The organism is Paenibacillus sp. D51F, from assembly GCF_053345695.1.
On sequence record NZ_JBKFAO010000003.1, the window covers coordinates 403,515 to 518,857 of the forward strand.

Here is a 115,343-nt window from a genome sequence, read left to right on the forward strand (position 1 = left end):
GACCGGTCCGGATACAGATCCAGGGTTACTTTGACCGGCTGTCCCGATGTTTTCTTCCTTTCCTTGACGACATACTGGCTGCAGCGAAGAGCGGCAGGGCCCGACAATCCGAAATGAGTGAAGATCATGTCGCCCTCCTGTTCGGTCAGCCGCTTGCCTTTGGCGCTCCACACCGTCATGACGATTCCGCGGAGCGAGAGGCCTTGCAGCTCCCGGCTGCGGATGAACGGCTCAGACGAGGTGAGAGGGACCTCGGTCGGGTAGAGCTCCGTGACGGTATGCCCCGCCTCCTCTGCCCAAGGATACGCATCCCCTGTCGATCCCGTATGAGGAACGGACTTGCCTCCTGCGGCGACAATGACGGCCCGCGAGGAGATCGTCCGTCCATCGGTCAGCCGGACGCCCTTGACCTTGCCGTCCTTGAACAGCACTCCCGCGACCTTCTCGTTCGTGCGGACAGCGACCCCTCCCTCGCCTACGTGGCGGACCAATGCGTCAACGACCGATTTGGCTTTGTCCGATACAGGGAACATCCGGCCTCTGTCCTCTTCCTTCAGACGGATGCCGAGTCCCTCGAACATGGCTGCGATTTCCCGGCTGCCGAAGCTGGAGAGAGCGCTGTGGAGGAATTTCCCGTTTCCTGGAATATAGCGGATCAGCTCTTCCGGCTCCTTGTTGTTCGTCACGTTGCATCGGCCCCCGCCCGATATGCCGAGCTTGCGTCCCAGCTTGCTTCCCTTGTCGAGGAGCAGCGTGGCGGCTCCTGCGTGCCCGGCCGCTGCCGCGGCCATCAGTCCGGAAGGACCGCCTCCGATGACGATGACTTCATAAAATTCCTGGCTAGACATGGCTTGATGAAAGCTCCTTCTTCTCTGCCGCATGCGGACAGGCGTATTCAATCTGTTCGCAGATTACCACTGATTCTAACAGATTCCCGGAACAGTTGGAAAACGGCTATGGACATAACGGGAGTTCATCCGAAAAAAGCTCCTTTCCGTCCCAAATAAATGAAGCGGATGAATCAAATCGACGGCATGAGCCAGAATCTTACAATCGTTGATTGTCAAATATCGCCACCTGTGCTTTAATCGGAGTTATCGAAGGTGCGGAAGGGGGAAACTCGTGCTCTGATGTGGGACAAACTAATTTTGCAAGCATTCGTTTCCTTGCTGCCGATATTTGTCTACCAGCTGTGGATGTACCGGATCAATCACGAACGGAAGTCTGCCGCTTTCTTTTGCGCAGCGTACGGCTTGTCCCTTGTTGGATGTTTTGCCCTGTCCATCCGCACCCAATACGGATTTGACCTCGATTTGCGCTTGCTCCCTCTGTTTCTGGGATCCCTGTATGGCGGCTATCCGGCCGTCGCGGTACTGGGCGTGATTTATGGCAGCTTGCAAATCTCCAGGCTGGACAGCCCGTACGAAACGACCAGCTTCATCCTGTTCATCAGCTTGTTCATCCCGATTATTCTCCTGACGGTCCGCCCGTTCCAGCGAGCGCGGATGAAGAATAAATTACGCATCACCTTTACCTTGATGGCGCTGGCGTTTATTTATTATGCCGGCACATACATATCGTATTTACGGACATATGAACCGGACGGGCTGAACAGCGGGCTCGCGGCTCTCGCCGGAATCGGCTGCATATACGGAATCGTGACGGCGCTGACGCTGTACACGATCAGCAAGGTCGTGGAGCATCATCAGCTGCAGATCCAGCTAAGGCGAATGTCCTCCAACTACATGAACGAAGTCCATAAGCTCCAGCAATTCGTCGACCAGATGTCTATGGGAACCGTCATCGTAGATCGTGACGGCAGGCTTTCGCATATCAATGATGCGGCAATACGTTTCAGCGGGCAAGCATTGAAGGGAAGGGACAAGCTGGAGTTTGCGGGAATCAGCTATGAATCCTTTTTCCGAGATCGCGACAGCTGCCGCATCCTCTTCGATTCGGCTCTGGACGGGACTCCGGTGCCTTCCCAGATTCATCAGGAGAGCGATCGCGTCTATCTGCTGACAGCCTTCCCAATCCTGGACCTGCAGGCAGGAGACGCTCCGGGCGCAGCGATGATGATCCAGGACATCTCCGAGCTCAACCAGCTGCGCAACGAGCTCAGCAAAATGGAGCGGCTCAGCCTCGTCGGACAGATGGCCGCAAGCATCACGCATGAAATCCGCAATCCGATGGCTGTCATACGCGGATTCGTCCAGCTGATGCGCGAGCGCAGCCCCGACAGCCAGCAGGAATATTTCCGGATCATTATCGAGGAGCTTGACCGGGCCAACTCCATCATCAACGACTTCCTCTCGCTTGCCCAGAACCGTGTCATCGCCAAGGAGGTCGGTTCCCTGCACCATGTCATCAATGAGCTTCTTCCTCTATTATGGGCGGACGCCAATCTGAGGGGCCAGTCCATCGAGCTGAATTTTGCCGAGGCGATTCCGCTTCTGGAGCTCAATGACAAGGAGATCAAGCAGCTGATCCTGAATCTGGCCCGCAACGGCATGGAAGCGATGGGCGAGAAAGGGATCCTGACGCTGAGCACCCGGCAGAGCGGCAGAAACATCGAGCTGCGGGTCGAGGATACTGGGGAAGGCATTCCGGAGGACAAGAGAGAGCGGCTGTTCGAGCCGTTCTATACGACCAAAGCCCGCGGCACCGGACTCGGCCTGCCGCTGTGCCTCAGCATCGCGGAGCGCCACAACGGCAGGATCGAAGTCCAATCCGTACCGGGGCAAGGCACTTCATTCATCATTACGTTCGAAGTTCCCGATTCGGTCCAAGGCGGCGGCGCTACGGCATAACGCGGCATCGTTTGATGCATCATAAGCTGAAGCGGCCTGCCTAAGGCGGGCTGCCCATCATGAGACGGGAGCTGAATTGCCATGAGCAAGAACGAGAACGAATCCAAGGAAAAGCTGCAGCAGGAGAGCGCTGCAGCCAAGAACCGCTCCAGCAAGTCCCCGGAAGCGGCCGGCTACGACAAAAAGCTGGACGGACCGAACCGTCCTTCAATTTAAGGCCATGCCGGGCAAGGACCAGCCGGAGCTCGATCCTTACGAGCTGGAGTTCCGTCCCGAATTCAAGACAGGCCGCGGGCCCCGCGAGCCGTTCGTCAACGAGCACGGAGTCGTGATCGGGGATCACGATTATGTGTCGGCGGCGTCTCCTCTCGAGCAGTGGTCGGAGGAGACGGACCCGTCTCTGATGGCGGGAGACGAATGGGTGCATCCGTTCAAGGACATCGGCTTCCTGACGGAGGAGAACCGGGATTATTTCGAGCAGGGCATCGAGCCGCGTCCGGGCAGCTTCGGCCACCCGGAGCACAACGCCCTGAGCGGCATCGACGAGGATGCAGGCAAGGAAGAATAACGTCAACGTCCGGAATTGCCGGCCGCTTCGGAGCTGCAAGCATGGAGGCAGCCGAAGCGGCCTTTTCCTATTGGCATCGTCAGACGCAAGCCATGCAGCGGGTTTTCCCAATCGGTGCAGGATGCGCTATAATAGTGGAGAAGGTTATTATTCTCCGAGAGGTGGTAAACAAAGATGTCTATGTCTTTTGAAAGATACATGTTCGATATGGTCCAGCCAATGCGCGACGAGCTGACCCGTCTGGGAATCCAGGAGCTGCGCACGCCCGAGGAAGTGGAGGAAAAGCTTCCGGATGCCAAGGGCACCACGCTTGTCGTCATCAACTCCGTCTGCGGCTGCGCAGCCGGACAATGCCGTCCAGGCGTTGCCGACGCGCTGAACCACGACATCACTCCGGATCACTTGTACACGGTGTTCGCCGGCCAGGACAAGGAAGCGACAGCCAAGGCTCGCGAATACTTCGCGCCGTACCCGCCGTCTTCCCCTTCCATCGCTCTGTTCAAGGATGGAGAGCTCGTGCATTTCATCGAACGGCATCAGATCGAGAACCGCTCCGCCGCTGAAATTTCCGCGGATCTGTCCAGCGCGTTCGACCGCTTCTGCCGCTAATCCATTTCCCTTAAGCCAGGAGGAATCCCCGTGAGTCTTCAGCAGGAAATCATTGCCAAGCTGGGCGTCAAGCCAAGCATCGATCCGGAACAGGAAATCCGCCGCAGGGTTGATTTTCTGAAGGATTACGTGAAAAAAGCGGGCGCTTCGGGACTGCTGATCGCCATCAGCGGCGGCATCGACAGCGCCGTCGCAGCGGGATTATGCAAAAAAGCGACCGACGAGCTGTCGCAGGAATCCGGCCGGGAGTACATCACTCTCGGCGTGTTCCAGCCTTACGGCGAGCAAGCGGACATTTCGCACAGCTATGAGGTCGCCGATGCCTTCCAGCTCACCCACCGCATGGAGACCAACATCCAGGAAGCTGTCGACGAGATTGCGCTTGAGGTTGAGCACGGGCTCAAATCCATCGGCATGTCCCGTCACGTGAACCGCGGCGTCAAAGGCAACATCAAGGCGCGCACGCGCATGGTGGCCCAGTACGCGCTGGCGGGAGAGCTGAACCTGCTCGTCGTGGGCACTGACCATGCTTCCGAAGCGATTACCGGCTTCTATACCAAGTGGGGCGACGGAGCGGTCGACATCACGCCGCTCAGCACGCTGAACAAGCATCAGGTCCGCCAGGTGGCGGCCGTGCTCGGCGTTCCGGCCAGCGTCCAGGAGAAGGCTCCTACAGCTGGACTGTGGGAAGGCCAGACGGACGAAGGCGAGCTCGGCATCAAATACGACGACAACAGCGCTTACCTCGAAGGACGGGAAGTGGCTCCCGAAGTCCGCGAGCTGCTGGAGAAGCAGTATTTGAAGACCGAGCATAAGCGCACGACGATTCCGGGAATCTAGGGACAACCTAGCCTTCATGATCATCGGAATCGGCCACGACCTATGCGATGTCGACCGGATCGAGGCTCTTTTGGGCGGATCGTCCGGAAGACGCTTCGAGGAGCGGATTCTCGCTCCGGCCGAAAGGGAGCAAGCGGCGGGCTTGGCGGGCCGCAGACGCGCCGAGTTCGTCGCCGGCCGCTTCGCCGCCAAGGAAGCCGTCTCCAAGGCGCTTGGCTGCGGCATCGGCAGCATCTGCGGCTTCCGCGACATCCACGTGCTGCGTTCCGCCACGGGCCGGCCGGTCTGCGAGCTGTCGCTGCACACATTGCAGTCGCTCGGCCTCGCTGGGCAGCCGCTGCTGCATGTGAGCATCACCCATGAGCGAGGGCTTGCCTCCGCTTTTGCGGTCATGGAGAGCGTCTAGCTTTTTCTTTTCCAAGCTTTAGCTCCAGAAAGCAAACGCCTGCCTCCCCGATCGGGACGGCAGGCGTTTTGTCGTCTGGAGTCATTTTTTTTCTTTCAGCCATTGGGTCAGGCTATCGATCTGCTCCGGGGTGAGCTTGTCCTTGAAGGGAGGCATCAGACTCCCGCCGCTGCCGATCTGCGCAGCAATCCTCTCCTGCGTCAGGCGGCTCCCCGCATCATGGATATCCGTGTCGGGACCCATCCTGCCCTTGAGGTCCGTTCCATGGCAGGAAAGGCAATGCGATTTGTACAGCGTGACGGTTTCTTTGGGTCCCTGCAGGGCGGATCCCGTGCTTTCGCTGCCGGAGGACCCGCATCCGGACAACAGCAGCAATGCGGCGGCAAAGGCCGCCAGGCCGAATAAGCGCATAGCGCATTCCTCCTTATCGGTTCCATTATAGCCTCTCGGAGGACGGCCAGCCATCGCTGTCAGACGTTTCCTTTCTTAGAATGATACCACTCTAAGGAAGATTTCCGTATAATTAGCAATGGAACAGCTTCATGGGTCTGTCGGCCCAACACGAGTTCCGGGAGTATTGGCAATGGATAAACCAATGAATCTAATCCTTCAAACCCGGCTTCGGCAAATGCAAGTCATCCATGTTATGGCTGCAAGAAGCGAATGGAAGCCTGGGAGCGTCATAGAAAATTCCAGTCTGGGACATCATTGTCTCGCGCTGCCGATTACAGGCTCTGCGAGCCTGAATGCTGCCGATCGGACCCTTCAAGCCGGACCCGGGCGCATGTACTGCATTCCTCCGGGAACCAAGCAGAACTATATTGTCGATAAAGGCGAAGCTTTTCGCTGCTACTGGGTTCGATTCGTGCTGGATGCCGGCAGCTCAGAGTTTTTCAAGTCCCTGCAGCTTCCCTTGTCTGCAGCTGTGGATGAGCCGGATCAGCTCCAAGGTCATTTCCGGCGCCTGATTTCCTTGTCCGGAAGCATGACAGACGAGCTTATGGCAAGAGCCATCATTATGGAACTCGTCGCTGCCTTTCTGCAAAGAGGGCTGGAAGGGCATTCAAGCGCCGCTGCCGCATCCGAGTTGAGCCGATTCTCGGAGATTCTCGATTATATCGAGCGGCATCCGGCTGACAATCTGTCGGTCGACGACCTCGCCAGTCAGATGTATCTGCATCCGAACTACTTCATTTCCTTATTCCGCAGCTTCACCGGCTGCACGCCGATTCAATACGTCAACCAGCGCAAGATGGAGCATGCCCGCAAGCTGCTTGACGAGAGCACGCTGCCGGTGCGGGACATCGCCAGCGAGGTCGGCTTGACGAGCCCTTATTTCTCGCGGATGTTCAAGCAGCTGATAGGGACTTCCCCGCGCCGCTACAGGCAGCTGATGGAGGAAACGCGATTGTTCAAGATGGAAAAGCCGGATGAGGCCCACCAGACGGGTTCTTTCATCAAGATGGAAAAGCCGGATGAGGCCCACCAGACGGGTTCTTTCATCAAGATGGAAAAGCCGGATGAGGCCCACCAGACGGGTTCTTCCATCAAGATGGAAAAGCCGGATGAGGCCCACCAGACGGGTTCTTCCATCAAGATGGAAAAGCCGGTTGCAAGCAATCGTCAGGGTTGCTTCCACTCCCTCAACGAAGAGTTCGGCTGGCTGGATGAAGCCGTCGGGTGCGGAAGGACGGCATCGATCTATTCCATTTTCGACCGGAAAAGCGGAAACAGCTTCAAATAAGGAGAGACGAAATACGAATGACAGAATACAAAGCTGCCCTACAGGACGGAAGCTCATCGGCTTATTTCAGCAGGGAACTGCTGATCTGGTACCGTCAGAATCGAAGGGTGCTGCCATGGCGGAGCAATCGGGATCCATACCGGATCTGGGTATCGGAAATCATGCTGCAACAGACGAGAGTGGATACGGTAATTCCATATTACGAGAGGTTCATGAGCCGGTTTCCGACGCTTGCGGATTTGGCGGAGGCACCGGAAGCGGATGTGCTCAAGCACTGGGAGGGCCTCGGCTACTATTCCCGAGCCCGCAATCTGCAAGCCGGGGCCAAGGAAGTCATGGCCGTTCACGGAGGCTCGATTCCCGATGACAAGACAGCAGTGTCTTCGCTTAAGGGTGTAGGGCCGTATACGTCCGGGGCGATCATGAGCATCGCCTTCAACCGTCCGGAGCCTGCGGTCGACGGCAATGTCATGCGCGTTCTGTCCCGCTACTTCAACCGCGACGAGGATATCGCCAAGCCTTCTACCCGTGTGGGAATGGAAAAGCTGGCCGCCTCGCTCATCCCCGATGGAGCAGCGGGGGATTTCAATCAGGGCTTGATGGAGCTGGGCGCGCTCGTATGCACCCCGCGGACGCCGGGCTGCCTGACCTGTCCCGTCATGGTCCACTGCGCGGGCCGCATCGCCGGGCGCGAGCTGGAGCTGCCGGTCAAGACGAAGGCCAAACCTCCCAAGCCTCAAGTACGGCTCGCCGCCGTCATTGAAGGCACCGGCGAGCATGCCGGCCGCGTCCTCATCCGCCAGCGCCCGGATACCGGTCTGCTTGCAAGCCTCTGGGAGCTGCCGCATGTGCTGCTGGACGAGCCCGGAGCCGGTCCCGCCAAGCGAGGCCGCAAGCCGGACTTGCTCGCCGAGCCTCCGGTGGAGCGCCAGGCGGCCGATGCCGGCGACCTGCGGCGCTTGCTGCGCGAGGACAGCGGATTGACGGCCGTTCCCCGCCGCTGGTGGGGAGCGGAGGAGCATACGTTCAGCCATCTTCATTGGACGATGCGCGTGTACCTGGCCGAGCTGGACTCGTCCGAAAGCGCTGGCGGAACCAGCAGAGGAGCATGGCCTCGCGGAGCAAGCGCCGCCGCCGAGGCGGGAGAAGCCTATGCGGCTTCCGAGGAGTCTGCAGCAGCGGCGCAGAGCGCGACGGAAGGCGTTAATGCGGCAGCTGCCGGAGATCCACCTGCGCTACCGCCGGAATACCGCTGGATCGGACCTGGCGACATGCGCCATTATGCCTTTCCGAACTTATTTGCCAAGATCCTGTACGACTACTGGGACAAAGCCGAGGACGGGGAAGGAGCATAAATCCGATGGGCAAGCTGCTTGATGTGCTTCTGGAGGAAAAAATCGTCGCGATATTCCGGGGTATCGGAGCAAAGGAAGCGGATGCTGCGGCAGGAGCGCTGATCCGCGGCGGCATCTCCCTGATGGAGGTCACGCTTAATACGCATGGAGCTCTGGCGATCCTTTCCCGCTGGAGAGAGCTTTACGACGGCCATGCCTACATAGGGGCCGGAACGGTGCTGGATCTCAAGCAGGCGAGGGAAGCGGCTTCCGCCGGCGCACAGTTCCTCATCTCTCCGAGCCTCGACGAGGAAGTGGTCGCTTTCGGCGCTGCCGAAGGCATATCCGTATGGCCGGGAGTCATGACGCCTACCGAGATCGTCCGAGCCTGGAAGGCAGGGGCGGAGGCGGTCAAAATATTCCCGATGGCCTCCCTCGGCCACCATTACCTGCAGGAGCTGAAAGCTCCGCTGAATCATATTCCCATGATGGCGACCGGCGGCGTCGATCTGGACAACATCGGGGATTATTTACGGGCGGGAGCGGATGCCGTAGGCTTGGGCAGCAAGATCGTCAATCTGCAATGGGCTCGCGAGGGCCGGTTCGATCTCATGGAAGAGCGGGCGCGGCAGTTCGCGGAAGCGGTGCAAGAAAGTAAATCTAAAAAAGTAAATGCAAAATAGGAAATGCAAAAAAGATTGTAAAAGGTAACGGAGTGGCTCTGCTCCGTTACCTTTTTTGATGTTGGAGGCCTATGCCGCAGCCGACAGGCCGGGGGGCGGTTATAGCGCCCTCACCTTCTGCAGCCGGATCCGGCTGTGGTCCAATCCATCTTCTTTGGAAACGGCTTGATGGATTCCATAGCTATACCTCCTTGGCTGAACCTGCGCAAGTGGATAAGAAGGCTGCCGTTGCCGGGAGCCAGCGACAGAAAATAAGCTGCGACAAACTAAAAAGAGGCCCGCGATTGCTCGCGGGCCCAGAGAGAATATATGAATAAGGGGGGTCTGATAGTAGTATAAAACCGCTTACTGAACCCTAGCTGAAGGAAATATTACAATTCTATTACAAACAGAGAATCTCGGCGTATGTCGAAGTCCAGCTGGCGAGAGAAAATAAAGTTCTTTAACTGAAAATAGAGTTCTTTAATTGAAAATAAAGTTGTTTAGTGGACGTATAAACATGATTTAACCGTAGATAACAACAAGCGTCAATGAAAAACGGACAAGCCGCGAGGGAACTGCAAGAATAAGGTGAGTAGTAGAAATCTCCCTCATGGTTGTACCAATTGTTGATATTGGTGCTATTAGAGGGATATTTTTTACCCAACAATATTTAGTTCTCGATAGCCATACTTTTAGCCTTTCACCTAAACCTCTGAGGTCCGATGTTGATCTGCATGCGCCTTGTCGGTCGACGGTTTAGGTGAGCCACTATCGCACATTATAAGTTGTACTTGGACCTGCAGCATGAATCGCAACGATAAGGGAAAGCTGTAAATTAATCCGGAAAAGGATATAATCAAAATATCCGATTAAATTGATCGGAATATATTTGACATTGTTGCGGGAGAGCTGTAGACTGCATGGAGTTGAGCCAAAAGTATATTTGGAGGGAAGTATGATCATGAAAAGAAAACCACTCGCATCCTTGCTTCTTATAGTTGCCGTCCTTATGCTCGCCGCTTGCGGCGCGAAAAACGAGGGCGGCCAAGCAGGCTCGCCGTCCGCCAGCCCGGCGTCGAACGAATCCGGAGCGACGGAGCCGGCAGCCGACTCCTGGGAAGCCATCAAGGCCAGCGGCAAGCTCCGCATCGGCACGGAAGGCACTTACGCGCCGTTCACCTTCCACGACGCTTCGGGCAAGCTGACCGGATTCGACGTCGAGATCGCCGAGGAAGTGGCCAAGCGTCTGGAGCTGAAGCCGGAGTTCTACGAAACGCCTTGGGATTCCCTGATCGCGGGTCTGGACGCCAAGCGCTTCGACATCATCTTCAATGAGGTCGGCATCAACGACGAGCGCAAGGCGAAGTACGATTTCTCCGAGGACTACATCGCTTCCAAGGCCGTGCTGATCGTGCGCGAGGACAACAGTGACATCAAGTCGTTCGCCGATCTGAAGGGCAAGAAGGCCGGACAGTCGCTATCAAGCAACCTGGCGGCCATCGCCGAAGAAAATGGAGCGACCATCGAATCCGTGGAAAGCTTCAACCAGGCGATCGACCTGCTCGCCTCCAAGCGCATCGACGCCACGGTCAACGACTCGCTCTCCTTCCTCGACCTGAAGAAGCAGAAGCCGGATCTTCCCATCAAGGTCGTCGCCGAGGAAGCGGAAGCCTCCAAGAGCGCCGCTCTGATCCGCAAAGGCAATGAAGGATTCGTCAAAGCCGTGAGCGACGCGATCTCCGGCATGAAGAGCGATGGCACCTACCTGAAGATTTCCGAGAAGTACTTCGGAGAAGACGTATCCAAATAATCGTTCAAGGGAAGTTGATCACATGAGCGAAAGACAAATCGACATCCTGCTTGACTCCTTGCTGCCCCTGCTGAAAGCAGGGGTGGCTTTTACCATTCCTCTGACACTGGTCTCATTCATTCTTGGCATGATCGTCGCGGTCCTCACCGCTTTGGCGCGGCTCTCCTCCGTCGCTCCACTGAGGCTGCTGGCCCGATTCTACGTCTGGGTCATCAGGGGCACGCCTTTGCTGGTTCAGCTCTTCATCATCTTTTACGGCCTGCCTTATGCGGGCATTAATTTGAATCCGTTCACCGCTGCCACGATCGGCTTCACGCTGAGCGTAGGAGCGTACAGCTCGGAGATCGTGCGGGCAGCCATCCAGTCCATCTCCAAGGGCCAATGGGAGGCGGCTGCCTCGCTCGGCATGACGAGGGGACAGTCGCTGCGGCGCATCATCATCCCGCAGGCCGCCCGCGTCTCCGTACCTCCTCTGAGCAATTCCTTCATCAGCCTGCTGAAGGATACGTCCTTGGCGGGTAGCATTACGTATTTGGAAATGTTCAAGCTCTCCCAGCAGATCGTTGCCAGAACCTATGAGCCGCTGCTGGTGTATTGCCTGGTGGGAGTCATCTATCTGCTATTCTGTACGGTCCTCTCGTGGCTGCAAGGTTGGCTGGAACGGCGGCTGTCGCGATATTCGGCGAGTTAGGAGGAGGTTGCCATGAACAACGCTATGATCGAAGTACGAAATCTGCGCAAGTCGTTCGGTTCCTTGGAAGTGCTCAAGGGGATCGATCTCACCTTGGACAAGGGCAAGACCATGGCCATCATCGGCCCGTCCGGATCGGGCAAGTCGACGCTGCTGCGCTGCCTCAACCTGCTGGAGAAGCCGGATGGAGGCGAGATGGCGGTCTCTGGAGCCAGCCTCTCCTTCGGAGAAGGCCGGATGGTCAAGGAAGCCGATGCTGTCGCCCTGCGCAAGCGGACCGCCATGGTGTTCCAGTCATTCAATCTGTTTCCCCACAAGACGGCGGCCCAGAACATCATGGAAGCCCAGGTGACCGTCTACAAGAGAGGGAAGGCCGAAGCCCGCCGCCGAGCCGAAGATCTGCTGGATAAGGTCGGGCTGGGAGACAAAGCGGATGCCTACCCGCATCAGCTGTCCGGCGGGCAGCAGCAGCGGGTGGCCATCGCCCGGGCCATGGCTGTCGATCCCCAGGTCATGCTGTTCGACGAGCCGACCTCAGCGCTTGACCCCGAGCTGGTCGGGGAAGTGCTCAAGGTCATCCGGCAGCTGGCCAAGGAAGGGATGACGCTCGTCATCGTCACCCACGAGATGAAATTCGCCGAGCATGTGGCGGACCACGTCCTGCTGATGGACGGAGGCGTCGTCGTGGAGCAGGGGCCGCCCGCCGAGGTCATCGGCAATCCCCGCAGCCCGCGTGCCATTCAATTTTTGCAGAGGGTTTCTGGTTATGAAGCTCTGTGAGGCTAAGGAGTTTTGCTTCATGATGGAACGTTCTGCCGTACTGGATGAATTCGAGTCGGCATCGCTATGGGCGAGGAGCCTTGAGCTGGAGGCGGACGCCTGGAACATGCCAAGATGCAGAAAGACGGCACCGTAGACGGTGCCGTCTTTCTGCATTCCATTGCGAGAAATGCTGATTTGTGCGCCAACCCTTTGGCAGCATGCGTGGTACTTGTATGACGTTTACTGGGTTCCCTGATCGCTGTGAACGATCAGTCTGGTCACGTCTTTCTCCTTTTCAAATGCCTTCGAAAATGTCAGTAGAACAAGCTCCGTATCCATTTTTAAACTAACGGGGAGCATTAGTTCAATCAAACAGCGGCAGTCTAGGACATTATTTTCATTCCAGGGCTGCCGCTGTGTCTGTATACAAGCCAAGTCTAACACTTATCTATTTGAAGCTGACGGTCTCCAACAACGACGATCGGCGCTAGATCAACACATCCAGTCTAATTTCTATTACATGTTATTGACTCACATACTGGGGCGGTGACTGACTGGATGGATGATAGATCACACACCATCTAAAACATAGTTGAAGAGTCGTTTAATAGACTAGAGAGTAAAATAAGGTACAAGATTAATGGGAGACAATCTATTTCCTTAGGTTCTGAATAAAGTTTATTGTGCCAACTAGCAGCTCGGCAGCGATAAATATTAATATCATGTAAAACGAACGAGGTATCTCTTTTAGAGATTACCTCGTTTTTTCGTGTGTTTAATTGTTCCGGGAAGCAAAAGATTTATGCAGCGATTAAAGAACTCTATTTTCATTTATGCATAACCATTGTGTGGGGATGAATAATCCATTAAAGAACTTTAAATTAAAATGGAGCTTGATGAGCCAGTAAAAAATCGGGTCAAATCAACGACACGATTAAACAGCTTTATTTTCTCTTACCACCAGTGAAAAAAATGCGGTGAGCGATCGACGCAGGACAAAAGGGGAAATGTGGTAAAAATTAATTTTATCCTGCAACTAGACCGAGCAGTCCGTTGTTAACTTATAGATCGACAAATTAGGTGGTTACGCGCGGCCATCCCTTTGAAGATTGTAATCCGTTAGTGGAGGAGCGAAGCAATGTGAAAAAGAAGGCATTTCTTTTCTCAGGCATCGTGTTGGTACTCGCTGCAGGAGCCGGAGCTGCATATGGGGCTTCCCCGGATAAAGTTCAAGGATCTCTCAAATTCTTCGATGGCGTGATTTTCTCTGAAAACGACCAGGCTGCCCAAAAAGCCATCGTTGATTATATCGATCCCGTGTCCGGCAAGGCTGCCAAACAACATGAGCCCCATGCTGCAAGACTTACGGATGCCGGAATCGAGGTGGATAAAAATAAAACGGAGAAGACCATTGCTTTTGATCTAGACGGTAAAAAGATTCAATTGAAGTTTTCTTCCGTACAAAACGGGAAAAAAGAAGTCGTGCTGCCTGACAGCGGAGAAGGGTATGTGCTCACTCCCATCGCAAATGAAAGCGGATATATACTGGGCTACGATGGCTCCCTGTATGGACTAGACCTGGCTTCCGGCACTATTTCGAAGATACTGTCGGATACCGTTGGCGGATATGACAGGGAAACTTTGAAAAAGAAGAAAATAGAGGATCTCCCTCTCGTTTGGGGCGATCGCGCTCGTGTCAGCCAGAAAGGGGATTTCATGGTTTACTTCTCCAACCGTGAAGCCGTTCAAAACGGTCAGGGCGATGGACAGCTATGGGTGAAGAACCTTAAGACCCGGGAAGAGTTTCCAGCCTACTCCGGCGGCTTTGAATTCTTGGGATGGGGAAAAGAAAATCAAGCCTTTATCCGTTCACAGAACACGATCATCGGCGTTGATCTCGAAAATCGGAAGCAATGCGTTGTCCAAAACAACGTGAGCCTGGAGAGCGTGATTGCCTATCCGTACCTAGTCAATCCTGAGCTCAAGAGCGTCAAAGTAGTCAATCTTGACTCTAAGAAAGAGTTGTCGTTGGTTGAAGGAGTAGGAAGGATCGATATGATCCTGGCTGACCATACATCCTCGAAATTTGCCATGCTGAATTATCCCGATCCCACCTCTTTTAATACGAACCTTATTGTTGTCAGCGATCCTGAGAATGCCGCATCCAAGGTTGTTTCCCCTGACGCAGGATATGTTATCGATACCTTCTCATGGATCGATTCAGAGAATCTTTTGGTTGTTGCCCTGAAAAAGGGGACGACTGATCAAATGTCCTACGTTGTAAACATTAATAATTTGTAAGGGGGAGAATTTGAGGATGAAATTCAGACCCTTATGGACAGCCGCAATCGGGATTTTTTGTTCCAGGCTTCTGCTTTTGCGGCTTATGATTTCTCGCAATCCTTTGTTGAGGTTTCTGGGAGAGCAGCATCATAAGAGAGGGGCCCAATCTGGGCCCCTCTCTTTTTCTATCTTGCTAAGGATTGTTTTCTTTCCTATCATTCACAAGTTCACATGAGCAATTCTTTCAACACAGAAACAACCATGGAATGATCTTCCTCGCCAGGCAGTCCCGATACCGTTATGGTGCCTACGATTCCTTCATTTTCCAAGCGCAACGGGAAGGCGCCGCCTTCAGCCTTGTAATTATCCGGATCAAGACCGGAGGCTTCCACCGTTGAACCGGTCGATTTCATCAGGATGTGCATATAGTAGGAACTATGGCCGAAGTGATGGACAACGTTATTTTTCCATGACACCCATTCATCGTTATGAGAAGATGTGCCCTCCATTCTGCTGTAAAATAACAACTCGCCGTTTTTTCGAATATCGACGACGATCGATTTGTTCTCTAGCAACGCTTTTTCTATAATGCTAGTTCCAACCTTGTATGCGGTTTCGTTCGTGAAAAGAGAGAACTGAAGGTCCGTCTCTTCTTGCAGCAATGGTTGCAATAAAGCGTCGTATGGGTCCAAAGGGAGCACTTCCGTTTCTCGTGAATTAGTATTTCTTGGTTGTTATTATACAGGCTTGTGATGGTTTTATCGAGGTGAACAGAGCAAGTAGGTGAATGGATTAGTAACACCTGCGGAGCTTTTTTCATACGTATATTTCATGAACGATTATCGGCATAGGACCAGTTGCTGTTTTCATTTTCATTTCCTTTTTTGTAAGTGCCGATGATCTTCACATGAACAGATAATGGAGGCTACTAAGATGAATGAATTTAAGAACGATCTTCAAAATTTGAATATGGATGCGTTCAAAGTGAGCGGCATAACTCCGAATGCAGGTCAAGGTCAAGTGGATCCTAATAATGCTCGTCTGTGTGTCGGCATTTGCATCGGCTTTTGTGTCGGCGTTTGCGGCGGATTTGGCGGATGCGGTGGATGCGGCGGATGCGGCGGATGCGGCGGATGCGGCGGTTGTGTCCGCTGCGGCGGCTGCGCACGCTGTGGCGGCTGCGCACGTTGCCGTTAATAAGGCAGCTATTGCATTAAATAAAGGTTCAAGACACCTTTGCAAACGCTTTTGGGATGCAAGGGTGTCTTTTCTATGCATGTGCTGGCATAACGGACAAATAGCCTTACATACCTGTATAGAGGAACTCATGTTTCGAAAAGGTGGATTTCATCCTAAGGAGGAATGAAATTTGGATCCTTCGACGCGCCTTAAAGCGAGAGGAGATACTTTTTTTCTCCCCAGATCGGACGGAAGTGTCTATTTCCGCAACAATATCGGTTCATTTCGAATGGAAGGCAGCACGATTCATCAATGGATTGAAAAATTGATACCTGTATTTAATGGTGAGCATACGATGCATGATTTAACGGATGGATTGCCGGATCAATACCGTGATCATGTGTATGAGATTGCAAAAGTATTGTATGCGAACGGTTATGTCCAAGATGTAAGTCAGGATCGCCCTCATCAGCTGGAAGAGCGTATTGTTAAGAACTATGGTTCTCAAATTGAATTTTTGGACAGCTTTGACGGGTCAGGCGCATATCGATTTCAATTGTATCGTCAGTCCAGCGTGCTTGTTGTTGGAGCTGGCACTTTTTTGGTTTCACTTGTCAAATCATTATTCGAGTCTGGATTGCCGAAATTCCACTTGCTGAGCCTGAACTCGGAAACGGCGAATCGAAAACGGATTTTGGAGCTGGAGCAGCATTATCGCGAGTTTGATTCAGAGGTCAAGGTGGATGAGATCAGCTGGCCGAAGGATGAGGCAGTGGATTGGTCTTCGATTGTACAGCCTTATGCTGCGGTATTTTTCGTCTCGGATCAAGAAGGAGAACATGAGCTGAGATTGCTTAATGAAGCTTGCAGACAAAAAAACAAGGTGCTGCTGCCGGCTGTTATTTTTGGGCAGGCTGGTCTAGCGGTTCCATTGTCGTATTCTGATTCTAATTCGGAGGGCGACTGGGAATCAGCATGGCGCAGAGTCCATCATTCAGCCATTTATAAGGATGCAGAGGTTCACACTGCCTCGTCCGTTGCGGAATCACTGCTTGCTAACGTAATCGTCTTCGAATGGTTGAAAACAGCAGCAGAAGTAACAAAACTGGAGAAAAATAATAAATTGTTTCTGCTTAATTTAGAGACGCTGGAAGGGAATTGGCATTTGTTTCTTCCCCATCCATTCGTTCATGGTCGACGAATCATCGAGAAGATCAAAGATGTCGAGCTGCAGGCAGGAGCGGACTCAGAGAAACGAGCTTTAAGTGAATGGCTGCCTTTCTTCAGCCAGCTAACTTCAACGGAAACGGGCATCTTTCATATTTGGGAGGAAGGGGAGCTGCGACAGCTGCCGCTTTCGCAATGCCGTGTACAGCCTGTCGACCCGCTGTCCGTTGGCCCTGCGCTTCTTCTTCCTGAAATGATATGTAATGGATATAAGCATGAAGAGGCTCGAAGGGAAGCGGGTCTTAGTGGAATCGAAGCTTATGTGTCGCGTATGGCGGATGTGCAAACCAGCCAAGTTGATGAGGAAAGCGGAATATCGGACCGTTCAAGATTCGATGAGATCGCAAGCGTAGGAGCTGGCGAGACGATCGAGGAAGGCGTTTGCCGCGCTTTGCAAAAGTATTTAATGAAGGTATACGAAGCTCGCACACCGTCTATTACGCTGGTGAAGCTGAGTCATGTTGAGGATGAACGATGCCGTTACTATATAAATGCCTTGACTGCGATGCAAGGAGCACCAACGTTCGGACTGGGTGAGGACGTATTAGGTTTTCCTGTTGTGTGGCTGCAATCCAATGACCGCTGGTACGGTGCCGCTGATCTCAATATGACTCGGGCACTGCGGAGCGTGTTAATGATTGCCCTGCTTGATGCTCAAAACAAAGCAGATCAATTTGCGGGTAAATCGCATCATGCATCTTCAATTCAAGTAAAAGGATCTGAAATGGACTCTATTTCGATACCCGCTTGCGATCCATTCGAGCATCGAGAGGTTTTGCAGACTGCTGTGCGGCAATTGAATCGCATCCGCAAGCGTCTGCTCGTATTTGATTTGACTTCGGAACCTTTTTTCAAAGAGAAGCTGGCGGGAGTATACGGCATCTCGCTTCGAGAGGAGGTTGAAGCATGAGCGCTATTGTGGCGGTTGTTGGCGTAGGCCAGCTTGCGGACTATGTAAACGATATATTATCAGCAAGGTGTCAGCTTGTAAGGGTGAACGAGATCGCTTCCGAGCCGCCAGAAACGGCTGATCTTGCGCTCGTGCTTAGCGATGGATACGATTCATCCTCTCATCTTAAGGCAGAGGAAATATTCAAGCAATCTGGCACTCCGTGGCTGCGCGGTTTTGTAGCATTCGGTGAAGGGATCATTGGTCCGCTTGTCGTTCCTGGGAAGGCAGGCTGCTCGCAATGCGCTGATTTTCGGCTTTTAATGGCTGGAAATGATCGGAAGGATATGTGGGAGCTGCAGCATTTCTTTAGGCAAGGAGAAGTATTCCCTGATATTTGGTCTTCTCGCAGCGGACTATGGCATATGGCTCAACTTATTGCTGCAGAAGTCCACAACTTTCTTATCCGAAATACGGCTCAAATTGAAAATCATATCAAGCTCGTGCATTTGCAAACGCTCCATAGCTCGGCTCATTTTTATTTGCCGGATCCGCTGTGTACCGTATGCGGGGAAATACCGGATGACTCTGCCATAGCTTCGCGAATAAAGCTGCAATCCAGCCCGAAAATCAGTGAGAACAGCTACCGCACCCGTTCGATGGGGGAGTTGAAGGCCGTACTTTCCTATGATTATCTGGACAATCGCAGCGGTTTTTTGAAGGCAAAAATGATCGACCTTATCTCTCCATTTGCTGACGCCAGCATCATTTTGCCGATGTTCTCAGGGGATGAAGGCTGCGCAGGGCGTACACATTCTTTTGCAGACAGTGAAATGACAGCGATATTGGAAGGTTTGGAACGTTATTGCGGCATATCGCCGCGAGGAAAGAAGACAACGGTCCATGACAGCTATAATCATTTAACAGAGGCAGCGTTGAACCCCTCTCGAGTAGGACTCCATGATAAGGCGCAGTATGAGAAGCCCGATTTTCCGTTTCAACCATTTGATCCTAACCGAGAAATCGACTGGGTGTGGGGATATTCGTTCTTTCAGGAGAAGCCTATTCTCGTGCCGGAACTGCTCGCTTATTACAGCTCCGGCTGCGGTCACGGCTTTGTATATGAAACCTCAAATGGCTGCGCTTTAGGAGGAAGCTTGGAGGAAGCAATATTTTACGGCATCTTGGAGGTTGTAGAACGGGATTCATTTCTATTGACGTGGTATGCGCAGCTGCCGCTCGTTCCGTTGGATCCCTATTCCTCAGGCGATCTGGAAATGAATTTAATGGTGGGGCGGCTGCGCGATGTGTTCGGATACGATGTGCATTTGTTCGATTCGACGATGGAGCACGGCATTCCAAGTGTGTGGGTGCTTGCCAAAAACAGATCAGATCAAGGCGTAAATATGATTTGCGCAGCGGGCGCGCATCCTGATCCTGTGAGGGCGGCAAAAGGTGCAATTCATGAGATTGCGGGCATGCTGCTTGCGTTTAACGAAAAGCTTGAGGCGAACCGCGAGCAGTACGAACAAATGCTGCAGGATCCTTTTCTCGTTCGGCAAATGGAAGATCACTCCATGCTGTACAGCTTGAAGGAAGCGGAAGAACGTCTGAATTTCCTGCTCGATCATGATCGTCCAGTCCTCTCGTTCGAAGAAGCTTTTAAACCAAGAGCACGGCATGCCGATTTGACCGATGAACTAACCCTTATTCTTCAAATTTTCAGAGAGCTGAATCTGGAGGTAATCGTTGTTAATCAAACGACTCCAGAAACGCTGAGAAATGGACTTCATTGTGTGAAGGTGCTCATTCCCGGGATGCTTCCCATGACGTTCGGCCAGCACCTTGTCCGCTTGACTGGCCTAGAGCGGGTGCTGCGAATACCAGCAGAGCTGGGTTATGTGAAGGAGCAGCTTAAGCAGGAACAACTTAATTGTTATCCGCATCCGTTTCCATAAGCAGTTTCTTCTCATATACGTTGGTTTTCCTTGTGCTGGACTTAGGAGGAGGAGAAATGAGCCTGAAGGCATTTTTGCACCAGTTGCAATACGAGCCTGACAAAACGAAACCAAAAGATGTGGAGGTTGATTGGGAGAACGCGCCTCTGCCGTATAAGCTGTATCGTCATTTGCCTGCATATCCTCTCGCTTCCGATGTTCCGCTGAAGCTAACGGGAAAGCAAGGTATAGAGAAGCCGACACTTCGGGATATCGGGTGTTTTCTTTGGTACACCTTCGGTCTGGCACAGCTTAGTCAATCTGTTACTGAGCAATATACGGGGGAGCGATGGGAAAGCTCATTGCAGCTTTGCAGGCGATTTGTTCCTTCAGGCGGAGGGCTGTATCCGAGCGAAATTTATTTGTATTTGAAGCTGGAGGAATTGCCTAGCGGTATTTATCATTATGATGCGGCTCATCATCGTTTGATTTTATTGCGTGAAGGTCAATTTGATTCCTATGTGGGCAAGGCCTTAGGCGATCGTTGCGACATAACAAGCTGCTTCGCAGCTGTTTTTGTATCGACTTTCTTTTGGAAAAACTTTTATAAATACTATAATTTCTCGTATCGTTTGCAGGGACTGGACGCAGGTTTGGTGATAGGCCAGCTGCTTGAGGTGGCCAAGCGCTTTGACTTCGAGGCGGGAGTGTACTTTCAGTTTCTTGACCGTGCCCTCAACCATTTGCTTGGACTGCCTGAGGCAGAGGAAAGTGTATATGCTGTAATTCCGCTTGCGGCACATTCAAGTATGGAATGGTTCCACCATGATATCAGCAATAATACTGGGATGTCGTCAGCAGAATTATGCAGTGAGCTTCCAATCCTTGAGCATGATCACTATATACGCTCAAAAAAAGTATTGGATTATCCGATGCTGACCAAGCTTAATGAAGCATCCATGATGGATTCCTCCCTTTCATTTAAACAGCTGGGAAGGGAGCAAAAGGCAGTCCATCAAAACGATGATCATTTTTTGCCTCAAGCAGCTGGACTCACGTATGATTTAGCAGAGGTTTGCAGGCAGCGCTACTCGCCGGAAAATGAATTTGCATTGGAGGCAGTGAGTCAGTCGACTCTGGCGGCGCTATTGCAAGAGAGTATGAGTTCTTATCGCTATCGAAATGATCTGGATGGTTCGATCCAGAGTCCAATGTCTCGCGTAAAGCTATATGGCTGCTTTTATGGCGTTGAAGGAATTCCTGATGGTGCCTATCATTATGATGTTATGGCGCATGCGTTGCAGCTTGTTAGGGTTGGCGATCAAAGGCCGTGGCTTCAGAATGGGATGTCTTTGGATAACGTGAACTTATTCCAGGTTCCGCTGAGCTTTCATGTGGCGGGCGATCTGGGACATCTGCATGATGAGCTTGGTTATCGCGGCTATCGGATTCAACAAATGGAAACGGGAATGCTGGTTCAGCGCTTGCTGCTCGCTGCTTGTGCATCCGGAATGGAAGGACGTCCGCTGCTCGGGTTTGACGTTAGTGCCATGAATGAGCTTTATGGATTAGCCCCGCTCGGACAAACGAGTCTGATCCAAATCCCGATCGGTCCATGTCGGAGTCGTTCACTGCTTGAGGGAAGTTTAGCACAATAATTGATTTTGATGTGTGGGCTTTTGGAGAGCAAGTTGCGATCGCTCTCACTAAAGGAATGTTTACTCATGTTATCGCCTCCGCTGTCACCCCCGTATGCAAAAAGGTACCCGCACGCTGCCCACTTTTTTTCAAAGTGTCCAGTGGTATGGGTACCCGTTTAATTCAATCTGCCCTTTTTATCGTTTTTAACCTTAAGGCTGTTGAAATGCTGCCTTCTTCTGCAGTTCACCAGTTGGTTGGCATGTGACCGGGATGCAGAAGTGATGTGGATGAGGATGCACATACGTCATAGGATGAAGCCAAGCATGATGATAATCCAATGATTCGAGCTCCCATCCATCGTGATGATGATGGTAATCGAAGAACATGTGATCATCGAAGAACATGTGATCATCGAAGAACATGTGCTCATCCCACATTTCATGCATCATCGGGTGGAAATCGTCCATCATCGGATGAATGTCATCCATCATCGGATGATAGTGATACATGTTGTGGAAGTCATGCATCGGAAGGAAATCATGCATGTGATGAAAGTCGTGCATGTAAGGTAAGTGCTGCATTTGACTAAAATCAACGCTGCAATGATAGGAGTGAGGAGCAGGCTGCTTATACACAGTTTGAGGTCCCAAATTGGCCTGGGTCGGGCTTGATTGCATTTGGTGGTAATACTTGGGCATATCAGCCGATTGTGGCAGATAAGATTGATTGCGTAGCATGGCGTGCCTCCTTTTTGTCATACTCTACAGTATGCTTTGAACGATAAAAGGGCACTTATCCCTACAAAATGGGCTGCAAGCTTAGGCATTTAAGAATAGGACGGCTGTATTCGCTCCGTTTCACGGACCGATCGGTTTCCCCGACTTCAGTCAATGACCCAACTAGCCAAATCGTGGTTTAAGGATGAGCGGAATAACTCCCGGAATCCGAGTCCCGCGGAGTTTATAAATCTGCTAGAGACCCTAGCATCAGCACAAATTTACCGCCCGTCCAAACATCTCAACGATTAGAAACATAGAGTAGGGTATAAATAACGAGAGGGGGTATGAACAATGTCTGAAGTTGGTTATGGCGATGCTTTCAAAAGCCCAGCCGCCGTTCTGGTCCTGTTCATTCTGCTGGTTATCATCACAAAATCTTTCTGGTACTAATCGTTAGCGTCAAACCCTTCCCACCTTCTATCCGTTCCATGGCTATGACAAAATCCTCCTCATTCGAGGAGGATTTTTTATGACCAAAGAATATGTTCGTAAGAAATGGGAAACGCTCGTCAACGCTTTTCGGTCTAGCGGAGAGAAAGCAACGACATGGTGCAAGGCCAATCACTGGACCGACGCCAGTTCTATACGTGGATGAAGCGAATTGACGGTCCTGGATAAGATTACTTACCGATTATTCTTATTCATTGGGGTCTGTTTACGTACATGTATGTTTGTTGTCTGGACGAGCGGGGAATACTGATTCCATTCTGCTTAAATCGAAAGCCAGGAAGGTATAGGAACGGAAATTAATCGTATATGTACCAATTGAACAGGAATAAAGAGCAAGATATAGTGTTGTTACATAGGAGTTATGAAGGGAGTCAATTACTTTGAATGTTGAATTGTTTAAGGATTTGATTAAGGATGATCGGGGCAATTATTACGTAGCAGTCCTCAAGGAAGGTAATGAGCTGACTTTGGTTAATGCGATGCTAGAGCGGTCTTACGAAGATTTATTGGAGTTTAATGAGGAATTCAAACAAAAGTATGCAGAGTACGAGCACCAGTTCATTGGCAAAATCATCATGGATAAGGTGCGGCACGACGTCGTATTCGCTTCCAAAGAAGACGGTCATGGCCGAATGCATGATTTGGGTAAGGCAATGAGCGAATACAGGGTTACGTTTATCGATATGATTGAATTTTACCGAAATCCTCGGACAGGACGCCTATGACAGCGAAACCGATTAAACTTAGTGTTTTGGATTTGGTCCCCGTTTTTGATGAGGTCGATGCAACCTTCGCACTGGGACAAGCTGTAGAGCTGGCTCAAGCAGCCGAAAGACTGGGATATTTCCGTTATTGGGTGGCGGAACATCATGATATGCCAGGGCTGGCATGCACCTCAACGGATGTGCTTCTATCGCATATCGGTGCAAAAACACAGAGCATTCGTATCGGATCCGGGGCATTGCTGTTGCCGCATTATAAGCCACTAAAAGTTGCAGAATCCTTTCATTTACTCGCTAGTTTGTACCCGGGACGAGTAGATCTTGGTTTAGGAAGGGCGCCCGGTGGTTCTGCTGAAGTGAGCCTCGCTCTCAGTGACAACTTTCTTGAAAATGTCTGGAAAATGCCAGAATTGCTCCGAGGAGTTTCCGAGTTATTGCAGGGGAGCTATGAATACGAAGGACGTCGGATTACCGCCCGCCCAACTCCATCCGTATCGCCAGAACTGTGGCTGCTAGGGACAAATAAGAAGAGCGCGGCTTATGCAGCTGAGTTTGGAACAGGTTATGTTTTTGGCCAGTTTATGAGCGAAGTAGACGGGGAGGAAGTATTGAGAGCTTACCGCGAAGCGTTTACTCCGTCGGCTCTTTCCCCTGTACCGAGAGCGATCGTTGCCGTTGGTGTCGTTTGCGCGGAAACAGAGGAGGAGGCAGAGAGGCTGGCATCCTCGGGTACAGCTTTGTTTCAACAAGAAGCTTCCGCAGGGGAAAGGGCTCCGCTTTCGGAGCGTAAGCTGCTGATAGGCACGCCTGAGAGCCTAAAGAAAAAGCTCGAACAGTTATCTCACTTGTATGGCGTTGATGAATTCATTGTCGTTACGATGATTCCCGACTATCGGAAACGGTTGCGTTCTTTTGAGCTGCTTGCCCATACATGCTCAATGGCTTAATTCGTTTTATTATTAAAGCAGGAAGCGGGCGGGCCGTTCGCCTGGTATCCGACGTCGGTGCCGACGCTGTTCGTGCCGCTCGGCAGCCGTAGACGGACGTCCTGAGCGAGGCAGCAATTGTGTGCAGGATATGCCGAAACGCTATTGACGGAAAGTATTTTCCGAAGCTAAGATGGAAGCAACTGCACAGTCCGGATTAGAGGTTGCTCTCCGGCCGCTGCGAGGCGATGGAGTTCGCCGTAACCGCCCGAGGGCTGATGACTCCTACCAGTGATGCTTGCTGGTAGGAGTCTATTTTTTTGTCCCGATGCGGAGCATTCAATTCTATGGAAAGAAGGCGTCAGAATGATTTATTTGCTGATGGGCATAGGAGGCACGATGGGGGCGCTGCTGCGCTACAGCCTGGGGGAATGGATCGGAACGGGAGGCGGCGGCTCCCTCTTCCCGCTCGGCACATTGGCTGTGAATTTTGCGGGATGTTTCATGCTCGCCTTTTTCTACACCGCGACGATGACAAGGTTCACCGTCCATCCGCATTTGCGTTCTTCGTTCGGAACCGGGTTTATCGGCTCCTTCACGACCTTTTCGGCCTTCTCCCGGGAAATGACGGAGCTGATGGGCACAGGACACTTGGGGACCGCCGCTTTGTATGCGGTTGGAAGTCTGCTGGGAGGCTTCCTGGCGACGATGGCCGGGATGAAGCTGGGAACATTCGAAAGAAAGCAAGCGGGAGAGGAGCGAGGTCAATGACGTGGGTGCATATCGGAATCGGAGGTTTCGCGGGAGCGATCCTGCGGTTCGTACTGATCGAGCTTGTCCGCAAGAGGAGCTCGTCCGGCTTTCCTTATGGAACGCTGCTGGTCAATCTGTCCGGCTCGCTTCTGATCGGCCTGCTGTACGGCGCGACCTCGGATTCGCGTCTGATCCTGCTGCTCGGCACCGGCTTCCTGGGAGCCTATACGACCTTCTCTACGTTCCAGTATGAGCTGGTCGGTTATGGGCGGATGAAGCAGTGGATGCCGCTGTTCGGGTATTTGACCGTCAGTGTCGTGCTTGGCCTGCTGCTCGCCGCGGCCGGCCATTCGGCTGGCATGTTGCTGCGGTAGAAATGCTGCGGGAACTTCTGGAACTGCAGGGTTGCCAAGACGGTTTAAGCGAGCGGAGCTGAGGAGCTGCAGACCATTCTGTTGAAGCTGACGAAATGATTGACCTTCCCCCGGCGGCAATGTTTTAGAATAGATGTCGAGGCTCCCTATCGAATGGAGGTCAAAGCAATGCTTACAATCAGGCAGATGGCCGGCATCTTCGACGTGTCGGCAAAAACGCTTCGCCATTACGATTCCATCGGCTTGTTCAGTCCGCTTGCCGTCGGAGAGGACAATCGCTACCGCTATTACGGGTTCGAGCAGCTCGGCATGCTGCGGCGGATCATGTGGCTGCGCTCGCTCGGAGTCGGCCTGGAAACGATCCAATCTCTGAAAGACAGCGGAGAGCTGCATGGAGATGAGTCCTTGGAGCCGCTGCTGAGTCAGCGTGAAACAGCTATCCGAGGGCAAATGGAAGAGCTCGGCAAGCTGCTGAACAAAGTCGAGGCGATGAGAGAAAGGCTGCAGCAGAGCCGTAATCTCCGGGACGGGCCGAGAATCGTCGTCAAGGATGCCTTTACGGTCGTGGGGCTGGATTGGGATGACCGGCAGCTGGCGGAAGGAGATGGAATTCCACAGCTCTGGGAACGCTTTTTGCGGCGGGCTCACGAGATTGCGGGCAGGGTGAATCCGAACGAGCTGATCGGAGCCGGCGGCCCGCGCGAATCCGGGGTGTTCGGTTATATCGCGGGATTTGAGACCACGGATGCCGGAGCGGTTCCGCAGGGGTTGACGGCTGTGACCATTCCTGCCTATACCTACGCAGTGTTTGAACTGGAGGATCTGGGGAAGATCTGGGAGATGAGGGAAGCGATCTATTCCAAGCTGCTGCCCGGACTTGGCCTCTCGCCGGCGAATGGAGTCATGTACGAGAAGTACGACGACCGGTTCGGCGGTGCGGACGGGCGAATCGAGTTGATGATCCCTCTGCTTGCGGCGGGGGAGGAAAAGGCGGGGGCGGAATGATAGGAATGCTGCAACGGATTGAATGGCGCCAAACAACTCCGGAATGGGAAGAGCTGCTTCTCGATCCGGCCGGAAATCGGCCGTTCCCGATGGAATCGGGATTCGAGGCCAAGGTGGCAGGAGTCGCGCGGGGGAGCTCGCGATATGTCTTGAAGACCTGGAGCAAGGATGCCAGGCCAGACGCCGGTGTCCAATATCGGCTGCTGGAGTGGATGAAGGGACTTGGAATGTCCGTTCCAACGCCGGTAGCCTGGGGGCTGAGCGAAGGGGAGGAAGAAGGACAGAAGTGGCCTGTTCTGGTGACCGCCCATGAGGGGGATGCCATCGTCAAGGCGGATGCGGAGACGGTGGCCGCGAGCGCCAGGCTGATGGCCGGCTTTCACCGGGCTTCCGCAGCAGCGGACAAGCCCGATTTCATTCCCAGGCCGGAGCTGGCGGATCATGAGTACTTCTATGCCGGCATCAGGGACGAGCCTGAGCTCCATGACCTGCTCCGGGTGCTGGTTGAGTCCGCGGGGATCCGCAATGACTGCGTCATTCACATGGACCTGCATCTGGCCAATATCGTAGTGCGGGAGGGGCGCTATATTGCGGTAGATTGGACTAACGGCCAGCTTGGGGACCAGAGGTTCGACTACGCAAGGACGCTGGTTTACTACAAAACTTTCTTCGCCGACCCTTGGAGAGCTTCGGCATACCGTTCCGCCTACTTGAGCGAGTATCCGATGACCGGAAAAGAGGAGAGCCTGTTCGAGGCGATTGTCCTCGTCGGGCTGCTGCTTCAGGAGCGGCGCGGGCAGCCGATGAGCGAACGTGCGCGCCGACTCGTTCGGCGGAACGAAGTGTTCCAGGAAGCGGGGCTGGGAACGACACCGAGAAAGTCAAAGATGATAAAAATAGGCGAGGTATCTGGGACAGGGAAACGAAAGGCACAGGCATCTGAAATAGGCGATGGAGCGGGAAAGGGACAAGAAAAGGCGGCTTTGCATCAGGGAGCGGTGCGGCTGGCCGATCAGGAAGAGCTGGGCAAGAAACCGGTCGGCCGATTGAATTTGCCTGCCGCATTCGGAGAATTTCCATTGCTCGGCGGAAGCTCAGTGGAGCTGGCGAAGCTCGAGCCCTGCCATGCGGAATCGCTTCATGCGCTCATCAACCGGGACCGCAAGCAAAGCCTGGACGCGGTACGCAACATCGTCGGGCATTTGGAACGGGACTACTACAAGCGTAAAAGCGTATCGTGGGGAATCTTGAGCCCGGATGAACCGGAGGTTCTTGCCGGATGGATGACGGTGCATTTCGATAAAAAAACGCGGGCCGCGCTGCTTGCAGCCGTCTTGCCGGATCGGCCGGAGGAGCGGGAAGCGGCGGAGGCATGGATCGCTCTGGCGGGCGACGCTGTTCGGGCGCTGGGAGCATTTTTGTTCCATCATGTCCACGTGGAGGAAATTCGAGTGGAGCTGCCTATGGCAAAGGAAGAGGTCATCGACCTGTTGTCGGAATGCGGCTTCAGGCGGATAGAGACCGTTCAGCGAGAGAGCGTCTGGCAGAACGGGGTCAAAGGGCCAGCCGACATGGCTATTCTTGCTTGGAGCATGCCCACTTTCAGCTGAATTGCAATTCAAGCGATCCTGTCCTTGCAGGATCGCTTTTATTTGTCTACCTGCCAGGGACCTAAAAAATGTTGAGACCATGAGCGCTTATTCTTTTACAAAATAGTTCTTTATCTTCATTTTCATGACGAAAATAACTGAATAAGAAGGATTTGGATAAAAAACCGTCGAAAGCCAGATTGCCGCGATAAAAATGATTATTGATATTAAAATAAACCTTTATAAAAGGAATAATCTACATTTTAAAGAGACTTTATTTAGGTAAGTGGAGATTAGGATGTAGGAAAAAATAACTAAATAAGTCGTTTTAACTAATTTAAGAACGGTTAAAGGTAAATAATCACATACATAATTTTGCCGTCAAAGGATTTTCTTAAGTACATATAACGAAAGGAATGCGGCGAAAACAAACGGTGCGAAGGGTACGGAGCCAATCCGCCGCCTCATGACGATCCGCGTCAAAGCCGCGCAGGCAAGCGCCAATAGACATGCGGCCAGGAATACATACAGATTCAGCAGCCATCCCGCAGCTGCGCCCGTCGCGGCCAGCAGCTTGATGTCGCCTGCGCCGACGCGCCCCAGCCAGGAGCGCAGCAGCAACAGCGGCAAGGAAGGCAGCAGGATGCCAGGCAAGGATTCCAGAGGCGTTCCGGAGAGAAACTGACGGCCTATGCCTGCCAGAAGCAGCAAGAGAAGCCATTCGTTTGGAATCCGCCGCCTTCTGATATCCGCGACGGAACATAGAAGAAGCAGCAATAGGATGAATCCATCCATGAATACATAAGGCATATCTTTGCCACCTCGGATCTGTAGATGTTGAAGCTTTGGTTGGAAAAGAACGGCGCTATTCTCTCATATTGGCCGATCCGGGTCAATGATAGAGATTTGCATAAAGATAGAATTCTATGACGCCAGGTGATTCGATTGAACATGTTGCTCGTATCCGGTCTCTCGCACCGGTTTGCCGCGGCCTATGCGCCCAAACCCAAACATATTCTCAACGTCGACGAGCTCCTGCTGGGCAGCGTCCTGAATTACCTCGAAGAGGCGAGACCTGACGCCGGCGGCCTGTTGGTAACAGACGACGCCTTGACCGGAGATTCCGCAGCAGACCTGCGGAACCTGGAGCGGATCGCCGCCTGGATGTCCCGCAACCGGCCATCCGGGTTCCTTTTGGTGCTTCTGCTTCGTCATGAGAGGCGGCTGGAAGGGATGGAGCCGCTTGTCAGCCTGTACTCGGGGCAGATCCTCACGCTCCCATGCCACTATCCCCGCATCCCGGCCTATATGTACCGGCAGGCTTTCGAGATGCTCTCGGACATCAGGAAGGGCAAACAATCCGCCCGGACCGACCGGGAGCTTGCCGCTCAGCAGCGCCTGGAAGCCGATTCGGAGCCGCCTGCCCGCAAAAAATCATTCCTGGACCGGTTCAAGCCCAAACCAAGGGAAGAGGCATCGCTTGAAGCGAAGGATCCCCTCTCCAGAGCATTCGACGGCATCGGGCGAGGCATCAGCCGGGTTGTCGCTGTGACCGGACACCGCGGCAGCGGAATCACGAGCACCGCCGTCAATCTCGTCTGCGAAGCGGAGAAGCGGGGACTGAGCGCCATCCTGATCGACCTTGATCTGGAATACCGCAGCTCGAACATGTATTTCAGCCGCTTTCACGAGGAGACCAAGAAGGACGAGAATCTCAATGCTTCTTTGATCCGGACTCTTGCGAGGCCTCAGGAATACCTGACTACCGCCTTTCCGATCAAGGACAATCTCTGGCTGGCGGCGCTCGGTTATTCGTTCCAGGACCGCAAGCTGGTCGAGCAGTTCTGCACCAGCGCCAAGCTGGTCGGATTGCTGTCGATGCTGCGGAACCGGTTCAATCTCATCGTGCTGGATATGCCGATGGATCTGCTGCCTTCGTTTCGGGAAGCGATGATCCACGTCGATGCCTTCGGGCTGTGCGTGCCGAACAATCTCCACGCCGTGCTCAGCACGGCGCGCAATGCGGAGGTCGCGCTGAGCCGGGATGACGCGCTGTACATGAACGCCAAGTCCAAGGTCATCGTGACGAAATACAACGACCGCTCCAGGCTGCAGGGAGAGCCGTTCACGCCGGACAAGACGGCCGAGCTTCTCTCCTCCGGGCTCAGCGAGAGCTTCGGCTATGGGATGAAGACGGCCGGCTTCATTCCATTCAGCCATGAGTTCGACACCCAGATTGAAACCGATATTGCGGCGGTCCATTCCGGCAAGGAGTACGAGAGAGCGTTCGGAGACCTGCTGCTGCGACTGATGGAGGGAGCCAAGTAAGATGGATTTGAGCACGATCAAGAGCGTTTCGCCCAATCGGAACACATTCAAGAAAATCATGGCGCTGCTGTTCAGCCTCGCCGTCATCGCCGGTTCGTTCGTCGTCATCACCGATGCCAACAAGGCGGCCAAGGATACGGTCGACGTGCTGCGGGTCAGCGATGGAGGAGGCATTCCTGCCCATACCGTCCTCACGGAAAAGCAGCTGCAGAAATATGCGATCATCCGAAAGGAGTATACCGACGATATGCTGCTGGCCGAGCAGATGGGCGAGGCTGTCGGCAAATTCAGCAAGTATTATCTGCGCGGCAACGGCGTTCTCTACAAGGATCAGCTGAGCGCCGAGGCGCCGAAAAAAAATGAATGGCTGTACAAGCTGGACGACAAGCAGGAAGTGCTGACGCTCCCCTACAACTTCCTCGAAGCGGGCGGCGACATCCTGATGCCGGGCGACCGCGTCCGGATCCGGGTATCGTACGAGGTCGACAAGCCGGCGGCGGCGGGCAATCCGAACGACATCTACAGCGTCTCGCAGGGCAAAACGACCAAAACCGAGGTGCTGTTCGACAGCATCGTCGTCAAGGATATGCTGAACGGCAACAGCCACTCCATCTACGAGGTGTATAAGGAAGTGCTGAAGCTGAGCGAGGACAAGCGCCAGACCGTCATGAAAAGCGAGGATTTCCTCAAGAACATCCAGCCGAGAGCCCTGCTTCTGGAGGGCTCCAGCGATCAGATCAACTATTATGCGAAGTTCAAGAGCATGGAGAACAAGTCCCTGCTGATCACGATCCTCAGCCGCAGCGACAGCCAAGCGATCGTGGACCAGCTGCCGACGCTGCAGAACGAGGTGGAGTCATGGATCGACAAGCAGAACGGAAATTAGGAAGCGTCTTTCAAAAGCTCAGCCCGACCGATCTCGTCGGAGCCGAGCTGCAGGACAGCCGGCTGATCTACAGCGTCGTCGGCTTCATGCCGGCGAGCGATTTCACGGACAACGCGCTGCTCATCAGCAATCTGGCCTATCTGCTGTCACAGAAAGGGCTCAATACTTGCGTGGTCGACCTCAAGGCGTTCTATCCGAATCTCTATCAGTATCTCGACGTCAAGCCGAACAAGCGGGGCGGCGGGCTGATCCGGGTGCTCAAGAGCGACAAGGCGGACTTCCGCGACGAGCTGATCTCGACCAAGCATGAGCGGCTGTACCTGCTGTCTCCCAGCCCCTACGACCTGATCGAGGAATATTTCGACTTCGAGTTCGAGCACCTGGAGAGGGTCATCGAGACGCTCAAGGGCATGTTCGACATCATCCTGCTGGATATTCCGAACATTCCGGCGCTGGAGCTCAGCGTGGGAGCGATGAAGTATTGCCATGTCGGGTTCTTCACCGGCTCGGAGCGGGTGGACGTCGCGGGCAACATCATGAAGATGCTCGATTACGCCTCCTCGATCGGCATCAGCACCGCGAAGTTCACGAGCGTCATCCTGATGAACATGCAGAATCTGGCGTTCGACCACAAGGTGCTCGGCGACTTCGGGCTCAAGATCGCAGCGGCGCTGCCGCTCGTCAAGGGGGCGGCAGGCGGGGTACTGGAGGGCAAGCTCTACGTGAAGGATACAACGCTGATGAACAAATATTTCCTGCGCGAGATGCGCAAGCTGGCCGATCTGCTCGGAAGCCGGTAGGGAGGAGGAACGACATGCTTACGCGCGCCAAGGTCAGCGAGCTGCAGCAGAGGGTGTCCCATCAGGCGAAGGGCGCCGAGGATATGGAGGATTTGAAGAGCAAGTATACGACGATCACCTTCGACGAGGTGCTGGAGCTGTGCCAGAAATACATAACCAAAATCGCGACCCATGCGTTCCGCCGCGAAAGCGATCCCGGACGCAAGCGCGAAATGACGAAGTCCTACATCAATGAGTTCGTCGATTCCCAGCGTCCGACGGTCGAGGGCCATTACGATCTGCTCTCGCTCAAGCAGGCGCTTGTCGACGAGATCACCCACTACGGGCCGATCACCAAGGCGATGGAGGATCCGGCAATCGACGAGATCCGGGCGAACGGCCCGGAGCAGATCTTCGTCGAGAGCGGAGGCAAGTCGCTCGCCTGGGATCAGCACTTCAGCGACCGGGAGCATATGGAGCGGATCATCTCCAAGCTGATCGGCGTTTCCAAGGTCAGGCTGACCCCGAAGATTCCGATGGTCAACGCCCGCACGATCGAGGGTTTCCGGGTCAACGCGACTCATGCGGAGATCTCGCCCTATGACATGCCGGCTTTTGTCATCCGGAAGTTCAGCAAGAAGTCGGTGACCCCGGAGATGATGATCCAGAACGAATCGTTCTCGGCGAACATGTTCAAGCTGCTGTCGCTCATCCCCAAGGCGGATCTCTCCTGGATCACGGTCGGGCCGACAGGCAGCGGCAAGACGACTCTGAACGAGGTGCTGATCAAGGAGATCAATCCGCTGTCGCGCATCATTACGATCGAGAATCCGTCGGAGATGAGGCTTCTGCGCAGAGAAGGAGGCACCGATCATGGCCGTGTCATCAACGACGTGCTCCAGTACGAATCGGTTCCGGACGAGGATGACTCCAGCCCGGCGACGATGGAGAATCTGCTTATCAATGCGATGCGCCAGTCGCCCCACTGGATCGGCCCGGGCGAGCTGCGGACGCCGGGCGAGTTCGCGACCGCGCTGCGCGCCGCGCAGACGGGCCACTATTTCTTCACCACGCTGCATGCCGAGGGAGACAGGGAGGCGATCTACCGGTTCCTGACCGCTTACCTGATGGCCTCCAACGAGCCGGCGGAGCTGGCACTGAGGAATATATGCACGGCGGTGAAGTTCGTCATCTTCCAAGAGAAGCTGGCTGACGGCACACGCAAGGTCACCTCCATATCCGAGATTCTCGGCTCCGAGGGGCTGGAGCCGATCGTGAACCCCATCTACAAGTTCATCTCGGAGGATGTGCTGGAGGAGGAGGGCACGCACCGGGTGCTCAAGATTGTCGGCAAGCACAAGCGCGTCGGAATGCTGTCGGACAAGGTGCAGCAGACCATGCTCAAAGCAGGCATCAAGCGCAGCCGCTTCGACTTCCTGACCCGGATGCCGGACGACAACGAGACAGAGAGGTACGTGCCGGATGGATACGACGCTTCTCATTAGCCTGTTTCTCGGCATCGGAGCCTTCGTTCTCTTCAATGTGGTGTTCGAGGTCCGCTTCTTCCAGGGTACCGGCCGGTTCGTCCTGAATCTGGTCGACACGCTGGCGGAGCATCTCGGCCGCTACAACACCAGGCGTTATGTGGAGCGGATCAAGCGTGAGCGGATCGTGCGGCGCAAGGAGAACGTGTTCACCAAATACAACCGGCTGGTAGAGGAGCTGATCCTCGACTTCCGGCTGCCGCTGACGCTGGAGAGCTTCACCTCCCTCCTCTGCATCCTGATCGCGCTGACGGCGCTCCTGATCGTGTTCTTCATGCAGAACGTGACGCTGTCGGCCGTCGTCACGATCTCGATCTTCATCGGGCTGCTGACCTACTTCGTCATGCAGTCCAAGTCGATCAAGGCGGAGCGGCTGGAGGCGATCATGGACGCCGAGGACATCATCTGCCCGCTGGCGCGCGACGGGGTGCTGATCGCGATCAAGAAGGTGATGGCGACGGAAGAATACATCCGGCCTGCTCTCCGGCCTTACTTCCAGCAGTTCATCGACAACTGCGAGAACAACGGCTATTCATTCAAGCAGGCGATCCTGCTGCTTAACCGGCAGCTCGGTCCCAAGTTCGACAACTTCACGAAGAAGGCCATCACGTTCGAGTACAACGAGCGCAAGGGGATGGCGGATATCTTCCTCGACATCGTCGACGAGAACGCCGTGCTGCGGGAAATCAACGCCCGCAAGGATCGGATCTTCCGCAAGATGAACCGCGATTTCCTGTTCAAGACGCTGATCATCGTCCTGTTCTTCTTCTACGCCCTGTCGGTGCCCGACTTTCGGGAATTCATGCTCCATACGACAGCCGGCAAGATGATCAACTCCCTGCTCATCAGCGTCATCTGCATCAGCTTCGCCCGCTGCCAGGCGCTTCAGGGCAATCTCGGACCGGGAGGCGGTGGGGCCAAATGATCGCGATCGCCAAGATAAGCGCGCTGATCTCGGTGCTGTACATCGTCAAGGCGTTCCTGTATCCGATGTTCCGACCGGTCAACCGGCGGCAGAAGCAGCGGGCCCGCCGGCTGCTCAAGGAGCGGCGGAGCGAGGCGCGGCGGGCCCGGTTCCAGCTGTTCAAGAGCGGCACGGCCGCCAGATATGCCGACCGGCTGATGGGCTCGCCGGAGCGGCTGCGGCTGCAGAAGCTGATCGATCGGCTCGATCTGGCGAAGAAGCCGGCGGAGATCCGGGTCGAGCAGCTGCTGTATTCGGGAGGAGCGGTGCTGATTACGCTGCTGGCGCTGAGCGCCAACCGGCTGATCGGGTGCGTGGCGGCCGTGCTGATTTTCCTTGGATGGCTGTACCCGGCCTCCGAGCTGGAGAAGAAGATCGAGCGCAAGAACCGCAACATCGCGCTCGATTTTCCGGGATTCTACAGCATGGCGTATTACCAGTACGCCAAGTCCGTCAACATCTATCTCGCCGATGTGATCCGGGACTACCTCCCGAGCGCCAATCCGGATATGGCCGAGGAGCTCGGAGTCATGCTGGACAATATCGAGTATGGAGAGGAATACGCGCTCAAGCAGTTCAAGAAGCGGGTGCCGCTGCACTACATCATCAAATTCTGCGACATCATGGAGACCCGGCTCAAAGGGTACGACAACATCTCGCAGATGGAGTACCTCAAGAACGAGGTCGACGAGTTCCGCGTCATCGCGCTGGAAGACGATCTCAAGCGCCGCGAGCGGAGCAATTCCCGCCTGCAGCTGGTGCTGATCGCGGTGCTGATCGTGTACATCGCCATTTATTATCTGTTCACGGTTCTGGATTCGATCAAGATGTTCCAGTAATGCGGGCAGGCATAAGCCCTCTTCTTCAGGACCCATCCGTCATTCTTCGGTTGATGCTCAACCATTGCAATCGACAGACATTCCGCCTGCACGGCGGCCTCTTAATCGGGTTTCAAGTTTCATTTATAGATATCATTCATTTCACTGGGGGAAACGGTCATGGATAAGAAGCCGGTCAAGAAACAATCGTTCTGGAGCGAGGAGTCGGGAGACTTCGGCATCAAGGGCATCGCGGTCACGGTGGCGGTCATCGTCATCATCGGCGCCGTCGTCGCCATCATCAACCAGAACCTGAACACTTGGGTGTCGGACGTATGGGACATGTTCATCAAGAAGATCGATGATCTGATCAAATAAAGGCGGGGTGAGTCCATGCGCGGCATAGCCAAAGCCCTGCTGGCGACGATGCTGGTGTCGGTGGCCATCATGCTGTTCACGAATCTCGTCTTCTTCTTTCCCTGGTATACGACGCTCATCGTGGAGACGTTCAATCTGTCCCAGGTGGCGGCGGGCGACAACTATGTCAAGCGCAGCTATTACGACGATGCTCTCGACCGGCTCAAGAACAGGCCGATCTACAGGGATAAGGCGGGCGACATCAAGCTGACTGTCGTCAATGCGGACGACTACGACGCCGTCGGCTCCGACGACGAGTCCAGCTACGAGAACGCGACCGAGATCCAGAAGCCGTACAGGCAGAGAGGCAAGCCGGTCAAGGTGACGCTGAGCGCCGTCTACCCGCTGAGCATCACGGTCTGGGGCAGGAAGATCGAGGAGGAGGTGCCGGTGAGCTTCTCGCTTACGACGGTCGGCCTCAAGCATTACAAGGACTTGACCTACTATTTCGATTAGACGGGACTGAGGGGAATGCGCAATATCGCGATCGGGCTGCTGCTGGTCATCCTCGCGTCCATCCTGATCGAGCCCATGGTGGAGATCAGCCTCGTGATGAAGGACAAGATTGCTCTAGGCACCTCTCTCAGCAATGCAGCCCGGTCCGCCAAGGACCGCAGCCTGCAGTACGAGGCGATGCGCGATCTGGACGCCAAGGTCGATCCCGAACGGTTCAAGGATTACTTTTCGGAGGCCTTCGGCGCGGCGATGAACGCTTCGCTGGATTCCAGATCCGGAGATACGCTGCGCTTCCGCTCCAACAACGGCAAGTGGAACGATATCGTCGTCACTCTGGACATCACGGAGAACGAGGATCCCTCGACGGAGCGGACGGTGACGAAGGTGGAGGTATCGGCCGAATCGGATTACCGGTTCAAAACGAAGTACCTGAGAGCGGCAAGCGGGGCAGGAACGACTTCTCCTTACCGGATGAAGATGGACCGCGAGCTGCTGCTGTCGGTGAAGAATTGACGGAAAGGAAGCTTCTGCATGGACTACATCATGGTGACCTTCCAGGCGGATAGGCGCCCTGCCGTGGATCTGAAGATCCCGGCCTTCGTCACGGCCGGCGAGCTGCTCGCCATGCTGGACGAAGCGCTGAATCTGGAGCTGGATGCCGGGCAGGGGGGCAGGCTGCAGGCGGAGCCGCTGGGGCGTATTCTGGACGGGCGCCGCACGCTGGAGGAAGAAGGAGTCGGACACGGAGCTCTGCTCACGCTGATATAGGGAGGTGACGAGGTGCAGGGAAATCTGGCAAATGGAGGACTCGTCCTGCAGGCGGGGAACGGAGTCTGGATCAGCGATGTCGACCGCTATGCCGGGACGCGCTGCCTCGATCCGTCCGGCGGCGTCTCCCGGATCGACGGCCTGCTCTGGTTCATGAACGCCGGAGCGGATGCCGTGTACGGCAGCGACCAGCTGCGCGGAGGCGCGTTATGCGCGTACGATCCAGCGAGCGGCCGCGGCCGTATGCTGTCCGAGACTCCCTGCAGCGGTCTGACGTTGCAAGGGGAATGGCTTTATTACATCAACGAGAAGGATCTGCGGCTGTACCGCTGCCGGATCGACGGCAGCGGAGAAGCACGGCTGACGGACGACCAGGCGCGCGGCTTTCTTGTGGACAAGGACCGGATCTGCTTCAGCGCGGATACAGGAATTCATGTCATCCGGACGGACGGGCAGCAGCGGGAGCGGCTATCGGCTTGCCGCTGCGGCGCGATTGTTCCGATCGGCGGCTGGATTGCCTTCGGCGATCCCGACAACCGCGGTACGCTGACGCTGGTCGATAGGGAAAGCGGAGCCGTGGCGGAGACTTTCGAAGATATCGAAGCGGGCAGCATCGTCGGCGACGGACGTTATCTGTATGTCGCCAATCTTCGCAACGGCGGCACGATCTACCGGATCGATCCCGCCCAGCGCCGGAGCATCCGCATCTGCGGCGAACGGGCCGCGAGCCTGCATATCGCCGGAGGCGATCTGTTCTTCCGGGACGGATCCGGCTGGAGCCGGATGTCGCTGCTCGGGGGACAAGCCTCGCGGGTCGAGCTGCAGGATGGAGGCATGATGGCATGATGAAGAACAGCCTGCATGCCTTCAGCCGCCAGCCTCGCTTCATGCCGGATATGCCGGGGGGAGAGGTCGCCATTCCCGATCCGCCGTACTCCCAGGAGAAGCCCGACATCGCCTGGTTCACGATTCTCGCGCCGCCGGCGGTCATGCTCGTCATCACGTTCATGCTGGCGCTGACGTCGCAATCGATGTTCCTGCTGATCTCGATCGCGACGACGGCCGTTACGCTCGTCACCTCGCTGACGGGGGCCGCATCGCAGATCCGCCGTTACAAGAACCGCAAGAAGGAGCGCGAGAGCAAGTATCTGCAGTTCATCGCGGACCGGCGCAGCGAGCTGGCGATCGCCAGCGAGCAGCAGGCCAAGGCGATGAACGAGCTGCATCCGGAGCCGTCCGTCTGCCTCCAGCGGATCGGCAGCCTGGACGGCAAGCTGTGGGAGAGGACGTCCTCGTACCCGGACTTTCTGTCTCTGCGCCTCGGCCTCGGCAACGTGCCGCTCTCGATGACGATCAAGCACAGCCCGCAGGCGATCCTGCTCGAGAGCGATCCGCTGCAGATGGAGCCGCAGCGGCTGGCGCTCGAATTCGAGCGGGTGCGGGACGTGCCGGTGGCGGTCGATCTGGCCGGGTCGGAGATCTGCGGAATCGCAGGCGAGGAAAGCAAGACGCTGGAGCTGGCGAGGCTCATGCTGCTGCAGCTCGTCACGCATCACGGCTACGACGACGTCCGCATCGTCGTGCTGGCCGCCGACGACGGCGCCGCGAAGTGGGATTGGCTGAAGTTCGTGCCGCATCTGTGGGATGACGCCATGGAAACGAGATATCTGCTGTGCGGCAAGGCTGTCGCCCACCAGGCGCTCGGAGACCTGTACGCCGTCCTGAAGGACCGGGAGCTCCGCACGGTCGGCGGCTCCACGCTGCCGCATTACGTCTTCGTCGTCGAGGATGCGTCTCTGCTCGACTACGAGCCGATCAACAAATACGTGTTCAACCGCTGCGGCCACCTGGGCGTCTCGTCGGTGTTCCTCGCCGGCAACCAGGCCTACCTGCCGATGAACTGCCGGACCGTCATCACGCTGCAGGGCAAGACCGGCGAGCTGGCGGACCGGGAGAGCGGCGACAGAATCCTGTTCAGCCCGGACAAGCTCAATGACAAGGGCCTGCAGCAGACGGTCAGGCGGCTGGGTCCGCTGCGGCTGCGGGAGAACGGAGCGAGCTTCTCCCTGCCGGCCTCCGTCACGCTCCTTGAGCTGCTGCGCGCCCGCACGGCCGGCGAGGTGGATCTGGCAGATCGCTGGGGCCGCAACCGGACTTACAAAGGCATCAGCGTGCCGATCGGCGTGAAGGGCGGGGGCTCCCTGTTCAACCTGGATCTTCACGAGACGGGACACGGCCCGCACGGCCTCGTCGCCGGCACGACGGGATCGGGCAAGAGCGAGCTGCTGCAGAGCATCATCATCTCGCTGGCGGTCAACTATCATCCGCATGACATCGTCTTTGTCCTGATCGACTACAAGGGCGGCGGCATGGCGGATGTGTTCAAGGGCATGCCGCATCTCGTCGGCACGATCACAAACCTCGGAGGCAATCAGACGACCCGTGCGCTGCTCTCGATCAAGAGCGAGCTGCAGCGGCGCCAGCGGCTGTTCTCCCGGTACGGAGTCAACAGCATCGACCGCTACCAGAAGCTGTATTACAGTCTGGACGATCGGGGCGGCATGCCTCCTATTCCACATCTGGTCATGATTGCCGACGAGTTCGCCGAGCTCAAGCAGGACCAGCCTGAATTCATGAAGGAGCTCGTCAGCACGGCCCGCGTCGGCCGAAGCCTGGGGGTCCACTTGATTCTGGCCACCCAGAAGCCGGCCGGCGTCGTGGACGACCAGATCTGGAGCAACTCGAAGTTCAAGATCTGCCTCAAGGTCCAGGACGAGACCGACAGCAAGGATGTCATCAAGCGTCCGGACGCGGCCATGATCAAGGAGCCGGGCCGGGCCTACATCCAGGTCGGCAACGACGAGATTTTCGAGCTCTTCCAGTCTGCCTACTCCGGAGCCGACTATGATCCCGAGGGCGAGATGCTGCGCAGCGAGAACCGCGTCAAGCGGATCTACGAGCTGGGTCCGGGAGGCAGGGCCGAGCAGATCTATCCGTTGGAGGAGGAAAAGATCGCGGGGAAGGAGCTGCCGAGCCAGCTCAAGGCGATGGTCGATCATATCGTAGCGACGGCAAGGGAGGGGGGCATCCTGCCGCTGGAAGGTCCGTGGATGCCGCCGCTGCCGGAGGAGCTCGACCTGAAGGGGATTTTGCCGGAAGAAGCCGCGTCTGCCTTCGGCAGCGGAAGATGGACGGCCGGCAAGCCGATCTTCGCCGTTCCCGTCGGACTGCTCGACGATCCGCGCGGCCAGCTGCAGGAGCCGCTTGTCGTCGACTTCGCCTCCGAAGGCAACCTGTTCGTGTATGGAGCGCCTGGAACCGGCAAAACAATGCTTTTGAGGACGCTGTGCCTGTCCATCGCCTTGTCCTATACGCCGGAAGAAGCGCAGCTCTACATGCTGGACTTCGGCGGCTCTTCGTTCAAGGCGCTGGAGAAGCTTCCCCACTGCGGCGGGCTGATGACGCTGGAGCAGGAGAGCCGGATCAGCCAGTTCATGCTCTACATCTTCCGCCTGATGGAGGAGCGCAAGCGGCTGTTCGAGGAATCCGGCAGCGACGGCTTCGCCGACTACCGCGTCAAGGGCGGCAGGCTGCCCGCCGTCGCCGTCGTCATCGACAATTACTTCGCGCTGTCGGAAACCTATGAGGCTGTGGACGACAGAATGATCGTGCTCGCCCGCGAAGGCTTCAAGTACGGCATCTACATGGTCGTCACCGCGACCAACTCGGCGCTTGTCCGGTACAAGTTCGCCGTCAACTTCAAGATGGCCGTCAGCCTCCAGCTGACAGACAAAAGCGAGTATGACGGCATCGTGGGCCGGACGGAAGGGCTCGTGCCCGCCCGCGTGCCGGGACGGGCGCTCGTGCGCGGAACGCCGCCGCTGGAGTTCCAGACGGCGATGCCGGAATGGGACGGGCTTGGCAGCGATGTCCTGATCGGGAAGTTCAGCCGGCTTGCCGAGGACGGCCTGATCAGCCGCGCGCAGCCGATTCCGATGATGCCGGCGCGGATCTTCATCGACGAGCTCAATAGCGGGAAAGCCGATGCCCCTGCAGCAGGCCGGATCGCGATCGGCCTCGCCGACCGCGACCTGCAGCCGGTGAGCCTCGAGCTGGCCGCGACTCCGGTCGTCATGGTCGCCGGCGATCCGATGTCGGGCAAGAGCACGCTGCTCGTGTCCTGGATCGAGATGCTCCGCCGCCGCCTCGGCGATGATGGCATGCAGGTGTATGTGCAGGATTCCAGCTCGATGGGATTATATCCGCTGCTCGCCAGGCCGGGGGTGGAAGATCTGTCCCAGATCGGGGATATGCATGCATTCACGGAGGAGCTCAAGGAAGATCTGGCCGCACGCAGGTCCCAGCTGCTCGCCGTCCGCCGCTCCGGCGGAGATGCGGACGCTCTCATGGCTTCATGGAAACTGCTGGTCTTCGTCATCGACCGGCTCTCGGAGTTCACAACAGGCGATCAATACGCGCTCAAGGAGCTGCTGGAGCGGATCGTCAAGCAGGAGCGCGGCATGAAGGTCGCCGTGCTGGCAGCCGATACGACTTCGGAGCTCGCGAACAACTGGGACAGCCTAGGGAAGGCGATCCGAGAGGAGCAGACGGGCATTCTGCTCGGCAGCCTCAAGGACCAGAGCCTCTACAACGCCCGAATTCCTTATGGCAGCCAGGAAAAGGAGCTGGAGGCGGGCGACGGGTATCTGGTCGTAAAAAACAAATTCACCGGACTGAGGACAGCGATCCTGTCCGGAAAGTAAAGGAGGCGCCGGACATGCCGACACCGTCGGAGATCCGCGGCAACGCCGCTGCCGTGAATGCGGCCGCCGATGAAATCAGGCGGGCGGAAGCCCGCTACAGGGCGGAGGTATCCGCCGCATCCTCGTGGTGGCAGGGGGAAGCGGGCAAGGCATTCACGGATTCCTACAAGGAGATCCAGGCCGACATCAGCCGCCTGCTGGCCAAGATGGATGGCCTGGAAAGCAGCCTCAAAGGGCTCGCCGGAGATGTCCAGCGCGCCGACGACGAGCGCCGCCGCAAGCTCGAGGAGGAGCGGAGGCGGGCTCAGGAGCAGGAGCAGCGGCGCCGCGAGGAAGAGGCGCGCAAGTCGGCAGGACGCCGCTAGAAGCTCCGGCCCAGCTCCCGCTGCTGATCAGAGGAAGATGCGGCATTCCATTTGAAAGGAGGTGAATCCAAATGGCAAACCAGGCATTCAGCCCCGAGCAGGCGAGAAGCGTAGCAAGCTCGATCAAGAACAAGGGCCAGAACGCGAAAAGCGTCGTTGATCAGCTCGACCGCGAGATCAAATCCGTGGAAGGCTGGTGGCAGGGCGAATCCGCCAAAGCCTTCGTCGACGAGTTCAACCAACTGAAGCCAAGCCTCGACAAGCTCGTCGAGTGCGTGAACAACATCAGCACTTCCCTGCAGAAGGTCGCCGAAATCAAGGAACAAAGCGACCGCGATATCGCCAGCCAGCTTCGCAAGTAATCATGTTCTTCATCGGCGTGCTGAGGGAGCCCGTCTCCCTCCATCACGCTTTTCCTCCGAAAACGAGCGAACGGCGCCATGACGGCGAATTCGATCGCATATAGATAGGTCAGCTTGTGGAAAGGAGTGCAGGCTTGTGATTCTGAAGGTAAATCCGGACAGCGTATCCAAATTGGCCGCAGGCATGAAAAGCTTGGAGAAGTCGTTCGAGCCGGTCGCGGCAGGCTTGTCCCGGTCCGTCGGCGGCATTGTCGGCAGCACGAAGTCGGCGTATCCCGAATCTTATGTCCAGTCCAGCGCCAGAAGCGCGGAATCGGCGATGGCGGAGATTGGCCGGATGGCCACTTCCATCGGCGACCGGCTGACGGACAAGATGAATACGCTCAGGGAGATCGCGGCCGAATACAAAATGGCGGAGGAGCGGTCGAAGGGGTATGCGGCGTCGAAGGAAACCGTGAAGATGTACAAGAACGCCTGGGGGTTGTTCGACAAGGTCGTCATCGGCGCATACTCCGCCATGCAGGGCTACCATTTTCAGGTCAAAGGCGATTATGTCCATGTATACGGCTCTAAAACTCCGAAAGGGTTCCTGGGCAGGCAATACATCAAATGGCGCAATAAAGAAAATCTGATGGGGACCCGGTACCGCTATGACAACGGCAAAATCGGAAAGTATATGGACCCTAAGACAGCTATAAAAGGCGATTTGTCGAGCAACTACAATATCTTAAAGAAAAGCGCCTGGAAAAACTCCCTTAAAGGCGGAGGCATCCTGGGAGCCGCCTTAACCTTGGGAGGAAGCGTCTACAGCTACGGCTGGGGCGAGAACAGGAACCACGGTCTGGCCAGCACCGAGTTCGCTTCCGATCTCGTCGTGGAGTCGGCGGTCATGGTCGGAACGACCGCGCTGGGCGCCGCCGCGGGTGCGGGAGCAGGCGCTCTGGCCGGCGCAGCCTTCGGCAGCGTCGTTCCTGGACTTGGAACCGCTGTCGGATTTTTCGTCGGATTGGGTGTCGGCGTATTCATGAGCTCCGATACGGGCAAGGCGATCAAGGATTGGACCAAAGACAAGCTCAATAAGGGCATCGAGGGAACCGTCGCAGGGGTGAAGGCAGCCGGAAAAGCCTTGAAGCAAGGCGCGGAGTTCACCGGCAAGGTTGTAGGCGACGCCGCTCATGCCGTCCGCAGCTCGATTGAAACAGGCGTCAAAAAAGCGAAGCAAGCCACAGATGCGATCCTTGAAGAAGGAAGGCGCAAAGCCGCTGATCTGGTCGGGAAGGCAGCCGGCTCGCTCGTCGGCGGACTCAAATCACTCTTTTAGCAAGGAGGCGCATCGATGCCGCGCGAAGCTACGCCTATCCAGGGCTCCAATGCCTTGTACGCTGCTTTTTTCGTACCTCTTGTCGGCGCGGTGCTCATGTCTGTCATTCCAGACTGGTCGGCGCGGACGGCCTCGTTCGCCATTACGGCAGGTTTGCTGAACATGGCGTTTGTCTTGATCATGAGAAGAACCCGGACGCTGGAGAAATCCCGCAAGCGAAAAGTGATTTTCGGCATCTCCCAATTCAATCTGTTTGTCCTTTTCATGCTGGGGATCGTCTGGAGGGTCTGGGACGGGGGGCTGCTGCTTGCAGCGGGACTATTGCTGCTGAACGTCGTTTGCGCTCTTGTCGGGTTGAAATTCCGGAGGTTCATTTTTCAGGAAGCGGCGAATCCTCTGACAAAAACCGGCCGGATCATTTATACGATCGGGCTCGCGGGCGCGGGAGCCGCAGGCATTCTCGGCTATTCGCTGGGAAATATTCTGGGTCAGAGTTTCTCGGGCAAGCTGCCTCTCCTTCTCACCCTCGCCTTTGTTCCCGTTTCCATTTATGTTCTGCTGGTGATTTATTCCGCTTGGAGCAAGGTAGATGATCCCGATTGGGATCCGACGGATGCAAAGGGCAGCTTCGGATCGGGCGCCTAGCATCCATGATGACGACAGGAGCGTGAAAAAATGACGGCTACGCCGGTGACATTGATTCCCATTGATTTGAACAATCCCATGGAAATGGAAGCTTTCTCGAACAAGCTGTTGATCGAATACGAGGACGGGGGCTCCAGCCTGAAGCCGGAGCACAGCCGTGAGCTGGCGCAGCTGATCCAGAACAAGTGGATCGGGCTGCAGGGCTATGCGCATGCCTACGCCCGTGACTGGGTGAACAACGAGGATATGGTGAAGCAGATCGGAGAGGATCTTGAAAAGGCCGAATCCCATGAGGAAGCGACAGAAGCGGTGCTCATTCATTTGCGCCGCTGGGGCAGGCAGGCTGCAGGCGACTTCATCGGCGCCTTCTGCTTCCTGGAAGCCAAGGCCGGGAGCGAGGGGGGAGATGACGCCATCATCGCCGAGATCCGCCGCACCGAACGGGCTTACGCCGGTTATCTGGCTGCCCATGAGCAGGAGCTGATCGTCGATGAATCCGCCAGCGGGCTGAATCCAGGGGATTCCCTCTACATTGCCCAGCCGCTCTTCCAGCATGCCCCGGGGTTCATGGACTGGCTGTTCGGAGCGATCGATATTTCCCTGCTCAACCGCAGGCCTCTGATCAAGGAAGCTCTCATCGCCGACAGCTTCGAGCAGCTGCTGCTGAAGACGCTTCTGGCCTCGGGGGGCGTCGTGGAGGAGGTTTCGCTGTTTGCCGCTTATTGCGCCTATCTGCTGGATCTGCCCCGGTTCTACCGTCTTGGCGAAGAGGCGGCATGATCGGCAAGCTCTTCCGTCGATATGAAGGCTGGAACGACCGCTGGTGGCAAGACTTGAACGATACATACAAGAGGTACAAAAAGGAGCATCGCAAGATGATCCGCAATAACCGGCAGGGAAATGAAGAGATGGTGCAGGCAGGCCATTTCTACCGGTTTTGGCTTGGAGAACGGGAGCTGAAGCCCGGGCAAAGGTTCTGGACCCGCTTCCTTTTCGATTGGCATTTCAGCCGCATGGAGTGGATCGAAGCGCGCATCTCCTTCCCCTTTTTCACCGTCATGACTTTGCTTGTGGCGGCCGTCCTCGGCATCGTGCTGCTGTTCGTCATTTAAACCAAGGAGGAACCCATAATGAAGAAAATCATTTCCTTGCTCGCTGCCGGCATGATCGCGGCAGTTGCCGTTCCCGCCGCCTCTCAAGCTGCTTCTCTGCCGCTGCGCATCGTCGTCAACGGGGAGAGGATCAGCCTGCCGGACGCGCAGCCTTTCGTGGACAGCAGCTCGCGCGCTCAGGTGCCGCTGCGCTTCGTCAGCCAGGCGCTCGGCGCCAAGGTCGACTGGAACAGCGGCGCGAAGCTTGCCTCTGTCTCGGCTGCCGGCATGAACGTAGCCGTGACGGTCGGCAAGAAAGAATACAAGGTCAACGGCGAGAAGAAGCTCATGGATACCGCCGCTCTCGTGAAGAGCAGCCGCACGTTCGTGCCGATCCGCTTCGTGAGCGAGGCTCTGGGCGCATCGGTCAATTGGGACAAGAAGATCAATACGATCTATATTGATACGACGGGAATCGGGACGGCGAAGCCTCCGGCGACGGGCGGAACCGGGGACGAAATCAATGCCAACGGCTTCGTCATCAAAAAGGAATATGAGTCGAAGCTTATGATCGACGTTTCGGAGCCGTCCGAAGTGAAGGAAGACGGAGGGGTCATCGTCCTCATTCTGCCTTTCGGATTGAAGGGTGCGGATTTCGAGAGGCAAATAGTTGAAGCCGAAGCGATCCTGAAGCAGAAAATCGAGGCCAAGACGGTGGATGCCATCATCGCATACGCGAAAAAGAAGACGAAGAGAGACATGGAGCTCGAAACGAAAAAATTCGAGGATGCGACCTACAAGGTGCTGGTCGGCTCCGCCTATTACAGCGACACAGCCATCACGGTCATGTTGAAAAAATACTAGCGGGCATGCGGGTGAAAAATGAAAAGAATCCTATCTATTTCTCTAGTCCTTGCGGCTGTTTCCAGCTTGTTCCCTTCGGCAGTCCCATCCTTCGCAGCAGCCCAGGGCGATCCTCCGGAGCGCGCGCTGACGAGCAGCTCCGATCCATCCGAAGTGCTGGCGGAGATCAACCGGGACATGTTCGATATTTACGGGCTGGAAAGCTATTTCCCGGAAAATACATCCAAGTTCGGACCTTACCGGAAGGATCTGATCCGGAACAAGCTGCAGGAATCGCAAAAGATCGATGGGCATTATGCCTTTGAAGTGGTATACGGGTCCGATCATGGCGACACGCTGATCCACATGAAGACTCCGGTGACGGAATATTCGGGCTATACGCTGGCCGGCTCCTCGGTTCCGACGGAAGGAACCCCTTGGTACGCGGGCTGGAGCGGCCACAAGATTCAGGATATGAAGATGATCGAGGAGCCTTGGCGCAAGGAAAAAGTGACCAACCGCTATTTCATCATGCCGAATCAGTTCAATAAGCGGGGCAATGGCTTCACGGATCGGAACGTTACGCTCGAGGATTCGATTCAGGAAGGGCTGAACAGGCTGTACGCAGGCAAGAAGTACAGCCAATTCATCTACAACCATCAAAATGAAGCGTATAAGGACCGAATCGTGTTCGACAAAGGCGCCAAACCGAGCCTGGGAGGAAAATGGCAGGATTATGTGCATGTATTTCAGCCTCCGACCCGGATCTCATGGGGCTACGGCATGGTCTTCATTGAAAATACGCCTGGTAGAATAACGTTTTTAAGCATCCCGATGGCGCCGTTCGATCTGGTCGGTCCTCCCGAAGCCGACTTGTCGGCCAGCTTCGAGCAGCTGCCATCGGCGGCCGTATCCGGCAGCGAGGTGAGAATCGGCGTCAGGGTGAAGTCGACGTTCAAGAATCAAGCAACGGCGCCCTTCTCCTGGAGTGTGGTCGAGACGGGAACAGACCGCTCGGTCCGAGGCGTCACATACTCGGTCAAAGGAGTGGAGGGACCCGCTCCAACCGGCCGAATCACGCTGAATCCAAATGGAGAATCGGTTCTCTATGCGACGTTCACCATGCCGGAGCGCGACGTCCGCGTCCAGTTTTCCGTCAACCGGGATGGAGATTCGCCGAAAGAAACCTACACGGCAAACAATTCCATCGACTCTCTTCCGAGAGCCGTGAAAAAAATCACGCCGATCGAGGTGGGCTATGACATCCTCTCCCGGCAGCTGGACTTCCCGCTGGCCAACGGAGCGGATATAACGGCTGTTCTCAGTCTCCCGGGCGGTTCCAACTACGCCTGGACCGGCAATGCGACCGGCGCTCTGAGCGTCTCGAACCAGGCGCCGGATCTGTACAGGCAGTTCCGGGACGACAATAATCCACCGGTAAACGAGGCGGGAACGATCATTACGCGCAACCCGCAGATCAAGGCGGTCGTCGACCGCAAGGACTTCGGCGACGACCCTGTCGGCGGCCGTTTCTTCAAGGGCGCCGAGCCGGCGTCGGCGGACCGGATCGGCAGCATCCTCTATTCCGGCGATGTCGTCCGGCCTTGGAAATACGAGTACGACTACTGCGCGGAAGCGGACGAGAACGGCGGCTGCAAGAGAATGGAAACCGAGCGGCAGACAGGGACGGCGTCGGCAAGCTTTGACGACGGCACCGATACGAAGGCTTTCCTCGTCAATATTTACAACGGCTCCAAAACTCTCGTGCAGCATAATTACGACCAAAAAATCGAGGGGAACCAGGACAAGACGGCTGAGCCCAAAAAGCTGTATTGGGAAAACGAAGCCTACAAATTCGACGTCGTCCGCTGGATGAAGGATGTCGATGCGGCCGGCAAGCCGATCAAGTGGACGGCCGTCGACGGCCGCTACGAGCGCAGCTTCACCCAGCAGGCGAGCGGGGAGCTGGACTGGGGCGTGAAAACCTCCATGGCCGACAGCTATAAGACGGCCAGAGAGGCGGCCAAGAACGGAGCGGGCAGCAAATCCAGCTATGACAAGGCCGTTTTCGCTACGGACCGCGAGCTGCAGAAGTTCGCCTATCCGATCAAGTCGGGCTACTACTTCAATCCCGCCGGAATCTACACGTTCAAGGTGAAGACGGTGACCTACAAGCCGACCCCGGACGATACGCAGGACCATAAAGACCTGGTCGAGGCGGCAACGGACTCGTTCCGCTACGGAACCGATCTGATGTACATCGACTCCGACAAGCGCGCGGTCAACATCCGGGGCGAGCAGCTATCCGCGAGCGGGGGAGGCTTCGAGCGCAAAATGGGCGTCTTGTCCGCCAAAAACAACAAGGGCGTGGACGGGAAAGAGCTGCTGACGGTCACCGGCAGGAGAGAAAGCAGCGACAGCTACAAGAAAACCGTGAGGGAAATCAAGTCCTCTGCAGCCCGGGAGCAAGACGGCGATGTCACGGATCCTTACTGGAAGAAAGTGATGGAGGGTTATTCCGAGTCGTCCACGGCGGGCAGCCAGAGCAGCTACCAATACCGCGAGTACGTGAAGAACGAAAAGATGTACGAGATCACGGAAACGACGACGGTGACCATTCAGATCAACAAGGACAATCTGCCGCTTTATACGCATGCCAATATGGCGAATGGCGGCTATGCGATCCGGGCCTGGGTCGAGGATATCGACCTGTCCAAAGAAAAACATGCCTATAACGTCCTTCCGGCCTTGAAGGGAATCAAGGAGCTGGACGTCGTCGGCATTACCGTGCAGGGCTCCATGCTGGATGATTTGAACAACTGAGATGAGGTTGAGGACGCCGGTCGATAAGACGGCGTCTATTTTTGTGAACGTCTATCAGCGGGTTGCGGCAGCAAATGGAATGGATCCCATTCATAGTTCTGGAGGTGGGCGGAAGGAATGAGACAGTCGGTTCATCTCGACCAATTGGCCAGCTTGTCGGATGGAATGAAGCGTCTTGCCGTTGCGCTGGATGAGTCGGCCTCAGGAGGAATGGCAGGGCTGGAGCGGATGGCGGACTCCATTCGATCCGAATATGGGGAAGCTTATGTCCAAGGCTCCGTAAGCCGGATGCAGGAGATTCATCGGGAAGCAAGCAGGCTGGCTGCGTATCTGGACGAGAAGACGCAGCGCCAGGCGGCAGAGCTGCGCCGAGCCGCAGAAGACTATGCGGATGCGGAGGAGAGGAATCGGAGGCTGATCCGTTCCTTGGCAGGCCGGAATGTCATGGAGATGCCTGCCATGGAATGGATGAAGATTGGACAGTACAGCGTGAAGGGGATGATGGATGGCTGGGCAAGGACAGAGCTGGCTAGGCTGTCGGCGACAGGTTCCCCTCCCCGGATAGAAGAGGACATTCAACGAAAAGAGCTGCAGGCGAAGGTTGAGGCTTACGTCAAAAGCATGCTGCCGCCGACACATTTGCCCGATGGAACGCTGATTACAGCCGCCAATAAAGAAAATGAGCTTACCTTTGCGTATTTTAATGAGCATGTGCTGGAAAAAGATAAAGAGTATATGAACGTTCAAGTCCCGTATACGGCTTATGTCGCCTGGGTGAGAACGATCTATGGGAGAAGCGGTTGGGAGCAGGCGCTGCATTTAAGCGAGGAATTTGTTCTCGGTCTGGGCACGGAAGTCATCACGAGCGTCATCGATATAGGCGAGTTGGCGATCGAGTTGGTGATCGACCCGGCCCAAATGACGAAAGAAGCGATCGATGCGGCCAAACGAACAGCAGCTGGCGCCGCGTATTTCATCCAGAATCCCGAAAAGGTTGTCGAAGTTGCCAACGAGGTCTATGCGGACTTCGAGCAGATGAGCCCGGAGGAGAAGGCGCAGGCGCTTGGAGCGATATCGACGATCCTCATACCTGGAGCAGCAATGACCAAGGTCACCAAAGCAGGCAAGGTAGTCGAAGGAATAACCGAGTTGACGAAAAAAGTAGATGGAGCGATACCAAAGGGATTGGACGGAATCTCATTCGGACCTGTCCCGGTGCCGGCAGGGCCAAGAATTCCAGCGGATTTAAGTCCAGGCAGGAATTTCGGAGCATTGCCTCGAACGCCAGTTCAGGACAACTTTCTGAGGCAGATGGAAATTTCTCGGAGTGAATTGGCTGATCTGGCTGCTGGGAATAAAGGGAACGTGGATGTTAAGGGGTCGGATTCTGATCGTTTTTGGAAGGTTGAGGGGACGGGTAAAGATCTACTGTCTTCCATTGGTAAATTTAATGATTCTAAATTAGAGTCTGATTATGAAAAGTATCTTGCACGCAAAACGAAAGAGGGAAAAACTTCACGAGATCGGTTAGAGTGGAAAGAAGCTAGGGACTACTGGCTGAATGATTCACCCATGGCAAGAGGTAATGCGTTTAATAAAAAAGCTGTAAAAGAGGATTGGTATCCAGTTAACGAACTTCATTTGAGTAATGGGAAACGATTGGATTCTTATGACCCGATTAAAGGAGAAATAATATCAAGAAAAGCCACAGATTTAGAAGTAATCGATATATCAACATTTGAAAGTTACTTAAAGGAATTGAAAAATAAGTATCCCTCAGGTACAGTTATTAGATCAAATGCATATCCAGAACTTGACAGGCTTCCACTCACAGGTAAACAAATACTTGAAATACCCATATCTAATAAAAATTTCAGTCAAATACAAGAGTACATCGAGTTGGCTAAGAGTAAATATGGCATTGAATTACGTTTCAGGGGGGAATAGCAATGTTGCAACTAAAACCAGAAATACGATCAGCATTAACAAATATGGATTTTATAGCTAAGTATAGAAACCTATCAGCAAAATATTCTTTTAATTCAGATGAGAGTTTTGAAGCATACGATAATAATGAAGTTTTAAATCTCTTTGCGGAGTTAGGTCTTAAAGCTAGCTTCGATAAGAAGGAGAAATTTTTTAAGGTTGTAGATGAAATAGACTCATCTAAGTTTCAATTTAATATCTCGCTGAAATATGGGCTTGTAGAGTTCATATGGGCAGTATGGAAAAATAATGAATTACAAACTGGGCTTCCATGGGGAATGTTAAAGCAATTATTAGATGATAAAGATGACGATAAAATTAATAAGCCAGTTTTTCGTAATTACAATGATCTAAAAGAGATATTAGAGGATGCATTTGCAATGTACAATGAATTTAAACGAGAGTTAGAACTAGTATACAGCAGCCAGTGAATAAAAGTTTGCCAAATCATTATATTTAATGAGGGGCTGCCCAGTGCCGAATGAGCCCATCATTCAACCAGTAACACACTTAGGAAATACCCATATAGAGATTTCGACATTTCGTTTGTACGCACAATAATGCTTGACAATTATAACCTAAATAACGCTAAAGCGTTACATAAAACAGGTCGATTATGGTCAGATACTACCATGATTGACCTGTTTTTTGTTATGTTCGCTTTCTTGCGGTTTTTTGAAATTTACTCGCAACTGTAGATTACCCTGTAGCGATAGTGAGGGAGAGGAAGACAGAATCGCACCTTTCAAGATGGATAGCACGACAACTATAGTAAAGGGAACTGCCATTGGAGTATAAAGAATTTATTAAAAAAAATAATGGCTGCATTCCAGAAATTCGTTCGTTCCGTTGCAATGATCATAGCTATGCCATAACTAGATTTTTACATTCTTGCAGAACCGAACCGAAAATGAGTTTGGCATATTTGATATTGACGCTACTAAATCTCAGCTTGACGAGAGATTGATCGATGATGAAGACTTGGTAGGAGTTGCTTTATTGCCGATTGCTATTCTATACGCTGGTGATTTTCTCTGCTTGGATTTCCGTGAATCTAGAAATAGCCCCAAAGTTTGCGTGTGGGATCTTGCTGATTCGGGTGAATTCGACCCCGTAAGCTACCATGTGGCGGATAGTTTTGGAGAATTCGTAACCATGTTGACGGAATAGAAGCAACTGAGAACGATTCATTCAGGAAGTGATCAGCTTCGCATCCGAGGGCATGCTGATCAACATCCTCTCCCATCACTCCGCGCCATGAGATCATTCCCGGCTGGAATCAGCTGCTTGCTGCGGAAGGAAGCGCCATGCCCGGCCGGAAGCGACGTCCGCCGCCTTCGCCGAGAAGAGCGAGCGGATCAGAGCCTGGCGGCAAGCGTACGTTGACAACGTTTCCAGCAGGCCGATATAATGAATTCAAGTTAATAGGGCGACGGAGAAAGGGAGGTCCGCATCAAGCGCTGTTTCATTGCAAACGGCAGCTTGACGCGGGCTTTTTCCTTTTTGCTGTCAGGAAGATGAGGGGCTATCAGTCCGATAAGGGGGGAAGACGGCATGGCCTTCAAGGGACAGCTGATCCTGCCGGCTATCCGCAAGCCGAAGGATCTGGAGAAGCTCATGGGCTTCTCCTATGAATACATCGTTCTGCTCGACAGCCACATCAGCCAGCTGAAGCCGATCCTTGATCTGGCGAGGTCCGGCGGCAAGCAGCTGCTCATTCACGCCGATCTTATCGAAGGGCTCAAGAACGACGAGCACGCGGCGGAATTCCTGTGCCAGATCATAAGGCCGGCGGGAATACTCTCCACGAGGGCGAGCGTCATCGCGAAGACCAGGCAGAATGGCCTGCTCGCCATCCAGCGGGTATTTCTGCTCGACTCCGGCGCGCTGAACAAGAGCTATGCGCTGCTGGAGCGCTCGCAGCCCGATTACATCGAGGTGCTGCCGGGAGTCATCCCGGATATGATCGCCGAGGTGAAGGAGAGGACCGGCATTCCTATCTTCGCCGGAGGGCTGATCCGCTCGGTATGGGATGTGGAGAAGGCGACGGCGGCCGGAGCGGCGGCGGTCACGACTTCGCGCGTGGAGCTGTGGAAGCATTTTGACCGGACCGGCGAACCGGCGTCGCCGCTGGAATAGGCGGGCCGCTGAAAAACAAGCGAAAGGCGCGGAATCGTTCTGGGAATACGGGGACAACAGCGATCGGAAGAATGATCCGCGAATGCAGCGACAACTTTTCCAGTGGCCCCTTGGAATAGGCAGGGGATTTTTGCGGCTATATAAGATGAACTAGCGCTGAGGAATACATTTAGTTGCAGAGGAAAAGGAGGAGAAGTGATGAGCGATACCTATATCCTGTCCATCGATCAGGGAACGACCAGCACGCGAGCAGTCGTCGTCGGCCGCGGCGGCGAGTTCGTGACATCGGCTCAGCAGGAGATCACCCAGCATTATCCCCGTCCGGGCTGGGTGGAGCATGACGCAAGCGAGATCTGGGTGTCCGTGCTGGGGGTCATGGCAGCGGCGCTCTCCAAGGCGAGCCTGCGCCCTGATCAGATCGAGGCGATCGGCATCACCAACCAGCGGGAGACGGCGGTCGTCTGGGACCGCCATACCGGCAATCCGGTTCATCGCGCCGTCGTCTGGCAATCCAGGCAGACAGCGGACATTTGCGAGGAGCTGCGCCAAGCCGGACATGAGCGGCTGTTCCGCTCCAAGACGGGCCTCCTGATCGATCCGTATTTCTCCGGCACGAAGGTGAAGTGGATTCTGGATCATGTCGACGGAGCGAGGGAGAGGGCGGAGCGCGGCGAGCTGCTGTTCGGAACGATCGACAGCTGGCTCATCTGGAAGCTGACCGGCGGTGCTTCCCATGTGACGGACTACACCAACGCTTCAAGGACGCTTCTCTTCAATATCCACGAAATGAAATGGGATGGGGAGCTGCTGGAAGCTCTAGGTGTTCCCCCTGCGATGCTTCCCGAAGCGAGGCCTTCGTCCGGCGTATTCGGCCATACGGTTCCGCATCACTTCTTCGGCTGCAGGATCCCGATTGCGGGCGTCGCCGGAGACCAGCAGGCCGCGCTGTTCGGTCAGGCCTGCTTCGAGGAGGGAATGACCAAGAACACGTACGGGACCGGCTGCTTCATGCTGATGCATACCGGCTCCAAGCCCGTGAGATCGTCTCACGGCCTGCTCACGACGGTCGCATGCTGCGCGGAGGGCGAGGAGCCGCAGTATGCGCTGGAGGGCAGCGTCTTCGTCGCCGGATCGGCCGTGCAGTGGCTGCGGGACGGGCTGCGCATGATCAAGTCGGCTGCCGACAGCGAGGCGTATGCCGCGCGGGTGACCTCGACCAAAGGCGTCTATGTCGTGCCGGCCTTTGTCGGGCTCGGGACTCCCTACTGGGACAGCGAGGCGCGCGGGGCGGTGTTCGGTCTGACGAGCGGAGCGGAGAAGGAGCATTTCATCCGCGCCGTGCTGGAGTCGCTGGCCTATCAGTCCAAGGACGTCATCGCCGCCATGGAAGAGGATTCCGGCATGCCGCTCGCCTCGCTGCGGGTGGACGGCGGCGTCGTGAAGAACGATTTTCTCATGCAGTTCCAAAGCGATATTCTGGGCGTGCCGGTAGAGCGTCCGGAAATCAACGAAACGACGGTGCTTGGCGCAGCCTATCTCGCTGGACTTGCCGTCGGGTATTGGAAGGACCGCTCGGAGGTGGGCGGAAGCTGGAGGATGAACCGCCGCTTCGAGCCCGCGATGGAGGCGGAGGAGAGGGACGGCCTCTACGCGGGGTGGAAAAAAGCCGTTGCGGCAACTCGGGCTTTCCATTAGCGCGCTATTCTGGTACGCTTGAAGCAAGTTAATATCGGCCTGTAGATATCGGAGAACGCCGCAAGCGTCCGGCTGCCCTTTTATGGAGCAGCCCGGACGGCTTGCGGCTTTTTATTTGGAGCTTAGAGGGAATGGATTCGAGGAGGCTAATATGGAAACCCGATTTTCAGCGTTGGATAGAGGCTCGCTGCTGAAGGAGCTGTCGGAAGAAACCTGGGATGTGCTCGTCATCGGAGGCGGAATTACAGGCGCGGGCATCGCGCTGGACGCGCAGTCGAGAGGAATGAAGACGGCGCTGATCGAGATGCAGGATTTCGCTGCGGGCACCTCCAGCCGCTCGACCAAGCTGGTCCATGGCGGCCTCCGCTACCTGAAGCAATTCGAGGTGAAGATGGTGGCCGAGGTCGGACGCGAGCGGGCGGTCGTCTACGAGAACGGTCCTCATGTGACGACGCCGGAGTGGATGCTGCTGCCGATCTACAAGGGAGGCACGTTCGGCAAGCTCTCCACCTCCATCGGGCTGGCGGTCTATGACCGGCTGGCGGGCGTCAAGCTGCGCGAGCGGAGGCGGATGCTCGGAGTCGAGGCGGCGTTGGCCAAGGAGCCGCTGCTCAGGAAAGAGGGCCTCAAGGGCGGCGGCTATTATGTCGAGTACCGGACCGACGACGCGCGTCTGACCATCGAGGTGATGAAAAAAGCAGCCGAGCTCGGTGCGAAGGCCGTCAACTACGTGAAGGCGGAAGAGCTGCTCTACGAGAACGGCCGCATCTGCGGCGTCCGCGCGGCGGACGTGATCGGCGGACGGGCTTGCGTCGTAAAGGCCCGGCATATCGTCAACGCGACCGGCCCGTGGGTGGACGGCATCCGCGAGCTGGACGGGTCCCGGCAGGGCAAGACGCTGCGCCTCACCAAGGGAATCCATCTCGTTTTCGACGGCAGCCGTTTTCCGCTGCGCCAGGCCGTCTACTTCGATACGCCGGACGGCCGCATGATGTTCGCCATTCCCCGCGACGGCAAAACGTATGTCGGTACGACCGACACCGATTACGACGGAGACGCCGCCGCGCCGAAGATGACGGAAGCCGACCGGAAGTATGTCGTGGAGGCGGCGGCAGCGATGTTCCCGTCGCTCGGACTGACCGAGGCCGACGTGGAGTCCAGCTGGGCGGGACTGCGGCCGCTCATCTACGAGGAGGGCAAGTCTCCCTCCGAGGTATCGCGCCGCGACGAGGTGTTCCGCTCGGACTCCGGCCTGCTCACGATCGCCGGAGGCAAGCTGACCGGCTACCGGCGGATGGCGGAGACGGTGACGGATATGCTCGCGGCCGAGCTTGGACGCGAGAGCGGACGGAAGTATCCGAGATGCCGCACGAAGGATATCCCGTTGTCGGGCGGCGATGTCGGAGGCTCATCCGGCTTCCCCGGCTTCCGCAAGCAGTCGGAGGCGATGGGCCGGATGCAGGGCTTGTCCGGATCGGCTGCGGCGCTGATTGCCGGCCGCTACGGCAGCAATGCCGGCACCGTGTACTCGCTGCTGCCGGGAGCCGGCGAGCGCCCGCCGGCCTTGCGGATCGGAGGAGCGGACAAGCTGCCGCCGGAGATCCATGCCGCTCTGCTGTACGCGATCCGGCACGAGATGGCGGCCAAGCCCGCGGACTTCCTGATCCGCCGGACCGGAGCGTTGTTCTTCGACCGGGCGAGCGCGCTGCAGTGGAAGGACGCAGCTGCGGCGGTCATGGCTCGCGAGCTCGGATATGGCGAAGAGACGATGGAGACATTCATGGCGGAGCTGGAGACGGAGCTGCGGGACGCAGTCGATGCCAGGCCGGATTCGGCAGGCCGGACGGGATGACGCCGGTCGTTTGAAAGCCGGAAAAAGGCTGGAGAAGTTCGCTAAGTCACATCCTAGGACCCGGACCGAATGCCGGGGCAAGCCTGGAAGGCGGCAGCTGGCTGTCCAGAGGGAAGTATTCGCAGCAATTCATGGTCTCGGGGAAGGTGTCGAAAAAGTTCACATCAGCCTTTCTCATATCCATAGGCGTAGTTGGGATGACCGGGAACCCGGAGCTCCTCCACATGGACGACGGATGTGCCAAATAGAGGATGTTCGGTTCGATGACGGCATGCATGGCATCCAGCTCCTTCTTCGCGAGATGCCAAAACCGTACCATGGAAAGCCGGCTTCGCGCGGAACCGGGGATGAAAGCGCAAGATTGCATAAAACGGCGCCATGGCGCGCCTTCCAATTCCTTGGAAGGCGCGCCTGTTGTTTCACTGCTTTTTTTTCATCGGGGGGAAAAACGGGGTGCCAATTCAGGAAATATATACAATTCGGAGTGTCGGAATGTGTATAATAGAATAGGTTTATAGATCACGGACCATAGATTCATATACATATTTCAAAGGAGTCATTCAAATGTCCCAACAAATTCTCAGGCCGATGGGAATCGGCCGCATCCTTGACCGAAGCTTCCAGCTCTACCGCACGCATTTCGTGACGCTGGCCATCCTTATGCTCGTCATGTACGGGCCGACGCTGCTGCTGGCAAGCGCCTTGATCGGGAATTCGGGAAGCGAATACGGCAGCCTGATCGAGCAGCTCCGATCCGGCAACGGCCTTGAGTCCTATCTCGAAACGACCATGGAGACGGAGAGCTCGGACATGTCCGCCGCGACGGTGCTGTTCGGCATTCTCGGCATCCTCCTCACGGCGCTGCTGTCGCCGGTCGTCATCGGCGCGATCGTCCATCTGGTGCGGGCGCAGGTCGACGGGGAGCCGATACCTGGACCGGGCGAGCTGTTGAAGCGCAGCTTCCGCCGCTTCTGGCAGCTGATCGGCAGCTCCCTGCTGTTCGGCTTCATCAGCATGGGCTTGTACTTGCTGCTTGCAGCCGTATTTGCGCTTGTATTCGGCATCCTGGTGGCTGCTGCCCTCAACGGAGGCGGCTCTGGCACTTCGGCAGGATTAATTATCCTCATGATCATCGCGATTCCCGTTCTCGTAATCGGCATCTCCTTTTTCGTGCTCCGCTGGTCCTACTTCCTTCCCTTTGTCGCCCTCGGCGAGGAAGGCGTCGGCATCGGCCGCAGCTGGAGGGTGACCAAGGGCAGCTTCTGGAGGCTGCTGCTCATGTATATCGTGGTCGGCATCATCCTTTACATCCTTACGATTGTCCTCGGGTTGATCACGGGCCTGTTCGGCGGAGGCGTCCTCTCGCAAATCCTGTACGGATTGGTGACCATCGTGATCGGATCCATGTGGATCCTTCCTTATGCCGTCAGCTTCTTCGATCTGCGAGTGCGCCGCGAGGGCTATGGATTGGATTCGCTGCTTGACGGCAATCCGGCCTATCCGGGCATGACACCTCCGCCGCCGCCGGCTTCCTGGAACAACGAAGGGCCGCCGGACAACCGTCCATGAACGAAAGGGAACAGCTGGAGGACATCCTCTCCGGCAGCGAATACGAGGCCTATCGCAATCAAGGCGGCGGATTTTCCGTTTGGGACTGGCTGCTCGAGAAGATCGGCCGGTTCCTGAGCTGGCTTCTGCCTGATCTTAAGCCCGGCGAAGGCACGCTCAACGTCTTCGCTCTGGTTCTGGTGCTTGCGCTCGCGGGTCTGCTCGCCTGGATCGGCGTCCTGCTCGCGCGGCGCTATGCGGGCGGAGGCAGGCTGCGCTCCAGAGACTATATGGCTTCCGGAGAGGCAAGCCGCTCCTGGGAGCATTACTGGGCGCAGGCGGAGAGGCATGCGGAGCTGGGAGCCTGGAGAGACGGAGTCAGGGCTGTTTTCCTGGCCCTTCTTTTTTATCTGGAGCAAAGAAACCGGCTCCGGGTCGAGCCTTGGAAAACGAACCGCGAATATGCGGAGGAGCTGGCGGAGTCCAATGCCGGAACCGCTGCCGGCTTCCTCCAGGCTGCGATTGCTTTCGAGCGCAGCTGGTATGGCCGCGGCGAAGTGACGGGCGGGCAGCTGGAGGCATTCCGCAGGCAGGCTGAGTCGCTCATGAAGGAAGCGGGTGATCCGGAGCGATGAAAATAAACAAGCGTTATGCGGCGCTGCTGGCTTGCGCAGTCCTGTTCGTCTGCATCGGCCTGTGGATCGCCAAGCCCTCGGTCAAGGACCAGCCGCCATGGCTCAGCTTCTCGGCCGACACGGACGGGCTGAAGGGCTGGCGCGAGCTGGTGGAGTCCAGACAGCCCCGTACGAGCGAATGGAAGCTGCGCTGGGAACGCCTCCCGGAAGGGAGCAACCAGCTGCTCGTCGTCGCAGAGCCGCTCGGCGTGGGGCCGGAGGAATGGCAAGCCCTCAAGAGCTGGATCCATGCCGGCAATCATTTGATTGTTCTCGACAGCAAGCCTGACGGCCTGTTCGGATTCGACACGGCCGATATCGAGAAGCCGGACTCTTCGGCTGCAGCCGCGGATATCGGAGGCAGATCCGGCAAGAGCGTCTCGGAGGAGGCAGCGGCGCCCGTGCCAGTCGAGGCTCCGCTGCTCGAAGGCCGGAGCGGACTCGCGGCGCTGGCCTTGAGTCCGGTGCGCATCATGCCGGGCCAAGGAGACGAGGTGCTCGTCTCCGACAAGCAAGGCGTGCTTGCGAGCCGGATGAAGGTGGGCAGCGGCAGCGCGACGCTCGTGCTGGAGCCGGAATGGCTGCAGAACGGCGAGGCGCTGAAGGCTTCTCATCTCGATCTGATGTGGCCGCTGTTCGCCGAGGAGAGGACATCGGTTCTGTTTGACGAAACCCATCACGGCTACGGAGTGAGGCCAGGCCTGTTCGCCCTTTACCCGGCTTGGCTGCTGCTGGTCAGCATCCAGCTCGCGGCGGCGCTCGCGCTGTGGCTGTGGCTGAAGGGCAAGCGGTTCGGACCGGTTCACGTTCCGAGAGAATGGACCGTTCGCCGAGGCGATGAGACCATTCGCGCGCTCGCGGTCTGGTACCGCCGCAGCGGCTTGATGGAGGATGCGCTGGGACATGGGCGCCAGCGGCTGAGGCAGCTGCTCGCCCAGCGCTGGGGGCTTGGTCCGGGCACCTCGCCCGCGCAGGCGGCAGCAGCGGCGCGAAGCCGCTGGAGCGCGGAGGATGCGCGGCGGCTGGAGCAGGCGCTGCAGCCGCTGCCGCTGCCGCCCGGAAGAGGCAAGGCGGCAAGGCAGGAATTCATGCGGCGATCAAGAGACAACGCGGAGCTGACAGCTATGCTCGAGAGCGGCAGGCAGCCCGGAAGGGGAGATAGACAATGAACGATATCATCACTTCGCTGGAACGGCGGATTTATGGACAGAAGCGCAACATCCGCCTGCTCGTGACGGCGCTCGTCGCCGGCGGCCACGTGCTGCTGGAGGGGGTGCCCGGCCTCGGCAAGACAAGCCTGGCGCGGGAGCTGGCGGCTGCGTCGGGCTGCGGCTGGAGACGGATCCAGTTCACGCCCGACCTGATGCCGGGAGACATTACCGGCAGCGTCACCTACAATATGCAGGATCAGTCGTTTTCCACCGTCAAGGGACCTGTATTCACGAACGTGCTGCTCGCCGACGAGATCAACCGGTCCGGGCCGAAAACCCAGGCGGCGCTGCTGGAAGCGATGGAAGAGCGCCAGGTGACGATCCAGGGCACGACCTATCCGCTTGCGGAGCCCTTCTTCGTCGTGGCGACCCAGAATCCGGTTGAATATGAAGGAACCTATCCGCTGCCGGAAGCGCAGCTTGACCGCTTTTTGTTCAAGCTGATCCTGGACTATCCAGGCGAGGAAGCGGAGATCGAGATTTTGAAAGGAAACCGGAGTCCCGGTGCCGCCAAGGAGCTTGATGCCCCTGTTGCTGCCGCCGAGGAAATCGTGGCGCTGCAGCAGCAGCTGAGCAGCGTCGTTGTCGAGGACTCCATCTATGCGTATGCGGCGGCGCTGGTCCGGCTGACCCGGACGCTGGAGGGCGTGCAGCTGGGAGCAAGCCCCCGCGCCGGCATCTCCCTGATCCGTGCAGCGTCGGCGTGGGCGCTGCTGGAAGGCCGCGCCTACGTCACTCCCGACGATATCAAGGAGATGGCGCTTCCGGTGCTGAGGCACAGGCTGATGCTGACGCCGCAGGCAGAACTGGAGGGCATGACGAGTGAAAGCATCGTCCGGCAGACGCTGGCCACTGTCCCGGTTCCTCGCTAGGCGGCTGCGGCGGTTCATCCTGCCGACGCGCCGCATGGTCTGGCTGGCCGCAGCGGGCGCGGCTCTGCCGGTTGCAGCGGCTGCAGCGGGCGCATCGCCATGGCCGCCTTTCATCCTATGGTGGGGACTGCTTGCCGCCGCCGGCACCTGCGATCTGCTGCTGCTTCCGCGCCGGGGCGACTGGAGCGTGAAGCGGCAGCTGCCGGAGAGCGCCGAGATCCGCAAGGAATTCGAAGCCGTGCTTGACATTCGCTGCCGCTCCAAGCAGGCCGTGCGGGTAAGGCTGGCGGATGATCTGCCTTCATCCTTCCGCTCGGAGCCTGCAACTCCCGAGGGAAGGATTCAGGGCAACGGACGCCTTCATGCCAGAATGGCGGCTTCCGAGCGCGGCCGCTACCGGCTCGAGAGCATCGATCTGCGCTGGAGCGGCGGCCTTGGCCTGTGGGAGCGGCAGACGCAGCTCTCCGAGGAGAGCGAGATCCGGATCGATCCGGATCTGTCCGGCGTGCGGGATGTGCTGAATTCCGCCCAGGACTCGCTGCTCATCGACGGGCAGCGCTTATACAAGAGGCAGCGCGGAGGCACGGAGTTCGACTCCATCCGCGAGTACGCCTTCGGGGACGACATCCGCGAGGTGAACTGGAGAGCGACGGCGCGGGCCGGCAAGCTGCTGACCAATCTGTATCGCCCGGAGAAAGGCAAGACGGTCGCGATCCTGCTCGACTGCGGGCGCCAGATGGGCGTCGAGCTGGACGATCAGGTCAAGCTCGACCGCACGCTGGAAGCGGCTCTTGCCGTAGCCGCGGCGGCCTTGAAGCAGGACGATCAGGTCGCCCTCATCGCTTATTCGAGCCGGGTGAAGCTGTATTTGCCTCCGGGACGGGGACTGGCCCATCTTCAGGCGATGACGAGGGCAGTCAGCGATCTGCGCAGCGACTACGAGGAGTCGGGCGCAGGCGTCGGACTCGGCTATCTGCTGCACAGGCTGAGGCGCCGCTCGTTCGCCGTGCTGTTCTCCGACATGGACCATTACCGCCATGATCCCGAGCTGCTGCCTTATGCGGCCAGGACGAAGAGGAGCCACCATCTGCTGCTGCTGTCCATCCGCAATCCCGTGCTGCATGAACTCGAAAAAGCCCGCCCGGAGGATGTCCAGGGGGCTTATGTCCAGTCGATCGCGGCCAAGGAGAACGGAGAGCGCCAGCTGCTGTCGCGCAAGCTGGCAGGCAGCGGCATTCCGCTTGTCGACGCGCCGGCCGACAGGCTGGCCGTGACCGCGGTCAACGCCTATCTGGAATCGCGGGAGCGGGGCGCATTTTGACCGTTCCGAGCACGTAATACGCGGCAAGGACGGCCAGCGTGAGCAGCGAGACGGCGTATTTGATCCATAGCGGCATGTAGACCGGCGTGATGTAGCCTTCGATCAGGCCGGCGACGACGAAGAGCGGCACGGAGCCGATCAGCAGCAGCGCGGATTCCTTGGCGGCTTGCAGGAAGACCAGCTTTCGCGGAAGCTCGCCGGGCACGAAGAACCGATACCCCATGTAGAGGCCGGCTCCGCCGGCGATGAAGATGGCCGTCAGCTCGATGATGCCATGCGGCAGGATATAGGCCCAGAACGTGTAGCTGTAGCCTTCCCTCGCGAATACGGCGGCAAGAGCTCCGATCAGGAGGCCGTTGTAGACCATCAGGTAGATGGTGCCGATGCCCAAGGTGATGCCGCTCAGGAAAGCCATGACCGCGACGCGGATGTTGTTGGTCATGATCGTCGTGGACATGATCGGACTGTGCACGTCTCCGCGGTCGCTGTTCGTCTTGGAAGGATCGATCGCATCGGACATGCCGGCCGGAAGGACGGAGTGGACGGCCATCGGATCCTGCCAGACCGACAAGTAGCCGAGCAGTCCTCCGAGCAGGAACAGCAGCGTTGCCGCTCCGATGAACCATCTCCGCTGCCGCACGAGATGGGGAAAGCCCGTCCGGAAGAAGCTGCCGAGCCGGCTGCTTCCTTCTCCGGCTCCATGCATCGTGTTATGGGCGCGGGAGACGAGATCGTTGAGATTCGCGGCAGTTTCGCTGCCGGGAGCGTGAGTCTGCAGGTACGCCAGGTGGGACGATGCCGAGCGGTACAGCTCATGGAAGCGGTCCAGCTGCTCGGCCGGCGCCCGCTTGCCGCGTCCCTCCAGCAGCGTAAGCAGGCCGTCGAGCTCGGACCATTGGCTTTTGTTGCGGCGGATGAAGGCTGTTATTTCCATCAAGGTTCTCCTTAAGTTCCCATATTATTTGTCTATTCTATCATGACATTACTATTAGCAGAAGGCGGTGATCTCCTTGCATGACTTGCCTGAAAAGGGGACGGCCCTTCTGACGCCGGAGCAGGTCCGCCTGCAATACCGCACCGCCGGCATCGGCAGCCGGGCGCTCGCGCATCTGGTCGATGCGCTGCTCATGCTCGCAGCTGCGCTTCTCATTCTGCTCGGGTTCGCCGGGGCCATGTATCTGCTGTCCAAGACGTGGCTGCCGAGCAGCGGCAACGATTATCTGGCCGCCATCATGATCATCCTGATGCTGGTCGTGATCATCGGTTATTTCATCGTGATGGAAGCTTACAGGGGCGGCCAGACGGTCGGCAAAAAAGCGTTCGGCCTGCGGGTCGTGAATTCGCGCGGAGGCTCCGCCTCGCTGCTCGCGGTCATCATCCGCAACCTGTTCCGGCTGATCGACCTGCTGCCGGTCGGCTACTTTGCGGGAGCAGTGGTCATGATGTTCAGCCCGTCCGACAAGCGCATCGGCGACATGGTCGCAGGCACGGTCGTCGTGCTGGAATCCGGCGCCGAGAACAAGAAGCGCCGCACCGCCGTCGAGCGCAAGCTGCTCCGCCTGCAGAAGACGACGGCTTTGCCGGTGCTCGCACTTACGGAAGAGCAGCGCAAGCTGGTGACGCCGGAGGATTGGCAGCTGCTCCAGGGCTGGGCCGAAAGGCTGGCGCCTTCTCCGGAGCGGCGAATGATGGAGATGGAATACCGGATCTTCATCCACTTCACGGAGCGTCTGGGACATCTGCGCACGCTGTACGCCGCTCCGGCATCGTATCTGGCTGCCTTGTACATGGATCTGCGCGGGGATTGGGAGTTTTAGAGGGACGGGCAGAAGGACCGGCAATCGATCAGGCTCGCCGCGACAGGCATATGCGGCGGGCTCATCGACGGAGCGGGCAATCTTCGCCTCAGCGTCCTGCTCATTCACTTTGCAAGCACCCTGCATATTCACCTGCAAGCATCCTGCTTATTACCTGCAAGCTCATGCTCCGCGACAGCTCTTTCCAAGCGGTCCGCCGCTTGTTAAGCCTTCCAAGCAAGCCCGAACGGTATTTTCGGGGAAGGCCCCCGCCTCGCGGCCGCAGCCGCTCTTCCCTCCGCATGGAGCCGAGGAGCGGCTTTTGCTTGATTCATCATGACCCTGGAGCGTCTACATATACATAAATGAAGGTTTTGCAAAGAACAGCTTCCGGGGAGGTCAACCGATGCGCCGACATGTTATCGTCAACTCGCTGCTAGCCGCATCCCTTGCTCTGTCCGTCTTCATGCTCGAAGGCAGGCTTGAGCCGCCGGTCCAGGCCGGGAGCGAGACAATCCAACAGCCGATCGCCGCGGCGGCGGCCGTCTCCTACAGCCCTCGCGCCAAGCTCGTGGATGAGCTGGCTGCGGGCTTCAAGGGGAGGAGCACCGATTTCCAGACCTCCTACAGGGGCGACCATGCGGATCTGGTGAAGGCCATGCCGTATCTCGTCAAGCAGGCCATTTACCGGGACGATTATTCCGCCTACGTGCTTGAATCCTATTCCTATAAAATCCGCACGGTAGGCGACAACTCTTCCATCCGGGTGAAGGTCCGCTACCGGGAAACTCCGGAGCAGACAGCGGCGGTGAAGGAGAAGTCCCGCCAGACGCTCAAGGTAATCATCCAGCCGGGCATGAACGATGAAGAGAAGCTCCGGGCCATCCATGACTGGATCGTGCGCCATGTCCGTTATGACGAGTCGCTGACCCGGTACACGGCCTACGACGCTGTCGTCAACGGAACAGCCGTCTGCCAAGGCTACGCCCTGCTGATGTACCGCATGGCTTCCGACGCCGGCATTGAAGCCCGCATCGTCGAAGGCACCGTCGATTCGGGAGATCACGCCTGGAACCTGGTGCGGCTGGACGGAAGCTGGTACCATGTCGACGCGACCTGGGACGATCCCGTTCCCGACCGGGGCAGCCGAGTCCGGCACACGTATTTCCTCCTGTCGGATGAGCAGATCCGCAAGGATCATTCGTGGACCCGCGATTATCCTGCCGCTCGGCAGGCGTATAAGGGAGACGATTCCCCTTCCTAAGCCTTGCTTAGATCCGATGGGAAGAAGCCGGCACGCAAGAGAGATCGAGAGTGTTACGAAGCCGGCATGCAAGAGAGATCGAGAGTGTTACGAAGCCGGCACGCAAGAGAGATCGAGAGTGTTACGAAGCCGGCACGCAAGAGAAACCCGATTGCAACGAATACGGCAAGCAAGCGAGACCGATTGCGACGAAGCCGGGCATGCAAGAGAAACCAGTCAGCGCCAGCAGCCAAACCCAGCAGCCAAAACCCAGCAGCCGAACCCAGGTGAAGGGGCGGCTGCTTTTTTTTGCGCTGGCGGTGATCATTTGTACCGACTGCAGGATTTTTCCCGTTTGGAGTTTATTTATAGATTTTGGAAGGGGTTCTAACTAGGAGGAATGGAAGCATGTTGATAGGCAAGCGTCCATTGGAGGCTATCCTGATGTCTGAGACCATCTATCGAAACGAGGATTATTCAGGGCTGTGGACGGCCTTGTTCCGAAAGCGAGGCTTTTAGACGGGCTGCTGGACAGGCGGAGATGGAACGGCGAACAGTCCGCCGACCTCTTCCAAAGCAAGGATGGCGAGCGATGCGAACTCTTCCCGGCTCGACTTGCGGCCTTCCTTGTTCCAGGCATGCGACATGCCGTAGATGCTCCGGCTGAGAAGGGTGGCGACTAGCTTGTCCTTCTCCTTGCCTGCCGGGTCTGAAGGGCCGGGAGCGCTTGGAGCGTCTGGAGCCGAACCTAGGGGACCGGGGTTCCTCAGGATCATGGCCAGAAAGAACTCCTCCAGCGCCTCGTTGATCCGGCTTTCGATATGGGGAGCGAGCGACCCGTAGTTGCGCTTGAAGTGCCCGCTGACCTCTTCATGGAAGCTGCACATGATGACGATGATTTTGAGGAGCGTCTCCCGGTTGAAGCCGTCATGGCATTGAAGCTGCTTTTTCAGGTTTTCCCACAGCACATCGGTCAGGGTATGATCCATCAGCTGGTATTTGTCCGTGAAATGGGCATAGAAGGTCGCGCGGTTGACGGTCGCCTTCGCCGTGATATCCTTGACGGTAATATCGCTGAAATCCTTATGCTTCATGCAGAAAATGAATGCGTCCTGAATAAGCTTCCTTGTGCGGAGCACACGAGGATCAAGCTTCGGCGTCTCCAAGCGCGTCTCCCCCTTCCGATTGGTTTCTAGCGGTTCGGCAACAGATCGACTCATGTGTCGCCTAAGCGATCAATCCGCTCCCAATGACGGTTGCCGCTATTGCCGCTTTAGCTTAACATAACTTTCGCAACGGATGTTGTTTAAGTTGGATGGGGAGGGACAGAGAAATGAACATCGTCGTAATCGTGCTTCAAATCTTGCTTGGCGCTGCTTTTCTGGGATCAGGGTTCAGCAAGGTGACAGGCAATAAAATGCAGGTCGATAATTTCAACGCGCTTGGACTGCCTCAGTGGTTCAGGGTGCTGACCGGATTGCTGCAGCTGGCAGGCGCCGGCGCCCTTATCGCCGGATTCTGGCTGCCGAGCTGGCTGGAATGGGGCGCGCTCCTGCTCGCCATCATCATGTTCGGAGCGGTTTTCTTTCATGTGAAAGCCGGGGATTCCTTCGGCAAAGCCGTACCGGCGCTTGTGCTGACTTTGCTCGCCGCGGCTCTGCTGGCGCTTCGCTTCTCCGAGCTGTCGGCTTTCCCGGGATAATCGCGAAGCTCTTCAAGCCGTTGCCTTTGTCCTTAGCGTTATGGGCATATGCTGAGCTGTAAGCTTGAGAACCAGTTGGTCGTCTGCCAATGGACGGACTTAAATGGATAACGCAAACAGCCCTTCGGCCGATTCGGCCAAAGGGCTGTTTGTTTTTTGCGGTTATTCCGCCTTGCGGTTATTCCGCCTTGCGGTTATCCCGCCTTGCGGTTATTCAGGCTTGGCTTCGCTCTCGCGGCTGCGCATCGCCGTCATCTGCTGCCAGACGGAGCCGGCGGCTTCCTCGCCGCGGCGGATGCGCTCCAGCGCGATCTGAGCCTGCAGCTTGATCTCGAATTCGGCATCCTGCGCGGCTTCTTCGAGCGCTTCAAGCGCGCTCTCGTCGCCGACTTCGTACAGGAACCGGGCCGCGCGCCAGCGGACCAGCTTGTTGCGGTCCTTGAGCGCTTCAATCATTGCGCCTGTAGCGCCCGCATCGCCGAGATCGGACAGCGTGTCGCCGGCCGTGCGGCGCACGGAGGCGGACTTGTCGCGCAGCCCGCGAATCAGCAGCGGCAGCGCCGCCGGGCTCTCGCGAAGGTCGCCGAGATACACGACGGCGAGGCGCCGGATGCTGGCGTTCTCGTCGCCGAGGGCGCGCTCCAGCAGCGGCAGCGCGCTCTCATCCGGCGACAGCCGCTCGAGCGCCGCATAACGGCTCTGCCAATCTTCCGCCGCCATGAGCGGCTCGGCTTCGGCCGCGCTCAGCGGCGCAGGACGGACAGCCGCCTCGGCAGGGGCTTCGCCGGGGCCGGCTGCAAGCGAGGCCTCGACGAGAGCGTCCAGCCTCTCGGCCGTATAGGCCGCTTCGAGCTCGCGCACGATCTCGGCGGCGATTTCCTCCGGTTCGCCGTAACGGACGCCGAATTCCTCCAGCCGCCGCTCGCGGATCATCGTGGAGCCGGCAGCGCGGCCGACCGCATCGGTGAACTTGGCCGGCATCGCGGCACGGGTCTCTCCGTCGCCAAGGCGGACGCGGACTTGGATCGGGATGCCGCGGAACATCTGGACGAGCACATGCGCCTCGCCGAAGCTGGCCGCCGACTCGGGACCGGCCGCGGCAGCCTGGCCTCCGTCCTCAGCCTGGAGGATTCGGCGGGCTTCCGCCAGGATGGCGGCCCAGTCCGCGCCGGGCTTGCGGTCGAGGGCGATGAAGTCGGCGGTGCGGAACACGCCGCGCACGCCGTCGATCGAGAGCAGCGACTGCAGCGGCTCCGGCGCCGTGTCCGCTTCGGCAGGCGAGTACGTGAACCGGCGGCCTCGCGGCAGCATTTCGTTCACGTTCAATTTCATCGAGTTGGGACTCGGGGTAGGCTCAATGGATATTAGATTCATTATTCGTTCCTCCTGTAAAGGGGTAAGAAGATGAAGCTCTGCCTCCAGTGTAACTCAATCGGAGGACCGAAGCGAATGACGGCTGGCCCGATGCAGTTGATCGGAGACCGGCAGATTGATATGGTAAGGTACAAGACAGGCGGTCCGGCATATCGGCCGGTCGCCCGCCAGCCTTCGAAAGCGAGGAATCACATCATGGCCAAATCCAAGTTCGACAATATGGACCCGGTCTCCACACAGAAGACTTCCAAGCATTTCAAGCGCTGGAGGCAGGAGAAAATATGGAACCGCCAGGACCGGGACTACTCGTTCGCGGTGCCGAACGCAGCTCCCGACCTGGACTTCCTGCACCGCAACCGCCAGCAGCCGTCGCTCACCTGGATCGGGCATTCGACCTTTCTGATCCAGCTGGCCGGCGTAAATATCGTGACCGATCCGGTATGGGCAGGCAAGATGGCGTTTCAACGCCGCCTCACGCCGCCCGGCGTCGAGCTGGAGCAGATGCCTCCGGTCGACCTCGTGCTCGTGTCGCATTCGCATTACGACCATCTCCACATGGCTTCCCTTCGCCGGCTTGGAGGCTCCAAGACGATTCTCGTACCGGCCGGTCTCGGCGCCAAGCTGCGAGGCAAAGGCTTCGCCCGCGTGCATGAGCTGCACTGGTGGGAGAGCTTCCACTTCCGCGGGCTCAAGCTGACCTTCGTTCCGAGCCAGCATTGGACCCGCCGCAGTCCTTGGGATATGAACGCCTCGCATTGGGGCGGCTGGGTCATCCAGCCCGAGCATGGCTTGAGCCAAGTTCCAGGCGAAGGAGCGATAGCAGCTGCAGCGTCTCCAGGCGAATCGCGGTCAAGCCAGGGTCCAAGCCTCTCGCATGAGGGCGCCGCTGAAGCTGCGAGCGGGCATCCAGCGGGAGAGGCTTGGCATCTTGAAAGAGAGCGAGCTTTGGACGCCGCTGAAGCTGCGAGCGGACGGAATCCGGAAAGCGACTGGCAAAATGCTCGTGAGCAAGCTTCGGGAGAGGTTGTAGAGGGCTGCCCGGATCAAAAGCCGGCATCGGGAACCGCGCTCGATCCTCAAGCAGCCGATGCAGGAGGCGAGAGGGGGGGGCCGTCGGAAGCGGCCATGAGAGGGCCGTCGGAAGCCGCCATGAGAGGGCCGTACGATCCGTTCCATCCGGAAGCTCCCCGTCCTTGCGCAGGGCAGTATCCGACGATTTATTTTGCGGGAGACAGCGGTTATTTCCGCGGCTTCGCGGATATCGGCCGGCGCTTCAAGATCGATGTCGCCATGCTGCCGATCGGCGCATACGATCCCGAAGCGTTCATGGGGCCGCAGCATACGACGCCGGAGCAGGCGCTGCAGGCTTTCCGCGATCTCGGCGCCAAGCTGTTCGTCCCTATGCATTACGGCGCCTTCAAGCTGGCCGACGATACGCCGCAGGAGGCGCTTGAGCGGCTGGAATCCGGCCGATGCTCCTGCGGGCTGGAATCCGACAGGCTCGTCATGCTTCCGCATGGAGAGACGTGGAAGATGGGCGGCTGATTTCCTTCCGGCCTCGGCCGCCGTGCCAACTTTGGACATGAAGGCGCCAAGATCCCACATCGTTAAGCGGTTTCAACCGTGATATACTGGTTGGGACAAGCACGATACAGGAGGATTCGACCATGACCCAATCACCGCTGCGCATAGGCATTATTGGAGCAGGCGGCATCGGCAATGTCCATATGGATATTTTCAAGCAAATTCCGGAAGTGAAGATAGAGGCCGTTACCGACGTGTTCCTTCCCCTCGCAGAGAAAAGAGCCGAGGAGCACGGCATACCAACCGTTCATCAGAACCCGCAGGAGCTGCTGGAGAACCCTGATCTCGACGCTGTCGTCATCTGCGTGCCGAACCAGTTCCATGCTTCCCTCGCCATCGAAGCCCTCAAGCAGGGCAAGCATGTGCTGCTGGAGAAGCCGATGGCGATCAGCCTGGAGGATGCCCGCGCCATACTGGACGCCAAGCATGCTTCCGGCAAGGTGCTGATGGTGGCGCATCAGATGCGCTTTGGCGGCCTGAGCCGCGCGATCAAAGGCTACATCGACGAGGGCAAGCTGGGACGCGTATACAACGCGAAGACAGGCTGGTGGCGCAAGAAGGGAATCCCGGGCTGGGGCTCTTGGTTTACCCGCAAGGATATGGCCGGCGGCGGCCCGCTCATCGACATCGGCGTGCATATGCTTGACCTGTCTCTTTATCTGATGGGCAATCCCCGCCCGGTCAGCGTCTACGGCACGACCTATGCCGAGTTCGGCCCGCGCCGCGAGGGCATCGGCAACTGGGGCACGCCGAACTGGGACGGTTATTACGACGTCGAGGATCTGGCTACGGCGATGATCAAGATGGACAACGGCGCGACGTTGACGCTCGAAGTAAGCTGGGCGGCCCATTCCGCCGGTCTCGGCGAAGATCCGTTCATTCATCTGATGGGAACCGAAGGCGGAGCCTATTATGCAGGCAGCAGCGGCCTTTATGTGACGCATAGCGAGGAAGGCGTCGTGCAGGAGGAGATCGTTCCGCTGTCCGGCGACGACGATCGGATCCTGCTCAGCCGCCACTTCCTGGACTGCATCCGCACCGGCCGCGAGCCGATCAGCTCCGCGATGACGGGCTACACCAACAACCGCATCCTGGATGCGATCTACGAATCCTCCCGTACGGGCAGCGAAGTCAAGCTGTCCTGGAACTGAGGCGGCTTCATACGAGAGAGAGAAGGCTTGCCGGATGCCCGGCAGGCCTTGTTTTTCAGGTGGATCGAAAATAGCGGGCCTGCTCTCTTTCCAGCTTTCTCTGCGCTGTGTGCACACCGAATGGTGGAACGAGGAGAAGGCTTTGCTGAACCATGAATCTCAACTGTCAGGAGGAACGATCATGTCAACGAGCAAGGAATGGATCCGCCACATGGTTATTTTCGATCTCAAGCATCCGCAAGGCTCCAGGGAAGCAGGTGCATTTCTCGAAGACGGGGAACGCATCCTGACCTCTATCCCGTATGTGCGTCAATTCGCAGCAAGCGGACAGATCAGCTTGAAAAATGACTACCAGTACGTCTTTACGATGGACTTCAAGGATGAGGAGGATTACCGGCTTTACAATGAGCATCCTTTCCATGTATCTTTCGTGAAGGAACGCTGGGAATCGGAGGTCTCCCGCTTCCTGGAGATCGATTTCCGCGTCCCGGCGGGGGCAAGCTCATGAGCGGCGGCCTGAGGCTGGATCTCACGGGAAGAACGGCGCTGGTGACGGGATCGACGGGACAGCTTGGGCGCGTCATTGCCCGCACGCTTGCGGAATGCGGCGCGGATGTGGTTCTGCACTACCGAGGCAGCGAGGCAAAAGCTCTGGAGCTGAATGCGGAGATTGCCGCCATGGGCCGGAACGTGATGATCGCTCAGGCGGACATCACTCAGCTTGATTCCGTATCGGCGATGCGGGATGCCGTGGCCGCCGGCCTCGGCAGCATCGATATTATTGTGGCTAATGCGGTCATTCAATATGAGTGGACCTCAGTGCTGGAGCAGCCTGTGGAGGATTACGTCAGCCAGTTCGAGACCTGCGTGCTGCAGAGCGTGCATCTGGCCAAAGCCTTCATCCCCGGCATGCAAGCCAAGGGCAAGGGACGTTTCATCGGCATCAATACGGAATGCGCGATGCAGAACTTCCCTGGGCAATCCGCCTATACGGCGGGCAAGCGGGGAATGGACGGCGTATACCGCGTGCTCGCCAAGGAGGTCGGCGGCGACGGCATCACCGTCAACCAAGTGGCGCCGGGCTGGACGATCAGCGAGCGGGATCGCGAGAACGGCACGGAGCGCAACGAAGGCTACGAAAGCACCGTGCCTCTGAAGCGCCGCGGAACCGATCAGGAAATCGCGAACGCCGTCGCATTCCTCGCCTCGGATCTGTCAAGCTTCATCACCGGAGCTTACTTGCCGGTGAACGGCGGCAACGTGATGCCGGGGATTTGAGCAGCAGCGCTGCTGGCAGTGCTTGAAAAAAGCCAAATAAGCAGGAATAAGCAGGAAAAATCGTCTAACTCGGAGCTTCTGCATTAGAAACAGCTAAATAAGTGGGAAAACCCGTCTAACTCATAGCTTCTGCGGCAGAAGCAGCCAAATAAGCCGGAAAAACCGTCTAATTCGTAGCTTCTGCGGTAGAAGGAGCCAAATAAGCCGAAAAAACCGTCTGCGGCAGAAGCAGCCAAATAAGCCGAAAAAACCGTCTAACTCGTAACTTCTGCGGCAGAAGCAGCCAATAAGCCAAAAAAACCGTCTAACTCGTAGCTTCTGCGGCAGAAGCAGCCAAATAAGCCGAAAAAACCGTCTAATTCGGAGCTTCTGCAGAAGAAACGGCCAAATAAGCGGAAAAAACCGTCTAACTCGTAGCTTCTGTGGCAGAAGCGGCCAAATAAGCAGGAAAAACCGTCTATCTCGGAGCTTCTGCGGCAGAAGCAGGAAATAAGCCGAAAAAACCGTCTAACTCGTAACTTCTGCAGCAGAAGCAGCGAAATTAGCCGAAAAAACCGTCTAACTCGGAGCTTCTGCAGAAGAAACGGCCAAATAAGCGGAAAAACCGTCTAACTCGTAGCTTCTGCGGCAGAACCGGCAAAAAAACAGGAAAAACCGTCTATCTCGGAGCTTCTGCGGCAGAAGCGGCGAAATAAGCCGAAAAACCGTCTAACTGGGAGGCTTGTCATTCTCGAGTCTACGGTCTATCATCGGATTAGAGCCATGACAACATCAACGAGAAATCATGAAAATACTTTAGAGCGTGAAGCACACGCCGCTTGCCTCCTTTGGAGCAAGCGGCTTTTTCTATTTTCAAGGAAAAGGATGTGTAGAGATGCGTAAAATGAAGTCATTAACGGAAAGAACTTTTGATACGGATATGAAGGCATTCATCGCTGTTCAGCGGAAGTTGGCGAAAGGACAACGGCTGGAGATGCTGGAAAGGGATCTGCATGGCACGATCAAGCTGCTCCAAACTCTAATCATGCCTGTCTTCGGTTCGTTCGAGGGGTTTCAATTGGAATATGAGTTTGTTGGTCCTAGCGGGTACAAGTTTTATGCCGACGTTTACTACGAGCCGCTGCGGCTCATTATCGAATGCGATGGTTACGTGCCCCATGTAGAATTAATGACAAGGGAGCGGTTTTCCATGGACCGCCAGCGCTTGAGAAGCATGGCCGTCGCCGGATATCTATACATGCCTTTCAGCTGGGATGAGCTGGACAAAAAGCCGGATGCATGCCGAGGATCGCTTTTTGAACTACTTGGAAGGCGCGGTCGGACAATAGAAGGATTAGAGTCACTAAATCCTCGTGAGAGGGAATTGCTGAGAAATGCGGCTGATGGGAAGGCATTCAAACAGAACGACGCGTGCCGCTGGTTGCAGGTAGGAAAAGATACGGCGCGTACGGTTCTCCGCAGGATGATAGCGGATGGCTGGATCGTTCCTGAGGGGGGAGGCGAGAGAAGGCATCACGTCTTCCGCCTTGGGGAAAAGGGATTAAGGGTTATTACGGGCCGGGTTGACTGACAAGGAAGGAACTTCGAAGGTTTCCCTACAACTCGGGAATTATGCTATAATTAAGAAAGTCTGTCTTGCGGCAGTCTGATCCGATATTTTCATGAGGCGATTCATAGTTCAAAGGGCGAGACCATTATTGTTAGAGTGCCGGAAGGACAGCCAGAAGTTTTGAAGGGTCCAACCTCTTGGTCACTCACGCCAGAGGTCAAGCACCATTTCCTCTTGGCGCCGAATGGCCGCAATCTCCATTGACTTCGGAATAGACTGCGTTGCTTACACGGTTGACTACAGGCGGCCATCCGCCAAACTATAGATGAAGGACGGGATTCACACCAATGATCAGTACGAGCGGAATATCGCTTCGGTACGGCAAGCGAGCGCTTTTTGAAGACGTCAATATCAAGTTCACGCCGGGCAACTGCTACGGCCTCATCGGAGCGAACGGAGCGGGCAAATCGACATTCCTCAAAATCCTCTCCGGCGAGATCGAGCCGAACACCGGCGAGGTCCACATCACCCCGGGCGAGCGCATGGCCGTCCTGAAGCAGAACCATTTCGAATACGACGAAGTGCCGGTTCTCATGACTGTCATCATGGGCCATAAAAAGCTCTATGAAGTCATGAATGAGAAGAACGCCCTGTACGCCAAAGCGGACTTCACCGACGAGGACGGCATGCGCGCGGGCGAGCTCGAGGCCGAGTTCGCGGACATGAACGGCTGGGAAGCCGAATCCGAAGCCGCGGAAATGTTGAACGGCCTCGGCATTACGCCGGATCTGCACGACAAGCTGATGAAGGACCTGGACGGCAACGCAAAAATCCGCGTCCTGCTCGCTCAAGCGCTGTTCGGCACCCCGAACATCCTGCTGCTCGATGAGCCTACCAACCACTTGGATATGCAGTCCATCGAATGGCTGGAGAAGTTCCTCTCCACCTTCGAAGGCACCGTCATCGTAGTCAGCCATGACCGTCACTTCCTGAACCAGGTATGTACGCATATCGCTGACATCGACTTCGGCAAAGTACAGATGTACGTCGGCAACTACGACTTCTGGTACGAGTCCAGCCAGCTGGCCCTCGCGCTCCAGCGCGACGCCAACAAGAAGAAGGAAGACAAGGTCAAGGAGCTGCAGGCGTTCATCCAGCGCTTCAGCGCCAACAAGTCCAAGTCCAAGCAAGCGACGAGCCGGAAGAAGATGCTCGACAAGATCACTCTGGACGACATCCGTCCTTCCAGCCGGAAATATCCGTTCATCAACTTCAAGGGCGAGCGCGAAGCCGGCAAGCAGCTGCTGCTGATCGACGGCCTGACCAAGACGATCGACGGCGAGAAGCTGATCGACAACCTGACGCTGACGGTGAACAAGGGCGACAAAATCGCTTTCGTCGGCCCGAACACCCTGCCGAAGACGGTGTTCTTCCAGCTCATCACTGGCGAGCTTGAGCCTGACGCGGGTTCGTTCCAATGGGGCATTACGACGACCCAAGGATATTTCCCTAAGGACAACTCCAAGTATTTCGACGGCGTCGAGGACAACCTCGTCGATTGGCTGCGCCAGTACTCCAAGGATCAGGACGAATCGTTCATCCGCGGCTTCCTGGGACGCATGCTGTTCTCCGGCGACGAAGCGCTGAAAAAAGCCGACGTCCTCTCCGGAGGAGAGAAGGTCCGCTGCATGCTCTCCAAGATGATGCTCTCGGGCTCCAACGTGCTCATCATGGACGAACCGACCAACCACTTGGACCTCGAGTCCATCACGGCGCTCAACAACGGGCTCATCGACACGGACTGCACCGTCCTGTTCACGTCGCATGACCATCAGTTCGTGCAGACGATCGCCAACCGCATCATCGAGATCACGCCGGGAGGCATCATCGACCGGATGACGACCTACGACGAGTACCTTGAAAATAAAGACATTCAAGCTTTGCGCGACCGCATGTACGCGGTGCAAGGAGTTTAATCAAGCCAAAACCGCTGTTACCCGGACCGAAAGGACCGGATAACAGCGGTTTTTTCTTTTTTAGGTTTGGTCTAAAGGCCGAGCGGCATGACCGGGTTTTGGTTATTGAATCCCACTCTGAAGGAGCTATATGCTGGGAGGGCTTTGGGTTGAGCCGGCCTTGGGAACATTGGGCTTGGGTTTAACTTTAAAACTGCTTTGAGCTTTGACCTTTGAGCTTTGTTTTAGCTTTTAAACGGCTTGAGCGAGCTTGCCGAACAGCGCCTCCAGCTCATCCAGGCTGTAGTCCGCCTTGTCTGGCTCATCCACGGAATTCAAGCGCCGCTAGTTCAAAAAGCCTGCCAAGGCGACGGTCGGCTTGCCGTCCGCCTGCCAGGCGCCCTTGTTGTACCCGGAGTTGTAGCCCGGGATCGCTTCCGGCTCCCAATAGAATACGCCGAGGCCTTTGCCGCCCGCGATATTTCTTACTTTCGTCTTGATGTCGGCGATGAAGCTTTTGGCAGCTGCCGGCTGGTTGTAGTCCAAGCCGATCTCCGAGATGATGACGCTTTTCCCATACCGGGTGATCATGTCGTTGGCGTTGGCGATTGTCTGGTCGATCTTGGCCTGCCAATCCGTCGCCGTCGGATACAGCGACATGCCGATGGCGTCGAAGGTCGCCCCGTTGCTGATCAGACCGCCGATGTTCCAGACGAACAGCGCGTTGTCGTATCCGTTCGCGATGTGGACGATCGTCTTGGCGGCAGGAAAGACGCTCTTGACCGCATTGTTGCCCGTATTGACGAGCCAGGCGTAGTTCTTCATCGAGACGGACGCCTTGCCGTCCTCCCACAGCATGCCGTTGTTCGTCTCGTTGCCGATCTGCACCCAATCCGGCGCCACTCCTTGGGCTTTCATCGTGTTCATGACGAATACGGTATGCGACCAGACGGAATCCATCAGCTGCTGGAAGGTGTGCGATTTCCACGCTGCAGGCTTGGTCTGCTGGCCGGGATCCGCCCAGGAGTCGCTGTAATGGAGCGTCAGCATGACGCTCATGCCTTGAGCCTTGGCTCGGACGGCCAGGGAGGCGGCTTTGTCGGCGTTCATGTAGCCGTTGCCGTAATCGCTCATATTCGGATTCACCCACACCCGGATGCGGACGGAATTCAGGCCGTAGTCGGTCTTCAGAATGTTCAGGATATCCCGGGTCGTACCGTTTTTGTCCTTCCATTTGTATCCTTGGGCTTCCATGCCGGCTACCCAGCTGATGTCGGCTCCCTTGGCGAACGCAGGCGCGGCTTCCGCGCGGCCCCCGCCATGATAGGCGAGCGGCGAGATCAGCATGACGGCAGCCAGCGCGAGACTGAGCAGCGATCCTTTGCTTTTGAAGGTCTTGCTTTTCAAGGTCTTGCTTTTGAAGGTCCATTTCATGATTCCGATTCCTCCTCTTCTGATGGGAAAAGCAATGGCGGATAATGCCGGAGCCTCCTTCCACCTTGAATTGTAAGCGTTATCCATTCGGCGGACAGCTGAGCGCTGCAATGATTTCTTCACGGTTATCAACGTTGTTTCCCGGCATCGCTCCGGTGCGGGAGGAGAGACACTACAGTGGACAGCCATTCCGAATATCGTGGAAAAGGTATAAGAAAGCGTTGTCTTCCTCCATGGGAATGAAGAGCCCGGCGGGTTACAATGGGGTATTGGATTACCGCAGCACGATGACCGGAGGGGAACCAGTTGCGCAGAAAACTACAAATGGGATCCTATATTCCCTACTCCTATAAAATGATGATTCCCTATCTGCTGCTCGTCCTGCTGACGGACGCGCTCATCGGGACGATCTCCTACCGGATGCTGGTCGACTCCCGCACGGAGATCGCCCAGACGAACATCCGGGCGGCGATGCAGCAGACCAGGAGCAGCATGAAATACCAGATGGACGAGATCACGCGCATTTCCGACACGCTGTTCGGAAGCGTTCCTTTTCAAAAGGCGCTGCAGAAGCATGGCGACGATCTGCAGACGTACTTGACGATGCTCGACGAAGTCGTGCCCCAGCTTCGAGCCCCTCTGCAGCTGTTCGGCAGCAATCTGCGCATCGTGCTGTATACGACCAATCCAGACCTCTACGAGATCGAAGGCGACGATCTGAACACGCCGATCCAGGACAGCGATTATTACGTCCTCTCCGCCGACAGGGTGGCCGGCAGCGCCTGGGTGCGGGAGGCGAGCGAAGGCGTCGGAGCCAAGTGGATGCAGGTCGACAGCGATGCCTCTCTGGGCAACCTTTCCCACTTGACGCGGCTGATTTCCTACAATGACTATCAGACCGTCATCGGGTATATCCGCATCACGACTTCGCTGGACGAGCTGCTCGGGCGCTTCGAGGCTTTTCCCGAAGAGAAGGGAATCACGCTCCAGCTGCTGGACGACCAGTCGGAAGCGGTCACGTATCAGAAGGGCGAAGCGGACCCCGCAGAGAATGGGTACCTCGCTCTCAACGAGGCGATTCCGGGAACGGGCTATTCGCTGCGGGCGCTCGTGTCGCAGGAGTACCTGCAGGAGGATGCCAAGCGGCTGCGCCTGCTCATCCTCGGCGTCTGCTCCGCGAGCTTCGCGGTCATGGCGCTGATCGGGCTGCTCGTGGCGCGGCTGTCGGGACGCAAGATGCGGAAGATCGTGACGCTGCTCCAGTCTTTCCAGGACGGCAGCTTCGAGAAGCGGATCCGCTTCGGCGGCCGCGACGAATTTGTCCAGATCGCGCAGGCGTTCAACAATATGGCTTCCCATATCAAGGAGCTGATCAACAGCGTGTACGTCCAAGGGCTGAGCCGCAAGCAGGCCGAGCTGGAAGCCCTGCAGGCGCAGATCAATCCCCATTTCCTCTACAACACTCTCTCCACGATCAGCAGCCTTGCCAATATGGGACAGGCCAAGGAAGTGACGGAGATGGTCAAGGGGCTGTCGCGCTTTTACCGGCTGTCCCTGAACGGAGGCAAGGTGTATATTCCGCTCGGACTTGAGCTGGAGCAGATCCAGACTTATTTGGACATCCAGAGAGTGAAGTACGCGGATTCCTTCACGGTATACACGGATATCGAAGAGGGCATCCGGGACCTGCAGGTGATGAAGCTGATTTTGCAGCCATTCGTGGAAAATATATTCAAGCATGCCTGGTTCGGAGATTCCATCGGCATTCTCATCAGCGGCCGGGTAGTCGGCGGGACGCTGGAGCTCAAAATCATCGACAACGGCATCGGGATGAGGCCGGATGCGCTTCGGGAAATCATGTCCGGACCGAGCCGGAACGAAGGCGGATATGGAATCCGCAACGTCGATGAACGGATCAAGCTTCGCTACGGCCCGGAATATGGGGTCGATGCGGCCAGCATTTACGGAGCCGGCACGACTGTACGGATCCTGCTTCCGGCGGATTCGGACTTTGCGGAAGAACAGGACGGGGCCGGACTGCAGCCGGCGGACAGGAGGACGACAGCATGACAGGCGATATCAGCATTTTGCTCGTAGATGATGAAAAGGTCGATCTCGAATGGCTGCGGCGGCGCATCGCCGCGAGCAGCCTTCCGGTCGAGATCGCCGGAACGGTGAACAGTGGTTTTGCCGCCATGGAGTTTCTGGAGCGGCAGCCGGTAGACATCATCCTCTCGGATATCCGGATGCCGATCATGTCGGGAGTCGAATTCGCCCGCAAGGCGAAGGATAAAGTGCCGGCCGCCAAGGTCGTCTTCATCAGCGGCCATGAGGACTTCCGGTATGCCAAGGAAGCGCTCCAGCTCGGAGCGTCCGGCTATCTGCTCAAGCCGGTCGACGATGAAGAGCTGCTCGGCATGCTCTCGGGACTGTGCGCCGGAATCGAGCGGGAGCGGCAGGCGACCCGCAGCGTATCGGAAGCGCTGACGGTGGCTTCCAGGGAATGGCTGCTGCGCTGGCTTGCCGGCGACGCGGAGCCTTCCGCCCAGGAGCATCTGCGTCCCCATATCGCGCCGCTTGTTCCGTCATGCGCCGCCGCTGCCCTGATCGAGCTCGACGATCTGGAGCGCAAGACCCGCCATCTTCCGGATGCCGGCCGCAAGGAGCTGACCGAGGCGATCATTGCTTTCATCGGCGATTACGTGCGGGAGAAAAGAATGGGGCTGCTCGTCTCCGGCCTTCCGGGAGGCAGGGCTCTGCTGCTGCGCTCGACGGCTGGCATGCCTGACGGAGAGGAGCTGCAGCAGCTGGTCGATGCCGTCGCCGCGGCATTTCCGCTGACGGTGACGATCGGCTGCGGCACGGCGGCGGAGCGCTGGGAAGAGCTGCCCGCCTCCTACCGGGAAGCCCAGGCGGCTCTCAGCGCCAAGTGGCTGCTCGGCAAGAACCGTGTCATCACAGAGGATCCCGCGTCGCATGGAGATGCGGAGGCGACCGTGCAGCTGGACCGGATCGTCGAGCGGATGCTGGAGGCGATCCTCCAGTATGATCTGGTCGGCATCGACAACGGCCTCATGGAGCTGTTCGGCATGCCGGGACGGCAGCGCAGCGACGCCTACCATCTCATCATCCGCATGACCTCCAAGCTGCATGCCGATCTCAAGGCGATGAACGAGAATCTGTACGAGCTGTTGAGATGGGAAAGCCATGAGCCTTCCGTCCTGTTCCAGTTCGAGACGGTAAGCGATGTGCTGTCCTGGCTGCGCAAGCGCCTCTTCGAGCTGTCCGAGCTGCTTCTGCTCAAGAGCAGACGCCACAACCGCAAGCTGATCGAGGACATCATCGGCTTTGTGGAGGAGAGGCTCGAGCAGCGGGTGACGCTGAAGGAAACGGCGGCTCGCTTCAATTTCACTCCGAACTATTTGGGCCATCTGTTCAAGGAAGAGACCGGACAGCCGTTCAGCGAGTTTCTGCTGGAGCGCAAGCTGGCTCGGACCTGCTCCCTGCTGCAGGACCCTTCCCTTAAAATCTATGAAATCGCGGATCGAATGGGCTACAAGAATATCGTTTATTTCAACCGGCAGTTCAAGCAATCCACCGGCATGTCGCCCGGCGAATACCGGAAGAAGCAGCAAATCTGAACGCCAGCCCCGGCTCCCAACCTCGTGAACATCGTGGAAAAAGTATCGGTTTTAGTTGTTCTCCGCACTGACGGGCTCTCGGTCCGAAGTCCTATACTAAGGGCATAAGGACATCGAGAGGGGAGAAGACATGAATCGAAGCGGCTTTTTGGGCGACGTCCTCAAATACCGGACGCTGCTGCTGATGCTGCTGCCGGGCGTCCTGTTTTTCATTCTGTTCGCCTACATTCCGATGGCCGGAATCGTGCTGGCCTTCAAGCAGTTCAACTACGCCGGAGGCGTATTCGGGAGCCCTTGGAACGGGCTGGACAACTTCCGCTTTTTCTTCGAATCCGGCGATGCCTGGCGGGTGACGCGCAACACGGCGCTGTACAATATCGCGTTCATCATCGTGAACAACGTGCTGCAGATCGCCGCCGCCATCCTGCTGTTCGAAGCGGCCCGACCGTGGTTCCGCAAAATTTTCCAGACGATGATGTTCCTGCCTTACTTCATCTCCTGGGTCGTCGTCGGGGCGATCGCCTACAATCTGTTCAATTACGATTACGGCACGCTCAACGTGGTGCTGAAGGCGCTGGGCATGCAGCCGCTGGACGTGTACAACACGGCGTCGTATTGGCCGCTGCTGCTCGTAGTCATCTCGGCATGGAAGGCGCTGGGATACGGATCGGTCATGTATTTGGCGGCGATCACCGGCATGGATAGGGAAATGTACGAGGCGGCGGAAATCGATGGCGCGAACATCTTCCAGCGGATGCTGCACATCACGATCCCGAACCTGTATCCGACCGTCATCATCCTCGTGCTGCTGGCCGTCGGCAACATCTTCCGCGGCGACTTCGGGATGTTCTACAACATGGTCGGCAACAACGGAATCCTGTTCTCTTCCACGGATGTCATCGACACGTACGTGTTCCGCTCCCTGACGACGAACAACGATATCGGCATGTCGTCCGCAGCCGGCTTCTACCAATCCATTCTGGGCTTCGTCACGATCCTGCTGGCCAACTATGCCGTGCGCCGATATGACAAAGACCGGGCGTTGTTCTAAGGGGGAGATGTCAACATGCAAGCTCAAGCACAGACAGCAGCCGCTTCCGCCGGCAAGAAGGCAGGCAAGCTCAAGGGAGACCTGCTGCTGTTCCAACTGATCGGCTATGCCGTTCTCGGAGTCATGTCCGCCATCTGCCTGCTGCCGTTCCTGCTCGTCCTCTCCTCCTCGCTCACAAGCGAAAGCTCGATCATCGAGAACGGCTTCCAGCTGCTGCCCTCGGCGTTCTCGGGCGAGGCGTACCGCATCCTCTTCACGTATCCGGAGCAGATGCTCCGCGCATACGGGGTGACGATCGGCGTAACGGCGATCGGAACGCTGCTGGGATTGTTTCTGACTTCCATGACGGCGTACGTGCTGTCGCGCAAGGACTTCAAGTGGAGAGGCTCATTCTCCTTCTTCTTTTTCTTCACGACGCTGTTCAGCGGCGGACTCGTGCCTTGGTACCTGCTCGTCGTGAACTACCTGCATCTGAAGGATACGCTTATCGTGCTCATTCTTCCGATGCTGCTCAACGTGTTCTACATCATCGTCATGAAGTCGTTCATGAGCGGCATCCCGGAGGCGATCGTGGAGTCGGCCAAAATGGACGGAGCGGGGGATTTCCTCATCTACGCGAGGCTGATCCTGCCGCTGGCCAAGCCGGCTCTGGCGACCATCGGACTGTTCATCGCGCTCGGCTACTGGAACGACTGGTACAACGCGCTGCTGTTCGTCTCGAACGAGAACCTCATGCCGCTCCAGTACTATCTGTACAAAATGCTGGGGAACATGGACGGGATGCGCAAGGCGCTCATCAGCTCCGGCGCGGTCGTGAGCACGAGCATCCCGACGGAGAGCCTCAAAATGGCGATGACGGTCGTGGCGATCGGCCCGATCCTGCTGGCTTATCCGTTCATCCAGCGCTATTTCGTGCAGGGGCTGACGATCGGTTCGGTGAAGGGCTGACTCCGAAAAAATGAATGCGGCAACGGCAATGCAGCAAATCCAATACTCCGAAAAACGAATGACTCTTCCAATCGCTGTTGAAGTCCGGATTTCTTGATTTTTTATCCCCTCAATGGGGGAAATCCGGCCTTCAAATGCGAACGCTCCGCTTTTCCAGAGTTCATTCGCCTTTCTACGTCTTATCCGCCTCCATGAATCTTCGGCCCTCCTTTCATTCGGAGGGAGAGGCCCGGAGTGCTGCGCCCTCCTTTGGAGGGAGAAGCCGAAAAGCTTCGAGCGCCCCTCCTTTGAGGGAAAGGCTCCCGGAAGCTTCGATTTGCTAGAGTCCATCTGCTTGCATGAAGTACAGAATCATCCATCCACTCCATAGGGGGAAAAACAATGAAAGCAAAGAAATCGCTCCTGCTGCCGATGGCGGCGCTGCTCTCCATGTCCGCGGTGCTCGCGGCCTGCGGAGGAAACAACAATAACGCAGCATCCAATACGGAATCGCCGGCGGTCAACTCATCCGCTGCGCCGACTAACGCAACCGCTTCCAACGAGCCCGACACCTCCAAGGAGGTCAAGCTGAAAATGCTGCTCGTCGGCGGCAAGCCGGCCGACTACGACAAAGTATTCGGCGAGCTGAACAAGAAGCTCAAGGAGCGCATCAACGCGACGGTCGAGGCCGAATTCCTCGACTGGTCCGACTGGAACCAGAAATACCCGCTGAAATTCGCGGCCAACGAAGACTTCGACCTTGTCTATACGGCGAACTGGGCTTACTACAACGACCAGGCGCTGAAGGGCGGCTTCCTGGAGCTTACAGAGGACATGCTGAACAAGTATGCGCCGCAGACGGTGAAGAACATGCCTCCGGTCTCCTTCGACCAGGCAAAGGTGAACGGCAAGCTGTTCATGGTGCCGAACAACAACGTCGAAGTGAACGACAAAGTCATTCTGTACCGCGAGGATCTGCGCAAGAAATACAATCTGCCGGAGATCAACAGCCTCGAATCCTACGCCACTTATTTGAAGGCGATCGCCGCGAACGAAAAAGGCATGCTGGCCTACGGCGCCAAAGCAGGCGACGGCTGGAAATGGCATGAGATGGACCAAGCGACGCTGGAGCAGCACAACGACTGGAATCTGGTCGACATGACGCTGCCGCTCGCATATAAGATGGACGATGCCTCGGGCAAGATCTTCAACATTTACGATACGCCCGAGTTCAAGCAGCTGCTGACTTACTACAAGGATCTCTCCGACAGCGGCGTCTGGTCCAAAAACGTCGTCAGCAACAAAAACGACGTCTGGCAGGATATCAAAGCCGGCAAGGTCGCTTCCTACGCTGCGCAAAATCTGGGCACCGCTGGCTCCAACCTCGCCGAGATGCGCCGGGACAACCCGTCCCTGGAGGTCGCCATCGCGGACATCACGCCGGACAAGAAAAAAATCGCGGCCATCTCGACGCAGAACGGCATGGCGATCCATGCGACATCCAAAAATCCGGAGCGCTCGCTCATGCTGATCGACCTGCTGCAGAACGACAAGGAGATCCATGATCTCACGATGTACGGCATCAGCGGCACGAACTATGTGCCGGAAGGCGACGACAAGTACAGCGCCGGCCCAGCCGCAGCGAACTACACCGGCTTCTCCAACTGGGGCTGGAACTCGCAGCTGAACCGGACCGACTCCTCGTATCCGCAGGAAGCGAACGATATTTTCGAGAAATGGCAGTCCAGCATCTATCACTTCCCGCTGGAAACGTTCGTCTTCGACGATGCCAAGGTGAAGACGGAAGTGGCCAGCATCAGCAACGTCATGCTGCGCTATTCGATTCCGCTGGAATACGGTCTGGTCAAGGATCTGGACAAAGGCCAGGCCGATCTGATCAAGCAGCTGAAAGCAGCCGGCATCGAGAAGGTCATGACGGAAATGCAAGCCCAAGTGGACGCGTTCCTGGCCCAGCAAAAATAAGCCATGCGGGAGGAGACCCTGTCGTCTCCTCCCGTTTGCATCTTTTTCGATCCATCGCACGGACTGCCGGCCGTCCTTGAGGTTCGTTTCTCTCTGAGGGGAGACAATCTCCGGAAACGGCGCTCCGGATTTCGATTCCATTGCGGCCGCCAAGACAAGGCGGCGAAGCTTCCCTTTTTTCATTTCATTCGATCAAGGAGTGGTAACGTTGATTCCAAAACATCCCCCCGTCAGCAGCAAGCTGCCTGTGCTTATGCATGGAGCGGATTACAACCCCGATCAATGGCTGCATGATCCGGCCGTGCTGGAGGAGGACATCCGGCTGATGAAGCTGGCCGGCTGCAACGTCATGTCGGTCGGCATCTTTGCCTGGGCGGCACTGGAGCCGGAGGAAGGCCGGTTCGAGTTCGGCTGGCTGGACGACCTGCTCGGCCGCTTCGCAGCGAACGGAATCTATGCCTGGCTGGCGACGCCGAGCGGAGCCCGTCCCGCCTGGATGTCGCAGAAGTACCCCGAGGTGCTGCGCACCGGCGCGAACCGGGTGCGCAATCTGCATGGCATGCGGCATAACCATTGCTACAGCTCCCCGGTCTACCGGGAGAAGGTGGCGATCATGAACGGCAAGCTGGCGGAGAGATACGGCGATCATCCGGCTGTCGTCGGCTGGCATATTTCCAATGAGTATGGCGGCGAATGCCACTGCGAGTACTGCCAGGAGGCCTTCCGGAAATGGGTCAAGGATAAGTACGGCACGCTCGACAAGCTCAATGCGGCCTGGTGGGCGACCTTCTGGAGCCATACGTACACGAGCTGGGAGCAGGTGGAGTCCCCGGCGCCGCATGGCGAGAACATGGTGCATGGCCATAATCTGGACTGGCGGAGGTTCGTGACGGACCGGACGACGGATTTTTGCAAGCATGAAATGGCGCCTCTGCGAGCCGTCAATCCGGGGCTGCCATGCACGACCAACATGATGGACCTGTTCTATGATCTGGATTACCGCAAGCTGGCCGAAGCCATCGACGTCATCTCGTGGGATGCCTACCCGATGTGGCATAAGGATGCTTCGGACACGCATATGGCCGCCTGGTTCTCCTTCAACCACGACCTGTTCCGCTCGCTCAAAAAGAAGCCGTTCCTGCTCATGGAGAGCACGCCAAGCCTCACGAACTGGCAGCCGGTGAGCAAGCTGAAGCGTCCCGGCATGCATCGCCTCAGCTCGCTGCAGGCGGTCGCGCACGGCGCAGATTCTGTGCAATATTTCCAGTGGCGCAAAAGCCGGGGCTCCAGCGAGAAGTTCCACGGCGCGGTCGTGGACCATGTCGGGCATGAGCATACACGCGTGTTCCAGGACGTGGCCGAGCTCGGCTCCGAGCTGGCGGGACTTGCAGATGTAGCTGGGACGGATGTGCCCGCGGAGGCGGCCATCCTGTTCGACTGGGACAACCGCTGGGCGGTGAACGATGCCCAAGGTCCGCGCAACGGCGGCCTGCGTTACGAGGATACGGTCGTGCAGCATTATCGCGCCTTGTGGGAGCTCGGCGTGCCGGCCGATGTGGTCGGCTCGGAGGACGATCTGAGCGGCTACAAGCTGCTGGTCGTGCCGATGGCTTACCTGCTGCGCGAAGAAGCGGGACGGAAGATCGAAGCGTTCGTGCGCGGAGGCGGCACGGCAGCGATCACCTACTGGAGCGGAGTCGTGGACGAGCATGACCTGTGCTATCTGACCGGCTTCCCGGGTCCGCTGCGCGAGGTGGCGGGCATCTGGGCGGAAGAGATCGAAGGGCTTCACGATGGAGACCGCAATGCTCTCGTCATGCGGGACGGCAATGCGCTTGGGCTTGGCGGCTCGCATGAAGTGCATGAGCTGTGCGAGCTGATCCATGCCGAAGGAGCTGAAGTTCTGGCGGTGTACGGCGACGATTTCTACGCCGGGAGGCCGGCTCTGACCGTGAACGCCTTCGGCGCCGGCAAAGCCTATTATTTGGCTGCGAGAGTGAAGGACGATGAGTTCTACCGCTCATACTACGAGCGGCTTGTCGAAGAGAGCGGGGCTCGGCGCGCCGTGAAGGCGGAGCTGCCGCCTGGAGTGACGGCCCAGCTGCGCTGCGGCGGCGGCAAGGAGTTCGTGTTCCTGCTTAATTTCTCAGCCAAGGAAGCGGCTGTGCGGCTGGAGGAAAGCGAGGCCGGATGGTCGGACTCCTCGACGGGGGAACCGGCTGCAAGAGAGATCGTCCTGCCGGCCAACGGCGCGATCATCTTGGTGAGGGAGATCGGGTAGAGGTTTTGATTATGGAAAAGAGCAAAGAGAGAGCAGAACATAGAACAGAACATAGAACAGAACATAGAGCAGAACATAGAGCAGAGACGGCGAAGCTTTGGCCGTTTCTGCTTTTTTTCAATCTCTAACACCGAGCTTGCAGGAATAAATACTTGGTTAGCTTGGAAAACATCAAATCTCCTTACTTCCGGACTTTATGTCGAGCTGGGATTAGCCTCTTCGGACTTGATCCGGGAAAAGAGGGAAGCTTCTGCAGCGTTCCGCAGCTTCCTTCCTGTTTCCTCACCGCAACACTCGCTTTATACTTGAATTCCGTAGGATAGATTATCTGCGGAAGAGGTGCGGGGATGAACGAAATCAAAATAGCTCTGGTCGGCGATTATAATGAGGAAGTTGTGGCTCATGGGGCGATACCGCAAGCGCTGCGGCTATCTGCTGGAACAATCGGAGCCGCCGTGGAGCCGGAGTGGGTCCCGACGGATTCTTTGCAGGGAGATATCGCAGATATTCTAGCGAATTATCAAGGCATCTGGATCACTCCAGGCAGTCCTTACCGGAGCATGCAGGGTGCATTGAACGCGATCCCATGGCATCATCCCACCAGGCTTTCGGTGGCGTTCCTGGTTGTGACAGGTCAAAGCAGATGCACTCGCCATCCAAAATAGCTGTCTTGACCGGTAAACGAATCTGAGCAAGCTTCGGAAAACTATTCGTGACCTCCGTACCTTCGCGGGTAAATGCCCGCACGGTGTAACCATGATTATAATGAATGAGGATCCGAAAACCATCCCATTTCAGACTAGACATCCATCGCTTTCCTTGCATAACTGTGGCAGAAGTTCGAAGCAGCATCGGTCTAATCGGTTCATTCAGCATGATAAAACCTCCAAGCTGACCATAGCATGTTAAGCTGCTTCAGGGAGATTACTGGGAGCGAAGCGAGACTAACTAGAGCTGCTTAGGTTTCTACAAATAGGGGTAGCGCCAACATTTTGACCGTTTTATACGCTAAGCATTAGCGGACATGCATTTTCGCCATTCCTGATGACCTTAGCGGACGTAAATAGCCGCTTACCATCATACTGATAACCGCTAATGATGTTTAGCGGTCATTAAAAAAAAGAAGCTATTCCTTCATGGTAGTTCTAAAAGACGATTTGCATATCCTGATTGAACGGCTCCAAGAACCCGATCAAAAAACATTTCTTTGACTTTCTTCAATATTTGATCGAACGTTCAGAAAGATAGTCGCTGAGCTGGGAGAAGATAGAACTGCAGGAATCCGACGGCGAGCCTTTGACTGAAGAAGAACCCTTTTTTTTCATCACGCCTCTCTTGGATATCAAAGCAATAAACCACCAGTAAAATATACCGGTGATTCAAATAAGGAACTAATTTAAAATTTTCTTATTTAACATTGGTACTTTATGTCGATTTCTTTTCTCTGCTCGCTGAAACGGGAGAATGAGAAATGAAAAGACACCTTCATTATATTAGTCAAAAAATAATTTCAATCCTACTCACCAGACGAACAGCCTGTACGGATGCGTTCACCGTCTAACCACTGTGTATCGGACATACGATCCGTTATTTTAGGTAGATGACTCGATTTTGGGGGAGAATCTCTGAAATAGCGGAACTTATGTCCGTTAAATTTTTCTGAATGGGCATTTTCGTGGAAATAGCGGAACCTATGTCCGATAGGTTGATCCATGGGGAAGAAATTCATGACGAAGCGATTTTTCTGCTGATAGCGTATTTACATAATCTTCCCAGGGAGCTAGGATTTAACTGAAGGAATAATGGTCCACATCGGCGCGGATTCAAATCATGGCAGATCTCGCACCACGAAGCGGAGGGCTGGAAATGGACCGGTACGCGTATTACCAAGACATGTTTGAATCGCTTCCGAAGCCGTTCGCCTTCGTCGATCTGGATTTGTTTGAAGCCAATGCGGCGGCCATCGCCCGTGAAGCCGGGGACAAAAAGGCCAGAATTGCCAGCAAGTCGATCCGTTGCGTCGATCCGCTGCGGAGGATCCTCCGCTCCAGCCCGGTCTTCCAGGGCATCATGTGCTTCACAGCCGCGGAAGCGGCCTATCTCGCTCGGAAGGCTTCGACGATCTGCTGCTCGGTTATCCGCAAGCAGCAGCTTCAATAATAAATCCCAAAAAGGCGGTTGATTGTTTTGGCCAATGAGCTTGAAAAACCCGTCATCCGTCTGCAGGACGTGCGGATGAATTACGGCAATAAATTTGTTTTGAAAGGCATCGACCTGGAAGTCTATCCCGGCCAGATCATCGGATATATCGGCCCCAACGGCGCGGGCAAAAGCACGACGGTCAAGCTCATGCTCGGACTTGAAACCGGGTACGGCGGCAAGATCGAGGTGCTTGGACATAATTTGTCCGAAGGCTCGTCGGCTTACAAAGGACGCATCGGCTATGTGCCCGAAACGGCCGAAATCTACGATACGCTCAGCGCGAGGGAATACCTGACCTTCTGCGGCGAGCTGTACGGACTGAAGCCGGAGGACGCCGATTACAAGGGAGCCAAGCTGATGCGCCTGTTCGGGATGGAAGAGGTGTATGATTCCCGGATCGATTCGTATTCCAAAGGAATGAGGCAGAAGGTGATGCTCGTCGCCAGCCTGCTCCACAATCCTGACCTGCTGTTCCTCGACGAGCCGCTCAGCGGACTGGACGCGAACAGCGTCATGATCGTCAAGGAGATCCTCGCTCAGCTTGCCGCCGAAGGCAAGACGATCTTCTATTCCTCGCATATCATGGACGTCGTGGAGAAGATCAGCAGCCGCATCGTGCTCCTCCATGACGGGCATATCGCCGCGGACGGAAGCTTCGCCGAGCTCAAGGCGCAGGGAGCGGAAGGCTCGCTGGAGCAGATCTTCAACGACCTGACGGGCTTCACCGAGCATGCCGAGATCGCCGGGAGGATCGTCCAGGCGGTTCAAGAGGACTACAGCTGATGCATGAATTCATAATGAAGCTGCTGGACAGGTTCAGCGGCATGTTCCGCCGTGCAGGCATCGACTACCCGGCGCTTCGCACGATCGTAAGGATCAAGCTGACGATGGACGGGCGCAAGCCGAACGGCGTCCTGGAAGCGATAGGGAAATCCAAGAAACCTTCTGCGGACAAGCCGGAGAAGTCGCCGTTTACGGTCAACTGGCTGTACGTCCTGATGAGCCTGGCGATGATTCCCTTTCTTTTTCTGAACGATAGTCTGGCCGGCATGACCTTCGTGTTCACGCTGCTGATGTTTTTCCAGGGGACGGCGATGATATCCGATTTCTCATCGGTCATGCTGGATACCCGGGACAGGTCGATCCTGAGGACGAAGCCGGTGGACGGACGCACGCTCGGGATGGCTAAGACCGTCCATATCATCGTTTATCTCTTTCTGCTCACCGCCTCTCTGGCCGCGCTTCCGCTGATTGCGGTGTTCGTCTTCAAGGGTGCGGCCGCAGGGCTGGTGTTCCTGCTTGAAATCATGCTTGTGACCGGACTGGACATCTCCCTCACGGCGGCTGTCTATTATGCCGTGCTTCGTTTATGGGATGGAGAACGGCTGAAGGATATGATCAACTACATCCAGATCGTGCTCGCGATCGGGCTGATGATCGGATATCAGATCATGATCCGCATCTTCGATTTCTCTGCCCTGGGAGCCGGCTTCGAGCCGGGAGGATGGTGGCTGCTGGCGCCGCCTGTATGGTTCGGCGCTCCGTTCGGGCTGCTCCACGGAGAAGGCGGCATCTCCTACGCCTTCGCAGCCTGCGCCTTGCTTGTTCCGCTGCTGTCCATGCTGCTGTATGTCCGCATGCTGCCGCAATTCGAGCAGCAGGTCCAGAAGCTGACGCAAGGTGGAGGAGCAGGCAGGCTCAGATCGGCGTTTCGTCCGCTTGAGCTTATCGGCGACCTGCTGATCCGAAACCCCCGGGAGAGAGCGTTCTATCGGTTCGCCTGCGCCATGATGGGCAAGGAAAGAGAGTTCAAGCTGAAGGTCTACCCGTCCGTGGGCTTTTCCATGGTCGTCCCGTTCATTTTCATGGCGAGCCAGCTCAAGGAAGGGCTGGACAGCTTGTCCGTCAGCTTGGGAATGATGCTGTACGGAACCGGGCTCGCGATTCCGACGCTCTTGACGCTTTTGCCCTTCTCCTCCCGCCATAAGGCGGCCTGGATCTACTCGACGTCTCCAATGGGGGAGACAGGGGCCGTCCACCGCGGCGCGGTGCTTGCCAGCCTGATCAAGCTGTTCCTTCCCGTATTCGCCGTTGCCGCGGTTGTCTTTCTGCTGCAGTTCGGCAGGGCTTTTGTTCCCGATCTCATTGCCGTCTTCCTCTCGCTGCTGCTGTTCGCCGTCGTCTGCTACCTCATCCTTCCGCGCAAGCTGCCGTTCTCGGAGCCGTTTCCGGCGGGAAGCTCCAGCCAGAACGGCTTGCAGGTTTTCCTGCTCATCGTCATTTTGACGGCGTTCGGGGGCATCCACTTCGGGATTCGCGCGGCAGGATGGCCGTATTCGGTATGGATATTCTCCGCCGCGCTGATCGGCCTGAATTACGTGGCCTGGAAATACGGGTTCCGCGGCAGTTCTGCCGGCAAGGCCGCATCCGCGGAATAAGCCGTCCGGCATCAGCCGTTCTCTTCCTTCCCTGTATGACAGGCCGGCCGGTGCCGGGATTGCACGATGGCTGCCTTTACCAAATCTCTACCTCCCGTTGACGAATAAGGGACACTCACCCGTTACCCTTAAATTGGAAATCAATCATGCATAACCGGGAGGAGCGGATGACGGTGAGATTGATCGTGATGGGAGATCTTCATTATCATGAATGTGACAGGTCGGTACCGGGATTGCACGATGCGCATGCTTCATTCTACAGCCGTTTGTTGGACGAGTTTCTGGAAGCGGAGGCGGACCTGCACATTTCCTTGGGGGATCTGACCAACTATGGAACGGCCGAAGAGCTTCGGCAGGTATACGGATTGCTGAAGCGCAAGCAACGGAATTTCATCCATGTCCTGGGCAATCACGACCTGTACGCGCAGACGCGGGCCGAGGTGCTGAACATATCCGGACAGCTGCGGTATCATGCGTTCGACGCCGGCCATGCCGTCCTCGCTTTCCTCGACACGGCCAAGGAGCAGGACTATGAGGATTGGGGAGGCTGGGTCGATCCGGAGCAGCTGGATTGGCTGGAGGAGATGGTCATCGCTTCGGGAGACCGGCCTCTGCTCGTCTTCGGCCATCATCCCGTCTACGCCACGACCGCACGCTCCGAAACGGATAAAGGCTCCATTCACCCCGATATCGATATGTGGAGCATCCTGCGCAAGAAGAAGGGCGTCGGCATCTACTTCAACGGGCATACCCATGTCGATTCCATCGCGGTCCGCGGCCAATGGTCGTTCGTCCAGCTGTCCGCATGCCTGGATGTTCCTTCCTTCCGCATCGTGGATGTCGAGCCGGAACGGATTGCGGTCCGCGCCGTTGAAGTGACGGATGAAGAAGCCATCGGGGGCTTGCCGATCATTCACCGGCACATGAGGCATTTCAGCCCGACTCTCGGAGCCAAGGGACTGCACAGGGATCGCGAGCTCGCCATACCCCTGAAGGATACCGTGCTGCCGGGATGAATGCCGAACAGTTCCGCAGCCTGCTCGAAGAACGCAGGATCATCGCCTCGCTCAAGCAGCCCAAGCATATCGAGCTTGCGCTGGAGCTGCGCAGCCGGTTGTCCGGCGTATTCCTGCTGATGGGGCATATCGGCGTGCTGGGCTCGTACGTCGATGTTTTCCGCAGCCACGGCATACCGGTCTTCCTCCATCTGGAGAAGATCGGCGGGCTCAGCACGGATTCCCACGGCATCGACTATTTGGCCAAGACGATACGTCCTGCCGGCATCGTCTCGACCAAGACGAGCGTGATCCGGGCCGCCAAGAAACGCGGCTTGCTCACCGTGCAGCGCTTCTTTCTCGTGGACAGCGAAGGACTGAGCAATATATCCGGCAGCCTGGAGCAGACGATGCCCGACATCATCGAGCTGATGCCTGCGCGCATTCCGGAAATGATTGCGCGCGTACGCCGGTTCGCGGACGTTCCGATCATCACCGGCGGCTTGCTCAGCGAGCCCTGCCAAGGCCGGCTATGCCTGGACTACGGAGCTGCCGCGGTCTCGTCCTCCGATCCGAGGCTGTGGCGGGCCGACTATTCCGGGCATTCGGGCAGCGGATTGGAACGATCGAGCTAGGCCGAGCCTCTTCACGTATTCTTCGCATGACGTTGACGTTCGATTGACATATCGAGCCTATACTGGGCTTGTACAAGTAAATAGAAACGGTCGGAACCTCAGGAGAGACCTTAACCCGCCGCGGATCGATATCCGCGGTATGGTTGAGGTCTCTTTTTCTGCGCACCTGCGCTCCGGCCGGATCAAACCATACCTTGGAGGGGATCCATATCATGGCAAGAAAAACGATGACCGCAGCGATGTCCATCCTGCTCTCCGCGGCGCTCGCCGCTTGCGGCACGGGCGGGGACAACACAGGAACCGCGGAGGCGGAAGGCGGCTCGAATGCGGCAGCGGCGGGTTCGCCTGCATCCGAAGGCAAGATCACGATCAAATATTGGTACGCCTTCGGAGACAAGATCGAAGAAGCCAAGCAGCATCTCGTCAAGGAATTCAACGCTTCCCAGAACCGGATCGAGGTCGTGGCGGAGCATCAAGGCAATTACGACGATCTTCACGCCAAGGTGCAGGCGGCTTTCGCTGCCGGACATGCTCCCGCCGTCACCGACCTGGAGATCGCCTCTACGGGAGTATTCGCCCGCTCCGGCATGCTGGAGGAGCTGACGGCCTATGCGGACCGCGACAAGGACCAGCTGCAGCTGGACGATTTCAATCCCGGCCTCATGGGCAACGCCTATGTCGACGGCAAGCTGTACGGGCTCCCCTTCATGCGCAGCACGCCGATCCTCTACAAGAACGTCACGATGCTGAGGGACGCCGGACTCGATCCGCAAGGACCGAAGACATGGGATGAGCTGGAGCAGTATGCCCGCGTGCTGAAGGAGAAAGGCAAGACCGGCATGACGGTGCCGGCCGACATCTGGTTCTACGAGGCGCTTGTCGCCCAGAGCGGAGGCCAGATGCTGAGCGAGGACGGCAAAAAGGCCGCGTTCAACTCTCCTGAAGGCGTTGCGCCCGTAGAATTCTGGAAAAAGCTTGTTGCCGAAGGGCTGATCAAAATTCCGGTAGGCGACGAAGCGGGCGCCACGGCGGACAAGGACTGGGCGAACCAGCTGTCCGCGTTCAAGTTCGGCTCCACGGCAGGCGTCACCGGCAGCCTGGAGATCGCCAAGGGCAACGGCTTCGAGCTCGAGACGGCTTTCATGCCGGCGAACAAATCCTACGGCGTGCCGACCGGAGGCTGCCAGCTCGTCATCACGTCGAAGAGCAGCCAGGAAGAGAAGGACGCGGCCTGGGAATTCCTCAAGTGGATGACGTCCAAGGAGAACACGATCTACCAGCACAAGCATGTCGGCTATCTCCCGACCCGTCTGTCCGCCGTTCAGAGCGAAGAGCTGCAGACGCATTTCAAGGAATACCCGCAATTCAAGGTGGCCGTCGACCAGCTTCAATATGCAAGGCCGCGCCCGATGGAGAACGGGTATCCGGAGGTGACCCGAATCGTCCGGACTGCCATCGAGAAGGCGATTCTCGATCCGAAGACGACCCCTCAAGCGGCGATGGACGACGCGGCCAAGAAGGCGGACAAGCTGCTGTCGAAATAGGCTGGGCCTAGACAAACCGGAACAGCAATCGGTTATTGAAGGCAAGGATAAGGGGGAGCGGCCTATGGCGCAGATCGAGCTGCGGAACATCGGCAAGAAATTCAAGCAGGAAGCCGTCATCGAGAACCTCAATCTGACGATCCGGAGCGGTTCGTTCACAGTGCTCGTCGGACCTTCCGGATGCGGCAAATCGACGACGCTGAGAATGGTTGCCGGACTGGAGCGGCAGACGGAGGGCGAGATCTGGATCGACGGGAAATGCGTGAGCGACACGCCGCCGGGGCTGCGGGACGTAGCCATGGTATTCCAGAACTATGCGCTCTATCCGACGATGAGCGTGCGCGGCAACATCGAGTTCGGACTCAAGAACAAGGGAGTCGCGAAGCAGGAGCGCGAGCGGCTGATCGGCGACATCTCCGAGCTCGTGGGGCTGACGCCCTATCTGGACAAGAAGCCGCAGAGCCTCTCCGGCGGACAGAGGCAGCGCGTCGCTCTCGCCCGCGCCATGGTGAAGCAGCCGAAGGTGTTCATACTGGACGAACCGCTGTCCAACCTCGATGCCAAGCTGCGCAGCCAGATGCGGACGGAGCTGATCCAGCTTCACAAGCGGCTCGGGACAACGTTCGTATACGTCACGCACGACCAGGTCGAGGCGATGTCGATGGGAGACGAAATCGTGGTGATGGACAAGGGAATCGTCCAGCAGGCGGACGGTCCGATGGCGATCTATGAGCAGCCGGCCAATCTGTTCACCGCGCAGTTCATCGGGACGCCTCCCATGAATGTGCTGCTGCCGGAAGACATGCATGCACTCGGCATTCCGGCCATGCCGGGCGTCCATTATGCCGGATTCCGCCCGGAGCATGCGGTGCTGAATCCGCCGGACGGCTCGGAGGACATCGTGCTGAAGGGGCGGATCGCGACGCGGGAAAGCCTTGGAGCGGAGCAGATCTACCAGCTTGAGCTTGCCAGCGGTACCTTGGTTTCCGTCAAAACCTTCCTGAGGCCGATCGAAACGGGGGAATGGGCGGCTGCCGCCATCCCGGCCGAGGCTTTGCATGCTTTCGATGTCCGAGGGAATCGGGTCGACTGCAGCCTGAACGGGTGGAAGGAGGCCGCAGGCGGTGAGATGCTGACGGCGGCCGGAGCCGGAGATCGATCATGACGACCGCTTGGGACAAGCTTCGCCCCTATGGCATGGTCGCGCCGGCCATCCTCGTGTTCTCCCTGTTTTTCATCTATCCCATCTTCTACATGATCTACCTCAGCCTCTTCGACTGGAACTTCGTCAGTCCCGACAAGGCCTTCGTCGGGCTGGCCAACTTCCGGGAGCTGCTGGCGGACGAGGATTTCCGCAAGGTGCTCGGCAACACTTCGCTGTACACCGCGCTTGTCGTCTCGCTGACGACCGGCATCTCCTTGCTGCTCGCACTGTGGCTGAACCGCAGCGGCTGGTTTCATGGCTTCGTGCAGGGAGCGATATTCACGCCGCATATCATCTCGCTCGTCTCGATCTCGCTGCTCTGGAGCTGGCTGATGGATCCGGAATACGGACTGCTGAACGGCATCCTGGGCTGGGCGGGCATCGGCGGGCTTCAGTGGCTGTCGCATCCCGACACGGCTCTGCTTTCATTGGTCCTGGTGGCTGTCTGGAAAGGGATCGGCTACAACGCTCTCGTGTTCATCGCCGGCCTGCAGAGCATTCCGGCGGACATCTACGAAGCCGCTTCGCTCGACCGTTCGCGGCCTCTGACTACGTTCCGGCGGCTGACGCTGCCGATGCTGTCGCCAACAATATTCTTCCTGGTCGTCATCAACATGATCGGATCGTTCCAGGTGTTCGAGACGATTGCGATCATGACCGGAGGCGGTCCCGTGAATGCGACCAATACGCTCGTGTACTACATCTATGAATACGGCTTCCGCTTTTTCAAGATCGGATACGCCTCTGCCGCGGGAGTCATCCTGCTGCTCATCGTCGGCGTCCTGACGCTGCTTTACTTCCGCCTGCTGTCCGCCAGAGTCCACTATCGCTGAACAGAAAGGAGTGCATCCAATGAAGGAAGGAATCCAGCAGGCTCAGCTGGGTCTCGGCAAGCCCGCGGCCGGATCGGCCAAGTCGGAGCCGCGTGCCCGCATGCGGCTGGCGGCATCCGGCAGGCTGCTGCTTGCCGGCTTCAACCGGGTCTGCATGCTGCTGCTCGTGCTCGTATTCGCCATGCCGTTCGCATGGATGATCTCCACGTCGTTCAAGACGCTGCCGGAAACGATGATTTTCCCGCCCGTATGGATTCCCCGGAATTTCATCTGGGAGAATTACACGGCAGCCTGGAATACAGGACCGTTCCTGCGTTATGCATGGAACAGCATCGTCATCGCCCTCGGCATCCTTCTGCTCCAGATGCTGACGATCATTCCGGCCGCCTATGCGTTCGCCCGGTACCGGTTCGCCGGATCAAGGCTGCTGTTCGGCGTCGTGATGGTCACGCTGATGATTCCGGCGCAGCTGATCTTCCTCCCCGTCTATCTGGAGCTGAGCGCCTTCAACCTGCTCAACACGCATCTGGGCCTCATTCTGCCATTCTCCTCCAGCGCTTTCGGCATCTTCCTGCTCCGCCAAGCGTTCATGCAGATTCCCGACGAGCTGATCGAGGCGGCGCGGCTTGATCTGGCCACCGAGGGCCGGATCATCCTGCGCCTCATGGTGCCGATGGTCAAGCCGGTGCTCGTGACGTTCGCCTTGTTCAGCTTCATCGCGCATTGGAACGATTACTTCTGGCCGCTCGTCATGACGACGAACGAGACGGCCCGCACGCTGCCGCTGGCTATCGCCAAAATCCGGGAAGTAGAGGGAGTCGCGACCTGGAACGTGCTCATGGCGGGCAATCTCATCCTTGTCGCTCCGATTCTCGCGGTCTTTTTCGCCTCTCAGCGGCATATCATCCAGGCTTTTGTATATAACGGGGTCAAATGAAACGGGAGCATAGGCTTTCATGGAGCCGGCTGCCGGAACGGCTGCCCGGCTGGCTGACGGGCAGAGTGTCGAGGCTTGCCCTGCTGGCGTCATGCTCGCTGCTGCTCATCTCCGCCACGGTTCCGCAGCGCCACCCGGTGCTCGTCGTCGCCCATAGGGGAGCGTCGCACGGCGCGCCGGAAAATACGATGGCGGCCTTCGAGCTGGCCCGCCGCCATGGAGCCGACTGGCTGGAGCTCGACATCCGCCAAAGCCGGGACGGCGCGCTCGTCGTCATCCACGACGAAGCGCTGAAGCGGACGACCGGCGCGGAAGGCCGCGTGCAGGACTATGACCTCGCTGCGCTTCGGCAGCTCGATGCCGGACGCTGGTTCGGCGAGGAGTTCGCGGGGGAGCGGATTCCCGAGCTGAAGGATGTCCTGGACCGCTTCCTCGGCCGGATCGGCTTGCTCGTCGAGCTGAAGGATCCGGAGCTCTATCCCGGCATGGAAGATGAGCTGGTCCGGCTGCTTGAGCCTTATGCAGGACGCGGAGAGCTCACGCTCCAGTCCTTCGACCTCGAAGCGCTGCGGCGCGTGCACGGGCGGCTGCCGGAAATTCCGGCGGCGGCTCTCGTACGGGAGCCGGAGACGGAGACGGAGAAGCCCGCAGCTGCGGTTGAAATCGACTGGAAGGCGCTGGGGAAGGAGTTCAGCTCCGTCAATATCCAGTCGAGCCTCGCTGATGCCGCAGTCGTGAAGGACATCCACGAGGCCGGCGGCCGCGTCATGGTCTGGACGATATCGGGCCGAAGGGAAATGGAACAGGCGATCGGAAAGGGAGTTGACGGCGTCATTGCCAACGATCCTTCCTTGTAGACAAGAGAAAGAGCCCTGCGGGCGGAATGATTCCGCCGCAGGGCTCTTTCTGATTCCGGAGGGGAACCGCATCTGCGAGCCCGGCAGGCAGGCTGCGGTCAGGACTTCCTGGACCGGCTCCGCTTGCGCTTGCCGGACCCCTTGTTGACCGCTGTGCCGGCGCCTCCGACCGCGTCCTGCTGGAAGGAGCCCGGGCTAAGAGCAGCTTCTTGAATGGGAAGGAGGTTGGATAATCAAGCGTTCTTTCTATTGGAAGACGTCCCCATATTATTGAGCAGTGCAGGACAGTTCCTTGGAAGAGCCGAATTATAGAAGCGATTCCAATTTCAGGCGGATGGTTGGCTTCGACTATTCCCTATTCCGTTTTCGTGAGAAAGGATTGGAGGCCTGATTAAGCTATGAAAAATAGATCTTTTTTTCTGATTGCTATGATTCTCTTTATTGGCGGTTACAGCTGGCTTGATTATTATAACAATCATTTTTCGAATCAGAGAATCATGCAGAATATAGTAGAGGATAAGGACTATTCCGTACAAGAGGCAGCACGTATCAAGATTGATTTTTTTATCAAACCGGAATGGATTCCTCCTGAAACGGAGGAGCCGCAGAAATTGAATTTGAAAATCTCAGAGAGCCATCAAACAAATATTGTCCTTCAGCAAGTATGGAATAGAGGAGATGATATTTATTTCAGTTTCCATACTACCTATGAGCCGGATTATGATAGCGGAAATTTTCTGCATAATATGCTCATTGATAAAGAAAAAGGAACTTATACATCGGCAGGCTCTTCGAGTGATTTTCTACTAACCGACCTTACGGGAAAAGAAATAGAAGTCGGTTCAACAGGATTTGGACCAGGTTCGGATTTTGCAGTCGGCATAAATTCGGAGGAGTACCGCAAAATTGAAAAGGGATTCCATATAAGTTATTCGGGGATGATTTTGTACGCGTATTCGAGGAAATAAGCCACCTATAAGAGGTGATCGTCTTAAGTTCAACTCCATCCGGGTATCCCGCTACCCGATCTGAAAAGATGCCGAAAAGGCAGCCGAATGAACGAGGCCACTGAAAATGTGTCGCTGCAGACGGAAATCATTCTTCCGATCGCTGTTGTCCCCAGATTTCTCTGATTTCTGCCGCTTTTAACGATAGAAATCCGGGGACAAAGGCGACCACATCCGTTTCTCCAGAACGATTTCGCGCCTTACGCTACTTTTCAGTGGCCTCGAATGAACGGCTGCCTTTTTCTTGAGGATGGATTGCCTGCCAAGGATCGCATGGCTCAGCTTGAAGCTTGTTGGCCAAAACCGAGCGGCTGCGAACTCCGCTCAGGCAATCGCAGCCGCATGGCCGATGATCTTCAGAACCTTGCCGGGCTCCCAGCCGACGTTGGCCGAGAACTGCAGCTCGAGAGCTTCCCCGTCCAGGCGGCATTCAAAACCATACGTGAACGGCGTCTCCACGAGCATCAATTCAATGAGCAGCGTATCGGAATCCTTCCATGCGAAGCTGCCTTCCACGCGCTGTTCGGCGCCTTGCTTGACTTGGCCGAGGCAAATGCGGGATGCCTCCCACTTGCCGCGTCCCAAGCGGACCGCCTGATCATCGTGGCCGCTGATGCCGAGCACGAGCTCGGCGCCTTGGCCTGCGAAGCGCAGCTCAATGGTTCCGAACTCCAGCTCGTTCGGCTCCAGATGGAAGATCTTCCCTTCCAGCTGAGCTTCATTCGGGGAGGATGTCTCAGCCTGCGGCGGATCGATGCGCAGATCCTTCAGCCGCTCGGCGAGCTCAGCCTGCACCGCATCTTCCGGCTCCAAGCCGCTGCCGGACAGGGCAGGCAGCAGCTTATCCCATACGATGTCCAGCACGGCTTGCATATCGGCTACTCCGGAAGTGATGGCGAGCACCGCCTCCTGCTCCGGCATGATAACGCAATACTGGCCGAATGCGCCGTCGCCCCGGTAGGCGCCGTGACGGCAGAGCCAGAACTGATAGCCGTAGCCTTGCGTCCAGTCGTTGGCTCGGCCGTCGTCGTTGCTGATCTGGAAGCTCGTCGCCTTCTCGATCCAAGCTGCGGGCAAGATCTGCTCGCCTTCCCATTCCCCGCGCTGCAAATACAGCTGGCCGAACTTGGCGATGTCCTCGGTCGTCAAGTTCAGGCCCCAGCCGCCGGCTGCGATACCGCGCGGACATGTTTCCCATGTTCCTTCCGACAGGCCGAGCGGAGCGAACAGACGCGGCTTCAGATACGCCAGCAGGGACTGGCCGGTGACCTGCTCAACAATGGCGGCGAGCATGTAAGTGGCCGCGCTGTTGTAGGCGAAGTGCGTGCCGGGGGCGTATTCGACCGGCTCCCGCAGAAACCCTCTGACCCAGTTGTCGTCCTTCTGCACGCTGCCGGTCACGTCGGCGGCATGCCCCGTCCCCATCATGAGGAGATGCTGGATTTCCATTGCGGCGAGGTTGTCCGATACCGATTCGGGCGCTTCGTTCGGAAAGAAGCCGATGACCGGGTCGTTGACCGACAGCAGTCCTTCGGCTTCCGCGAGTCCGATCGCAATCGACGTGAAGCTTTTGCTGAGCGAGAACAGCATATGAGGGTATTCCGGCCGATACGGCGCCCACCAGCCTTCAGCGGCAACCTGTCCGCGCCTAAGCAGCATGAAGCTGTGCAGCTCCAGCTGCCGTTCCTGAACGGCATCCAGGAATCCGATGACCGCAGCGGACGGAATGCCGAGCGCTTCCGGTGTCGTTCTTGGCAGACGAACGTAATTGTCCATGTTCGATTCCTCCCCAACTGAAAATGAAAAACGAATGACGCAGAATTGAATGCGTTTTCAAATCGAGTGATCCAAGCGGTTCCGGCAAGCCTCATGCCGGGCAACGATGTCTGCATTTGCGGCGGGTCCTAGCAAGAATGGTATCGCAATTGGATAATTGTGTAAAGCGCATTTGCGGAGGAATCAGAGCCGATTCGGCATGCAGCCCGCCTATTGTCTCATAGTAGAAGCGCACAGCCGATGACACCTCCGATGGACGTCAAAAAGCGGCAGCCGGGACGATAGCGTCCTGAACTGCCGCTTATTTTCATGCAGGAATCAAGACTGCGCAGCAGCCGCCAGCCTGCCCGGCGTCTGGATATGCCGCAAGCGGACCGCGAAGCCGATCGTGGCGAACGTGAGGCCGGCGGTGATGCCGACCCAGAAGCCGTATGGACCGAGATCCGTCCATCTCGCCAAGCCGTAGCCGAGCGGTATGCCGATGATCCAGTAGGAGACGAACGCGACCACGAACGGAATCGTCACATCCTTGTACCCGCGCAGGGCTCCCTGCAGGGAAGCCTGAGAGCTGTCGGACAGCTGGAACAGGATCGCGAACAGCAGGAAGGTGACCATCATGGAGGCGACCTCCGGCTCCTGGGTGTACAGATTCGCGACCGCCGAGCGGAAGAAGTAGAGAAGGACCGCTGCGGTTCCCATCAAGCCGACAGCGAGGCTGACGCCGAGTATCGCATACTGGCGGGCATGCTTCTGCCTGCCGGCTCCGGCTTCATAGGCGACCATGATGGTGAGCGCCATGGAGATGCTGAGCGGAACCATGAACAGCAGCGACGAGAAGTTGAGCGTCGCCTGATGCGCCGCGATGGCTGCCGTGCTGAACATGCCGCCCATGAGCAGCGTGACGACCGAGAAGATGCTCGCCTCGAAGAAGGTGGACAGTCCCATGGGCACGCCGATGCCGAGCAGCTCTTTCCAAGCTTTCCAGGATGGAGCGTACCAGCGCGCGAACAGCCTGTGGATCCGCAGCGCCTCCATCCGGAACGTCATCCAGACGCTGACGCCGAACACGAACCAATAGGTGATTCCGGTCGCGTACCCGGAGCCGACACCGCCGAGCCGGGGCAGTCCGAAGTGTCCGAAGATGAGGCCGTAGTTCAGCAGGGCATTCAGCGGAATGGCGGTCAGCATGATCGCCATCGTCAGCCGGGTATAGCCTTGCGCCTCCCAGAAGTAACGGAGCACATAGCTGCCGAACAGCGGCACGAGCCCAATGGAAAGCCCGATCAGGTACTGCTTGGCGATGCGGTGCACTTCGGCGTCCAGTCCCATCAGGCCGAGCACGGGCTCGACGGCGAGGAAGCCGGCTATCGAGATAAGAATGGTCATCAGCAGCGACAAGTACAGCGACTGCACGACAGGCCGGGAAATGCCGTCCGATTGGCCGCGGCCAATCATCTGGCTGATGATCGGCGTGACGGCGAACAGGATGGAGTTCATCCCGGTCATGATCGGCATGAACAGGCTGGAGCCGACCGCGACGCCGGCCAGGTCGTTCGTGCCGGCCCGTCCGGACATCATCGTATCGAGCACGCTCATGGCCGTGTAGCTGACCTGCGTAATGACAATCGGTCCGAGAATGGTCAGGAAGAGAAGGATTTTGCCGCGAAGGGTTGGAGCATGGTGCATCATAGCGATTCGTAACCTCCGATGGAGCCTTGCGACACGGGGGCGTATGTTGCCGATGCCAACTTAACAGCCTGGTGAAAAAGTGTCTGCTCATAAAAATAGACCTGCCATGAAAAGGCAGGTCTTCGTATTGTACCACATTAATCAGGATTTGGGGCTGATCCAGTGCATGGAAGATTCCCGGGCGATGAGGCGATGCGGGACGATGGTTCTGCGCTCCTGCGGCTGCCCTTTGAGCGCGCCGACCAGCGCCTGCGCGGCCGTGAAGCCAAGCTGGTAGACGCCGATATCGACGGAGCTGACCGGCGGCGAGGATACCGGCGACATCGGGTTGTTGTTGAAGCCGAAAATAGCCATATCCTGGGGCACGTTGTAGCCGAGCTCGCTGAGCGAGCTCAGGATGCCGAACGCGACGAGATCGTCCATGACGACGAGCGCGGTCGGCCGCTCCGGAGTGCCCATGAGCATGGACATGACGCGGTAGCCGTCATCCTTGAGCTTGGAGGCTTCGATATGATACCAGTCGGGACGGGGCTCGATTCCGGCTTCTTGCATGGCGGAGCGGTAGCCTTCGAACCGGTCGGATGAGACGACCATCTCCAGCGGGCCCCCGACGAAGCCGATCCGCGTATGGCCTTGCTGCAGCAGATGCCTGGTGACGTCATAGGCGGCTTGCCGGTTTTCGTTGTCCACGGTCATGATATCGGGGAATTCGGGCGTCCGCCCGATCAGGACGAACGGGAATTTCTCTTCGTGAAGGAAGCGGACGACCGCGTCCTTGCTGCGCGATTGCAGCAGGATGATGCCGTCGACCCGCCTGCCCTTGACCAGCTTGGTCACGGCTTCGACTTCCTCGCATTCCGTCATGCCGGTCTTGAGCAGCAGATCATAGCCGGAGCGGTTCGCCTGGCTGAGAATTCCGCGCGTAACCTCCGGGAAGAAAATGTCGAGGAAGGCCTCGTCGGCATTGCGGGGAAGCAGCAATCCGATCGTCATGGTCGTCCGGGAGACGAGGTTCTTGGCCATGGCGTTCGGGTGATAGCCCAGCTCCTCCATGATTTCCTTGACCTTTTTCGATGTCGCTGCGCTTATTCTCGTGCTGCCGGATATGACCCTCGATACGGTCGAAGGCGACACTCCGGCTGCTTTGGCCACATCAATGATCGTTATGTTCATTATCTTGTCACCTGCGCAAACGTTTGTGTGAGGATCAAGCAAATTGTAAGCGTGAAGCAAAAAAAATGCAAGCTAGGTTCTTCCTGTTATTGGTGGATTGTTATCCTGCTACAGCAATTTGAAGGAAATAGAAGGAAACCTAAGAATAAGGGAGAGAAAAACCGGTTTCCCAAAGGTTTCCCAACGAAATTGCCCGAAAACAAGAGTGCAAACGTTTTTACAAGAGAATGAGGCGGCAGGTATGATGGAATCAATCCGATTGACTTGAAGCGCTTTCAAACAGGCAATCGTTCGGAAATCGGCATTTTAAAGGTAAGAAGACTCTTCTTCCGTACAAACGTTTGCGCTTTTGTAGGGAAATGCCAACGTATGAACGCCTTTTTTTGTGGAGTGCAGGAGGACGCAATCGGAATATCAACGAACCAGCTGGAAGGGGATCAGTAAAAAATGAACAGATGGCAAAAACTCGCCGCCTTCGCGACGGTATGCACCTTGTCCGTATCACTGGCCGCATGCGGCAACGGCAACGATAGCAGCAGCAATGCAGGCACGGAAACCAATACGGGAGCCGTCAACGAACCGGCAGCCAACGCTGCAGGAAACACAGGCGGAGACACGGCCGATGCTCCGGCCATCCAGCCTGAAGAGGGAGCGAGCCTTCTCGTATGGGAAAGTAAAGAAGAGAGACCCTTCACCGACGAGATCGCCAAGGAATTCACCGCGAAATACAACATTCCGGTCAAGATCGACGAAGTCGCTACGACGGATCAGGTAACCCGCCTCCAGACGGACGGTCCTACCGGCGTCGGCGCCGATGTCATCGTATTCCCGCATGACCACCTCGGCCGCGCGGTGACGGGACAAATGATCCTGCCGAACGAAGAGTTCGGTGCGGAAACGACCGCGAACAACACGGAAAACTCCATTCAAGGCGTAAGCTACGACGGCGTTCTGTACGGCTACCCGCGCGCTGCGGAAACGTATGCCCTGTACTACAATAAATCGCTCGTTCCAGAAGCTCCAAAGAGCTTCGACGACGTCATCGCCCTGGCTTCCAAGCTGAACGATCCGGCTAAAAACAAATACGCCCTCATGTGGGAAGCAGGCAATACTTACTTCAACTATCCGTTCATCGCATCCGCCGGCGGCTACCTGTTCGGCAGCAACGGCACCGACAAGGCGGATCTCGGCATGAACAACGAAGGCGCCCTGGAAGGCATGAAAGTCTACCAAAGCCTGAAGGCGATCCTGCCGATCAAAACCGGCGACGTGAACCCTGACATCAAGCGCGGCCTGTTCACCGGCGGCGACGTGGCAATGGACATCAACGGTCCTTGGGAACTGAGCACATACAAAGAAGCGCTCGGCGACAAGCTCGGCGTAGCTCCGATCCCGATGATCGCAGGCAAGCCGGCCGTATCCTTCTCCGGCATCAAAGCCTGGTACGTCAGCTCCTACAGCCAATACCCGAACGCTGCCAAGCTGTTCGCCGAGTTCGCTTCCGACAAGAAAGCCCAGCTGCTGCTGAACTCCAAGGTCGGTTCCATTCCGACGAACAAGGAAGCTCAAGCCGATCCGCAAATTACGGGCGACGAGTACGTGAGCGGCTTCATGGAGCAGTTCAAGAACTCCCAGCCGATGCCTAACATTCCGGAAATGAACAACGTGTGGTCTCCGATGGAAGCTGCGTTCACGACCGTATGGAACGACAACAAGGATCCTAAGGCTGCTCTCGACAACGCGAAAAAGCAAATCGAAGAGCTCATCGCAAGCAACGGCTAAAGCTCTCCTCGGTCACGGCCGAGGCTAAGCAGACAGACAGATATAGAAATACACAAAAGAAAGGTTCACGCCGCCCGCGCGCATCCGTGCGCGCGGAAGGCGTGAACCTTCATTTTAGGAGAAGGAGAGAAGCATGATGTCTTATCAACCGGCTGTACAAACAGAGAAGCCGCAGGCGTCTACGCGCGGAAGAATGGCAGCCCTGCTGTCTCTGCTGTGCGCGGGCCTCGGCCAGCTCTATAACCGGCAATGGATCAAGGGACTCATTCTGCTCGCCGTCGAAGCGGCAGCTGTACCGTTCTTTACGAGCAAGCTCGGCCATGCTGTCTGGGGAATCTGGACGCTGGGCGAAACCAAACGCAACATCGGCAAGAAAATCATGGGAGACAACTCGACCATCCTGCTGATCGATGGCTTGATTGTCCTCTTGCTGTTTGCACTGTTCGTGCTCATCTACGTTCTCAATATCAAAGACGCCTACAAAGTGGGTTCCCAGATCGAAGCCGGGCGCAAGCCGAACAGCTTCATCCAATCCCTTGCCTATATCCGAGACAACAAGTTCGCCGAAGCGTTCCTGGTCATTCCCGGCATCGGCGTCCTGTTCCTCACCGTCATGCCGATCATCTTCATGATCATGCTCGCCTTCACGAACTTCTCCGCGCCCAACCACCTTCCGCCGGCGAGCCTGGTCGACTGGGTGGGCTTCGACACGTTCAAGAAGCTCGTCACGCTGAAGACATGGAGCCATACGTTCTACGGCGTCTTCATCTGGACGATCATCTGGGCCGTGCTTTCGACGGTCACGACCTACTTCGGCGGCTTCCTCGTCGCGCTGATCATCCAGCAATCCGATATCAAGCTCAAGGGACTGTGGCGCACGATCCTGATTCTCCCGTACGCCATCCCGCAGATGATCTCCCTGCTCGTCATGCGCAACCTCTTCAATGGGCAGTTCGGCCCGATCAACCAATATCTCGGCTACTTCGGACTTGGCAGGGTGCCGTGGCTGACCGATCCGATGTGGGCCAAGGCGACCGTCATCATCGTCAACATGTGGGTCGGAATCCCGGTCTCCATGCTGCTGATCATGGGCATCCTGACGACCATTCCGAAGGATATGTACGAGGCCGCCGAGGTCGACGGAGCGAGCATGTGGCAGAAGTTCCGCATCGTCACGCTGCCGATGGTGCTCTTCTCGACAGGGCCGATCCTGATCACCCAGTTCGCGGGCAACATCAACAACTTCAACGCGATCTTCCTGCTTACCGACGGCAATCCGGTCAAAGGCGACTATCAGTATGCAGGCGCGACCGACCTGCTCGTCACCTGGCTCTACAAGCTGACTCTCAATCAGAACCAATACGCCTTCGCTTCGGCTATCGGCATCATCATCTTCATCCTGGTCGCGTCGATCTCCATCTATAATTACCGCAGAACCCGTTCGTTCCGGGAGGAGGACATGATCCAATGAACCGTAAAACAAGCAAAATCTTCCGGCTTTCCTTCAGCTACCTGTTTCTCGTCATTTCCTGCATATGCGTGCTTTACCCGACCGTCTGGGTCGTTCTCGCTTCCTTCCGGCCGGGCAAATCCCTGTACAGCAAAACGCTGATTCCGGAAAGATTCACCCTGGACCACTACCGGGAGCTGTTCACCTCCAAGAGCTTCCTGTTCGCGGACTGGTACATGAACACGCTCAAGATCGCGCTGATGACGATGGTGCTCGGCACTCTGCTCGTGCTGCTTACCGGCTATGCCGTCTCGCGGTTCCGTTTCAAGGGGCGCCAGAACGTGCTTTCGGTCGTCCTCGTGCTGGGCATGTTCCCGGGCTTCATGAGCCTGATCGCCCTGTACATCCTGCTCAAGTCGATGAACCTGATGGATACGCATTTCGCGCTCGTGCTCGTCTATTCCATGGGAGCCCCTATCATGGGCGCCTTCCTGGCCAAAGGATTTTTCGATACGATCCCAAGGTCGCTCGACGAGGCCGCACGGATTGACGGAGCGAACAATATCACCATCTTCTTCCGGATCATGCTGCCGCTCTCGAAGCCGATGCTGGCCTACCTGGCGCTGACGCAGTTCGTCGGTCCTTGGGTAGACTTCATCTTCGCGAAAATGGTTCTCCGCTCCCGGGAAAACTTCACGGTGGCGGTCGGCTTGTACGAGCAGATCTCTTCCATGCAGAACAGCAACTTCACGCTGTTCGCGGCTGCTTCCGTGCTGATCGCGGCTCCGATCGCCATCCTGTTCATGTTCATGCAGCGCTTCTTCGTCGACGGCCTTACCGCAGGAGCAAGCAAAGGATGAGGAGCTGGCCGAAGTGGCTTGCGGCAAGCATCCTGGCAGCATCCGTGCTGTCCGGCTGCGAATCCGGATCCGGCACGAATTCCGGAGCCGAGCCGGGGGGCAAGGGAAATACGCAGGAAAATGCGGGCGGAGCCGCAGTTGCTCCGAGCAAGTCTCCGGCTCCCTCTCCCGCTGCCTCCCCGGCTGCAGCTGCCGTAGACGAGCAGCCCTCCACGGTATGGTACGAAATCTTCGTCCGCTCGTTCTATGACAGCGACGGAGACGGCATCGGCGATCTGAACGGCGTCACCGAGAAGCTGGACTATGTGAAGGAGCTTGGAGCGGAGGGCATCTGGCTCATGCCGATCAATCCGTCTCCGAGCTACCACGGCTACGATGTGACTGACTATCGTGCCGTCAACAAGGATTACGGCTCGATGGACGATATGAAGCGCCTGCTGGACGAGGCCCACAAGCGCGGCATCAAGGTCATCATGGATCTCGTCGCGAACCACAGCAGCATCGAGAATCCGTGGTTCATCGACTCCGCCAAAGGAAAGTCCAGCAAGTACCGGGACTGGTATACATGGGCCGAGGACAAAGGCATCGAGAATCCGGCAGCGGTGAGCGCGACCAACGGCCAAGCCTGGCACGAGAAGAACGGCAGCCATTATCTGGGCGTATTCTGGGAAGGCATGCCTGACCTGAACTACGACAATCCCGATGTGCGCGCCGAGATGATCTCGATCGCCGACTTCTGGCTCAGCGCAGGCGTGGACGGCTTCCGCATCGACGCGGCCAAGCATATCTACGATGACTTCAACACCTCCAAGTCCGATCCGCAGACAGAGGCGAAGAACAAGAAGTGGTGGCAGGAATTCCGGACGGGCATCATGGAGAAGCACCCGGACGCCTATCTCATCAGCGAGGTGTGGGACGGTCCGGGGACGATCGCCCCTTATCTCGATCATGCCTTCGATTCGTCCTTCAACTTCAACTTGAACGACTCCATCCGCAGCGCGGTCGCCGCCGAGCGCGCGCCGGACATCGCCGGCAGCCTGGAGCGTGTCTACAAGGCGTACGGAAAAAGCTCGGGCGGCTCCTTCGTGGACGGCCTGTTCATCGGCAACCACGACTTCGACCGGCTGGCTAGCGTGGCCGGCAGTCCGGAGCATGCACGCTTGGCTGCGCAGATCGAGCTGACGCTGCCGGGCAGCCCGTTCGTCTACTACGGCGACGAGCTCGGCATGAAAGGCGCCGGGCGGGATGAATTCAAGCGGCTCCCGATGCGCTGGCATTCGGCCGGCAGCGGCAAGGGCCAGACGGCCTGGCAGAAGGATCTGGCTAACCCTGCCTCCTCGGGCGTCACGGTCGAGGAGCAGGAGAACGATCCTTCCTCGCTGCTGAGCCTGTACAAGACGCTGATCGAGTGGCGTGTCGCCGAGCCCGCTCTGCGGGATGGCGGCATTGCTCCTTCGACCGTAAAGGGTGACGGCATCGAAGCCTACGAGCGTCTGACCGCCAAGGATCGCGTGCTCGTCGTCCACAACCTGAAGGGCACCGCCCGGAAGGTGCAGCTGGACGAGGCGACGGCAGCGGCCTTTGCCGCCGTCGCTCACGCGACCTCGCCGGAGAGCAAGCTGTCCGGAGGTTCGCTTGAGTTGGCGCCTTACAGCACCGTCGTGCTGAAATGAATAAATTCGCTTTATATCAATGATCATGCCAGCATAGGCACAGACAGGACCGCAGGCGCTTGGCGCCCGCGGTCCTGCCCGTATTTGCCGATCATGGGACAATAAGGTACAATTAGGCATTCAGGCCGGTCCTTTCATCGCCCAATCGCAGCCTCATCGCGCGGTTGGCGTCCGGCATCAATCCATTTTGGAAGGCTCAGGTGACAGGCATGCTCGAAGTTAAAACCTCGCCGATCAGCGGGGGAGAATTCCGGCGGGGCGTATTCGCCACGCAGGATATCAAGAAGGGCGAGCTGATCCATGTCGCGCCCGTCATTCCCTATCCCAATGAAGATCACGAGCATATCGAAAAAACGATCCTCGATGATTATGTCTATAACTACGGCGCCAACCATACGGCGATTCTGCTCGGATACGGCAGCCTGTTCAATCACTCGTATACGCCCAACGCCACGTATGATATCAACTTCGACACCCACAGCTTCGATTTCTTCGCCTATACGGACATCAAGGCCGGCGAGGAAGTATTCATCAACTACAATGGCGAAGAGGACAACATGGACCCGCTCTGGTTCATGGAAGAGGATGAGGAAGGCGAAGAGGACGACAAAGAAGCGAAATAATGCCGTGAAGAACCCTCCGCTCGAAATAACGGTTTAGGAAAGACTTATCGTATCCCTGGAAATGGTGCACGGCAGGCGTAACATCGCCGCTTTGCGCCTTTTCGGCTTGCGTTTTGGTCACCGGCAGAGAACGAGGTCGATCTTCGGAATTTCTAATCCATTATTTAACAATATGTTTCTATTTACGCATCTACTACTTTAGAACTTGATTTCATTGAAATTGATTTTTTGGTCCTATTAACATTATTAGTAAAAAAATTTATGTTGAGAGAGGAACATAGAAGGCCGCTGCGGCGTCAAAGAGAACGGACTAAGCCGGCGAGCCGAAGAAGGGAGTCGAAAGATGCCCATCGCCGTGGTCACAGACCGATTCGAGAAGGGACAGTTTTTGTGCCGATTGTTTCGCGAAGCCGTCTGCATGCTTTATTCGGCCAGCAAGCTGCTGGAGGAAGGAGAGTACACCCTTGTCATTTTCGTCGTAGACCGTATGGGAGAGGAGGAATGGAGTCATCTCAAGAGTTTGCTGGAGCTTGGCATCGAAACCTACCTGATGGTTCCTGAGCCGCTGTCCGACGAAGTAGCCGCCATGGCCCATGTTGCGGGAGTCAGACAAATTCTTCATCAGCCGCCCCCCGACTATCCGCCGTTGCCAGAGGAGGATCGCTCTGCATTTGAATGGGCGGGCGAGTCCTCGGCTTCGTTTGCCGGCGGTGTCATGGATGTAGGCTGCGGAATGATTTTTCATCCCGAACAGTGCTGGGTAGGCGATGGAAAGGAAACCCGGGTGGAGCTCTCCGAGAAGGAAGCCTGCCTGCTTGCGTACTTCATTCGGCATGAAGGAAAGCTTATTACCAAGCATGCTCTTGCCGCCGAGCTGTGGGGCGGATTTATTCAGCCGAGCGGGGTCTTGAAGCTCATCAAGCGTTTGAAAATCAAGCTCGGTCCGGCAAGCGTCACGATCTCATCACGCAGAGCGGGAGGTTGTTTGTACACCAGGGAACCATCCGATCCAGGAGGCATTGCCCAACTTTAAGCCATGGAGGGTTAAGGATGAATTCGAAAAAGAAACGTTTGGCAGCGATGCTGGCAGCTTTTAGTGTGTGCGCCTCTATTGCGGGTCAAACAATGGCTGCTGAAGCCGGTTTTACGGATGTGAAGAAAAGCTCTTGGGCTTATGACAGCATTCAGAAAGCAGTCGCAGATGGAATCGTAACCGGTTATCCCGATCATTCCTTTCACCCTGCCCAGAGCGTCACGCAGAGCGAGTGGCTGGCTATGCTGGAGCGGGCTTATCAGCCGGAGGATTTCAATCCATCCGGCTCTGGCTCTCCGTGGGATGCCGCTTATGCAGCCTATGCCAAAGGCAAGGGGTGGAAGCTGCTCTCGAAAGGAGGCGTCTTGAGCCGCGGGCAGGCAGCAAGCCTGGCGGTCAACGCGTCCGGCAGGAACTATAACGAAGACGACTCCGTGCAATACCTGCTCGACACCGATCTGGCCAGCGGCCAGACCCGGAAAACGGTAGCCGGTTACGGCAAAGAGAAGCCTTTGACGCGGGCGGAGGCAGTCACGTTCATCCAGCGACTGAAGGAGAAGCTGCCGGAGCTGAAAGCGGCGCCGGAGGACAAGCAAAGCTATGATCGCAGCGAAAACGTGTTTGTCTATCGAAACGAGAAATACAAGTTCACTCTGGCGATGCCGCTGAGCTGGAAAAATTCATTTGAGGTCGAAAAGGATTCTGAAAAGGATATCTTATACTTTACTAGAGTGCCTAAAAGCCGTTTTGGAGGAATTGTTTTCGCCATCTCCACAAGGCCGAAAGAAGATTGGGAAGCCAACAAAGAAAATGTTGTCGGCGAATATCCCAATCTCCATGTTCTTGGCGAGCTGGAGGGTAAGGTATATGTCTTTGCGCCTCCAACGGATGTGGAGTGGGATCCAGAGGATAAGACAGAAACGGATGCCTATCAAAAAATGGCCAAGGAAGCTTTCCGTTTCTGGTCGACATTTGAGTTTATCAAATAGGCTGCAGGCGGGCGTACGGACCAAGGGGGAGGCTTTTCGCCTCCCCCTTGGTCCGTTTTCGCTTAGGAATTGAAAACGTAGAATTCATATGCAGAAGTTGAGAAAGTGGCGAAAGAGTGCTTTAACCGATCCGTCGTGTGGGCGCTGTAAGTCATGGTTGTCCCGTCATTGGCGACAACCATCATGACATGGGAGTTGCCTTGTTGAATATCATTGATGATCCCTCCAGCCGCAGTGGTCGTTTTTGTCGCTTTTTTGAAATACCCCTTGGTTCCGACCATGTAATCCATAAGTCCGTCATCTCTGTTTTGACCCGTATTTATCCACGCGATCGTGTAAGGCTTCCAAGTCGTATCGGTCGGGATACCGCCCGCTTTCAGCGCTTGCGAGACGAAGTTGGCGCAGTCGTTGTCGTAATACGTTCCGTACTCTTTGGTATTGTATTTAGTCGGATCAGGATCTCCAGGCGATCTTTCGGATGTCCATTTGTTGGCGTAATCCCGGGCGGCTAGACGGTCGTAGGTGACGGCCGCTGCGGCTGCCGAGGGCTTGACGGAGATGGAATCCGAGGCGGCTGCGGATAAATCCTGTTCTCCGCTCAGCGCAAGTGCGGATGGCGATGCCGGCACGAATGCAGACGCTGGAATCCAATCCTCCACGTTCTGGAATTCCAGCTTCAACGTGGAAGCTTCAATTGCCCCGTCTTTTACTTGAGCCGTGAGCAGGAAGGAATCGTTTTGCTCCTGCTTGGCGCCGATATATTCCTGAAATTCCTTTTTTCTCTTTTCCACGTAGCTCTCTGCTTGGGCGGCTTTCCGGTCTTTGGACAGCTTGAGCGTTTCCGCTCCCTTCATGAGGCCCTGAACGTAGGGAATTTCCTCTACAGACTTTGATCTCAGCGTTTTAACCAGATGAATGTCGATTTGGGCGCGGAGCATTCCATCCGTGATGCTGAACGACTTGGCATTGGAATCGTAGGCGTCGATGGTGTAATAGGGGGCGTAGGCTTTCTGCACGTAATCTTGCACCGTCTGGGCGGCCGCTGCCTGAAGAGCGGTATCGGGGCTGGCGTCCGGCGCAGCCATCGCCATAGGGACGGAGCTGACAAAAAGGCCGACAACAAGGGAGAGCATGCCTGTCCGATAGAATTTCAAACTAAAACCTCCTTAGGAGAATAATTACAACTTAATTATATAATAAGGAATAAAATGTAAGTATATAGGGTTTAAGGACGAACCATGCCCTGAGTATGGCTCAAGCATGGACAAAGCGTCACCGGCTGATGTAAAAAGACTTTCTCTGACATCCTTCGGGAAAGGTTTTCACTATGCGCTTCCTGCTTTGGCTTCATTTTTATGATAGAGTTCCCGGGTTCTCTTGGAACTTTCCGAGCGCTAAAAGGCGTCCCGCTTTCGTCATCATGACGGAACGGGACGCCTAAAGCTTATGGGATTCGCCGGATGCGGGCATACAAGGCAAGTGCAGGCATGAGCAGCTGCGATCAGCCTTTTATCGCCTCATGCCGCGATTGGATATCGTTTTCGCGCTGGGGACAGAACTGAGGACAGATGTGGCTTTTTGCATGAGGAACACCTCCGGATATAGTACCTTCATTGTATAGCGGCTCTGCTTCCAGGGCGGGCAATATCGGCTTAAAACATGGCCAAAACAAAAAGGACTTCCCCACGGTATGATGGGGAAGTCCTTGGCAGTGCCTACAAGCCGATGACGACCGGGTTCGTATGCGGCGCCGAGCGCAGCAGCGCGAAGCCGTGCGCAGGCAGCTCGATCTTCAGCTTGCCGGCTGCTGCGGCAAGGGCCGTGCTTCCCAGAAGCTCGGACCATTGGCCTTGCTGCACAGGCAGCAGGACAGAAGCGGCTTCATCGCCCGAGTTGACCGCGATCAGGAAGTGGTCATGCTCATCCTTGCGCTCGATGACGAGCAGGTCGTCGCCTGCGGCCGCATGGACGAAGCAGAGCGTTCCGCCGCTGCGGAGCGCGCGATGCTCCTTGCGGATGGCGATCAGCTGCTGGAAGTGGCGGAACAGGTCGCGGTCCTGCTTGTCCTCGTCCCATTCCATGCATTTGCGGCAATCCGGGTCGCCGTCGCCGTCCAGGCCGACTTCGTCGCCGTAGTAGATGCAAGGCGCGCCGGGGAAGACGAACTGGAGCAGGGTGGCGAGCTTCATCCGTTCCTTGCTGCCGCCGCATAGCGTGAGCAGGCGCTCGG

Annotated in this window: 102 protein-coding genes, 2 pseudogenes and 1 riboswitch (2 of these 105 cut by a window edge); of the genes and pseudogenes, 89 read left to right on the plus strand and 15 right to left on the minus strand. The window is 56.9% G+C overall.

Going from position 1 to position 115,343, the window contains the following annotated elements; all coding sequences use genetic code 11:
- Nucleotides 1-848: the 5' portion of an NAD(P)/FAD-dependent oxidoreductase gene (locus tag ACLBWT_RS08420; RefSeq protein ID WP_447662611.1), read on the minus strand. It extends 436 nt beyond the left edge of the window; 848 of the gene's 1,284 nt are visible here — the first part of the coding sequence; the start codon lies at nucleotides 846-848; its stop codon lies beyond the left edge, outside the window.
- Nucleotides 849-1,130: 282 nt separating this feature from the next.
- Here ACLBWT_RS08420 and ACLBWT_RS08425 point away from each other — a divergent pair, with 282 nt between their 5' ends.
- The 6 genes from ACLBWT_RS08425 to acpS all read left to right on the plus strand — a co-directional run bounded on the left by ACLBWT_RS08425 (nucleotide 1,131) and on the right by acpS (nucleotide 5,233).
- Nucleotides 1,131-2,810 carry a two-component system sensor histidine kinase NtrB gene (locus ACLBWT_RS08425; RefSeq protein ID WP_447662612.1) on the plus strand — a complete coding sequence of 560 codons (1,680 nt, stop codon included), beginning with the start codon at nucleotides 1,131-1,133 and terminating at the stop codon, nucleotides 2,808-2,810.
- 81 nt (nucleotides 2,811-2,891) lie between these two features.
- Complete coding sequence (locus ACLBWT_RS08430; protein ID WP_268802156.1) at nucleotides 2,892-3,026, plus strand: hypothetical protein; 135 nt, start codon at nucleotides 2,892-2,894, stop codon at nucleotides 3,024-3,026.
- Between the two features lie 4 nt (nucleotides 3,027-3,030).
- Nucleotides 3,031-3,378, plus strand: a complete 348-nt coding sequence (locus ACLBWT_RS08435) for a DUF3905 domain-containing protein (RefSeq protein ID WP_447662613.1) — start codon at nucleotides 3,031-3,033, stop codon at nucleotides 3,376-3,378.
- Between the two features lie 174 nt (nucleotides 3,379-3,552).
- Nucleotides 3,553-3,987, plus strand: coding sequence for a BrxA/BrxB family bacilliredoxin (locus tag ACLBWT_RS08440; RefSeq protein WP_447662614.1), 435 nt, complete (start codon nucleotides 3,553-3,555; stop codon nucleotides 3,985-3,987).
- A 30-nt stretch (nucleotides 3,988-4,017) separates the two neighbouring features.
- A complete protein-coding gene (nadE, locus tag ACLBWT_RS08445) occupies nucleotides 4,018-4,827 on the plus strand; it encodes an ammonia-dependent NAD(+) synthetase (protein ID WP_447662615.1) in 810 nt (269 codons plus the stop codon).
- Nucleotides 4,828-4,843: 16 nt separating this feature from the next.
- Entirely contained in the window at nucleotides 4,844-5,233 is a 390-nt protein-coding gene (gene acpS, locus ACLBWT_RS08450) for a holo-ACP synthase (RefSeq protein ID WP_447662616.1), read from the plus strand.
- Nucleotides 5,234-5,314: 81 nt separating this feature from the next.
- Here acpS and ACLBWT_RS08455 read toward each other — a convergent pair whose 3' ends face one another.
- Nucleotides 5,315-5,644: a c-type cytochrome gene (locus ACLBWT_RS08455; RefSeq protein ID WP_447662617.1), complete on the minus strand. Its 330-nt coding sequence runs from the start codon at nucleotides 5,642-5,644 to the stop codon at nucleotides 5,315-5,317.
- A gap of 235 nt (nucleotides 5,645-5,879) precedes the next feature.
- Here ACLBWT_RS08455 and ACLBWT_RS08460 point away from each other — a divergent pair, with 235 nt between their 5' ends.
- The 7 genes from ACLBWT_RS08460 (at nucleotide 5,880) to ACLBWT_RS08490 (ending at nucleotide 14,540) form a co-directional block, all read left to right on the plus strand.
- Entirely contained in the window at nucleotides 5,880-6,977 is a 1,098-nt protein-coding gene (locus tag ACLBWT_RS08460; RefSeq protein ID WP_447662746.1) for an AraC family transcriptional regulator, read from the plus strand.
- A 17-nt stretch (nucleotides 6,978-6,994) separates the two neighbouring features.
- Entirely contained in the window at nucleotides 6,995-8,332 is a 1,338-nt protein-coding gene (gene mutY / locus ACLBWT_RS08465; RefSeq protein ID WP_447662618.1) for an A/G-specific adenine glycosylase, read from the plus strand.
- A gap of 5 nt (nucleotides 8,333-8,337) precedes the next feature.
- Nucleotides 8,338-8,994, plus strand: coding sequence for a bifunctional 4-hydroxy-2-oxoglutarate aldolase/2-dehydro-3-deoxy-phosphogluconate aldolase (locus ACLBWT_RS08470; RefSeq protein WP_447662619.1), 657 nt, complete (start codon nucleotides 8,338-8,340; stop codon nucleotides 8,992-8,994).
- Between the two features lie 943 nt (nucleotides 8,995-9,937).
- Entirely contained in the window at nucleotides 9,938-10,786 is an 849-nt protein-coding gene (locus ACLBWT_RS08475; RefSeq protein WP_447662620.1) for a transporter substrate-binding domain-containing protein, read from the plus strand.
- A gap of 22 nt (nucleotides 10,787-10,808) precedes the next feature.
- Nucleotides 10,809-11,477, plus strand: a complete 669-nt coding sequence (locus ACLBWT_RS08480; RefSeq protein WP_447662621.1) for an amino acid ABC transporter permease — start codon at nucleotides 10,809-10,811, stop codon at nucleotides 11,475-11,477.
- A 24-nt stretch (nucleotides 11,478-11,501) separates the two neighbouring features.
- Complete coding sequence (locus ACLBWT_RS08485; protein ID WP_447662747.1) at nucleotides 11,502-12,257, plus strand: amino acid ABC transporter ATP-binding protein; 756 nt, start codon at nucleotides 11,502-11,504, stop codon at nucleotides 12,255-12,257.
- 1,122 nt (nucleotides 12,258-13,379) lie between these two features.
- Nucleotides 13,380-14,540, plus strand: a complete 1,161-nt coding sequence (locus ACLBWT_RS08490; RefSeq protein WP_447662622.1) for a hypothetical protein — start codon at nucleotides 13,380-13,382, stop codon at nucleotides 14,538-14,540.
- Between the two features lie 209 nt (nucleotides 14,541-14,749).
- Here ACLBWT_RS08490 and ACLBWT_RS08495 read toward each other — a convergent pair whose 3' ends face one another.
- Nucleotides 14,750-15,214, minus strand: coding sequence for a heme-degrading domain-containing protein (locus ACLBWT_RS08495; RefSeq protein ID WP_447662623.1), 465 nt, complete (start codon nucleotides 15,212-15,214; stop codon nucleotides 14,750-14,752).
- A 311-nt stretch (nucleotides 15,215-15,525) separates the two neighbouring features.
- Here ACLBWT_RS08495 and ACLBWT_RS08500 point away from each other — a divergent pair, with 311 nt between their 5' ends.
- From ACLBWT_RS08500 to ACLBWT_RS08515, 4 genes are read left to right on the plus strand one after another with little or no spacing between them, the layout of a single operon-like run.
- Complete coding sequence (locus ACLBWT_RS08500; RefSeq protein ID WP_447662624.1) at nucleotides 15,526-15,888, plus strand: hypothetical protein; 363 nt, start codon at nucleotides 15,526-15,528, stop codon at nucleotides 15,886-15,888.
- A gap of 3 nt (nucleotides 15,889-15,891) precedes the next feature.
- Nucleotides 15,892-17,838 (plus strand): putative thiazole-containing bacteriocin maturation protein, encoded by a 1,947-nt coding sequence (locus ACLBWT_RS08505; protein ID WP_447662625.1) that lies wholly within the window; start codon nucleotides 15,892-15,894, stop codon nucleotides 17,836-17,838.
- Complete coding sequence (locus ACLBWT_RS08510; protein WP_447662626.1) at nucleotides 17,835-19,775, plus strand: TOMM precursor leader peptide-binding protein; 1,941 nt, start codon at nucleotides 17,835-17,837, stop codon at nucleotides 19,773-19,775. The genes ACLBWT_RS08505 and ACLBWT_RS08510 overlap by 4 nt, the downstream gene beginning before the upstream one ends.
- Before the next feature lie 56 nt (nucleotides 19,776-19,831).
- Complete coding sequence (locus ACLBWT_RS08515; RefSeq protein ID WP_447662627.1) at nucleotides 19,832-21,412, plus strand: SagB family peptide dehydrogenase; 1,581 nt, start codon at nucleotides 19,832-19,834, stop codon at nucleotides 21,410-21,412.
- A gap of 192 nt (nucleotides 21,413-21,604) precedes the next feature.
- Here the strand turns inward: ACLBWT_RS08515 and ACLBWT_RS08520 are convergent, their stop codons facing one another.
- Nucleotides 21,605-22,132: a hypothetical protein gene (locus ACLBWT_RS08520; RefSeq protein WP_447662628.1), complete on the minus strand. Its 528-nt coding sequence runs from the start codon at nucleotides 22,130-22,132 to the stop codon at nucleotides 21,605-21,607.
- Nucleotides 22,133-22,465: 333 nt separating this feature from the next.
- Here ACLBWT_RS08520 and ACLBWT_RS08525 point away from each other — a divergent pair, with 333 nt between their 5' ends.
- The 7 genes from ACLBWT_RS08525 (at nucleotide 22,466) to ACLBWT_RS08555 (ending at nucleotide 28,014) form a co-directional block, all read left to right on the plus strand.
- Entirely contained in the window at nucleotides 22,466-22,564 is a 99-nt protein-coding gene (locus ACLBWT_RS08525) for a YjcZ family sporulation protein (RefSeq protein WP_447662629.1), read from the plus strand.
- 440 nt (nucleotides 22,565-23,004) lie between these two features.
- Nucleotides 23,005-23,349 carry a hypothetical protein gene (locus ACLBWT_RS08530; RefSeq protein WP_447662630.1) on the plus strand — a complete coding sequence of 115 codons (345 nt, stop codon included), beginning with the start codon at nucleotides 23,005-23,007 and terminating at the stop codon, nucleotides 23,347-23,349.
- The gene (locus tag ACLBWT_RS08535) at nucleotides 23,346-24,293 is read left to right on the plus strand and encodes an LLM class flavin-dependent oxidoreductase (protein WP_447662631.1); all 948 of its coding nucleotides are present in this window, start codon (nucleotides 23,346-23,348) and stop codon (nucleotides 24,291-24,293) included. Before ACLBWT_RS08530 ends, ACLBWT_RS08535 begins: the two co-directional genes overlap by 4 nt.
- A gap of 214 nt (nucleotides 24,294-24,507) precedes the next feature.
- Nucleotides 24,508-24,567: riboswitch (Fluoride riboswitch) on the plus strand.
- A 71-nt stretch (nucleotides 24,568-24,638) separates the two neighbouring features.
- Nucleotides 24,639-25,043 carry a fluoride efflux transporter CrcB gene (crcB, locus tag ACLBWT_RS08540; protein ID WP_447662632.1) on the plus strand — a complete coding sequence of 135 codons (405 nt, stop codon included), beginning with the start codon at nucleotides 24,639-24,641 and terminating at the stop codon, nucleotides 25,041-25,043.
- Nucleotides 25,040-25,399 carry a fluoride efflux transporter FluC gene (locus tag ACLBWT_RS08545; RefSeq protein ID WP_447662633.1) on the plus strand — a complete coding sequence of 120 codons (360 nt, stop codon included), beginning with the start codon at nucleotides 25,040-25,042 and terminating at the stop codon, nucleotides 25,397-25,399. Before crcB ends, ACLBWT_RS08545 begins: the two co-directional genes overlap by 4 nt.
- Nucleotides 25,400-25,567: 168 nt before the next feature.
- Complete coding sequence (locus tag ACLBWT_RS08550; RefSeq protein WP_447662634.1) at nucleotides 25,568-26,404, plus strand: effector binding domain-containing protein; 837 nt, start codon at nucleotides 25,568-25,570, stop codon at nucleotides 26,402-26,404.
- A 5-nt stretch (nucleotides 26,405-26,409) separates the two neighbouring features.
- Nucleotides 26,410-28,014 (plus strand): phosphotransferase enzyme family protein, encoded by a 1,605-nt coding sequence (locus tag ACLBWT_RS08555; protein WP_447662635.1) that lies wholly within the window; start codon nucleotides 26,410-26,412, stop codon nucleotides 28,012-28,014.
- Nucleotides 28,015-28,374: 360 nt separating this feature from the next.
- Here the strand turns inward: ACLBWT_RS08555 and ACLBWT_RS08560 are convergent, their stop codons facing one another.
- Nucleotides 28,375-28,803, minus strand: coding sequence for a prepilin peptidase (locus ACLBWT_RS08560; protein ID WP_447662636.1), 429 nt, complete (start codon nucleotides 28,801-28,803; stop codon nucleotides 28,375-28,377).
- Nucleotides 28,804-28,944: 141 nt separating this feature from the next.
- On the opposite strand from ACLBWT_RS08560, the gene ACLBWT_RS08565 reads away from it, so the two are divergent.
- The 31 genes from ACLBWT_RS08565 to ACLBWT_RS08715 all read left to right on the plus strand — a co-directional run bounded on the left by ACLBWT_RS08565 (nucleotide 28,945) and on the right by ACLBWT_RS08715 (nucleotide 62,464).
- Nucleotides 28,945-30,321, plus strand: coding sequence for a hypothetical protein (locus ACLBWT_RS08565; RefSeq protein WP_447662637.1), 1,377 nt, complete (start codon nucleotides 28,945-28,947; stop codon nucleotides 30,319-30,321).
- A 1-nt stretch (nucleotide 30,322) separates the two neighbouring features.
- On the plus strand, nucleotides 30,323-31,207 hold the full coding sequence (locus tag ACLBWT_RS08570) for a hypothetical protein (RefSeq protein WP_447662638.1): 885 nt from the start codon (nucleotides 30,323-30,325) through the stop codon (nucleotides 31,205-31,207).
- Complete coding sequence (locus ACLBWT_RS08575) at nucleotides 31,180-32,007, plus strand: hypothetical protein (protein WP_447662639.1); 828 nt, start codon at nucleotides 31,180-31,182, stop codon at nucleotides 32,005-32,007. The genes ACLBWT_RS08570 and ACLBWT_RS08575 overlap by 28 nt, the downstream gene beginning before the upstream one ends.
- A gap of 14 nt (nucleotides 32,008-32,021) precedes the next feature.
- Nucleotides 32,022-33,491, plus strand: a complete 1,470-nt coding sequence (locus ACLBWT_RS08580; protein WP_447662640.1) for an ATPase, T2SS/T4P/T4SS family — start codon at nucleotides 32,022-32,024, stop codon at nucleotides 33,489-33,491.
- Nucleotides 33,469-34,455, plus strand: coding sequence for a hypothetical protein (locus ACLBWT_RS08585; protein ID WP_447662641.1), 987 nt, complete (start codon nucleotides 33,469-33,471; stop codon nucleotides 34,453-34,455). Before ACLBWT_RS08580 ends, ACLBWT_RS08585 begins: the two co-directional genes overlap by 23 nt.
- Nucleotides 34,452-35,333 (plus strand): hypothetical protein, encoded by an 882-nt coding sequence (locus ACLBWT_RS08590; RefSeq protein ID WP_447662642.1) that lies wholly within the window; start codon nucleotides 34,452-34,454, stop codon nucleotides 35,331-35,333. The genes ACLBWT_RS08585 and ACLBWT_RS08590 overlap by 4 nt, the downstream gene beginning before the upstream one ends.
- 159 nt (nucleotides 35,334-35,492) lie before the next feature.
- Nucleotides 35,493-35,690: a hypothetical protein gene (locus ACLBWT_RS08595; protein ID WP_447662643.1), complete on the plus strand. Its 198-nt coding sequence runs from the start codon at nucleotides 35,493-35,495 to the stop codon at nucleotides 35,688-35,690.
- Nucleotides 35,691-35,705: 15 nt separating this feature from the next.
- Nucleotides 35,706-36,185 carry a hypothetical protein gene (locus ACLBWT_RS08600; protein WP_447662644.1) on the plus strand — a complete coding sequence of 160 codons (480 nt, stop codon included), beginning with the start codon at nucleotides 35,706-35,708 and terminating at the stop codon, nucleotides 36,183-36,185.
- A 15-nt stretch (nucleotides 36,186-36,200) separates the two neighbouring features.
- Complete coding sequence (locus tag ACLBWT_RS08605) at nucleotides 36,201-36,698, plus strand: hypothetical protein (protein WP_447662645.1); 498 nt, start codon at nucleotides 36,201-36,203, stop codon at nucleotides 36,696-36,698.
- 18 nt (nucleotides 36,699-36,716) lie between these two features.
- A complete protein-coding gene (locus ACLBWT_RS08610) occupies nucleotides 36,717-36,953 on the plus strand; it encodes an EsaB/YukD family protein (RefSeq protein ID WP_048749324.1) in 237 nt (78 codons plus the stop codon).
- 12 nt (nucleotides 36,954-36,965) lie between these two features.
- Nucleotides 36,966-37,799: a DUF5050 domain-containing protein gene (locus ACLBWT_RS08615; RefSeq protein ID WP_447662646.1), complete on the plus strand. Its 834-nt coding sequence runs from the start codon at nucleotides 36,966-36,968 to the stop codon at nucleotides 37,797-37,799.
- Nucleotides 37,796-41,716 (plus strand): type VII secretion protein EssC, encoded by a 3,921-nt coding sequence (essC, locus tag ACLBWT_RS08620; RefSeq protein WP_447662647.1) that lies wholly within the window; start codon nucleotides 37,796-37,798, stop codon nucleotides 41,714-41,716. The genes ACLBWT_RS08615 and essC overlap by 4 nt, the downstream gene beginning before the upstream one ends.
- A gap of 14 nt (nucleotides 41,717-41,730) precedes the next feature.
- A complete protein-coding gene (locus tag ACLBWT_RS08625) occupies nucleotides 41,731-42,081 on the plus strand; it encodes a WXG100 family type VII secretion target (RefSeq protein WP_447662648.1) in 351 nt (116 codons plus the stop codon).
- 71 nt (nucleotides 42,082-42,152) lie between these two features.
- Nucleotides 42,153-42,443 carry a WXG100 family type VII secretion target gene (locus ACLBWT_RS08630; RefSeq protein ID WP_447662649.1) on the plus strand — a complete coding sequence of 97 codons (291 nt, stop codon included), beginning with the start codon at nucleotides 42,153-42,155 and terminating at the stop codon, nucleotides 42,441-42,443.
- A 136-nt stretch (nucleotides 42,444-42,579) separates the two neighbouring features.
- Nucleotides 42,580-43,764, plus strand: coding sequence for a hypothetical protein (locus ACLBWT_RS08635; protein WP_447662650.1), 1,185 nt, complete (start codon nucleotides 42,580-42,582; stop codon nucleotides 43,762-43,764).
- Between the two features lie 15 nt (nucleotides 43,765-43,779).
- The gene (locus tag ACLBWT_RS08640) at nucleotides 43,780-44,409 is read left to right on the plus strand and encodes a hypothetical protein (RefSeq protein ID WP_447662651.1); all 630 of its coding nucleotides are present in this window, start codon (nucleotides 43,780-43,782) and stop codon (nucleotides 44,407-44,409) included.
- 30 nt (nucleotides 44,410-44,439) lie between these two features.
- A complete protein-coding gene (locus tag ACLBWT_RS08645) occupies nucleotides 44,440-45,189 on the plus strand; it encodes a hypothetical protein (RefSeq protein WP_447662652.1) in 750 nt (249 codons plus the stop codon).
- A complete protein-coding gene (locus ACLBWT_RS08650; protein ID WP_447662653.1) occupies nucleotides 45,186-45,521 on the plus strand; it encodes a hypothetical protein in 336 nt (111 codons plus the stop codon). Before ACLBWT_RS08645 ends, ACLBWT_RS08650 begins: the two co-directional genes overlap by 4 nt.
- 18 nt (nucleotides 45,522-45,539) lie before the next feature.
- A complete protein-coding gene (locus ACLBWT_RS08655) occupies nucleotides 45,540-46,364 on the plus strand; it encodes a copper amine oxidase N-terminal domain-containing protein (RefSeq protein ID WP_447662654.1) in 825 nt (274 codons plus the stop codon).
- Between the two features lie 18 nt (nucleotides 46,365-46,382).
- A complete protein-coding gene (locus ACLBWT_RS08660; protein WP_447662655.1) occupies nucleotides 46,383-49,166 on the plus strand; it encodes a hypothetical protein in 2,784 nt (927 codons plus the stop codon).
- A gap of 117 nt (nucleotides 49,167-49,283) precedes the next feature.
- The gene (locus ACLBWT_RS08665) at nucleotides 49,284-51,113 is read left to right on the plus strand and encodes a WXG100 family type VII secretion target (protein WP_447662656.1); all 1,830 of its coding nucleotides are present in this window, start codon (nucleotides 49,284-49,286) and stop codon (nucleotides 51,111-51,113) included.
- A gap of 2 nt (nucleotides 51,114-51,115) precedes the next feature.
- Complete coding sequence (locus ACLBWT_RS08670; RefSeq protein ID WP_447662657.1) at nucleotides 51,116-51,583, plus strand: hypothetical protein; 468 nt, start codon at nucleotides 51,116-51,118, stop codon at nucleotides 51,581-51,583.
- Between the two features lie 460 nt (nucleotides 51,584-52,043).
- Nucleotides 52,044-52,322 (plus strand): SMI1/KNR4 family protein, encoded by a 279-nt coding sequence (locus ACLBWT_RS08675; protein ID WP_447662658.1) that lies wholly within the window; start codon nucleotides 52,044-52,046, stop codon nucleotides 52,320-52,322.
- 384 nt (nucleotides 52,323-52,706) lie between these two features.
- Nucleotides 52,707-53,291, plus strand: a complete 585-nt coding sequence (locus ACLBWT_RS08680; RefSeq protein WP_447662659.1) for a glycerol-3-phosphate responsive antiterminator — start codon at nucleotides 52,707-52,709, stop codon at nucleotides 53,289-53,291.
- A gap of 198 nt (nucleotides 53,292-53,489) precedes the next feature.
- On the plus strand, nucleotides 53,490-54,986 hold the full coding sequence (gene glpK, locus ACLBWT_RS08685; RefSeq protein WP_447662660.1) for a glycerol kinase GlpK: 1,497 nt from the start codon (nucleotides 53,490-53,492) through the stop codon (nucleotides 54,984-54,986).
- A gap of 151 nt (nucleotides 54,987-55,137) precedes the next feature.
- On the plus strand, nucleotides 55,138-56,838 hold the full coding sequence (locus ACLBWT_RS08690) for a glycerol-3-phosphate dehydrogenase/oxidase (protein WP_447662661.1): 1,701 nt from the start codon (nucleotides 55,138-55,140) through the stop codon (nucleotides 56,836-56,838).
- 564 nt (nucleotides 56,839-57,402) lie between these two features.
- Nucleotides 57,403-58,407, plus strand: a complete 1,005-nt coding sequence (locus ACLBWT_RS08695) for a hypothetical protein (RefSeq protein ID WP_447662662.1) — start codon at nucleotides 57,403-57,405, stop codon at nucleotides 58,405-58,407.
- Entirely contained in the window at nucleotides 58,404-59,021 is a 618-nt protein-coding gene (locus tag ACLBWT_RS08700; protein ID WP_447662663.1) for a DUF4129 domain-containing protein, read from the plus strand. The genes ACLBWT_RS08695 and ACLBWT_RS08700 overlap by 4 nt, the downstream gene beginning before the upstream one ends.
- On the plus strand, nucleotides 59,018-60,229 hold the full coding sequence (locus ACLBWT_RS08705) for a DUF4350 domain-containing protein (protein ID WP_447662664.1): 1,212 nt from the start codon (nucleotides 59,018-59,020) through the stop codon (nucleotides 60,227-60,229). The genes ACLBWT_RS08700 and ACLBWT_RS08705 overlap by 4 nt, the downstream gene beginning before the upstream one ends.
- Nucleotides 60,226-61,143, plus strand: coding sequence for an AAA family ATPase (locus ACLBWT_RS08710; RefSeq protein WP_447662665.1), 918 nt, complete (start codon nucleotides 60,226-60,228; stop codon nucleotides 61,141-61,143). Before ACLBWT_RS08705 ends, ACLBWT_RS08710 begins: the two co-directional genes overlap by 4 nt.
- A complete protein-coding gene (locus tag ACLBWT_RS08715) occupies nucleotides 61,094-62,464 on the plus strand; it encodes a DUF58 domain-containing protein (protein WP_447662666.1) in 1,371 nt (456 codons plus the stop codon). The genes ACLBWT_RS08710 and ACLBWT_RS08715 overlap by 50 nt, the downstream gene beginning before the upstream one ends.
- Here ACLBWT_RS08715 and ACLBWT_RS08720 read toward each other — a convergent pair.
- Entirely contained in the window at nucleotides 62,424-63,398 is a 975-nt protein-coding gene (locus tag ACLBWT_RS08720) for a stage II sporulation protein M (RefSeq protein ID WP_447662667.1), read from the minus strand. The genes ACLBWT_RS08715 and ACLBWT_RS08720 overlap by 41 nt on opposite strands.
- A 76-nt stretch (nucleotides 63,399-63,474) precedes the next feature.
- Here ACLBWT_RS08720 and ACLBWT_RS08725 point away from each other — a divergent pair, with 76 nt between their 5' ends.
- Nucleotides 63,475-64,281, plus strand: a complete 807-nt coding sequence (locus ACLBWT_RS08725; RefSeq protein ID WP_447662668.1) for an RDD family protein — start codon at nucleotides 63,475-63,477, stop codon at nucleotides 64,279-64,281.
- A gap of 385 nt (nucleotides 64,282-64,666) precedes the next feature.
- Complete coding sequence (locus ACLBWT_RS08730; protein WP_447662669.1) at nucleotides 64,667-65,524, plus strand: transglutaminase domain-containing protein; 858 nt, start codon at nucleotides 64,667-64,669, stop codon at nucleotides 65,522-65,524.
- Between the two features lie 494 nt (nucleotides 65,525-66,018).
- Here the strand turns inward: ACLBWT_RS08730 and ACLBWT_RS08735 are convergent, their stop codons facing one another.
- Complete coding sequence (locus ACLBWT_RS08735) at nucleotides 66,019-66,597, minus strand: TetR/AcrR family transcriptional regulator (RefSeq protein ID WP_447662670.1); 579 nt, start codon at nucleotides 66,595-66,597, stop codon at nucleotides 66,019-66,021.
- A gap of 239 nt (nucleotides 66,598-66,836) precedes the next feature.
- Between ACLBWT_RS08735 and ACLBWT_RS08740 the strand changes: the two genes are divergently transcribed.
- A complete protein-coding gene (locus tag ACLBWT_RS08740; protein WP_447662671.1) occupies nucleotides 66,837-67,205 on the plus strand; it encodes a DoxX family protein in 369 nt (122 codons plus the stop codon).
- A gap of 210 nt (nucleotides 67,206-67,415) precedes the next feature.
- Here the strand turns inward: ACLBWT_RS08740 and ACLBWT_RS08745 are convergent, their stop codons facing one another.
- Nucleotides 67,416-68,579, minus strand: a complete 1,164-nt coding sequence (locus ACLBWT_RS08745; RefSeq protein WP_447662672.1) for a virulence factor — start codon at nucleotides 68,577-68,579, stop codon at nucleotides 67,416-67,418.
- Nucleotides 68,580-68,798: 219 nt separating this feature from the next.
- Here ACLBWT_RS08745 and ACLBWT_RS08750 point away from each other — a divergent pair.
- From ACLBWT_RS08750 to ACLBWT_RS08780, 7 genes and pseudogenes are all read left to right on the plus strand, one after another.
- Nucleotides 68,799-69,374: pseudogene (locus ACLBWT_RS08750) on the plus strand (MBL fold metallo-hydrolase); the annotation flags it as partial.
- Nucleotides 69,375-69,788: 414 nt separating this feature from the next.
- A pseudogene (locus ACLBWT_RS08755) lies at nucleotides 69,789-70,124 on the plus strand (MBL fold metallo-hydrolase); the annotation flags it as partial.
- Between the two features lie 122 nt (nucleotides 70,125-70,246).
- On the plus strand, nucleotides 70,247-71,314 hold the full coding sequence (locus ACLBWT_RS08760) for a Gfo/Idh/MocA family protein (RefSeq protein WP_447662673.1): 1,068 nt from the start codon (nucleotides 70,247-70,249) through the stop codon (nucleotides 71,312-71,314).
- A 181-nt stretch (nucleotides 71,315-71,495) separates the two neighbouring features.
- A complete protein-coding gene (locus ACLBWT_RS08765; protein ID WP_447662674.1) occupies nucleotides 71,496-71,822 on the plus strand; it encodes a Dabb family protein in 327 nt (108 codons plus the stop codon).
- An 8-nt stretch (nucleotides 71,823-71,830) separates the two neighbouring features.
- Nucleotides 71,831-72,592 carry an SDR family NAD(P)-dependent oxidoreductase gene (locus ACLBWT_RS08770; protein WP_447662748.1) on the plus strand — a complete coding sequence of 254 codons (762 nt, stop codon included), beginning with the start codon at nucleotides 71,831-71,833 and terminating at the stop codon, nucleotides 72,590-72,592.
- A gap of 874 nt (nucleotides 72,593-73,466) precedes the next feature.
- Nucleotides 73,467-74,162, plus strand: coding sequence for a hypothetical protein (locus ACLBWT_RS08775; RefSeq protein ID WP_447662675.1), 696 nt, complete (start codon nucleotides 73,467-73,469; stop codon nucleotides 74,160-74,162).
- A 326-nt stretch (nucleotides 74,163-74,488) separates the two neighbouring features.
- Nucleotides 74,489-76,117: an ABC-F family ATP-binding cassette domain-containing protein gene (locus ACLBWT_RS08780; RefSeq protein ID WP_447662676.1), complete on the plus strand. Its 1,629-nt coding sequence runs from the start codon at nucleotides 74,489-74,491 to the stop codon at nucleotides 76,115-76,117.
- Nucleotides 76,118-76,441: 324 nt separating this feature from the next.
- On the opposite strand, the gene ACLBWT_RS08785 is transcribed toward ACLBWT_RS08780, so the two are convergent.
- Nucleotides 76,442-77,443 carry a glycoside hydrolase family 53 protein gene (locus tag ACLBWT_RS08785; protein ID WP_447662749.1) on the minus strand — a complete coding sequence of 334 codons (1,002 nt, stop codon included), beginning with the start codon at nucleotides 77,441-77,443 and terminating at the stop codon, nucleotides 76,442-76,444.
- 393 nt (nucleotides 77,444-77,836) lie between these two features.
- Between ACLBWT_RS08785 and ACLBWT_RS08790 the strand changes: the two genes are divergently transcribed.
- From ACLBWT_RS08790 to ACLBWT_RS08815, 6 genes are all read left to right on the plus strand, one after another.
- The gene (locus tag ACLBWT_RS08790) at nucleotides 77,837-79,600 is read left to right on the plus strand and encodes a sensor histidine kinase (RefSeq protein WP_447662677.1); all 1,764 of its coding nucleotides are present in this window, start codon (nucleotides 77,837-77,839) and stop codon (nucleotides 79,598-79,600) included.
- Nucleotides 79,597-81,171, plus strand: a complete 1,575-nt coding sequence (locus ACLBWT_RS08795; RefSeq protein ID WP_447662678.1) for a response regulator — start codon at nucleotides 79,597-79,599, stop codon at nucleotides 81,169-81,171. Before ACLBWT_RS08790 ends, ACLBWT_RS08795 begins: the two co-directional genes overlap by 4 nt.
- A 130-nt stretch (nucleotides 81,172-81,301) precedes the next feature.
- On the plus strand, nucleotides 81,302-82,222 hold the full coding sequence (locus ACLBWT_RS08800; protein WP_447662679.1) for an ABC transporter permease: 921 nt from the start codon (nucleotides 81,302-81,304) through the stop codon (nucleotides 82,220-82,222).
- Nucleotides 82,223-82,237: 15 nt separating this feature from the next.
- Nucleotides 82,238-83,170, plus strand: coding sequence for a carbohydrate ABC transporter permease (locus tag ACLBWT_RS08805; protein ID WP_447662680.1), 933 nt, complete (start codon nucleotides 82,238-82,240; stop codon nucleotides 83,168-83,170).
- A 381-nt stretch (nucleotides 83,171-83,551) separates the two neighbouring features.
- The gene (locus ACLBWT_RS08810; RefSeq protein WP_447662681.1) at nucleotides 83,552-85,132 is read left to right on the plus strand and encodes a DUF3502 domain-containing protein; all 1,581 of its coding nucleotides are present in this window, start codon (nucleotides 83,552-83,554) and stop codon (nucleotides 85,130-85,132) included.
- A 253-nt stretch (nucleotides 85,133-85,385) separates the two neighbouring features.
- Complete coding sequence (locus ACLBWT_RS08815; protein WP_447662750.1) at nucleotides 85,386-87,413, plus strand: beta-galactosidase; 2,028 nt, start codon at nucleotides 85,386-85,388, stop codon at nucleotides 87,411-87,413.
- Between the two features lie 534 nt (nucleotides 87,414-87,947).
- Here the strand turns inward: ACLBWT_RS08815 and ACLBWT_RS08820 are convergent.
- Nucleotides 87,948-88,289: an ATP-dependent DNA ligase gene (locus ACLBWT_RS08820; RefSeq protein ID WP_447662682.1), complete on the minus strand. Its 342-nt coding sequence runs from the start codon at nucleotides 88,287-88,289 to the stop codon at nucleotides 87,948-87,950.
- Between the two features lie 990 nt (nucleotides 88,290-89,279).
- On the opposite strand from ACLBWT_RS08820, the gene ACLBWT_RS08825 reads away from it, so the two are divergent.
- From ACLBWT_RS08825 to ACLBWT_RS08875, 11 genes are all read left to right on the plus strand, one after another.
- On the plus strand, nucleotides 89,280-89,573 hold the full coding sequence (locus ACLBWT_RS08825) for a hypothetical protein (RefSeq protein ID WP_447662683.1): 294 nt from the start codon (nucleotides 89,280-89,282) through the stop codon (nucleotides 89,571-89,573).
- 75 nt (nucleotides 89,574-89,648) lie between these two features.
- On the plus strand, nucleotides 89,649-90,398 hold the full coding sequence (locus tag ACLBWT_RS08830) for an ABC transporter ATP-binding protein (RefSeq protein ID WP_447662751.1): 750 nt from the start codon (nucleotides 89,649-89,651) through the stop codon (nucleotides 90,396-90,398).
- Nucleotides 90,398-92,053 carry a hypothetical protein gene (locus tag ACLBWT_RS08835; protein ID WP_447662684.1) on the plus strand — a complete coding sequence of 552 codons (1,656 nt, stop codon included), beginning with the start codon at nucleotides 90,398-90,400 and terminating at the stop codon, nucleotides 92,051-92,053. Before ACLBWT_RS08830 ends, ACLBWT_RS08835 begins: the two co-directional genes overlap by 1 nt.
- Before the next feature lie 173 nt (nucleotides 92,054-92,226).
- Complete coding sequence (locus tag ACLBWT_RS08840) at nucleotides 92,227-93,069, plus strand: metallophosphoesterase family protein (RefSeq protein WP_447662685.1); 843 nt, start codon at nucleotides 92,227-92,229, stop codon at nucleotides 93,067-93,069.
- Nucleotides 93,066-93,683: a glycerol-3-phosphate responsive antiterminator gene (locus tag ACLBWT_RS08845; protein ID WP_447662686.1), complete on the plus strand. Its 618-nt coding sequence runs from the start codon at nucleotides 93,066-93,068 to the stop codon at nucleotides 93,681-93,683. Before ACLBWT_RS08840 ends, ACLBWT_RS08845 begins: the two co-directional genes overlap by 4 nt.
- 212 nt (nucleotides 93,684-93,895) lie before the next feature.
- Entirely contained in the window at nucleotides 93,896-95,227 is a 1,332-nt protein-coding gene (locus ACLBWT_RS08850; RefSeq protein WP_447662687.1) for an ABC transporter substrate-binding protein, read from the plus strand.
- 64 nt (nucleotides 95,228-95,291) lie between these two features.
- Nucleotides 95,292-96,392 (plus strand): ABC transporter ATP-binding protein, encoded by a 1,101-nt coding sequence (locus ACLBWT_RS08855; RefSeq protein ID WP_447662688.1) that lies wholly within the window; start codon nucleotides 95,292-95,294, stop codon nucleotides 96,390-96,392.
- Entirely contained in the window at nucleotides 96,389-97,264 is an 876-nt protein-coding gene (locus ACLBWT_RS08860; protein ID WP_447662689.1) for a carbohydrate ABC transporter permease, read from the plus strand. Before ACLBWT_RS08855 ends, ACLBWT_RS08860 begins: the two co-directional genes overlap by 4 nt.
- 100 nt (nucleotides 97,265-97,364) lie before the next feature.
- Nucleotides 97,365-98,201, plus strand: coding sequence for a carbohydrate ABC transporter permease (locus ACLBWT_RS08865; RefSeq protein WP_447662752.1), 837 nt, complete (start codon nucleotides 97,365-97,367; stop codon nucleotides 98,199-98,201).
- Nucleotides 98,198-99,058: a glycerophosphodiester phosphodiesterase gene (locus ACLBWT_RS08870; RefSeq protein ID WP_447662690.1), complete on the plus strand. Its 861-nt coding sequence runs from the start codon at nucleotides 98,198-98,200 to the stop codon at nucleotides 99,056-99,058. The genes ACLBWT_RS08865 and ACLBWT_RS08870 overlap by 4 nt, the downstream gene beginning before the upstream one ends.
- Nucleotides 99,059-99,456: 398 nt before the next feature.
- Nucleotides 99,457-100,026, plus strand: coding sequence for a hypothetical protein (locus tag ACLBWT_RS08875; RefSeq protein ID WP_447662691.1), 570 nt, complete (start codon nucleotides 99,457-99,459; stop codon nucleotides 100,024-100,026).
- Nucleotides 100,027-100,389: 363 nt separating this feature from the next.
- Here the strand turns inward: ACLBWT_RS08875 and ACLBWT_RS08880 are convergent, their stop codons facing one another.
- The 3 genes from ACLBWT_RS08880 to ACLBWT_RS08890 form a co-directional block, all read right to left on the minus strand.
- Entirely contained in the window at nucleotides 100,390-101,841 is a 1,452-nt protein-coding gene (locus ACLBWT_RS08880) for a serine hydrolase domain-containing protein (protein WP_447662692.1), read from the minus strand.
- Nucleotides 101,842-102,159: 318 nt separating this feature from the next.
- Nucleotides 102,160-103,530, minus strand: a complete 1,371-nt coding sequence (locus tag ACLBWT_RS08885; protein ID WP_447662693.1) for an MATE family efflux transporter — start codon at nucleotides 103,528-103,530, stop codon at nucleotides 102,160-102,162.
- 141 nt (nucleotides 103,531-103,671) lie between these two features.
- Nucleotides 103,672-104,703: a LacI family DNA-binding transcriptional regulator gene (locus ACLBWT_RS08890; protein WP_447662694.1), complete on the minus strand. Its 1,032-nt coding sequence runs from the start codon at nucleotides 104,701-104,703 to the stop codon at nucleotides 103,672-103,674.
- Between the two features lie 447 nt (nucleotides 104,704-105,150).
- On the opposite strand from ACLBWT_RS08890, the gene ACLBWT_RS08895 reads away from it, so the two are divergent.
- The 7 genes from ACLBWT_RS08895 (at nucleotide 105,151) to ACLBWT_RS08925 (ending at nucleotide 113,113) form a co-directional block, all read left to right on the plus strand.
- Entirely contained in the window at nucleotides 105,151-106,485 is a 1,335-nt protein-coding gene (locus ACLBWT_RS08895) for a sugar ABC transporter substrate-binding protein (protein WP_447662695.1), read from the plus strand.
- Nucleotides 106,486-106,621: 136 nt separating this feature from the next.
- Nucleotides 106,622-107,956, plus strand: coding sequence for a carbohydrate ABC transporter permease (locus tag ACLBWT_RS08900; RefSeq protein WP_447662753.1), 1,335 nt, complete (start codon nucleotides 106,622-106,624; stop codon nucleotides 107,954-107,956).
- A complete protein-coding gene (locus ACLBWT_RS08905) occupies nucleotides 107,953-108,795 on the plus strand; it encodes a sugar ABC transporter permease (RefSeq protein WP_447662696.1) in 843 nt (280 codons plus the stop codon). Before ACLBWT_RS08900 ends, ACLBWT_RS08905 begins: the two co-directional genes overlap by 4 nt.
- Nucleotides 108,792-110,468, plus strand: coding sequence for an alpha-amylase family glycosyl hydrolase (locus ACLBWT_RS08910; protein WP_447662697.1), 1,677 nt, complete (start codon nucleotides 108,792-108,794; stop codon nucleotides 110,466-110,468). The genes ACLBWT_RS08905 and ACLBWT_RS08910 overlap by 4 nt, the downstream gene beginning before the upstream one ends.
- Before the next feature lie 209 nt (nucleotides 110,469-110,677).
- Entirely contained in the window at nucleotides 110,678-111,091 is a 414-nt protein-coding gene (locus ACLBWT_RS08915) for an SET domain-containing protein (RefSeq protein WP_447662698.1), read from the plus strand.
- Between the two features lie 343 nt (nucleotides 111,092-111,434).
- Nucleotides 111,435-112,124 (plus strand): winged helix-turn-helix domain-containing protein, encoded by a 690-nt coding sequence (locus ACLBWT_RS08920; RefSeq protein WP_447662699.1) that lies wholly within the window; start codon nucleotides 111,435-111,437, stop codon nucleotides 112,122-112,124.
- Nucleotides 112,125-112,141: 17 nt separating this feature from the next.
- Nucleotides 112,142-113,113, plus strand: a complete 972-nt coding sequence (locus tag ACLBWT_RS08925; RefSeq protein ID WP_447662700.1) for an S-layer homology domain-containing protein — start codon at nucleotides 112,142-112,144, stop codon at nucleotides 113,111-113,113.
- Between the two features lie 62 nt (nucleotides 113,114-113,175).
- On the opposite strand, the gene ACLBWT_RS08930 is transcribed toward ACLBWT_RS08925, so the two are convergent.
- A complete protein-coding gene (locus ACLBWT_RS08930) occupies nucleotides 113,176-114,267 on the minus strand; it encodes an amidase domain-containing protein (protein WP_447662701.1) in 1,092 nt (363 codons plus the stop codon).
- 561 nt (nucleotides 114,268-114,828) lie between these two features.
- A protein-coding gene (locus ACLBWT_RS08935; RefSeq protein WP_447662702.1) for an alpha-glycosidase crosses the window boundary here: on the minus strand, nucleotides 114,829-115,343 show its 3' end. Its footprint extends 1,261 nt past the window's final position; the window shows 515 of its 1,776 coding nt (coding positions 1,262-1,776); its start codon lies off the right edge, out of view; its stop codon occupies nucleotides 114,829-114,831.

Excerpts from the sequence above, each read along its gene's own strand:
- ACLBWT_RS08425 (WP_447662612.1), top strand. The coding sequence starts at position 1,131 with ATGTGGGACAAACTAATTTTGCAAGCATTCGTTTCCTTGCTGCCGATA.
- ACLBWT_RS08430 (WP_268802156.1), top strand. The coding sequence starts at position 2,892 with ATGAGCAAGAACGAGAACGAATCCAAGGAAAAGCTGCAGCAGGAGAGC.
- ACLBWT_RS08435 (WP_447662613.1), top strand. The coding sequence starts at position 3,031 with ATGCCGGGCAAGGACCAGCCGGAGCTCGATCCTTACGAGCTGGAGTTC.
- ACLBWT_RS08440 (WP_447662614.1), top strand. The coding sequence starts at position 3,553 with ATGTCTATGTCTTTTGAAAGATACATGTTCGATATGGTCCAGCCAATG.
- acpS (WP_447662616.1), top strand. The coding sequence starts at position 4,844 with ATGATCATCGGAATCGGCCACGACCTATGCGATGTCGACCGGATCGAG.
- ACLBWT_RS08455 (WP_447662617.1), bottom strand. The coding sequence starts at position 5,644 with ATGCGCTTATTCGGCCTGGCGGCCTTTGCCGCCGCATTGCTGCTGTTG.
- ACLBWT_RS08460 (WP_447662746.1), top strand. The coding sequence starts at position 5,880 with ATGGCTGCAAGAAGCGAATGGAAGCCTGGGAGCGTCATAGAAAATTCC.
- mutY (WP_447662618.1), top strand. The coding sequence starts at position 6,995 with ATGACAGAATACAAAGCTGCCCTACAGGACGGAAGCTCATCGGCTTAT.
- ACLBWT_RS08470 (WP_447662619.1), top strand. The coding sequence starts at position 8,338 with ATGGGCAAGCTGCTTGATGTGCTTCTGGAGGAAAAAATCGTCGCGATA.
- ACLBWT_RS08475 (WP_447662620.1), top strand. The coding sequence starts at position 9,938 with ATGAAAAGAAAACCACTCGCATCCTTGCTTCTTATAGTTGCCGTCCTT.
- ACLBWT_RS08480 (WP_447662621.1), top strand. The coding sequence starts at position 10,809 with ATGAGCGAAAGACAAATCGACATCCTGCTTGACTCCTTGCTGCCCCTG.
- ACLBWT_RS08485 (WP_447662747.1), top strand. The coding sequence starts at position 11,502 with ATGATCGAAGTACGAAATCTGCGCAAGTCGTTCGGTTCCTTGGAAGTG.
- ACLBWT_RS08500 (WP_447662624.1), top strand. The coding sequence starts at position 15,526 with ATGCAGGTCAAGGTCAAGTGGATCCTAATAATGCTCGTCTGTGTGTCG.
- ACLBWT_RS08510 (WP_447662626.1), top strand. The coding sequence starts at position 17,835 with ATGAGCGCTATTGTGGCGGTTGTTGGCGTAGGCCAGCTTGCGGACTAT.
- ACLBWT_RS08515 (WP_447662627.1), top strand. The coding sequence starts at position 19,832 with ATGAGCCTGAAGGCATTTTTGCACCAGTTGCAATACGAGCCTGACAAA.
- ACLBWT_RS08520 (WP_447662628.1), bottom strand. The coding sequence starts at position 22,132 with ATGCTACGCAATCAATCTTATCTGCCACAATCGGCTGATATGCCCAAG.
- ACLBWT_RS08525 (WP_447662629.1), top strand. The coding sequence starts at position 22,466 with ATGTCTGAAGTTGGTTATGGCGATGCTTTCAAAAGCCCAGCCGCCGTT.
- ACLBWT_RS08535 (WP_447662631.1), top strand. The coding sequence starts at position 23,346 with ATGACAGCGAAACCGATTAAACTTAGTGTTTTGGATTTGGTCCCCGTT.
- crcB (WP_447662632.1), top strand. The coding sequence starts at position 24,639 with ATGATTTATTTGCTGATGGGCATAGGAGGCACGATGGGGGCGCTGCTG.
- ACLBWT_RS08545 (WP_447662633.1), top strand. The coding sequence starts at position 25,040 with ATGACGTGGGTGCATATCGGAATCGGAGGTTTCGCGGGAGCGATCCTG.
- ACLBWT_RS08550 (WP_447662634.1), top strand. The coding sequence starts at position 25,568 with ATGCTTACAATCAGGCAGATGGCCGGCATCTTCGACGTGTCGGCAAAA.
- ACLBWT_RS08555 (WP_447662635.1), top strand. The coding sequence starts at position 26,410 with ATGCTGCAACGGATTGAATGGCGCCAAACAACTCCGGAATGGGAAGAG.
- ACLBWT_RS08560 (WP_447662636.1), bottom strand. The coding sequence starts at position 28,803 with ATGCCTTATGTATTCATGGATGGATTCATCCTATTGCTGCTTCTTCTA.
- ACLBWT_RS08565 (WP_447662637.1), top strand. The coding sequence starts at position 28,945 with ATGTTGCTCGTATCCGGTCTCTCGCACCGGTTTGCCGCGGCCTATGCG.
- ACLBWT_RS08570 (WP_447662638.1), top strand. The coding sequence starts at position 30,323 with ATGGATTTGAGCACGATCAAGAGCGTTTCGCCCAATCGGAACACATTC.
- ACLBWT_RS08575 (WP_447662639.1), top strand. The coding sequence starts at position 31,180 with ATGGATCGACAAGCAGAACGGAAATTAGGAAGCGTCTTTCAAAAGCTC.
- ACLBWT_RS08580 (WP_447662640.1), top strand. The coding sequence starts at position 32,022 with ATGCTTACGCGCGCCAAGGTCAGCGAGCTGCAGCAGAGGGTGTCCCAT.
- ACLBWT_RS08585 (WP_447662641.1), top strand. The coding sequence starts at position 33,469 with ATGGATACGACGCTTCTCATTAGCCTGTTTCTCGGCATCGGAGCCTTC.
- ACLBWT_RS08590 (WP_447662642.1), top strand. The coding sequence starts at position 34,452 with ATGATCGCGATCGCCAAGATAAGCGCGCTGATCTCGGTGCTGTACATC.
- ACLBWT_RS08595 (WP_447662643.1), top strand. The coding sequence starts at position 35,493 with ATGGATAAGAAGCCGGTCAAGAAACAATCGTTCTGGAGCGAGGAGTCG.
- ACLBWT_RS08600 (WP_447662644.1), top strand. The coding sequence starts at position 35,706 with ATGCGCGGCATAGCCAAAGCCCTGCTGGCGACGATGCTGGTGTCGGTG.
- ACLBWT_RS08605 (WP_447662645.1), top strand. The coding sequence starts at position 36,201 with ATGCGCAATATCGCGATCGGGCTGCTGCTGGTCATCCTCGCGTCCATC.
- ACLBWT_RS08610 (WP_048749324.1), top strand. The coding sequence starts at position 36,717 with ATGGACTACATCATGGTGACCTTCCAGGCGGATAGGCGCCCTGCCGTG.
- essC (WP_447662647.1), top strand. The coding sequence starts at position 37,796 with ATGATGAAGAACAGCCTGCATGCCTTCAGCCGCCAGCCTCGCTTCATG.
- ACLBWT_RS08625 (WP_447662648.1), top strand. The coding sequence starts at position 41,731 with ATGCCGACACCGTCGGAGATCCGCGGCAACGCCGCTGCCGTGAATGCG.
- ACLBWT_RS08630 (WP_447662649.1), top strand. The coding sequence starts at position 42,153 with ATGGCAAACCAGGCATTCAGCCCCGAGCAGGCGAGAAGCGTAGCAAGC.
- ACLBWT_RS08640 (WP_447662651.1), top strand. The coding sequence starts at position 43,780 with ATGCCGCGCGAAGCTACGCCTATCCAGGGCTCCAATGCCTTGTACGCT.
- ACLBWT_RS08645 (WP_447662652.1), top strand. The coding sequence starts at position 44,440 with ATGACGGCTACGCCGGTGACATTGATTCCCATTGATTTGAACAATCCC.
- ACLBWT_RS08650 (WP_447662653.1), top strand. The coding sequence starts at position 45,186 with ATGATCGGCAAGCTCTTCCGTCGATATGAAGGCTGGAACGACCGCTGG.
- ACLBWT_RS08655 (WP_447662654.1), top strand. The coding sequence starts at position 45,540 with ATGAAGAAAATCATTTCCTTGCTCGCTGCCGGCATGATCGCGGCAGTT.
- ACLBWT_RS08660 (WP_447662655.1), top strand. The coding sequence starts at position 46,383 with ATGAAAAGAATCCTATCTATTTCTCTAGTCCTTGCGGCTGTTTCCAGC.
- ACLBWT_RS08665 (WP_447662656.1), top strand. The coding sequence starts at position 49,284 with ATGAGACAGTCGGTTCATCTCGACCAATTGGCCAGCTTGTCGGATGGA.
- ACLBWT_RS08670 (WP_447662657.1), top strand. The coding sequence starts at position 51,116 with ATGTTGCAACTAAAACCAGAAATACGATCAGCATTAACAAATATGGAT.
- ACLBWT_RS08680 (WP_447662659.1), top strand. The coding sequence starts at position 52,707 with ATGGCCTTCAAGGGACAGCTGATCCTGCCGGCTATCCGCAAGCCGAAG.
- glpK (WP_447662660.1), top strand. The coding sequence starts at position 53,490 with ATGAGCGATACCTATATCCTGTCCATCGATCAGGGAACGACCAGCACG.
- ACLBWT_RS08690 (WP_447662661.1), top strand. The coding sequence starts at position 55,138 with ATGGAAACCCGATTTTCAGCGTTGGATAGAGGCTCGCTGCTGAAGGAG.
- ACLBWT_RS08695 (WP_447662662.1), top strand. The coding sequence starts at position 57,403 with ATGTCCCAACAAATTCTCAGGCCGATGGGAATCGGCCGCATCCTTGAC.
- ACLBWT_RS08700 (WP_447662663.1), top strand. The coding sequence starts at position 58,404 with ATGAACGAAAGGGAACAGCTGGAGGACATCCTCTCCGGCAGCGAATAC.
- ACLBWT_RS08705 (WP_447662664.1), top strand. The coding sequence starts at position 59,018 with ATGAAAATAAACAAGCGTTATGCGGCGCTGCTGGCTTGCGCAGTCCTG.
- ACLBWT_RS08710 (WP_447662665.1), top strand. The coding sequence starts at position 60,226 with ATGAACGATATCATCACTTCGCTGGAACGGCGGATTTATGGACAGAAG.
- ACLBWT_RS08720 (WP_447662667.1), bottom strand. The coding sequence starts at position 63,398 with ATGGAAATAACAGCCTTCATCCGCCGCAACAAAAGCCAATGGTCCGAG.
- ACLBWT_RS08730 (WP_447662669.1), top strand. The coding sequence starts at position 64,667 with ATGCGCCGACATGTTATCGTCAACTCGCTGCTAGCCGCATCCCTTGCT.
- ACLBWT_RS08735 (WP_447662670.1), bottom strand. The coding sequence starts at position 66,597 with ATGAAGCATAAGGATTTCAGCGATATTACCGTCAAGGATATCACGGCG.
- ACLBWT_RS08740 (WP_447662671.1), top strand. The coding sequence starts at position 66,837 with ATGAACATCGTCGTAATCGTGCTTCAAATCTTGCTTGGCGCTGCTTTT.
- ACLBWT_RS08745 (WP_447662672.1), bottom strand. The coding sequence starts at position 68,579 with ATGAATCTAATATCCATTGAGCCTACCCCGAGTCCCAACTCGATGAAA.
- ACLBWT_RS08760 (WP_447662673.1), top strand. The coding sequence starts at position 70,247 with ATGACCCAATCACCGCTGCGCATAGGCATTATTGGAGCAGGCGGCATC.
- ACLBWT_RS08765 (WP_447662674.1), top strand. The coding sequence starts at position 71,496 with ATGTCAACGAGCAAGGAATGGATCCGCCACATGGTTATTTTCGATCTC.
- ACLBWT_RS08775 (WP_447662675.1), top strand. The coding sequence starts at position 73,467 with ATGCGTAAAATGAAGTCATTAACGGAAAGAACTTTTGATACGGATATG.
- ACLBWT_RS08780 (WP_447662676.1), top strand. The coding sequence starts at position 74,489 with ATGATCAGTACGAGCGGAATATCGCTTCGGTACGGCAAGCGAGCGCTT.
- ACLBWT_RS08785 (WP_447662749.1), bottom strand. The coding sequence starts at position 77,443 with ATGCTGATCTCGCCGCTCGCCTATCATGGCGGGGGCCGCGCGGAAGCC.
- ACLBWT_RS08795 (WP_447662678.1), top strand. The coding sequence starts at position 79,597 with ATGACAGGCGATATCAGCATTTTGCTCGTAGATGATGAAAAGGTCGAT.
- ACLBWT_RS08800 (WP_447662679.1), top strand. The coding sequence starts at position 81,302 with ATGAATCGAAGCGGCTTTTTGGGCGACGTCCTCAAATACCGGACGCTG.
- ACLBWT_RS08805 (WP_447662680.1), top strand. The coding sequence starts at position 82,238 with ATGCAAGCTCAAGCACAGACAGCAGCCGCTTCCGCCGGCAAGAAGGCA.
- ACLBWT_RS08810 (WP_447662681.1), top strand. The coding sequence starts at position 83,552 with ATGAAAGCAAAGAAATCGCTCCTGCTGCCGATGGCGGCGCTGCTCTCC.
- ACLBWT_RS08815 (WP_447662750.1), top strand. The coding sequence starts at position 85,386 with ATGCATGGAGCGGATTACAACCCCGATCAATGGCTGCATGATCCGGCC.
- ACLBWT_RS08820 (WP_447662682.1), bottom strand. The coding sequence starts at position 88,289 with ATGCTGAATGAACCGATTAGACCGATGCTGCTTCGAACTTCTGCCACA.
- ACLBWT_RS08825 (WP_447662683.1), top strand. The coding sequence starts at position 89,280 with ATGGACCGGTACGCGTATTACCAAGACATGTTTGAATCGCTTCCGAAG.
- ACLBWT_RS08830 (WP_447662751.1), top strand. The coding sequence starts at position 89,649 with ATGAATTACGGCAATAAATTTGTTTTGAAAGGCATCGACCTGGAAGTC.
- ACLBWT_RS08835 (WP_447662684.1), top strand. The coding sequence starts at position 90,398 with ATGCATGAATTCATAATGAAGCTGCTGGACAGGTTCAGCGGCATGTTC.
- ACLBWT_RS08845 (WP_447662686.1), top strand. The coding sequence starts at position 93,066 with ATGAATGCCGAACAGTTCCGCAGCCTGCTCGAAGAACGCAGGATCATC.
- ACLBWT_RS08850 (WP_447662687.1), top strand. The coding sequence starts at position 93,896 with ATGGCAAGAAAAACGATGACCGCAGCGATGTCCATCCTGCTCTCCGCG.
- ACLBWT_RS08855 (WP_447662688.1), top strand. The coding sequence starts at position 95,292 with ATGGCGCAGATCGAGCTGCGGAACATCGGCAAGAAATTCAAGCAGGAA.
- ACLBWT_RS08860 (WP_447662689.1), top strand. The coding sequence starts at position 96,389 with ATGACGACCGCTTGGGACAAGCTTCGCCCCTATGGCATGGTCGCGCCG.
- ACLBWT_RS08865 (WP_447662752.1), top strand. The coding sequence starts at position 97,365 with ATGCGGCTGGCGGCATCCGGCAGGCTGCTGCTTGCCGGCTTCAACCGG.
- ACLBWT_RS08870 (WP_447662690.1), top strand. The coding sequence starts at position 98,198 with ATGAAACGGGAGCATAGGCTTTCATGGAGCCGGCTGCCGGAACGGCTG.
- ACLBWT_RS08875 (WP_447662691.1), top strand. The coding sequence starts at position 99,457 with ATGAAAAATAGATCTTTTTTTCTGATTGCTATGATTCTCTTTATTGGC.
- ACLBWT_RS08880 (WP_447662692.1), bottom strand. The coding sequence starts at position 101,841 with ATGGACAATTACGTTCGTCTGCCAAGAACGACACCGGAAGCGCTCGGC.
- ACLBWT_RS08885 (WP_447662693.1), bottom strand. The coding sequence starts at position 103,530 with ATGATGCACCATGCTCCAACCCTTCGCGGCAAAATCCTTCTCTTCCTG.
- ACLBWT_RS08890 (WP_447662694.1), bottom strand. The coding sequence starts at position 104,703 with ATGAACATAACGATCATTGATGTGGCCAAAGCAGCCGGAGTGTCGCCT.
- ACLBWT_RS08895 (WP_447662695.1), top strand. The coding sequence starts at position 105,151 with ATGAACAGATGGCAAAAACTCGCCGCCTTCGCGACGGTATGCACCTTG.
- ACLBWT_RS08900 (WP_447662753.1), top strand. The coding sequence starts at position 106,622 with ATGTCTTATCAACCGGCTGTACAAACAGAGAAGCCGCAGGCGTCTACG.
- ACLBWT_RS08905 (WP_447662696.1), top strand. The coding sequence starts at position 107,953 with ATGAACCGTAAAACAAGCAAAATCTTCCGGCTTTCCTTCAGCTACCTG.
- ACLBWT_RS08910 (WP_447662697.1), top strand. The coding sequence starts at position 108,792 with ATGAGGAGCTGGCCGAAGTGGCTTGCGGCAAGCATCCTGGCAGCATCC.
- ACLBWT_RS08915 (WP_447662698.1), top strand. The coding sequence starts at position 110,678 with ATGCTCGAAGTTAAAACCTCGCCGATCAGCGGGGGAGAATTCCGGCGG.
- ACLBWT_RS08920 (WP_447662699.1), top strand. The coding sequence starts at position 111,435 with ATGCCCATCGCCGTGGTCACAGACCGATTCGAGAAGGGACAGTTTTTG.
- ACLBWT_RS08925 (WP_447662700.1), top strand. The coding sequence starts at position 112,142 with ATGAATTCGAAAAAGAAACGTTTGGCAGCGATGCTGGCAGCTTTTAGT.